Source organism: Oricola cellulosilytica, assembly GCF_019966575.1.
In the GTDB taxonomy this organism is placed as follows: domain Bacteria; phylum Pseudomonadota; class Alphaproteobacteria; order Rhizobiales; family Rhizobiaceae; genus Oricola; species Oricola cellulosilytica.
Map to the genome: position 1 here is coordinate 398,415 of NZ_JAINFK010000001.1, position 115,343 is coordinate 513,757.

Sequence of the window (115,343 nt, forward strand, 5' to 3'; positions counted from 1 at the left end):
CGGCGTCGGCGTGGATATCGGCCCTTCCCTCAATGCCGCTGACATGCCGTCGCCGATGAATGCCTTCGAATTCGCAGCACGCATGTGGCGGGGCGCGCCTGCCATGACGGCGATGCAGGAAGCTGAATTCGGGAACGTGATCGACCTGTCCGGCCAGGAACTGGCCGATCTCATCGCATTCGCCCACGACGCCGAGGAGCAGAAAAAACTGACGGCCGAACAGGTGCCGGAGCGGTTCCGCGACCGACTGGAAGAGTAGCGCGAAAGGTCTACCCGGCCAGCGCTGCCATGATGCGTGCCCAGGACCGCTGACCCTTGTGGAAGCTCTTCAGCGCGTATTTCTCGTTCGGCGAATGAATCCGGTCGTCCGAGAGACCGAAACCGACGAGCACGGAATCCATACCGAGCAGCGACTGGAAATCGCCCACGATCGGGATCGAACCGCCCATGCCGATCAGCGCGGCCGGTTTCGGCCATTCATCGGAAAGCGCGTCCTTCGCCTTCTGGATGACCGGTGAATCGTAGGGCAGCCGGATGCCGGGCGAGCCGCCATGCTCTTCGAACGAAACGGAACAGTCGGCCGGAATGCGCGCCCGGACGAAATCGCGGAACGCAGCCCGTATCGTTTCGGGATCCTGGTCTCCGACCAGCCGGAACGACACCTTGGCCGAGGCCTCGGCGGCAATCACCGTCTTGAAGCCCTCTCCGGTGTAACCGCCGGTGATGCCGTTGACCTCTGCCGTCGGGCGGGCCCATGTCAGTTCGAGCACGCTGCGCCCCTGCTCGCCCGCGGGCAGCGACAGGCCGATGGCGCCGAGAAAATCCTCGTTCGAGGCGCCGAGGCTCTCCCATTGCCGCAAAATCTCGTCCGGCGTTTCCTCCACCCCCTCATAGAAGCCGGGGATGGTAACGCGGCCGGTCTCGTCGTGGAGATCGGCCAGGACCTTCGCGAGAATATGGATGGGGTTCGCCGCAGCGCCGCCGAAGTAGCCCGAATGCAGGTCTCGATCGGCTGCCCGAACGGTGATTTCCTCGCCAACGAGCCCCCGCAATCCGGTGGAAATGGCGGGCGTCTCGGCGTCCCACATCGAGGTGTCGCAGACCAGCGCGAAATCCGCCTTCAGCTCGCCGGCGTTGGCCTGGAGGAACGGCTTGAGCGACGGCGAACCGGATTCTTCCTCGCCCTCGAAAAGGATGGTGACGCGGCAGGGCAGCGAGCCGTGGACCGATTTCCATGCGCGGCACGCCTCGACGAAGGTCAGGAGCTGGCCCTTGTCGTCGGCGGTTCCGCGACCGGTGATGATCTTCGAGCCGTCGGCGGCATTCCTGATGGTTGGCTCGAACGGGTCGGTGTCCCACAATTCGAGCGGATCGACCGGCTGCACGTCGTAGTGGCCGTAGAACAGCACATGCGGCGCATCGGCGCTCCCGCCCTCATGGTGGGCGACGACCATGGGATGGCCGGCGGTGTCGCGAACGGAAGCGTCGAAGCCGATCGAGGCAAGTTCGGCGGAAAGCCATTCGGCCGCCTGCCGGCACTGGGCGGAATAGGCCGGGTCGGTCGAGATCGACGGAATGCGCACCAGCTCGAACATGCGCTTGAGGCTTGCCGCAAGATCGTCGTCGATCCGCGAAAGAACGGGTTCCAGTTGCGCGGCCGCGCCAGCATGGTTCATGTCGGGTGAAATCTCCGTGGGATCACGTACGCGATCCATGCGCAAAGGGCGAGGAGATGTAAACCCGAAACTTCAAGGTATCCAGGGATCCTGAAACGCCAAAGCCACCGCCTGTTCTCACAGGCGGTGGCTCAGCGAAAAGGTCCAAAGAGTGGCAGCCCGGAGAGGGGGATTAGGCTGCCACCTGTCCGGATCGGCGGGGGACGGGCCTTAGCCGGACATCGGCGCAATATGCCGATTAACCATCGGTTACATATGAAAATGGCATAAACAGGGCAGATAATCGCGGGAACACGCACTTGTTAACCATCCGTGATCGCGAAAATACAGTGAACTCAATTTCCCGACGCACGTTCATGACTTTGAACCTACTCGCGGTTAAAAGATGCAAGAACAATTGAGCGTCCATGCGCCGATTCCGCTTGTAGAGTGAGGGTTTGCACCGTTTTAAGGGTGCGAGGGATCACCTCAGGACCGGGCGTCAAATCTCATGGAGCGCCGGATCCTGACCATTCGGGGGACTGACATGTGTGGAATCGCTGGTTTCGTGACCGGGCCATTCGGGCAATCCAGGGCGGATTGCGCATGGCTGACGAAACTGTCGCACGACACGGGAGCTCTGCCCGAGGGTCTTGCTGCCGCCGACGACCTGCAACGGGCAGTCGAAACACTGCATGAGCGCTTCCCGGCGCTGATGTCGTTCGGTACGGCGGCGCAAATCGTATTCAACGAGACGTTCCGCGGCGAGGTGACCGCGCTCGCTGACGCGTTCGCGGCACAGACCTCGGCGCTGACGGAGCTGTCGAAGGCCGGACGCACCGATCTCGACCCGCTGATCGAAAGCCTGCGGGACCACGAATGGCAGTTGCGCGAGGAACTGGTCCGCCAGTCGCTGGAGGCCGCATCGCTGACGCGGCCGGACAGCCTGTCGCCGGACAACAACGCGATCAAGGTGGCGCTGGCCACCGAGGCCGTGCTGCGTTCCATCGACCGGCTGGAAGTCCGCGGGCGCGACTCGGCCGGAATCGCCATCCAGGTCCAGCTCGACGAGGCAACCATCAGCGCGCTCGACGGCGACCATGCGGACGCGCTCGCGACCCGCGCGGCGCAGATCCATGCCGAACACGGCGCGGTCTATCAGCACGACAATGGCGGCGGGCGGCGGACCCTGACATTCGTCTACAAGACCGCCAATCTCGTGGGCCGTCTGGGTGACAACGGAACGGCGCTACGAGAGGCGATCCGCGCCGACGACCTGCTGTGGGCGCTCGCCGCCAATGCGCTGCGGGCCAGCGTACTGTCGCACACAAGATGGGCCTCGCACGGCATCATCTCGGTCGCCAACTGCCACCCGCACAACGCCTCGCTGGTGCAGGACGAACAGGGCGGCGCAGGCATATCGCTCGGGGCGATGTACGCCCTGAACGGCGATGTCGACAACCATGTCGAACTGCTCGGCGAACTGGTGACCAACCGGCAGATGGCGGTCGATCCGGCGATCACGACGGATGCGAAGATCATCCCGATCGCGCACCGTGCGGCCGGAACCGACGGCAAGGACCTGCTCGACCGTTTCCGCAACGCCATCCGGCGCCTCGACGGCTCGATCGCGATCGGATGCATCGACCCCAGCCAGCCGGGCGACGCCTTTCTCGCGCAGAAAGGTTCCGGCCAGGGGCTGCATGCGGCGCGGCTCGCCGACGGCTGGATATTCGCTTCCGAAGTCTATGGGCTGTGCAACCTGGCGCGGTCCTCGTTCAATCTGGCGCGCTCGGTCGCGGGCGGCTCGGTGATCGAACTGAACGGCGATTCCGACACCCCCGTGATGCGCAGCGCGAGCGAGGGTACCAAGGTGGCCCTCAAGGCCGAACCGATCCAGATCTATGCGCGGGACATCTATCGCGGCGATTTCGACTTCTATCTGGAGAAGGAAATCCACGATGGACCGGAGAGCGTCGCCAAGACGCTGCGCGGTCGCTACCGACGCCAGGCCGGACTGATCGCGTTCGACGACCTGCCGGCCGATATCTGGGCGCCGATGCGCGAGGCCGTCCGCAAGGGCGTGACACGGATCCATGTCATCGGACAGGGAACGGCCGGCGTCGCCGCCGTCGGTATCGCGCATCTGATCGAGCGGGCGCTCGCCCGCGATTTGCGCAAGGCGGTGCCGGTCCGGGCGCTGCGGTCGTCGGAAATGTCGGCGGAGATCGACAGTCTCGATTTCGCCCACGCGCTGGTGATCGCGATCTCGCAATCGGGCACCACGACCGATACCAACCGCGCCGTCGACCTGGCGCGCGAACGCGGCGCGTTCATCCACGCCATCGTCAACCGGCGCAATTCCGACCTCGTGCGGAAGTCGGATTCCGTGCTGTTCACCTCGGACGGGCGCGATGTGGAAATGTCGGTCGCCTCGACCAAGGCGTTCTATTCACAGTTGACGGCGGGCAAGCTGACGGCGCTGTTTCTCGCCGCCGCGATGAACACGATGACCGAAGTCGAGATCGCGCACGAGACCAGCGAACTGGAACGGCTTCCGGCGCTTATCGGCGAGGTTCTGGCGACCGAGGAGCACATCGCCGAATGCGCTCGGACGCTGGCGCCGCGAGCGCGCTACTGGGCGGTCACCGGCTCGGGCATGAACCATATCGCCGCGCTGGAGATCCGCATCAAGCTGTCGGAGCTGTGCTACAAGTCGATCCCGGTCGACTACACCGAGGACAAGAAGCATATCGACCTTTCGACCGAGCCGCTGACGCTGGTGATCGCCAACGACCTGCCGGGCGATCTCGCCGGCGACGTGGTCAAGGAAGTGGCCATCTTCAAGGCGCATAACGGACGGCCGATCGTGTTTGCGACCGAGGGCGCCGACGCCCAGGCGTTTGCCGAAAACGCCGAACGGGTGATTCCCCTGCCGAAGATCGGCGGCGACCTGGCCTTCATTCTAGCAACGGTGGCCGGACACCTGTTCGGCTTCCACGCGGCCCGGGCCATCGACCGCGCCGCGCAGACGTTGAAGGCGATCGCCTCCGACCTCGGCCTGCTCGCCATGGGCGATGCCGAGGCAGACCCGGACGCGCTTCTCGGCGCGCTCGACGACTTTATCGATCAGGGCGCCGCGGGCGACTTCAATTCCGGGCTCGGGGCCAACCATCTCGCGGCGCTCGCCGGTCTTGCCCGCGACCTGCGCAAGGCGGAAGGCGACACAGCCGCGCAGCGCGCCATCGCCGAAGCCGCGGAGGAAACCGTGCGCAAGGCGTTCGAGGAGACGTCGCGCCCCGTCGACACGATCCGCCACCAGGCCAAGACAGTCACCGTCGGCACCAGCCGCCCGGAGGACGCCCTGTCATCGGCGGTGCGCGACAGCCTCGCGGCCCTCGGCGTCGCCGACAGCCGGATGAGCTTTGCTAACCGCAAGGTCCTGGCCTCGGTGTCGCGGCTGATCGACGAGATCGAATGGGCCGAATTGCTGCATGTAACGGACGAAGGCGACGGGCCGGCAGTCCGTGCGTCGGGTGCCGCGAAGGCCAAGGCGCTCGCCGCCTACCGCACCGCAGCCAAGCCGCTCGGGGTTCTCGGCAGCGCGCTCGACGACAATGCGCTGCATTGCGGCTTCCTCGGCGATCATGCGGTGATCGCCGTGCCGGTCAACGATGCCGGATACGGGGAGACCGACGGGCTGATCTGCCTGGCGGTCAAGCTGCAGGCACACGCCTCGCGCGAACAGAAGACGGCGGCGATGACCGCGCTCGGCACCTACCGGCCGGTGCTGCGCGAATGGGAGCAGACCTTCGGCGAAGAGGCTTCGGCCGCCCTCGCCCGGCAGATCGCGCGCGAGAAGCCGATCGACGTGCTGTTCCGTCCGAAAGTGCTCGACCCGGCGCTGGCCCGGGACGAACGCCAGAGCGCTTGAGTCACTGCCCGGCGTATTCGCCCAGCGCGCACATCACGTGGTAGAAGCTCGATGACGGCATGTCGGGGGCGGTGACGTAGCCGTCGGTGTCGATGGCGTCGTACCAGCCGCCCGGCACCGGACCGTTGAGGTAATAAGCAAACAGCACGTCGAAGATGCGCCGGCGCAACGCGGCGGCCGAGCCCAGCCCGCGCTTCTCGAACACCAGCGCCGCCTTGAGGGCCTCCGTCTGCGGCCACAGGCGCGCATGTTTCTCAACCGCCGATCCATCCGGCTGCAAGCCGTTCGCCGCGGCGCCTGTCGAGGCGTGATGGCCGAATGTCGCCGCGGCCGCGAAGAGCTGGCGCGCCTTGGCGCCGACCCTTGGCGTGTCGCGGTGATCGAGATAGCGCATCAGCAGCCACGCCCATTCGTAATGGTGTCCCGGCTCGATGCGTGTCTCCTCGGCGGTCTCGCGGCTGATGGACCAGTCGGCCTTGAAGAACTCGCTCAGCGTGCCGGTCGACTTGTCGAAGAAGTGCCGGTCGAACAGCCGGACCATGGCCTGGGCGCGGTCGAGAAACTGTTCCTCGCCCGTCGCCTCGTACCAGGCGATCATCGCCTCGAGGAAATGCATATGGGGGTTGGCGCGGCGCGGCAGCTTGCGGTCGATGCTCTCGTAGTAACCGCCATTGCCGTGATCGGCGAGGCAGGCGTCCATGAAGGCGACGGTGCGGTCGGCCCACAGGCGCGCCTCCGGCCAGCCGGTGGCCCGGTGCAGCCAGGCGAGGCCAAGCAACACGAAGCAATGGTCGTAGGTGTCGCGCGTGGTGTCCTGAACCGTGCCATCGGGATTGAAGAGATGGATCCAGCCGCCCTCTTCGTGCCAGCCGGTGTTGACGAGGGTATCGAAGCAATGACGCAGGACGCCCTCGGCGTCGCCCTCCCAGCCCATCAGTTTCGCGTAGGAGAACGCGTAGATCTGGCGGGCGAGAACGCGCAGGCGCTTCGACAGGTGGGGTGCCGGCGTGCCGTCAAAATTGAGCGCCTCGTGTACGCCGCCGAATTCGCGGTCGATGCCGCGCTCGGCCCAGTAGGGCAGAGCCGTCTCGAACAGCCAGGATTTCACCGTGGACGGCAGGGTGTCGTCGCCGCGGGTCTTGAACACCTGGGTGACGTTCTTGACCAGATGGGTGGTGTCCCTGCGGGTTACGAGAATCTTGTTGTCCTCGGCAACAACGACAAGATCGTCTACACCGGCGATGGCGATCGTGGCGCCGCGCGCGCGCACCAGATTGTCTCCGGCGTCGACCGTGATGACGTCACCCGACAGGGCGTTGCCGCGGGAATCCTTTTCGGCTCCCGCATAGAGTTGCGCCCACGAGCCGAGATCGTCCCAGTCGAACCGGGCCTCGACCACGCCGATATTTCCGGCGCTTTCCATGATTGCATAGTCGATCGAAAGCTTCGGCGACGCGGCAAACGCCGCCGGATCGAGAAACAGCCTGGCGCCCTCCCGCCGCCCGTTACGCACCGCACGCGACGCGCATGCCCAGATCTCGGGCTGGAGCCGGCGGTACTCGTCGGCAAGCCGGCCGGCGCGGAACAGAAAGATTCCGGCGTTCCAGAGAAAGTCGCCGCTGGCAAGATAATGCTCGGCGGTCTGGTGATCGGGTTTCTCGCGAAAGCGGGTGACGCGGAAGCCCTCGCCCAGCGCCTCGCCCTTCTCGATATAGCCGTATTGCGTTTCGGCGCGGACCGGCGGAATGCCGATCGTCATGATGGCGTCGGTCTCGCGGGAAAGGCGGGCGGCAGCCGCGACAGTGTCCTGAAATCCGTGGACATCGTCGATGCGGGCATCGGAGGGCAGCACGATAATGAATTCGTCGGGGTCTTCAGCGCCGATCGTGGCGGTGGCGGCGGCAATCGCGGCGGCGGTATCGCGGATGCTGGGTTCGAGCACGATCAATTCCGGCGATACGGACGCGCGGGCGACGTCGCGCTCGAGCGTTTCCACGAGCGCCGCCGAGCCGATTACATGGGCGGGACGGAACTGCAGACCGCGGATGGCTGGCACCATGCGCTCGAGCGTGTTCACCAGCAGCGAGCGGTCGTTGACAAGGGCGTGGAACTGCTTGGGCTTGTCGTCGCGCGACATCGGCCACAGGCGGGAACCCGCGCCGCCGCACAAGATCACCGGCGTTATCGTCACCAATTTCCCCTCGGCCATCATTCCCAAACCGGCCTTGCCCGCACTCGGGGGCATTAGTTCACAGCCGCCGCCCATCGTCCACCAGCGGCTCGATATCAATGCAGAGCGGCCCGCCTCCGTCTGGAGACAGGCCGCCTCGTATGTGTGAAGCGCCGCGCGACCGCAGCCTGTTGCCGAGCCATCTAGCCGATGGTCGTGGCAATTGCGCCGAGCTTGGCGTTAATAGTTGTGCCGAGCACAGTGGCGCCGCTGATGACCGCCACCGAAACAAGGGCTGCAATCAAGCCGTACTCAATCGCGGTGGCCCCCGACTCGTCCTTCATGAAACGTGCAAACATGGTCGTGGTCCTGTTTCTATTTTTTGCAACACCCGCGTCAACACTTCTGGTGGCGCTGATCGAGTGGACCCAACTTAGCGTCACCGTGTTGCTCCCGACTTAACGAACGAGGTTTCCGAAATATTAATGCCCCGAGAACGCGGAAGTGGTGAACCAAACGTTTCACTTACCCCGGCAGAGCACTGCCTGCAGGGAGGCGCGCTCCGGGGAGCTTATGGTTAAATCTTCGTTCATGTTTGAAAGGGATACTGCAGCCCGTTCGCGTCTCCAGGAGTGCATCATGTTCACGGGCAACCGCTTCATCTCGTCAGCAGCCGTCGCGGCAAGCCTCTGCCTTCCGGCAAACGGAGTGCGAGCGGCCGATCTAGACACCCCGGCGGCGTCCCCGTCGATAGGCATGCCGCCCCCGAGCGGTTACATGCCGGCGGCAGCCATGCCAGGGAACGAGGCCATTCCGGCGGGCATCCACGTCGTCATGAACCATGCCAAGATCGTGAAGCTGTCGTCCGCTGCGGCAACGGTCATCATCGGCAATCCCGAAATTGCCGACGCCACGGTACGCGACGCGCAGACTCTCGTGCTCACCGGGCGGGGTTTCGGCCAGACCAATCTCGTCATCCTCGATGCCGGCGGAAATCCGATTCTCGACGAACGCATCGCCGTCTCCCGCGAGAACGGTGCCGCCCTCAGAATCTACCGCCAGGCCGAGATCGAAACGCTGTCGTGCGAGCCGTTCTGCGAGAAAGCCTATTTGACGGAGGCCGAGCTTCAGTCGATACGCGCCATCGCCGAGGCGAATGACACCGGAAACTGAACGGGACGCATCTTGATAAAACCGCGCCACTTCAACAGGGGCCAGCGCGGCGCAGAAGCTTAACAGCGGCTTAACCCGCTCCCCACCATCACCCGGCCACGCAAACCAATCCTCAATCATTTCGACATACAATCGAAAGCTATCCAAGGTTCGGGGAACCGATGGCAGATCGTACTTACCAGCTAAGAACACGCATACGCCGCCTGGTCGAAAGACTGGAGAAGGACCGCCGTGGCGCCACCGCCATCGAGTTCTCGATGCTGGCCATCCCGTTCGCAATGCTGGCCTTCGCAATTCTTGAATCCACGGTTTCGTTTACGGCCGAGGAGGTGATCAACCGTGCCGCGTCCAAGCTCGGCCGACAGTTTCAGACAGGTCAGCTGACGGCGGCGAACACCGACGAAACGACATTCAGAAACCTTCTGTGCAATGAAATATCGATCATGGTGGGCGGCGGCTGCCCCGAATTGGTCTATGACCTGCAAAACTACACCAGCTTCGCCGCCGTTCCCACGTCGCTCCCGATAGATCTGACCGGCGACATCGATGTCACCGGTTTCGGCTACAATGTCGGCGGGGCAGGCACCATTAATTCATTGCGCGTCTTCTACCGCTGGCCCGTGATGACCGACATGCTGAAAGCCCATATGTCGAACCTTCCGGACAACAAGACCCTCCTGTACGCCACGGTGACGTGGAAAAACGAAGGCTTCTGATCGTGCGCATTACGAAAACAACCGATCGGGTTCGCGAGCACCTTTCAAAGGCGCTGGGTCGTCTGGCGCGCCAACCCGTGCTGCAGGACAAGCGGGGCGTGGCGGCGGTCGAATTCGCACTGATCGTGCCGCTGATGCTCGCGATGTATCTGGGGACCATGGAAATGTCCGCCGGTGTCGTGGTCAACAAGAAGGTCTCGCGTGTGGCGTCGACGGTGGCCGACCTGGTCACGCAGCAGCAGGAGGTGAGCAAGGCCGATCTCGAACAGATCATGGGAATCGGCGAGGCGGTTCTCTTTCCCTATGTCAGCCGCAGGCCGGATATCGTCGTCATCGGCATCGATGTGGACACAAGCTACCCGAAGGGCGGCAAGGTTGTCTGGTCACGTCGATACGACCAGGGCACGTTCAAGCCGGGGTGGGCCAAAGGTTCGGATGTCGACGTCCCGGCAAAGCTGCAGATCAACGACACGTTTCTCGTTCGGGTCGACACGAGAATCGACTACGCCCCCGTGGTCAGCTGGCTCATCGGCGATACCGTCGGCAGCATCAAGAACGGCGTCGGGGTGATCGAGATGGCAGAATCCTACATTCTCCGCCCGCGCTACGGGGCCGACATCACCTGCATAGACTGCTGAGGCAGTTCCTGGCCGGATGAAGCCGTTCTTCCGTCGGGCACTCCAACGCGCTTCAGTCTCCCCCTCCTTCGACGACCGCCGGCACGAGGCCGAGTACGGTGCGGTAGTCATCATGGGCCGCGGCCTCGAAACCGCCGCCCAACAGGGGCGAGATGGCGTCATGAGCGAGCGGGCGGTCTTCATCAAGCGATAGCAGCATCCGGCGAAGCGCCGTCTTCACCTCCGAGGGAAGATCTCGCCGGATGGCGTGTGGGCCGAAACGCACCGGGCGCGACCGCCAGAGAACGCCGTACTGCGCATCCGACATTTCCGCGAGCCTCGCCTTCGGCCCGCCGCCGAACGAGGTCGCGGCGCCGGGGCGGACATATTCCCAGAGGAACGCGGCGGCGACCCGGCCGTCCACCAGCATCTCCAACGTCTCCGTGATACCGGGCGTCATAACGATATCCAGCCCCGATTCCGCCAATGCCTTTCCCCGCCAGAAGAAACCGGCCGTCGGCAGCAGATCGCCGCCGAGCGCGCCGGCCGGGCCGGCCGCAATCGTGACCTTTCCGAGATCGACAGTCCGGGCGGCACGTGCCTTGTCGGCGAGGAGGATCGACCGGATTCCGCTTGCTCCGCTGGTGCTGACCGGGGCGGCGATCGGCTCGATGCATTGGCACAGTTCATAGGCGGTCGCGTAGCCCATCGCGGAAAGCACGGAATATTCGATGCGCGACGACGCCTGTGCGTCGATCAGCGCCAGCGCGTCGCGGGCCTGGAATATCTCCACCGGCATGGCAAGTGTTTCGGACACCGCCTTGCGGAACTCCTCGAAACGGCCAGGCGGATAGCTCTCACCATTCCGCATCGCGATGCCGATGCGGAAGGTGCCCAGATCCTCACGCCAGTCCGCCGATGCGGGTGCGGACAAAAGACAACACAGAACGACGGACGCCAGCGCCATCATCTTGTTTCGACCGTGTCGGGGTGCCATGTTCGATCTCCACTGCCGATGCCGGGCGTCGCGGGCCGCAGCCCGGCCTCCTCCCCGTAGCGGCAACAAGTAGAACGCGAGTTTCGATGACGCCAGGCATTAATGGCAGCCGCGCAAGACGCGCCTTTCTTTTCGTGCTCGATTCGGTCGGAATCGGCGGCGCCAGCGACGCCGCCAGGTTCGGCGACGCCGGGTCCAATACGGTCGGCCATATCCTCGCGCACGCGAAGAGCGGAAAGGCCGACAGGGCGGACCTGCGTGCCGGTCCCCTCGACGTGCCCAACCTGGCCTCTCTCGGCCTTCTTCACGCGGTGAGAGCCGCCTCGCCGGAAGGATTGCCGGATGGCATCGAGCCTGGCCCCCTCGCCGGCGTCTGGGGCGCCTCGGACGAAGTCTCCAACGGCAAGGACACACCGTCGGGCCACTGGGAGATCGCCGGCGTTCCCGTGCGGTTCGACTGGGGGTACTTTCCGCAGGAGATTCCCGCATTTCCCGCCGAATTGCTCGCGGCGATATACGCCGACGGCAATCTCGACGGGTCGCTCGCCAACAAACATGCATCGGGAACCGAGGTCATAGCCGCCTTCGGGGAGGAGCACATGCGCAGCGGCAAGCCGATCTTCTATACGTCCGGCGACTCGGTCTTCCAGATCGCCGCGCACGAGGAGAGTTTCGGCCTCGAGCGGCTCTACGCGCTGTGCGAAACCGTCCGCAGGCATGTGGACGCGCTGAATATCGGCCGCGTGATCGCCCGCCCCTTCGTCGGCAGCGCCGCGGAGAATTTCGAGCGGACGGGCAACCGCCGCGACTATTCCGTGCCCCCGCCCGAGCCGACGCTGCTCGACCGCCTGACAGAAGCCGGCGGCCGGGTTCTCGCGGTGGGCAAGATTGCCGACATCTTCGCGCATCAGGGGATTACCAAGCTGCGCAAGGCCTCCGGCAACATGGCGCTCGCCGAGGCCACCCTCGAGGCGATGGACGAAGCCGGCGACCGCGATCTCGTATTCACCAATTTCGTCGACTTCGACATGCTCTACGGGCACCGCCGCGACGTGGCAGGCTACGCCGCCGCACTCGAAGCCTTCGACAAGCGGCTGCCGGAAATGACCGCAAAGATGCGCGAAGGCGACCTGATGATCATCACCGCCGATCATGGCTGCGATCCGACGTGGAGCGGAACCGATCACACAAGGGAACGCGTGCCTATCCTTTGCGCCGGTCCCGGGCTGAAGCCCGGTTCGGTCGGGCTGCGCACAACCTTTGCCGATATCGGCGAGACGATCGCCGCGCATCTGGGCCTCCCGGCGGGCCGGCACGGAACCTCGTTTCTGGGCGAACTGAGCCGCGATGCCTGAACTGCCGGAAGTCGAGACCGTCCGGCGCGGGCTGCAGCCGGCGATGGAGCGGGGACGGATTACGGCCGTCGAGATGAATCGGCCGGACCTGCGGTTTCCGCTGCCCGCCGATCTGGCGTCCATCCTGACGGGCAAACGGATCACCGCGCTCGGCCGCCGCGCAAAATATCTCACGATCGAACTGGAGGATGGCGCCGTCCTGGTCTGTCATCTGGGCATGTCCGGCTCATTTCGCATCGAGCAGGATGACGTCAAGGTGATGCCCGGCGTTTTCCATCACGAGCGCTCGAAGCTGGCGGCGCACGACCATGTCGTTCTGCACGTGACGAGCGAGAGCGGCGCGGGGCACCGCATCGTCTACAACGACCCGAGGCGCTTCGGCTTCATGTTCCTCACCAGCCGCGCCGACATGCACGCCCACCCGCACCTTCGCTCGCTCGGTATCGAGCCAACCGGCAACGCGCTCGACGGCGAGACGCTGGCGGCGTTGCTCGCCGGACGCCAGGCGCCGCTGAAGGCGGCCCTGCTGGACCAGAAGAACATCGCGGGCCTGGGCAATATCTATGTGTGCGAGGCGCTCTGGAGAGCGCAGCTTTCGCCCAAGCGCCTGGCGCGAACGCTCGTGCGCAAGGACGGCAGGCCGACAGAACGGTGCCGGCGCCTCGCCACGGCGGTCCGCGAGGTGATCGCCGATGCGATCGCTGCCGGCGGGTCGTCGCTGCGAGACTACATGCATGCAGACGGATCGCTCGGCTATTTCCAGCACCGGTTCTCGGTCTACGACCGCGAGGGCGCGGATTGCCCCCGCGAAGGCTGCGGCGGAACGATCCGCCGGACCGTGCAGAACGGGCGCTCGACTTTCCATTGTCCGTCATGCCAGAAGTGACGGCGATGCATCCATCCCCCAACGGAGACTCCTGATGGCCTACGAGACTATTCTTGCCGAAAAGCGCGGCGAGGTCGGTCTGATCACGCTTAACCGACCGAAAGCAATGAACGCCCTCAACGCCGAGCTTGCGCAGGAACTGCTCGACGCCGTGCAGAAATTCGACGGCGACAACAACATCGGGGCAATCGTGATCACCGGGTCCGAAAAGGCCTTCGCCGCCGGTGTCGACATCAAGGAGATGCAGTCGCTCGAGTATGTCGACGTGCTGATGAACGACTTCATATCCGTGTGGGATCGGTTCGCCGCGTCCCGCAAGCCCGTGATCGCTGCCGTTGCCGGCTACGCACTCGGCGGCGGCTGCGAACTGGCGATGATGTGCGACTTCATCATCGCCGGAGAAAGCGCCAAGTTCGGCCAGCCGGAAATCACCTTGGGGGTCATGCCCGGCATCGGGGGAACCCAGCGCCTCGCGCGGGCCATCGGCAAGGCCAAGACGATGGAGATGTGCCTCACGGGGCGACACATGACCGCGGCCGAGGCCGAGAGTTCGGGACTGGTTGCCCGGGTGGTTCCCGACCACGACGTGGTGGAGGAGGCGATGAGCGTCGCGGAAAGGATCGCGACGTTCTCAAGGCCGTCCGTGATCATGACGAAGGACGCCGTCAACCGCGCCTTCGAGACCACGCTTGCGGAAGGCCTGCGCTACGAACGCAGCGTCTTTTATTCGATGTTCGCGCTCGAAGACCAGAAGGAGGGGATGGCCGCGTTCGCGGAAAAGCGGTCCCCGAACTTCAAGAACCGCTGAGACGTTACGGGGACGTTGACGCATCCCGGATTTGAGCGTATAGACCGCGCACCTTGGCGGCCGGTGGGTCGCCATTATGATTTTGTCTGCCTTGCAGGCGCCAGCAGAGGCGGCAAGGCCCCGAACAACAGAAAGAGGAACGCATGGCCAATACGCCTTCGGCCAAGAAGTCGGTGCGCAGGATCGCCCGCCGCACCGCCGTCAACACCAATCGCCGCTCGCGCATCCGCTCCTTCATGCGCAAGGTCGAGGAAGCGATTGCCGCGGGCGACGCGAAAGCCGCCAGCGACGCGCTGAAGAACGCCCAGCCGGAGATCATGCGCGCCGCCTCGAAGGGCGTGCTGCACAAGAATACCGCGTCGCGCAAAATCTCTCGCCTGGCCTCCCGGGTGAAGGCTATCGCGAACTGAATTCCATTACCCGCCTAATGAATGCAAGCCCGGTTTCAGCCGGGCTTTTTTTTGCTTTCCGGCCGCTGCCTTCAGCCATTGTGGATGGTTCCGGATTCACGTGTCAGCGCAAAGCCTTAGGCGATGACGCCAGGCAGATGGTGCGACGTCATACTGTTGCAAGATTCACGCAACCGGATCCTCCGTCCGAAAAAACCAAATCAGTTCAGAGAGTTATCGCCTTGCCGAACCTAAGGTAAATCTGTTCCGTTGCGGAATTGCAACAATTTGCGGGTACCGTGGCGGCTTAAAAAAATAAATGGTTTTGGGCCATTTTAAGCGCCCGGGAGAGAATCTGTGGAATCCCAAACATTTACCATTCCGGCGGGCGACTCATGCGCAGTTCGAGCCCATTTTCAAGCCAAATGATTCCCTAAAAATCAATTTACACACCTTGATCGGTGATGACTGAATTAGGTATCTTGCCTCCATCAGACAAACGGCCTGAGCGAAACACGGGGCGTGCTTAAATCGGGGGTTCCCGGACAACCGCAAAGCGCGTGCAATCGGGATTTTGTCCTGCGGCGGGTGAGGGCCCGTCACGTCAAAAACTGCAAGCAAGACGCCACGGGAAACGCAGGTTTCGCGACCGGAGACGTGTGTCTCCAGAATATCGAGGGGGGAAGATTGGAAGAGTAATACGGAAAGCAAACACGAACTCCGGACAAACCGGAGCGCGACACTTTTATTTTTGAGAATTCTGACGAACAGGGCGACTGAGAGAGGATTGATGAGGTACGATAATGAGGGTTCGCGCGGACACTTCGAGGGACACGCCGCAGCGCCAGGGATACTCGCAACACGGGAAGTCGTCAGAACCGTCGCAAGCATTGCAAGGGGGGACGACTTGAAAAAGGCCGCGAAGAGCGAGCCGTGTGGCTCGCAGGATATCGTTGACGTAAAGACCGTGGAACACGACAAATCCTTCGACCGGGTGCAGCAGAAACTCCGCGCAAAGATCGGCGCAGACGTCTTCAACAGCTGGTTCGGACGCCTGAAACTCGATTCCGCCACGCGCAACATGGTGCGCATGTCGGTGCCTACGGCCTTCCTGCGCTCCTGGATCAACAGCCACTACATCGATGACCTCACCACCTTCTGGAAGGCGGAACTGCCGGAAGTCATGCAGGTCGAGATCGTGGTGCGCAGCGCCTCCAAGCCGTCGGCCAGGCCGGCAAGCCAGGCGGCCCAGGGCGCTCCGGCCCCGGTCAAGGGCGGCCAGGCGATCGCCCGATCCGTGTTTTCTCCGGATCGGGCAAAGCCCTCCCGTACCGGGGCGCTCGCCGAACTCAACACCAGCGGCAAGCTGATCGGATCGCCCATCGACCCGCATTACACCTTCGACAATTTCGTCGAAGGCAAGTCGAACCGCGTGGCCATGGCTGCAGCGAAAGCCGGTGCCGATCAAGGCGCGAATGCCGCCCGTTTCAACCCGCTTTTCCTCTATGCCTCAGTGGGTCTGGGAAAGACCCATCTGCTGCAGGCGATCGCCAACGGCGTATTAGAGGCCGAGCCGAAGAAGCGGGTCGTCTATCTGACGGCGGAATATTTCATGTGGCGCTTCGCCAGCGCGATCCGCGACAACAGCGCGCTGCTGCTGAAGGAAACCCTGCACGATATCGATCTCCTCATCATCGACGACATGCAGTTCCTGCAGGGCAAGAAGATCCAGTCGGAATTCTGCCATCTGATCAACACGCTGCTCGACAGCGCGCGGCAGGTCGTCGTTGCGGCGGACCGCCCGCCCCACGAACTGGAATCGCTCGATCCGCGGGTGCGTTCGCGGCTTCAGGGGGGCGTAGCACTGGAGATCGGCGCACCCGATTTCGAGATGCGCCTGGCGATGTTGAAACAGCGTCTGGAGAATGCCCAACGCGAGGATCATTCGCTCGAGATCAAGGAAGACGTGCTTGCCCATGTCGCGCAGAACGTGACGTCGAGCTTTCGGGAACTGGAAGGGGCGTTCAACCAGCTCGTGTTCCGCCATTCGTTCGAACCCGATCTCTCGATCGACCGGGTCGACGACATTCTCGGACACCTTGTGCGCTCGGAAGAGCCGCGCAAGATCCGGATAGAAGACATCCAGCGGCAGGTTTCGAGCCATTACAACGTGTCACGAACGGACATGCTGTCAAACCGGCGCACGCGCGTGATCGTCAAGCCGCGTCAGATCGCGATGTATCTGGCGAAGATGATGACGCCCCGTTCGCTTCCCGAAATCGGCAGGCGCTTCGGCGGGCGGGACCACACCACCGTGCTGCACGCGGTGCGCAAGGTCGAGGGCATGATCGCCGACGACGCGCAGCTCGCGAAGGAACTCGAACTGCTAAAACGGCTGATCCAGGAGTGATCGACCAACCCCGTCCGCGCCACGCGGGCGGGGTTTTCATTTTTCCCCAAACTTTGCCTTCGCCGGGCCGCCGGACGACCTGTCGGCGCTTGCTTTTCGCACCGCGAGCCGCCACATTCGCGATCCAAACCGGCGGGGACGAAGCGCCGGTGAATTCGGATGAATTCGCCGTCGGACGCCCATTGATCTCCCGGCTGGCCTGCCATGAATGATCATACCCAAGCGGACTGCGAAAAATGCGTGTCACCCTCGAGCGAGCCAATCTGCTGAAATCCCTGAACCACGTGCACAGGGTGGTAGAGCGGCGCAACACCATTCCGATCCTGTCCAACGTGCTCCTCAAGGCGGAAGGTGCGAGCCTGGAGATGAAGGCGACCGACCTCGACCTCGAAATCAACGAGGCGACGCCGGCCGTGGTCGAACAGTCGGGCGCGACAACGGTCGCAGCCCACTTGCTCTACGACATCGTGCGCAAGCTGCCGGACGGAACGGAGGTCATGCTGTCGACCGACGCCGACGGCAACACGATGACGGTCGTCTCCGGGCGTTCGAACTTCAAGCTGCAATGCCTGCCGCAATCGGACTTCCCGGAACTGACCGCCGGCGAATTCACGCACACTTTCCGGCTCGACAGCACCGTTCTGAAGGAATTGATCGACCGGACGCAGTTTGCGATCTCGACCGAGGAGACGCGCTACTATCTGAACGGCATCTACCTGCACACCGCCGAACACGACGACGACATCGTGCTGCGGGCCGTGGCCACCGACGGGCACCGCCTCGCCCGCTGCGAAACCGCTGCGCCGAACGGCGCGGAATCGATGCCGGGCATCATCGTTCCCCGCAAGACGGTGGGCGAAATCCAGAAGCTGATGGACGATCCGGACGTGGCGGTGACGATCGAGCTCTCCGACAGCAAGATCCGCTTCACGATCGGCGCGATCGTGCTGACCTCGAAACTGATCGACGGCACATTCCCCGACTATCAGCGCGTCATTCCAACCGGAAACGACAAGGACATGATGGTTGACCGCCAGACGTTTGCCGCCGCCGTCGACCGCGTGTCGACGGTGTCGAGCGAACGCGGACGCGCAGTCAAGCTGGCGCTGAGCGACGGCCAGATGACGCTGACCGTCAACAATCCGGATTCCGGCTCGGCCACGGAAGAACTGGCCGTCGGCTACGAATCCGACCCGATGGAGATCGGCTTCAACGCCCGTTACCTGCTCGACGTCACCAACCAGCTCTCTGGAAGCGACGTCAAGTTCACGCTTGCCGATGCGGGATCGCCGACGCTGATTTTCGACACTGCGGACGAAAAGTCGCTCTATGTCCTGATGCCGATGCGGGTGTGACCGGGGATATTCCTATCCGGCATCGAAACGCCTCCGGCTGACATGGCCCTCGACAGCCATCTTTCGTCCCTCAAGCTGAGCGCGTTCCGCAATTATGCGAGCCTTTCCGTTGCCTTCGCAGCCAAACACGTCGTACTGACGGGGCCGAACGGCGCGGGCAAGACCAATCTCCTGGAGGCGGTCTCATTCCTCTCTCCTGGACGCGGCCTTCGGCGTGCGCAACTCGCGGACGTGGCCATGGCCGGCTCAAATGCGGGGTTCGCCGTCAATGTGACGCTGGAGCGGGACGGAGATGCAACGATCATAGGCACCGGCACCGCGCCCGGCGACGCGCTGCAGCGCAAGGTGCGCATCAACAGCACCACCGCGAAAAGCGCCGACGAACTGCTGGAGCTTTGCCGGGTCATCTGGCTGACGCCCTCGATGGACGGCCTGTTCACCGGCCCCGCCGCCGACCGCCGGCGGTTTCTCGACCGGATGGTGCTGGCGATCGACCCGGCGCACGGGCGGCGCGCGGCGGACTACGAGAAGGCGATGCGCCAGCGCAACCGGCTGCTTGAGGATTTCCGCGACAGCCAGTCCGACGGGTGGATCGATGCGGCGGAAGCGCAACTGGCGGCGCTCGGCTCGGCAATGATCGCCGCCCGGCAGGAACTGGCCGGATTGCTGACCGGAATAATCGCGCAGGGCAATGGGGAGGACCGTCCCTTCCCTACGGCATCGCTGGCGATCGAGGGCGCACTGGAGCGCGACGCCCGGGAGGGCATGCCGGCGGGAGACATCGAGGACGCGCTCCTGCGGATATTCCGCGACCAGCGCATGCGCGACCGGACGGCGGGCAGGACGCTCGCAGGCCCGCACCGCGCGGAGTTCGCGATCCGCCACAGACAAAAGGACATGCCAGCCGCGCTCTGCTCGACCGGCGAACAAAAAGCCTTGCTGATCGGCCTGGTGCTCGCCCACGCCCGGCTTACCCGCACGGTTTCAGGCCTGGCGCCGATCATGCTGCTCGACGAGATCGCCGCGCATCTCGATCCGCTCAGGCGCGCAGCATTGTTCGAGCAGGTTGACGCGGCCGGCGGGCAGGCGTTCATGACCGGTACGGACCGAAGCCTGTTCGATGCGCTTGAAGACCGGGCGCAACGCTTCCGGGTCGAGACCGGCGGCCTGCGAGATGACAGCGAGATCAGCGATGCGTGACGAGAAGCCCCTGCAACCCGAGGAAATCGAGCGCTACGCCCGCCACATTATCCTTCCCGAAGTGGGAGGCCCGGGACAGCAGAAGCTGAAATCCGCTCGGGTGCTCATGGTGGGCGCCGGAGGCTTGGGCAGCCCTGTTCTGCTCTATCTCGCGGCCGCAGGGGTCGGCACGCTGGGTATCGTCGACGATGACGCGGTCAGCCTTTCCAACCTGCAGCGCCAGATCCTGCACGGCACAAGCGACATCGGCGCGCCGAAGACGGAAAGCGCCGCCAGCCGTGTTTCGGACGTGAATCCGCATGTGACGGTGGAAACGCACGCCATGCGGCTGACCGGTGACAATGCGCAAGACGTGATGGCGGGGTACGACATCATCGTCGACGGTTCGGACAATTTCGAGACGCGCTATCTGGTCGCCGATACGGCGGAGAAGCTCCAACGGCCGCTGGTCGCCGGTGCCCTCGGGCGCTTCGACGGGAGCCTGACGGTTCTGATGCCCCATACGAAGGGGGCGGACGGGACCCCGAACCCGCGCTACCGCGACCTCTTTCCCGAGGCGCCTCCTCCCGGCAGCATCCCGAGCTGTGCCGAAGCCGGGATCCTCGGGGCCATCGCCGGTGTGCTCGGGACCCTGCAGGCCGTAGAGGTGCTGAAGCTGATCACCGGCGCGGGCGAGCCGCTGGTCGGCAAGATCCTGCTATACGATGCGCTTGCGGTGCGTTTCCAGACGATGGGTTACAAGCGGCGGAGCTGATCAAACCATGCTGGGAAGCACGCGGTCGGCCGGGCGGTCGCCGTCGGCCATCATGCGGATGTTGATGATAACCTTCTCACCCATCTCGATGCGGCTTTCGATGGTCGCCGAACTCATATGGGGCGAAAGCACGACCTTTCCTGCGCGGGCGAGCGCGCGCAGACGCGGATTGACCGTCGGCTCGTGCTCGAAGACATCGAGTCCGGCGCCGGCGATCCTGCCATCCTCGATCAGCCGGATCAGCGCCTCCTCGTCGACGACATCGCCGCGGGCGGTATTGACGATGTAGGCCGTCGGCTGCATCAGCTCGAGCCGCCTTGCCGAGAGCAGATGGAATGTTGCCGGCGTGGACGGACAGTTGACGGAAATGATGTCCATATGGGCGAGCATCTGATCGAGGCTTTCCCACCAGATCGCTCCGAGCTCGCGCTCGATGGCCTCCGACATGCGGTGCCGGTTGTGGTAGTTGATCGACAGGCCGAAGGCCGCGGCGCGCTTGGCAACCGCCATTCCGACCCGGCCGAGACCGATGATGCCCAGCCGTTTCCCGGAGATGCGGCGGCCAAGCATCCATGTCGGCGACCAACCCTGCCAGTCGCCCTCGCCGGTCAGAACGGAGGCGCCCTCCGTCAGGCGCCGCGGCACGGCGAGAATCAGCGCCATCGCCATGTCGGCGGTGTCCTGACTCAAGACGTCGGGGGTGTTGGTCACCGTGATGCCCCGCGCATGCGCCGCCGCGACGTCGATATTGTCGACGCCATTGCCGAAATTGGCGATCAGCCTCAGTTGCGCACCCGCCCCGGACAGAAGGTCCTCATCGATGCGGTCGGTGACCGTGGGGACAAGCACCTCGGCGGATGCCAGCGCGGCCGCAAGCTGCTCGCGCGAGAAGGGGCGATCGTCCTCGTTCAGGCTGACCTCGAACAGTTCACGCATCCGCGCCTCAACCTGATCCGGCAGCTTCCGGGTGATCACAACCTTCGGATTTCTGCTGAGAGGCATCCTGTTTCCCTGTTCGGCAGGTGGAAATTGCGTTGCCGGAAGACGGCGTTGAGCGGTCGTTAACCAAGAAAGGCCAGAATGCGGACTGACCGGTTCGCCGCTTCTCTAGCAAGGAGGCCGGTTCATGACAAAGAATTTCGAGCGTCTCCGCCGGCTGCCACAATGACCGGGCCACGACGCCGATACATGCTCCAGGGGACGACGCCAGCATGCCGTTGCATAACTCCGTATCAATATCCGTCCGCGCCGCCGCGGCAGCCATGCTGCTGGCGCTACCGATGGCCTTCGCGCCCGAAATGGCGGGCGCGCAAACCACCAGCGCCATCGGCAAGGGGCCGAGCGGACTGCCGCTGCCGCGTTTCGTCAGCCTGAAGGCGACGCGCGTCAATCTGCGCGTCGGGCCAGGCCCGGACTACGCGGTGGCCTACCGCTATCTCAAGAACGGGATCCCGATGGAGATCATCCAGGAGTACGACAACTGGCGCCGGGTGCGCGACGCTGACGGCACCACCGGCTGGATCCATGGCTCGCTGCTGTCGGGAAAGCGCACCGCCATCGCATCGCCGTGGCGTCAGGCTTCCGACATGGCAGACACGGTCACGCTCTACAGCGCACCGGCCGGACAGGCCAGGGCGGTCGCCTTCCTGGAGCCCGGCGTCGTCGGGAGCATCGAAAGCTGCGACGGGGCATGGTGCGAATTCGAGGTGACGTTCGACGGCCGTTCGCTGAACGGTTTCGTCAACCAGGCGGAACTGTGGGGAGCCTATCCGGACGAAGTCATCCGGTGATGGCGGGGACCGTCAGGCCTTGCGGCGCAGGCGGATCACGATGTCGATGTTGGCGATTTCCAACCCTTCGGGAGGTTCGGGAATGTTATCGACCTTCAGATTCGAGAGCGGAACGTCGATCACCGCGTTCTCATCCTCGATGAAGAAATGGTGGTGGTCGGACGTGTTGGTGTCGAAATAGGTGCGCGACCCCTCGATCGACAGGATGCGCAACATTCCCGCTTCGGTGAACTGGTGCAGCGTGTTGTAGACCGTCGCCAGCGATACCGGCACCCCGGAGACGACCGCTTCGGAATGCAGATCTTCGGCCGCCAGATGACGGTTGCCCTTGGCGAACAGCAATTCCGCAAGCGCCACGCGCTGACGCGTCGGCCGGAGGCCGGCCTGCTGCAGTCTCTGTCGGATCTCCGTTCCTGACTGATTCAATTGTCTACCCAGTCGTTGGATCGTTGGCGCCAAGTGGGTGCAAAGACAAGATTTATTTCTGTCTATTGCCCTATCGATCATATATTCGCTATGCCAAAAGCAATCAATAGGCGGGGTCCGGACGGCTCCGCAAGACATGGTGCGCGCGCAAGCGGACCGCGGGCGAGAAGGACTTTCCAGGGGATGGCCGAACGGAAATCAAGCTACACGTATGAAGATCTGCTTGCGTGCGCGCGCGGAGAACTGTTCGGGCCGGGCAATGCCCAGTTGCCGGCCCCGCCGATGCTGATGTTCGACCGGATCACCGATGTCAGCGAAACCGGCGGCGCTTACGACAAGGGCTACATCCGGGCCGAACTGGACGTGAAGCCGGATCTCTGGTTCTTCCCCTGTCACTTCATCGGCAATGAGATCATGCCCGGCTGTCTGGGTCTTGATGCGATGTGGCAGCTTACCGGATTCTTTCTGGGCTGGCTCGGCGAGCCGGGCTACGGAATGGCGCTGTCGACCGGTGAGGTGAAGTTCAAGGGCATGGTGACGCCGAAGACCAAGCTGGTGGAGTATGGGGTCGACTTCAAGCGCGTCATGCGCGGCCGCCTCGTGCTCGGAATTGCGGACGGCTGGTTGAAAGCCGACGGCGAGACCATCTATCAGGCCACGGACCTGAAAGTCGGTCTTTCCAAGGAAAAAGCGGCCTGACAGGATGAAATGCGCCGCGCCTCCGGCGGCGCGGCAGGCCTAGCCAGGGAGCCTTCTCATGAAACGTGTGGTCGTAACAGGAATGGGCATCGTCTCGTCCATCGGCGACAATGTCGACGAAGTGACCGACGCGCTCAGAAATGCGCGGTCGGGTATCAGCTTTGCCCCCGAATACAAGGAACTCGGCTTCCGGTCGCATGTTCACGGCAAGCCGAACCTCGACCCGACGACGCTGCTCGACCGCCGCGCCATGCGGTTTCACGGCGGCGGGACGGCGTGGAACCACGTCGCGATGGATCAGGCAATCGCTGATGCGGGTCTGGAAGAATCCGACATCTCCAACGAGCGGACCGGGATCATCATGGGGTCCGGCGGGGCCTCGACGCAATCGATCGTCCAGGCCGCTGACGTGACCCGAGAGAAGGGTCCGAAGAAGGTAGGCCCCACGGTGGTGCCGAAAGCGATGTCGTCGACCGCGTCGGCGACGCTGGCGACCTGGTTCAAGATCAAGGGCGTGAACTACTCGATCTCGTCGGCCTGTTCGACTTCGAGCCACTGCATCGGCAACGCCTATGAAACCATCCAGCTGGGCAAGCAGGACACGATGTTCGCCGGCGGATGCGAGGACCTGCACTGGACGCTGTCCGTCCTTTTCGACGCGATGGGCGCCCTTTCCTCCGATTTCAACGAGACACCGGAGGTTGCGTCGCGGGCCTATGACAATGCGCGCGACGGATTCGTGATCGCCGGCGGAGCGGGCGTACTCGTGCTCGAGGAGCTGGAGCGCGCGAAAGCCCGCGGAGCGAATATCGTCGCCGAAATCGTCGGTTACGGCGCGACCTCGGACGGCGCGGACATGGTGGCGCCTTCGGGCGAAGGCGCGGTGCGCTGCATGCGCCAGGCCGTCTCCCATCTCGACGGAATCGACTACATCAACCCGCACGCCACATCGACGCCGGTCGGCGACCGGATGGAGGTTCAGGCCATCCGCGAAGTGTTCGGGGACAACATCCCGCCGATCTCGGCGACCAAGTCGCTGACCGGCCATTCGCAGGGCGCGACCGGAGTGCACGAGGCAATCTATTCGCTTCTGATGATGAAGAACCGCTTCGTCGCCAAGAGCGCCCATATAGACGAAATCGATCCGGAATTCGCCGACCTGCCGATTGCCCGCGAGCGGCAGGACGACGTCACGATCGACCGCGTGCTTTCGAATTCGTTCGGGTTCGGCGGCACCAATGCCTGCCTTGCCTTCCAGCGCTATAACGGCTGACCGGCCGCTACCGAGAGGGAAATACGGAATGAAGGGCTTGATGGCTGGAAAACGCGGCCTGATCATGGGCGTCGCGAACGATCACTCCATTGCCTGGGGGATCGCCAAGGCGGTGGCGGCACAGGGGGCCGAGATCGCGTTTACATATCAGGGCGAGGCCTTCGGCAGGCGGGTCAAACCGCTCGCCGACAGTATCGGCAGCAAGCTGCTGTTGCCCTGCGATGTGGAGGACACGGACAGCACCGCCGCGGTTTTCGAGAGCCTGAAGTCGGAATGGGGAAGTCTCGACTTCCTCGTCCACGCCATCGGGTTTTCCGACAGGACGCAGCTGAAGGGCCGCTACGTCGATGTTACAACGCGCGACAATTTCGTGCGCACGATGGTCATTTCGGCCTATTCCTTCACGGAGGTCGCCCAACTGGCCGCCCCCTTGCTGAACACCGGGGGATCGCTGCTGACGCTGACCTATGGCGGATCGGTCCGGGTGATGCCGAACTACAACGTGATGGGCGTGGCGAAGGCGGCGCTGGAAGCCAGCATGCGCTACCTGGCGGCCGATTTCGGCCCCGACGGCGTGCGCGTGAACGCGATCTCGGCCGGTCCCGTGCGCACGCTCGCCGGAGCCGGGATCGGCGACGCCCGCCAGATGTTCAGCTATCAGCAACGCAATTCGCCGCTGCGCCGGACGGTGGACATCGACGAGATCGGGCAATCTGCGTTGTATCTGCTTTCCGACATGGGGTCCGGCGTGACCGGCGAGGTCCACTATGTCGATTCCGGCTACAGCATCATGTCGATGCCTACGATGGAAGACCTCCGGCGCCTCGACTGACCGGCGGCGCAGCTTCGTCACCCGCCTTCCCAAGTGCAATTGTCGAACGACGCATAGGAAACCAGCCGCTCCGGTTCTCCCGTCCGTGCGAGGCGGGAGCATCCCTCAACTGCATCCCCGCTTTCGAAGACGCTGATCGTTCCGCCATCGGCTCCGCTCTCCACGCACAGGACACCCTCCGGTGCGAGCATCCAGACCTCGCGCCGGCCATTGTCCGCCTCTGCGGCGAAAAGCAAATCCCGGCCGCTCCCGTTGACGACGCAAACCTTGCCCGCGGCATCGCCCGGATCGAGGGCAACGGCCGGTGCGATCGCTGTCATCGAGATGATGGCGGCGGCTGCCGCAAAGCGGCCTGGCGGCGCACCCATGACCTTCTCCAGCAGAAATACTTGCTCCAGCAGAAATACTTGCCCGGGAGCAAGGATCGGACCCATCAGGCCCATGTGTCCAATCACTCCGTTGTGAGCAATCTCTGAAACCGGATTTTAGGAAGTTTGCGGTAACTACGATGACTGCACGGGGTTTTTGCATGACTATCGGTTCCAAAACCGACCGATCGGCGGTGTTTCGCCTGGTCACCATTTTCAGCAGCGGTTTTGGCGCCGCGACGCTCAGTCTTTGGGCACTGACGCTAACACAGGCCGGCACCCTGAACGTGCTGGACGTCAATGCCACGACCGCCATCATCGCCGGTCTGGCCGCACTGGCCGGAGCCGGCTGTGCCCACGCCTTCTTCATCGGTTCGGACGAAGCCACCAAGGCGTATGAGGAAGCTCTGGAAACCGACCCGCTAACGGGCCTTCTTTCCAGAATCGGTTTGGAGCGCCGCATCGCGGAACTCTCGTCTAAGGAGGGCAACGGCCCGCGCAAATTCGATCGGCTCGTGCTGGTGTCTGTCGAAATCGACGCCCTTCGCGACATTAACGACGCGCATGGCCAAGAATTCGGGGACAGGGTTTTACAGACCATCGGGGAACGCTTGCGCCGAATGGTCGGTACACTCGGCCCCGTGGCACGAATCGGCGGGAGCGAGTTCACCCTTGCAGTGCGGGTCAATCGCGACAATCGCGAACTCCCCCAGATGATGGCCGCAATTACCGATGAGATTGCAAGGCCGATTGCCAGCACCAGCGGAAATGTTCCGATTTTCTCCGTTTCGGGGCTTGCCGAAGTGAACCCCGGCGAACCCGAGATCAAGAAGCTTCTTCAGCGGACAAGACTGGCGCGTGCTACCGCCAGGGCGAGCGGTCTTGGGAGCTGGGCGATCTATCACCCGGAGATGGCCGAAACGGACCGCTATCGCAAATGGATCGAAACGGAGCTGGGGCAGGCGATCGGCAAGAATGAGTTCGAGCTTGTGTACCAGCCGCAGGTGGACACGACCAACGGCGAAACCGTTGGGTATGAAGCGCTCCTGCGATGGGAGCATCGCGAAAAAGGGGCCATTCCGCCGGCCGAATTCATCACCGTTGCCGAAAAGTGCGGCCTCATCAACCAGATCGGAAGCTGGGTGCTTCGGCAGGCCTGCGTTGACGCAAGATATTTCACCTCGGGCGAGAAAATCGCGGTCAACGTGTCCCCGAAGCAGATGGAACAGGACGATTTTGTCGACACTCTTGCTGCCATCCTGCGGGCCCAGGCGGTCGATCCCGCCCGGATCGAGATTGAAATCACGGAGAATGTGCTCATCCACGACCAAAGAAAGATCCGCGAGCAGTTCGAGCAAATCCGCGCGCTGGGATGCTCGATCGCAATCGACGATTTCGGCACGGGTTATTCGAACCTGAACTATCTTTCGGATCTTCCGTTCAGCAAACTGAAGCTGGATCAGTCGTTTGTCTCCCGGATCGAGGACCGGAAGAACGGTGGCGCACTTGTCTCCACCATTGTCAATCTGGCGCGTGCGCTGGATGTGGACGTGCTTGCGGAAGGCGTGGAAACCGAAAACCAGATGGTGATGCTGAATGCCGCCGGGTGCACGCTGATGCAGGGTTACTATTTCGGCAAGCCGGTCGCGCTGCAACGACAGCAGACACTTGCCGCCTGACTATCGCACCGCCTCAACCACCTTGAATCCGTCCGCTTCGACAATCGGAACGACCCGGCGGAATCCCTGCGCCAGCGCCTGCTCGTAGGGCAGTTTGCGGTTCGCCACCATCAACAGCCGGCCGTTTGGCTTGAGCGCCCTCGACGCGGCCGCGATGAATGCCTTGCCGAGGTCGGGTTCAGAGGCGCGGCCCGAATGGAAGGGCGGGTTCATTACGATCCAGTCGAACTGGCGCGCCACCGGCTCGGAGGAAAGATCAAACCAGTTGGCCTCGATCGCGACGTCCCTTGAAAATGCCTCGAGATTGCGTTCGGCCGCGCGAAGCGACGGCCAATGCGCCTCGTACAGCGCCAGCCGTTCCGGCTTGGCCGCTTCGAGCAGGCGCGCCGACAGGAAGCCCCAGCCACAGCCGAAATCGGCAACCTGCCCCGAGATACGCTTGTCGAAGTGGGAGGCGAGAAGAGCCGAGCCCGGATCGACCTTGCCGGACGAGAACATGCCCGGCGCAGTTTGGAAACGGTCATCGACCGTCTCCGTTGCCTCAGCGATATCCGAAAATGGAGCACCCGATCCAACCGTGAACCAGAAGACGGTCGCGTGATGCTTTGCCAGCGAGCCGGCGATTTCCACCCGGCTTGCGGCCCATTTGCGCAGCGAAGCGATGCCGAGGTTCTTGTCGCCGGCGACGGCGACGAAACCGCCGGGACGGACCATGCGGCCGGCCCGCGCGATCATCATTTGGTTCTCGGCGCGATGCTTTCCGGCAAGCACCAGGCAGCCCGCACAGACGTCCAGGTCGGGGAGTTCCGGCTTCACCGCAAAACCGGCCCGCTGCAAATGCAGAAAACCGGCCCTATGCCCCTGCTCGCAATCGAGGGACCGGCGCATATCATCCGCGACATCGGGAAGCTGCGCGTTGAGGAAGGCGACACGCTCAGTCCCCGATGGCCACCCACGTGCACCGCTCTCAAACGGGAGGAAGAGTGTCTTGACCGAAGAGCTCATGCTTCCAAATCCGGCTTGAAATGAAAAAGCGCGGGACACCTTGCCCCGCGCTCTCGAGTTCTCCCGGGATCAGACCGATCAGTCGGCCTTTTCCTCGCGCGGAATTTCCTTGCCGGTCTCCTGATCGACGACCTTCATCGACAGGCGGACCTTGCCGCGCTCGTCAAAGCCCATCAGTTTGACGAAGACCTTGTCGCCTTCCTTGACGACGTCGGTCGTCTTGCCAACACGCTCCTGCGCGAGCTGCGAGATGTGGACCAGTCCGTCGCGGGGGCCGAAGAAATTGACGAAAGCGCCGAAGTCGGCGGTCTTGACGACCGTCCCCTCGTAGATGTGACCCACTTCCGGCTCATCCACGATGGAGTGGATCCACCGCTTGGCGGCCTCGATCTCCTTGCCGGAAGCGGACGCAATCTTGACCGTTCCGTCGTCCTCGATGTTGATCTTGGCACCCGTCTGCTCGACGATCTCGCGGATGATCTTGCCGCCGGCTCCGATCACGTCGCGGATCTTGTCGACCGGGATCTTCATCTGCTCGATGCGCGGCGCGAACTCGCCGAGTTCCTCGCGGCTTTCCGACAGGGCCTTCGACATTTCGCCGAGAATGTGGAGACGGCCGTCGCGGGCCTGCCCGAGTGCGACCTGCATGATCTCCTCGGTGATGCCGTGGATCTTGATGTCCATCTGCAGCGAGGTCACGCCGTTTGCCGAACCGGCCACCTTGAAGTCCATGTCGCCGAGGTGATCCTCGTCGCCGAGAATGTCGGAAAGAACGGCGAAGTCCTCGCCTTCCTTGATCAGGCCCATGGCGATGCCGGCGACCGGCGCCTTCAGCGGCACACCGGCGTCCATCAGCGAAAGCGAGGTTCCGCAGACCGTCGCCATCGAGGACGAACCGTTGGATTCGGTGATCTCGGAGACGACGCGCAGGGTGTAGGGGAAATCCTCGGCAGACGGCAGCATCGGATGGACGGCGCGCCAGGCCAGCTTGCCGTGACCGATCTCGCGGCGGCCCGGCGATCCCATGCGGCCAGCTTCACCGACCGAATAGGGCGGGAAGTTGTAATGCAGCATGAAGGCTTCCTTGTAGGTGCCGGTCAGCGAGTCGACGAACTGTTCGTCTTCGCCGGTGCCGAGCGTCGCCACGACGAGGGCCTGGGTTTCACCGCGGGTGAAGATCGCGGAGCCGTGGGTGCGCGGCAGGACGCCGACTTCCGAGACGATCGGGCGGACGGTCGAGAGATCGCGCCCGTCGATGCGGGTCTTGGTCTTGAGGATGTTGCCGCGGACGACCTTCGCCTGAAGCGACTTGAAGACGGACCCGATTTGCTCGGCGGTCCACTTCGCCTCTTCGCCTTCGGCCGGTGCAAAATGTCCCTTGACCCGTTCCTTGACCACATCGACGGCGTTGTAGCGGTCCATCTTGTCGGTAATCTTGTAGGCTTCGGCGAGGTCGGCCGAGACCAGGCCGCTCATCTCGTCTTCGAGCGCGGAGAGATCTTCCGGCTCGAATTCGCGCGGCTCGTTGGCGGCGACTTCGGCGAGCTTGATGATCGCGTTGATGACCGGCTGGAATCCCTTATGGCCGAACATGACCGCGCCGAGCATGACATCCTCGGGCAGTTCGCGGGCTTCCGACTCGACCATCAGCACGGCGTCATTGGTGCCGGCGACGACGAGATCGAGATCGCTCTCCGCCATCTCGTCGATATGCGGGTTGAGCACGTATTCACCGTTGATGTAGCCGACGCGCGCGCCGCCGATCGGCCCCATGAAGGGGACGCCGGAAAGCGTCAGCGCGGCCGATGCGCCAACCATGGCAAGAACGTCCGGATCGTTTTCCAGATCGTGCTGCAGAACGGTGAGAACGACCTGCGTGTCGTTCTTGTAGCCGTCGGGAAAGAGCGGACGGATGGGACGGTCGATCAGGCGCGAGGTCAGCGTTTCCTTCTCGGACGGACGCCCCTCGCGCTTGAAGAAGCCCCCGGGGATCTTGCCCGCCGCAAACGTCTTTTCCTGGTAGTTGACGGTCAGCGGAAAGAAATCCTGGCCCGGCTTCGGAGCCTTGGCCGAAACCACGGTGGCGAGCACGACGGTCTCACCGTAGGTCGCCATGACGGCGCCATGCGCCTGACGGGCAACCTTGCCGGTTTCCAGTATGAGCGGACGGCCGCCCCATTCGATTTCCACTTTGTGATGATTGAACATGTCTTGTCCTTGTTGTGCGGAGCGCATCCACGGTTCCGGGAATATTCCCTCAGCCGCGAATGCCCCCTACTTCGTTTTTGAACGAGCCACGGGCAAGACGACCGGATGCTTGAAATCATCGCTCAAGCAGCCGGCAATCCTGCCCCGAAGCTCCCTCGGGTTGGGCGGCGGACATTCCTTCTGGTCTCGCCGGCCGGTCTCCGGTTTCGTGCCCCCGGAAAAGGCAAAAAGGCGAACCGGCATGGCCGGTTCGCCATAAATTAGCGGCGAATGCCTAGTTCCGCGATCAGCGACTGATAACGGTCCTGGTCCTTGCGCTTGAGATAGTCGAGCAGGCTGCGGCGCTGTGAAACCATCTTCAGGAGGCCTCGGCGGGAATGGTTGTCCTTCTTGTGGCCCTTGAAGTGTTCGGTCAGATTGGTGATGCGTTCCGTCAGGATCGCCACCTGGACCGCCGGAGAACCGGTGTCGCCTTCCTTGGCGGCATATTTCTTCACAAGCTCAGCCTTGCGCTCAGGCGTAATCGACATCGTATGTCCTTTCGTTATGCGGAGCGGTTGCTCCATCTTGTTCGGGTAAGACGCCCTTTGCCGGGATGTCGTCCAGCACGGGCCGGTTTTCGCATTTCTCGAAATGCTGGCGCGCATATAGGCGAAGTTCTCGTGTTTGTCGAGCATTTACCGCCGGTCGGCCGCTTGCATGTCCCGTGTGCCTCGGTAGTGTCTCGCGGCACACAAAATTCGCCGGGGTTCAACCGGCGCCCCTTGGAGGAAATCATGACCGAACCAGCCATCCGCCTGTCACGGCGCGCATTCCACGCACTCGTTATCGGAGCAACAGTCAGTCTGACGGCGATCGCCGTCCCGGCAAGCGCCGCAGAGGCCGTGAAAATCGGCGTCCTCAGCCTGACGTCGCACTCCGCCGCCTTCATCGCCAAGGAGAAGGGCTATTTCGAGGAACAGGATCTCGATGCCGAACTGGTCACGTTCCAGGCTGCCGGGCCGATGGCCGTGGCGATCGCCTCGGGCGATATCGATTTCGGCGTTACCGCGATCTCCGGGGCGCTGATCAACCTGGCCGAGAAGGGCGCGGTCAAGGTGATCGGCGGAGCGCTGACCGAGGAGAAGGGCGTCGACGGCCAGAAGATCCTGGTCTCCAACGCCGCCTACGAGGACGGCGTCACCACGCCGGCCGATCTCAAGGGCCGCAGTTTCGGGATCACCGGAACCGGTTCCTCGTTCCACTACATGATCTCGCAGATCGCCGAAAAGGAAGGCTATTCGGTCGCCGATGTCGATCTGAAGGCGCTGCAGAAGGTGCCCGCCATCATCGGTGCGCTCAAGTCCGGGCAGATCGACGCGTGGTCGATCGTACCGCATATCGCCAAGGGACTCGACGGATCGGGAGGCGCCAAGATCATCGGCGACGTGGCCGACTACATCGACGGCTATCAGGTGACGACGATCTTCACATCGACCAGGAACGTCGAGGAAAACCGTGAACTGGTCGAACGGTTTCTCGCCGCCTATTCGAAGGGAATCGCCGAGTTCAACGCGACGATGGTCGACAAGACCGAGGGCGAGGAGGCGCAGGAGGCGACGACGCAGCTGATCCACAAATACGTCTATACGGACCGGCCCTACGAGAAAGCAGCCGGACCGATCAAGGCCGGCGCCATGCGGCTGCAGCCGAATGGCCGCCTGAACATCGCCTCGGTCGAGCACCAGTTGAACTGGTTCAAGTCCGAAGGGCTGGTCGACGAGGCGATCGAACTCGACACGCTGGTGGACACCAGCTTCGTCGAGACGCAGTAGCGCGCAGCCGCCGCGCCGATCCCAGACCGTGCAGCTCAAACTCTCCGGCGTCGGCAAGTCGTATGGCGGCTTGCCGGTGCTCTCCGACATCTCGCTCGACATCGCGAGCGGCGAGATCCTCTGCCTCGTCGGCCCGTCCGGCTGCGGAAAATCGACGCTTCTGCGGATGATCGGCGGGCTGGAACTGCCCGACGAGGGCGAAATCCTGCAGGTCGGCGCGCCACCCGAAGGGTCGCTCAACCCGCTGACCTTCATCTTTCAGGACTTCGCGCTGCTGCCGTGGCGGTCCGTCGCCGGGAACGTCTCGCTGGCGCTGGAAAGCCACCGTGCGATCTCGCGCGCCGAACGAGCCGCAATCATCGCCGACGTCCTGTCTCGCACAAAGCTTGGCGATTTCGCCAATGCCTGGCCGAAGCAACTCTCGGGCGGCATGAAGCAGCGGGTCGCGATCGCGCGAGCGCTCGCCGTGCGCCCGGCCGTCTTTCTGATGGACGAGCCGCTGTCGGCGCTCGACGCGCAGACCCGCGACATCCTGATGGACGATCTGATCGAACTGTGGAGCCGCGAGCGGTTCACGGCGGTCTATGTCACCCACAATCTGCAGGAAGCGGTGCGTCTCGGCCACCGGATCGCGATCCTGTCGCGGCGGCCTGGCAAGATCCGCAGGATCATCGGGATCGATACCCCGATCGGCGCGCGCACGCATCAGGATCCCGAATTGCTGGCGATACAGGAAGAGTTGTGGGGCCTGATGCGCGAGGAGGCGGAAGCCGCCGACAAGGAACTCACCCATGGCTGACGACGACGCGCAGACCCGGCCCGTTCCCTATCGCGGAGGCGGGTTCTCGGCCAGGCCGATGCGCTCCGTCGGGGTGCTGACCTTCGCCGCGCTGGTGGCGGTGTGGGAACTCGGCAGCCGCTACGGCTACATCTCCAACCTCGTGCTGCCGGCACCGAGCGAGGTGATCGAGGCGTTCCGCGACCTATGGGTTTCAGGAACGCTGTGGGAGCATCTCGGGGCCAGCCTATACCGGCTCGTGACCGGCTGGTCGCTCGGCACCATCGCAGGGATCGCGGTGGGGTTCGCGATCGGGCTGTTCCGGCCGGTGCGGGCCAGCGCCGGGCCGCTGGTCGCCGCGATCTTCCCGATCCCGAAGATCGCGTTGCTGCCGCTGTTCATCATCTGGTTCGGGATCGGCGAAGCCTCGAAGGTCGGGCTGATCCTGTTCGGGACGTTCTTTCCGACGGTGATCGCGACCTATGGCGGCGTCGACAATGTCGACCGCACCCTCGTGCGGATGGGCCAATCCTTCGGCCTTTCGCGATGGGAAATCGCGCGGAAAATCCTGTTCCCCGGCGCCCTTCCCGCCATCCTGTCGGGCATGCGGATCACGGCGGCCATAGCCATCATCCTGATCGTCGCCGCGGAGCTGATCGCGGCGCAGCGCGGCATCGGCGCCTATATCCAGATGGCGGGCTCGCTGTTTGCGACCGACCAGCTGATCGCCGGCGTGCTGGTGCTGTCGGCGCTCGGACTGACCGTCAGCGCGCTGATCGGCGCGCTGGAACTATGGCTCCTGCGCTGGCGGGCCTGACCGGCGTCAGCGGGCGCTGATGATCTTGGTTTCGAGGAAATCCTCGATGCCCCATTTGCCGCCCTCGCGCCCGTTGCCGGACTGCTTGTAGCCGCCGAAGGGATGACCGGCGGAAAAACCCGCGCCGTTGACCCGCACCATTCCGGCGCGAAGCCGCCGCGCCACCCGCTGGCCCTTCTCCGCATCGCCCGTGGAGAGATAGGCGGCAAGACCATAGGGCGTGTCGTTGGCGATCCCGACCGCCTCGTCCTCGCCCTCGAACGGGATCATCACCAGAACCGGGCCAAACACTTCCTCGCGGGCGATGGTCATCTGATTGTTGACGTCGGCAAAGACCGTCGGGCGAACATAGTAACCCCGGTTCATGCCATCGGGACGGCCTATGCCGCCGGTGACGAGCCGCGCGCCCTCGGCAATTCCGGTCTCGATCAGCCCCTGCACCTTGTCGAACTGCGTCTGCGAAACGAGCGGGCCGATGTGGCCGCCATGCTCACGCGGATTGCCCACCTTGACTGCTTCAGCCGCCGACTTCGCCATGCCGACCGCATCCTCGTAGATGCTGTGCTCGACGAGCATGCGCGTCGGCGCGTTGCAGGACTGGCCGGTGTTTTCCATGCAATGATTGACGCCGCCGCTGATTGCACGCTCGAGATTGGCGTCGGCAAAGATGATGTTGGGCGACTTGCCGCCCAGTTCCAGCGTCACCCGCTTGACCGTATCGGCGGCGCCCTTGGTGACGAGCGCGCCGGCCCGTGTGGACCCGGTGAACGACATCATGTCGATGTCGGGATGATGCGACATCGCCTCGCCGACACCCGGCCCGTCCCCGTTGACGAGATTGAACACGCCGGCGGGAATGCCTGCTTCATCGACGAATTCGGCAAAGAGAATGGCCGACAGCGGCGCGATCTCGGAGGGCTTCAGGACACAGGTGCAGCCGGCGAGAAGCGCCGGAAACACCTTCAGCGCGATCTGGTTGACCGGCCAGTTCCATGGCGTGATAAGGCCGCACACCCCGATCGGCTCGCGCACGATGGTCTGGCCCTTGGCAAAGGGTTCTTCCCAGGAGAAGTTCCTGGCAGCTTCGAGAAATCCGCCGAGATGCCACGGCCCGGCGGATGCCTGGTCATTGATTGCAAGATCGATCGGCGCACCCATTTCGAGCGACACCGCCTCGGCCAGTTCGCCGATGCGCCGGTCCATCACCGCGCCCAGCTTCTCGAGGAGCGCGATACGGACATCGAGAGAGGTGCGGCTCCATTCGGGAAACGCCCTGCGCGCGGCCGCAACCGCCTTGTCGACATCCGCCTTCGCGCCGAGCGAAATGACGGCGCATGGCTCCTCCGTCGCCGGATCGATGACATCGAGGTCGTTGGCTGCGGCCGGGGCCACCCATTTTCGGTCGATGTAGAATTCCCGCTTCTCGATCATGTTCGGCACTCCCTTCGATTTGCAGCGGGCCGTCCGGCCGCGCGATCGTCCGGATATATGCATCGCCGCTTTGAGGCGGCAGTGCAAGCGGCGTCGCGGGTCGGATTTGCCGCCGTTGGGCTCCTATGTCTTGAAGACGCGCCTCGGGCGGAACTCGCCCTCGGCGATCTGGCCGATCGCCAGAAGCTTGCCGCGCTCGAACGCACAGGCATCGTCGGCGGGCAACGGAGCATCGCGGCCGCGCAGAATGACCGGATTGCCGAGGCGTATGCGCTGCGCCTGATCGCCGCCGACCGCCACCTGCGGATAGTGATGCATCGCCTCGCCGGTATCGAGGAGCATGGGATCGAGCGCGGCAAAGCGTGCAGCGAGGCGCTCGTCCTCGGCCGTCTCCGCGTCATCGGCAATGCCGGCCTCCGCTTCCGCCACCGCCTTCTCGATTTCTTCGAGCGTGACCGCGTCTTCCTCGTCGAACGGATCGACCACCGTGCGGCGCAATTCGACGACATGGCCATAACAGCCGAGCTGGCGCCCCATGTCGCGGGCGAGCGAGCGGACATAGGTGCCCTTGCCGCATTCGACCTCGAAGGCGGTGCGGCCCTCGTCATGCGACACGATCGACAGGCTGTCGATCTCCACCTCGCGCGCGGGGATGTCCACCGGCGCGCCTTCGCGGGCGAGATCATAGGCGCGCTCGCCGCCGACCTTGATCGCCGAATAGGCCGGAGGTTTCTGCTGAATCGTACCCGTGTAATCCGGAAGAATGGCCTCCACGGCGTCAAGCGACGGACGTTCGCCGGACCTGTTGAGGACATCGCCTTCGGCGTCGTCGGTGGCGGTCTCGGCGCCCCATTCGACCGTGAACCGATAGACCTTCGCGCCATCCATGACATAGGGCACGGTCTTGGTCGCCTCGCCGAGCGCGATGGGCAGGATGCCGGACGCCAGCGGATCGAGGGTGCCGGCGTGGCCGGCCTTTTCCGCCTTGAACAGCCACTTGATCTTAGAGACGGCGTCGGTCGAGCCCATGCCGAGCGGCTTGTCGAACACCAGCCAGCCCGAGACCGGGCGGCCCTTCTTCCTGCGCTGCCGGGGCATCAGTCTTCGCCGTCCTCGTGATCGAGATCGCGGGCAACCTCGGGCGATCGCAACAACTCGTCAATCTTCGAGAAATTGTAGAAACTGGTGTCGGCACGGAACCGGAATTGCGGCATGTATTTCATCTGGCGCAGGGACGGGCCGACGCGGCCGCGAATGAATTTCGCGTTCGCCGCCAGCGCCTTGACCACAGGCTCCATGTCCTGACGTCCGAGGGCAGTGATGTAGGCGGTCGCGATCTTCAGGTCGGGCGACATGCGCACCTCGTTGACCGAAATCACCTCGCCCTCAATGACGGGATCGCGCACCTCGCCGCGCTGCAGAACAGTCGTCAGCGCATGGCGCACCTGCTCGCCGACGCGAAGCTGGCGCTGGGAGGGCATGGATTTGTCGTGGCTCATGCCGCCTCACATAGTCCAACCGGGCGGACGCGGCAAATACCGGAAATAGAAAAGTGTGGCATGTCGGACACAGTATCCGGCTCAGCTTCTGCTAACAAAATCTGCATTGTATTTGGGGCACCTTCCATAATGAGCAAAATATCAGCTCTTTCGGGACTTGCGTTGGTTTTAGCCTGGCTGACGGTCGGCAGTTCGCATGCAGGGGACCACACAAATTCCAACTGGCCGTGGATCGGCAAGAACGCCGACGTGCTGGAAATCAGGTTCGGTGGCGCGCTCTACGAAACGGGGCGTGCTGACGAGGCGTGAGGACAACGGTTTCGTCGTGAACGGCGAAGTGCTGTTCCCATCGCCCGGATTTCTCTCCTTCATCGGTTCGCCTCGGCCCTATATCGGCACGGACGTCGCCTTCGTCGATGACGGCGCCACGACAGTCAATGTCGCATACGCAGGTCTCAACTGGCAGGTGCACTGGACCGAGCGGTTCTACACATCGGCCAGTCTCGGCGGTTCGGTGAATAATGCCGATCTCTCCAACGGTTCACCGAACCACTGGGGCGTCGGATGCAACACGCTGTTCCATGTCGGCGCCAGCGCGGGCGTCGACGTCACGGAGCGTGTGTCGGTCGAGGCCTATACCAATCACTTCTCGAACGCCAACCAGTGTTTCAGCAATGGCGGCCTGGAATCGTCGGGCTTGCGCGCCGGCCTGAAGTTCTAGGCGCTTTTCCGTCCGCAAGGCGACCAAAGAAAAGGCCCGGCCGATGCCGGGCCTTTCTTTTTGTAGATAATCGACACGGTTACAGCGACCGGGCGATTTCCTCGACGCGGAAGCACTCGATCACGTCGCCGGCACGGATGTCGTCGTAGTTTTCGAACGCCATGCCGCATTCCTGACCGACCGGAACCTCGGAAACCTCGTCCTTGAAGCGCTTGAGCGTCTTGAGCTTGCCTTCGTGGATGACGACGTTGTCGCGTACGAGACGCACCCCGGCGCCGCGCTCGACCTTGCCCTCGGTAACCTGACAACCGGCGACCTTGCCGACCTTGGTGATGTTGAAGACCTCCTTGATCTCGGCATTGCCGAGGAAGGTCTCGCGGCGTTCCGGGGAAAGAAGCCCCGACATCGCCGCCTTCACGTCGTCCAGCAGGTTGTAGATGATGTTGTAGTAGCGGATCTCGACGCCGGATTGGTCGGCGAGGTCCCGGGCCTGCTTGTTGGCGCGCACGTTGAACGCCATGATCGCCGCGCCGGTGGATTCCGCCAGCGACACGTCGGTCTCGGTGATGCCGCCGGCGCCCGAGTGGACGATGCGGGCCTGCACCTCGTCGGTACCGAGCTTGTCGAGCGCCCCGATGATGGCTTCGACGGACCCCTGCACGTCAGCCTTGATGACCAGCGGGAACTCGGCAAGCTCGCTGTCGCGCGCCTGTGCCATCATCTGTTCGAGCGAGCCGCGCGAACCGGCCTGACGAGCAACCGCCTTCTCGCGCGAGACGCGCTGGCGGTACTCGGCGATCTCGCGGGCCCGCGCCTCTTCCTCGACGACCGCGACGCGGTCACCCGCCTGCGGCGTGCCGTTGAGGCCGAGAATCTCGACCGGCAATGACGGCTCGGCTTCCTTAAGCTGCTCGCCGCGATCGTTGAGGATCGCGCGCACGCGGCCCCATTCGTCGCCCGCAACGACGATGTCGCCGATCTTCAGCGTGCCCGCCTGCACCAGAACGGTGGCCACCGAACCCCGGCCCTTATCGAGCTTCGCCTCGATGACAACGCCTTCGGCGGTCCGGTCGGGGTTGGCCTTGAGCTCCAGAAGTTCGGATTGCAGAAGAATGGCCTCCAGCAGCCCGTCCAGATTGGTGCCCTTGAGCGCAGAGACCTCGACCTCCTGAATCTCGCCGCCCATCGATTCGACGAACACCTCGTGCTGCAGAAGTTCGGTGCGAACCTTCTGGGCATCCGCGTCCGGCTTGTCGATCTTGTTGATCGCAACGATCATCGGCACGCCGGCCGCCTTGATGTGATTGATGGACTCGATCGTCTGCGGCATGACGCTGTCATCGGCGGCAACGACCAGGATCGCGATATCGGTCGCCTGGGCACCGCGGGCGCGCATCGCCGTGAAGGCGGCGTGGCCCGGCGTGTCGAGGAAGGTGATCTTCTGACCATCCTTCTCGACCTGGTAGGCGCCGATATGCTGGGTGATGCCGCCGGCTTCGCCGGAAACCACCTTCGCGTTGCGGATCGCATCGAGCAGCGACGTCTTGCCGTGGTCGACGTGACCCATGATGGTCACAACCGGCGGACGCGGCTTCATGTCCTCGGGATTGTCCTCGACGTCGAAGATACCCTCCTCGACATCCGCCTCGGTCACGCGTCTGACCGTGTGTCCGAATTCCTGCGCGATGAGTTCCGCCATGTCGGCGTCGATCAGATCGCCGGGCTTCATCATCTGGCCTTCCTTCATCAGGTACTTGACCAGATCGACTGAGCGCTCGGCCATGCGCTGGGCGAGTTCCTGGATGGTGATGGTTTCCGGCAACTGCACCTCGCGCGAAATCTTCTCGCGCGGCTCGCTGCTTGCCGACGAACGCTTGAACTTCTCCTGGCGGCGGCGCATCGCTGAAAGCGAACGCGACCGGCCTTCGCGGTCGGCTCCGACATTCGACAGGGTCAGCTTGCCACGGCGGCGGTCATCGTCGCGGCGCGGCGACGGCCGTGGCGGCGTGTCCGCCCGGCCGGGAGCGCGGCGCGGACCGCCGCGGCTGTCCTCACCGCCTTCCGAACGCTTGGCGCCCCCGCGGCCGGCCGCGGCGACATCCTCTTCGGGTTCGGGCGTACGGCGTGCGGCCTCGGCCTCGGCGCGCTCGCGCGCCTCCTTCTCGGCGGCAAGCCGCTCCTCTTCCTCGCGCTGGCGGCGTTCGGATTCGGCGCGCTCGCGAGCCCGGCGCTCGTCTTCCTCGGCGCGGCGCTTGGCTTCCTCGGCCGCGCGCTTGCGGTCTTCATCCTCGCGTGCCTGGGCGCCTTCGAGAGCAAGCCGCCTCGCCTCCATCTCGCTCTTGGAAAGCTGATTTAGGACAACGCCACCGCCGCGCTGATCGTCCGCTGCGGCAGGAGCCGCGGGCGCGGTCTTGGCCTCGACCGGCTTGGCAGGCGCTGCGGGCTTGGGACGCGCGCTCTGCGTCGCGCCGGCAGCCGGCTTTTCGTCGGGACGCGTGAATTTGCGCTTGCGCGTTTCGACGACAACCGATTTCGTCCGGCCATGGCTGAAGTTCTGCCGGACGGTACCCTTGTCACCGCCGGATCGCTTCAGCGTCAGCGTACGCTTTCCGTCCGCGCCGGTTTTCTTGTCGTCAGAAGTTGTGTCACTCATTCCGTAATCTTACCCTTCGCGGTCTTTCTCGTCGCGCCGCCGGACATTGCGATGTCGGGGCCCGGCCGCCGGTACCGATCCAGCATTTCAAGCTGCCGCAATGCAGCTTTACCGGGGCCTCCGTCAAGTACGGCAGCATGTATCACATTTCCCGCACCCAATGCCAAATCCAATTCGCCCTCGCGAAAGGAATTGAATGCGGGGATATCGGGCCCGTCCATCTGACGCACAAACGTGCGGGCCTGGTCAATTTTTCTCACCCCGTCCGGGGCGGCGGCAGGATCGCGCAGCACCGCCAGCGCAGCGCCGCTTCGCACGGCCTTGTCGACCTGCACGGCGCCTGTCACCACAGCGCCGGCCTTGCGGGCAAGACCTAACTGTCCGAGCGCCCTCTTGGCAAGCAGTTCGTCGACAAGCGCTCCAAGATCCGGCGCGACGTCGACCTCCTGCTTCAGACCGCGGCGAAACAGCTTCCGGCCGGCGGCGGCATCGACATGGGCGCGGCTGGCGGTGACCCAACAGCCTCGGCCGGGCAGATTGCGCTTCAGGTCAGGAACGACCGCCCCGTCGGGACCTGCAACGAAGCGTATCATGTCCTCGGCCGGCCCGGTGGAGCCCGTCACGATGCAGGTTCGGTCGTTCATGTCGTCCTTTTTGCCTGCATACATTCCGGTCATCCGCCCCTGCTGCCCGCTCACCCATCACGGAACTCAAGCGTCGGCGGAAAAGACAGTGGGCTCGGAAGCCGGGGCGGCTTCGGCGGCTTCGCCTTCCTCGGCTTCGCCCGTCTCATCGTCGGCGGCCAGGTCCTCCTCGGTGATCCAGCCGACCGCGAGGCGGGCGGCGACGATCATTTCCTCGGCCTCGGCGCGGCTCACGTCGAAGGGCGTGAGAATGCCGTCATAGATCCGGGTCTCGCCATCCTTGCGTTCCCGCCAGCCGACGAGATCGTCCGCGGCGCAACCGGCGAAGTCTTCCATGGACTTGATGCCCTCCTCGCCGAGAGCAACCATCATCGCTGTCGTGACGCCGGGAAGATCGCGAAGTTCGTCCGCCACGCCGAGTTCCTTGCGCTTGGCATCGTTTTCGGCCTCGATGCGCTCGATATGCTCGCGCGCCCGGGTCTGGATCTCGGCTGCCGTATCCTCGTCGAAACCTTCGATCGAAGACACTTCCTCGGCCTCCACATAGGCGACTTCCTCGATCGAGGTGAAGCCTTCCGACGCAAGCACCTGGCCGACCATCTCGTCGACGTCGAGGGCTTCCATGAACAGGGTGGAGCGCTCGACGAACTCTTTCTGGCGGCGTGCGGATTCTTCTTCCTCAGTCAGGATGTCGATATCCCAGCCTGTCAACTGCGACGCCAGGCGGACGTTCTGGCCGCGGCGGCCGATCGCGAGCGACAACTGCTCATCCGGCACGACCACCTCGATGCGTTCGGCCTCCTCGTCGAGAACGACCTTGGCGACTTCGGCCGGCTGCAGTGCATTGACGATGAAGGACGCGGCATCGGGTTGCCAGGGAATGATGTCGATCTTCTCGCCCTGTAATTCGCCGACGACCGCCTGGACACGGCTGCCGCGCATGCCGACGCAGGCGCCGACAGGGTCGATCGAGGAATCGCGGCTGACCACCGCGATCTTGGCGCGCGAGCCCGGATCGCGGGCCACCGACTTGATCTCGATGATGCCGTCGTAGATCTCCGGCACTTCCATCTGGAACAGCTTGGCCATGAACTGCGGGTGGGTGCGCGACAGGAAAATCTGCGGGCCGCGCTGTTCGCGGCGCACGTCGTAGACATAGGCGCGGATGCGGTCGCCATAGCGGTAGTTCTCGCGCGGGATCAGCTCGTCGCGGCGCACGATCGCCTCGGCGCGGCCGAGATCGACGATGACGTTGCCGTATTCGACGCGCTTGACGGTGCCGTTGACGATTTCGCCGACCCTGTCCTTGAACTCGTCGTACTGGTTGTCGCGCTCGGCCTCGCGCACCTTCTGGACGATGACCTGCTTGGCCGACTGTGCCGCGATGCGTCCGAAATCGAGCGGCGGCAACTGTTCGGCGATGAAATCGCCCGGCTGCGCATCGGGGTTCTTGTCGCGCGCCTGCTCGATCGAGATCTGGGTGGCCGAATCCTCGACAACCTCGGACACTTCGAGAAGCCGCTGCAGCTTGATCTCGCCGGTCTTGGTGTTGATGTCGGCGCGGATGTTGGTTTCCTGTCCGTAGCGCGATTTCGCGGCCTTCTGGATGGCGTCGGCCATCGCGCCGATGACGATATCCTTGTCGATCAGCTTCTCGCGCGCGACCGCGTCCGCGATCTGAAGAAGCTCAAGCCGGTTAGCACTGACTGCCATTTTCGTCTCCTGTGGGGTCCGCATCCCTTGCCGGATGCGGGATCTTAATCTTCATCTTCATCTTCTGTTTCGAGGCCGCGCGCGAGACGCGCCGCCTTGTCGGCCTTCAGCGCGTCGCGGATCAAATCGTCCGTCAGGATCAGCCGCGCGTCGGCAATCGCGTCAAGCGGAATGGTCGCGACCAGCGATTCTCCGAATGTGGCCTTGTCGCCCTCGATGGTCACGGCATCGCCGCTCAGATCGACAACCTTGCCGCGGAAGCGCTTGCGTCCCTCCACCATCGTCGAGGTTTCGATCTTCGCAAGATGTCCGCGCCATTTGGCAAAATCGCTCAATCTCACCAGGGGCCTGTCGATGCCCGGCGACGAAACCTCCAGGTGGTACGCACGGTCGATCGGATCCTCGACATCCAGCAAGGGTGACAGCATGCGGCTGACCGTCTCGCAATCCTCCACCGTCATCGTTCCGTCGGCGCGCTCGGCCATGATCTGCAGGGTCAGGCCGTTCATTCCCGACAGGCGGACGCGCACCAGCTTGTAGCCGGCACTGTTGAGCACGGGCTCGACGATCGCCGCGACGCGGGCATCAACGCCCGTCTCGCGCACAATGCGCGCTTCATCGTTCTCAATCGGCGCCGGCTGGCTGTCTGCGTTCAAGTGCACGTGCCCTGATTTCGGTAACAAAAAAGAGCGGGTCCTTGCGGGCCCACTCTTGTTCAATTGACCAAGAATTTGATCTCCATATACGCCCGTGAGCGAAGGGATGCAAGAGCGAGGGTGGACGGCACGGCCCGGCTCAACGCCGCACGAACGTCAGATACGCCGGGGTCCGGCCTTCGCGCAGTGCCTTCGCCTCGTAGCGGGTTCCGGGCCATCCGTCATATGGCTCGCGCCAGTCGGCCGCGTTGCGTGCGGTCCATTCAAAGGCGGGGTGAATTTCGATGTGCCGGAGCGTCCAGTTGACATAGGTGTCGATGTCGGATGCGAAGCGAAAGACGGCGCCGGGCTTCATCACTCTCGCGAACCGGTCGAGATTGGCCGCGTTGACGAAGCGGCGTTTCCAGTGCCGCATCTTCGGCCAGGGATCGGGATAGAGGAGATCGACGCCGTCAAGCGACGCGTCCGGCAGCCAATCGAGCAATTGCGTCGCATCGTCATCATGGAGCCGAACATTGGTCAGCCCCTCGTCAGCAGCCGCGGCGACAAATTTCGCCATCGAATTGACGAATGGCTCGACGCCGATGAACCCCCCGTGCGGATCGGACAACGCGCGATGAAGCAAATGCTCGCCGCCGCCGAACCCGATTTCGAGGACGATGCGCGTCGGCGCGTGGTCGAACACATTCCGCAGCGCCGCCGGCGGCGGCGATGCGAGGTCGATCCTCCACTCGGGAAGATAGCGGTCGAGGAGCTCAGCCTGCCGCGGCTTCAGCGCCTTGCCGCGGCGGCGGCCGAAAAACGCCTCCGTCGAGCGGGAGCGCCGCCGATCGTCCGGCATGGGGTTCCGATCCGCTCAGATTTCGGCAATCGCGGCCTTCAGCGGCTTCGCCAGGTTCGTCTTTTCCCACGAAAACGACCCGTCGCGACCGGATTTGCGTCCGAAATGGCCGTAAGCGGCGGTCTTGGCATAGATCGGCCTGTTCAGGTCGAGATGGCGGCGAATGCCCGTCGGAGACAGGTCCATCACCTTGCGAAGGGCCTTCTCGATCACCGCATCATCCACCGTGCCGGTGCCGTGCGTGTCAACATAGACAGACAATGGCTGGGCGACGCCGATCGCATAGGCCAGCTGGATGGTGCAGCGATCCGCGATGCCGGCCGCAACGACGTTCTTGGCGAGATAGCGCGCGGCATAAGCGGCTGACCGGTCAACCTTTGTCGTATCCTTGCCGGAAAACGCCCCGCCGCCATGCGGGGCCGCCCCGCCATAGGTGTCGACGATGATCTTGCGGCCCGTCAGACCGGCGTCTCCGTCAGGGCCGCCGATGACGAACTTGCCTGTCGGATTGATGTACCAGTTGCAATCCTCGGCGATGGGAAGATCGCCGAGCGCCTCACGGATGTAGGGCTCGACGACCCGGCGAACCTTTCTGGAATCCCAGCTATCGTCCATATGCTGTGTCGACAGGACGATCTGCGTCACCTCGGCAGGCTTGCCGCCTTCGTAGCGTACCGTGACCTGCGACTTGGCGTCCGGCCCCAACCGTGCGGCGTCACCCTCGCCTGCCTTACGCGCGGAAGCAAGCACTTCGAGGATCTTGTGCGAGTAGTAAATCGGGGCCGGCATAAGCTCCGGCGTCTCGCGGCAGGCGTAACCGAACATGATGCCCTGATCGCCCGCACCTTCTTCTCCCTGGCGGTCGGCTGCGTTGTCGACCCCTTGGGCAATGTGCGACGACTGGCCGTGCAGCAGCACGTCTATCTTGCAGGTTTTCCAGTGAAAACCGTTCTGTTCGTAACCGATATCGCGGATCGCGCGGCGCGCGGCGGAGCGGAACCGACCGGGCGCGATCGCGGGCGTGTTGTCGCCGTTCATGACCACGTTGCCCGTCTTGTCCTTTTTGAAGAAGGTCTCGGGCACCCGCACCTCGCCGGCAATCACGACCCGGTTCGTCGTCGTCAGGGTTTCGCAGGCGACACGGACGCTCATCGGATCCATGCCCGTCTTGCGCGCTTCCCGATAGATCATGTCCACGATCTCGTCGGAGATACGGTCGCAGACCTTGTCGGGGTGCCCTTCGGAAACCGACTCGCTGGTGAAGATGTAGTCCTGTCGCGCCATGAAACTGTCCCGATGTCTGAGGTTCGGACGCCGCACCTCCGCGGCTTGTGGGCCTCTCGTTAGGAGACGGCACCGGCGCGGTCAAGATAAATCAGAAATTCGCTTAAAGATATAAGGATAAGTGCATGTCTCCCTCAAGACCGGGAGAGACGGGGCGATTACCCCCCGTCCTCGGCATCGTCGGCGAGCGCCTTGACGAGATCGATGATACGCCGCCGCACCTTCTGATTGGAAATCTTTACGAAGGCCCGGTTGAGTTGCAGTCCTTCGGAACTGGACAGGAAGTTGACGACGTAGGCCGAACCACTTTCCTGCATGCCGGACGGCCCGTCGGCTCCGTCGCCAGGCGCATCCTCGAAGAAAAATGCGACGGGCACGCCGAGGATCGCCGCAATATTCTGCAACCGGCTGGCGCCCACGCGATTGGCGCCCTTTTCGTATTTCTGCACCTGTTGAAACGTGATCCCCAACGCCTCGCCAAGCTTCTCCTGGCTCATACCCAGCATCGTTCTGCGCAGCCGGATGCGGCTGCCCACATGGATGTCGATCGGATTGGGTTTCTTCTTATCGACCATTGCGTTTCCTCGCGGCATCAGCGCGCTCAGGCAGGGGCACTTTTCCGCCGCAGCGAACATTGCGCCGGACATTAAAGTGGTAGGCGGATAAACAAAAGGCGCAATTATCCGGCGCCACGCCGCGAACGCGCGGTTCTGCCAAAACGCCCGGCAAGCGCGAGGGCGAAAAGACCGGCGAGAAGCCCCATGAAGGGAAGCTCGCGGTGGCGGCGGTACACGGTCTCGGCGACCGGCGCCGGCAATGCGGCATCGAACGCGCCTTTCGCGCCATAGCCGAGCGCATCGCGCTGGCGGCCGAGAGGATCGTATAGCGCGGAGACGCCGTTGTTCGCGGCACGGACGAGGGGCAGGCCGTTCTCCACGGCGCGGATGCGGGCCTGGTGCGCATGCTGGTAGGGACCCGGGGTGTCGCCGTACCAGGCATCGTTGGTGACGTTGACGATCATGCTCGGCGCATCGCCGTCGGCGGAAAGTTCGTGCGGAAAGATCGCCTCGTAGCAGATCAGCGGCAAGGCCACGGCACCGTTCGGCAGCGTCAGAGTGCGGCGTCGGGGAGTTGCGGAATAGCCGCGATCCGCAGCTGCGACCGCCTTTATCCCGAACCCGGACAACCATTCGCCGAAGGGAAGATATTCGCCGAAGGGGACCAGGTGTTTCTTGTCCCCGGCGTCGAAAATCACGCCATCGGCACTCACCGCGAGGAGGGAGTTGAAGTAGGCCGGACGCCCACCGCGCGTTTCCGTCTCGCTCAACCTCACAGCACCGGCAAGAAGAATCTGGCCGTCCTGAAGGGTTTGCGCCAGCGCAGCCACCGCGTCCGGCCGCTGCGTGAGGATGAAGGGTACCGAGGTCTCGGGCCAGACCACGATGTCGGGCGGGGCGTCGCTTTCGCCCGTCTCGGAGGTCAAGGCGAGCAGCCCCTCGAAAATTTCGTTGCTCTTCTCCGGATCCCATTTGCCGCTCTGGTCAACCGCGGGCTGAACCACACGGACACGAAGGGTCGTATCGGAAGATTCGCTCTCCTGCGCGATGCGCCAAAAACCGAATCCGAACTGGGCGGAGATCAGCACCGTCAGGAGTACGGCGGAGAGCACCATTTTGCGTCCCCGGGCCGCAAACATCGCCGGAAGCGCGAAAACGTAAACGGCGAGCGCATTCATCCCGAAGACACCGATCACGGCGGCAGGCTGCATCAACACGGGAACGGGCATGGCCGCATAGCCAATCGCGTTCCAGGGGAAGCCGGTCAGAATGAAACTTCTCGACCATTCGGCCAGGCCGAACGCAAAAGCCAGCGCCGCGATACGCCCCAGCCCGTCGGACCAAAGCGCGCGCGCCAGCGCGGCGGCCGCGCCGTAAAAGACCGCCAGCACGGCGGGCAGGCCCAGTACCGCCATCGGCCACATCCAGAGGAATTCCTCAGCCTCGACGAAAAGCGCATTGCCGATCCACCACAGGCCGGCGGTGAAATAACCGAAGCCGAAGAGCCATCCGGTAAAAAAGGCGGGGCGGACCATCGCGATGCGGGAGGGAGAAGGCCGGGCGACCGCGCCGTCGATCAGCCAGACAAGTACCGGAAAGGAGATGAAACACGCTATGAACAGATGAAAGGGGGCCTGCCCGAGGACGGCCACGGCGCCGGCCGCGAACGAGAGACCCGCTCTTGGCCATCCTGCCGTCAGCATTATTCGGTTGGCCAAGCGTTCCATCAGGTCTTTTGCCGAATCATCCCCGTCGACCCGGGTTTAGACCAGTTCGCCGCCGGTTTGAATCATGCCTGTTGAAATAGGCCGCAGATCGGACCGTCAGTTTTCGGCCGGCGCCGAAGCGCGTGCCTTTGCCTGCTCCGATTTTTCAGGAGGCTGAGCCGCCATCTCGCGCTCGGCGGCTTCGCGCCGCGGGGCCCGGCGCTTCGGTCGCGATATCTTGACCCGCTTGATCCGCCGTGGATCGGCCTCGAGAACCTCGATCTCATAGCCAGCGAACGAGGCGATGATCTCGCCGCGAACGGGGATACGCCCGAGCAGCGAGAAGATCAGACCGCCAACCGTGTCGACGTCGTCGTCTTCGCTGCGCGCCGCCTCCAGAAAACCGTTGCCGAGAGCGGCAGCAAGGTCTTCGAGTTCCACCCTGGCGTCGGCAATGATCGCACCGTCCTCATTTTCCGTGAACAGGGCTTCATCGTCGTCGTGCTCATCCTCGATGTCGCCGACCACCATCTCGACAATGTCCTCAAGCGACACAAGTCCATCGGTTCCGCCATACTCGTCGATGACGAGCGCCATCTGAATACGCTGCGTCTGCATGCGCCCCATGAGATCAGCCGCCAACATGGATGGCGGCACGAACAGCACGTCGCGGGCGAGCTTGAGTTCTCCAATCGAGCGGTCGAGGTCCACCTTACCCAGATCGAATTGCGCCCCGCTGTTGTGTCCGGCTGCTGCGGGGGCGTTCTTGCGGCGGGCCCGCTTCTTTTCCGACGCAATCCGGGTAATCGCCGCCACCACGTCGCGGATATGGACCATGCCGCGCGGATCATCGAGCGTCTCATTGTAGACGGGCATCCGGCTGTGGCCGGAACTCTCGAACAATTTCAGCAATTCGCCCAGAGTCGTGGTCTGGTCCACCGCATCGACATCGGCCCGCGGGACCATGACATCCTCCACACGGACCTCGCGCAACCGCAGGATATTGTGCAGCATCGCCCGTTCGCCGGGCGTTATGGTCTGATCGCCGGCATCGGCCGCAAGCGCGTCCTGAAGGTTCTCACGGATGGTGGCCGACGATTGGGGGCGAAATAGGTAGGCCAGACGCTGGAAGAAGCCCGGCTGCACCCGGCTCCGGGCCACCTCTCCGTTCAGACTTCGTGGATCGGTGTCTTCGCCACCCTGTTCTTTCGTCGTGGCGGGAGCGTTGTCTTCTCGTGTCATGGGTGTTCGAATGTCTCAGTCGCCATCAGAATAGGGGTCGGAAACGCCCATGTCAGCAAGAATTGCGGTTTCCGCGGCTTCCATCTCCTCGGCGTCGGTGTCATTTTCGTGATCATAGCCCAAAAGATGAAGAAATCCGTGCACAATCAGATGCCGCAGGTGGTCCTCGACCGACCTGCCTTCAAGGGCCGCTTCGGAAAACACGGTTTCAGCGGCCAGCACGATATCGCCCAATAACGGTCCCGGATCGTCTCCCGGAGCGATCCCGACGACCGGAAAAGAAAGCACGTTTGTCGATCTGTCCTTGCCGCGCCACGCCCCGTTCAGGGTCGTCATCGCTGCGTCATCGGTGAAAAGAATGCTCAACTCGCTGTCGATAGCGGCAGGGCCAAGCCTCGCGATTGCGGCGTCGACCGCGCTGCGCGCAAGCGCCCGCAGCGTGTCTTCCGAAGGCCAGTCCCCTGCTTCCATCGCGACGTCGATGGCAATCGGCATCGCTCACGTCCGCTGATCGTAGGCCGAAACGATCTTCGCGACGAGCGGATGGCGAACGACATCCCCTTCGTTGAAGCGGACCGTGACGATGCCGTCGACATCCTTCAGGACACCGAGCGCCTCCACCAGGCCCGACTTCGCTCCCAGCGGAAGGTCGATCTGCGACGGATCGCCCGTGACCATCATGCGTGAGTTCTCGCCCAAACGGGTAAGAAACATCTTCATTTGCATGGTCGTGGTGTTCTGCGCCTCGTCGAGGATCACCGCCGCATTCGACAAGGTACGGCCACGCATAAAAGCAAGCGGCGCGATCTCGATCACGCCGGCGGCCAGACCCCGTTCGACCTTGTCGGCGGGAATCATGTCGTAAAGCGAATCGTAAAGAGGACGCAGATAGGGATCGACCTTCTCCTTCATGTCGCCGGGCAGGAAGCCAAGCCGCTCGCCCGCCTCCACCGCCGGGCGCGATAATATGATGCGTTCGACCAGTCCCCGCTCCAGCATCATCGCCGCGTGGGCGACGGCGAGATAGGTCTTGCCGGTTCCGGCCGGGCCGATGCCGAACACCAGTTCGGCGCGATCCAGTGCACGGATGTAGGCGTCCTGATTGGGCGTCCGGGCAAAAACCGACTTCTTGCGTGTCGATATCTGCGCCGCCGCAAGCTTGGCTGGCGCGCTCAGCGTCGGCAGAGAAAGCTGATCGTCGGCCGCCATCGCCATCCGCAAGGCGCCGTCGACATCACTGGCTTCGAGGTCGATCCCGCCAGCGGTCAGGCGATCATAGAGATAATCGAGAGCGCGGCGCGCCTGTTCGGTCGCCACCGGCTCGCCGCGAATGGAGACCTGGTTTCCCTTCGAGCGCACGTCGACGCCGAGACGCTGTTCGATCAGCGCCAGATTCTGGTCGAACTGTCCGTAAAGGGCACGGGCGTGTTCGTTGTTGTCAAAGCTGAGAACGATATGCGCCAGGTCGGAGGCGCCGGAGGTGACCGGAGTCACGTTGGCCTTTGCGTTCAAGCCCGTCTTTCCACTTCCCTGTTAACGGCATCCGCAAGAAGGCTGTTGGCGGACGCCTTGCTGATTCGCACCGAAACAATGTCGCCGATTTTTCCGACAGTTTCATCACAAACTACGGGCTGAAGCCATGGCGAACGGCCAATCAGCTGACCCAACTCGCGCCCGGGCTTCTCCAGAAGCACCGGAACGATGCGATTTTCCAGACCCTTCATGAACGCCGTCTGCTGCGTCGCCAGCAGCGCCTGAAGCCGCTGCAGCCGCTCGCTCTTCACATCGTCGGCAACGTGATCGGCAAGATCGGCCCCGGGAGTGCCCGGACGGGGCGAATATTTGAACGAAAAGGCCTGTGCGTAACCGACGTCGCCGACGAGATCCATCGTGTCCTCGAAGTCGGCATCAGTCTCGCCCGGGAAGCCGACGATGAAATCGCCCGAAAGGGCGATGTCCGGCCGGGCCTCGCGGATGCGATCGATCAGGCGACGGTATTCGTCAGCGGTATGTTTCCGGTTCATCGCCTTAAGGATGCGATCCGACCCCGCCTGGACGGGCAAGTGGAGATACGGCATCAGGCATTCGATATCCCGATGCGCCTCGATCAAGGCGTCATCCATGTCGCGTGGATGGCTGGTGACGTATCGGAGCCGAGCGAGGCCGTCGATCCCGGCAAGCGCATGAAGAAGGCGACCAAGGCCCCACTCGGCCCCGTCCGGGCCCTCACCGTGCCAGGCATTGACGTTCTGACCAAGCAGCGTGATCTCCCGGACGCCGGCGCCAACAAGGTTTCTCGCCTCGCTCATGATCTGGGAGACCGGGCGGGAGACTTCCGCGCCGCGGGTGTAAGGCACCACACAAAAGGTGCAGAACTTGTCGCAGCCTTCCTGCACGGTAAGAAAGGCCGTCACGCCGCGGTCGCGCACCTGCCTCCTGTCAGGTGCGGGGAGATGCTCGAACTTGTCCTCGACGGAATAGTCGGTCTCGACCACCTTGGCGCCGGAGCGCGCTTGCGAGACGACCTGCGGAAGCCGGTGATAGGTCTGCGGGCCGATCACGAAGTCGACGGCGGGCTCGCGGCGGATGATTTCCTCGCCTTCGGCCTGTGCCACGCATCCGGCGACTCCGATCAGCAGATCCCGGCCGGTTTCCCTGCGGACCGCCCGCAGCTTGCGGAGACGTCCCAGCTCCGAATAAATTTTCTCCGCCGCCTTCTCGCGGATATGGCAGGTGTTGAGGAGCACCATGTCAGCGTCGTCGGGCGACTTCGTTTCGACATACCCGCCCGATCCGAGCGCATCGGCCATGCGCTGGCTGTCATAGACGTTCATCTGGCAGCCATAAGTCTTGACAAAGACCTTGCGCGTGTTGCCGTTCACCCCGGATTCGGGCATCAACATTTCGGTATTTTCACTCATGCGGGGGCTCTTAACGCTTTTCGCTGCCGCTGAGAAGCGCCGTTCGCCCGCGCAACGCCAGGGAAACCAGTTCGCGCACCGCCTGCTCACAATGCGCGGCCAGTGCCTTTCGGCCGGCAAAGGTCGACGCCGGGAAGGGCTCGCCGAAGATGATCGTCGCGTCGATGGCGCCTTTCTCGATAACGCCCTTCAGATGCGGACCTAGTTCGATATCGCCCGGCCAGGCGGCAACCGGCCTGTCGAATCGGCCCATCGGCATTCCGTGGAGGTGGGTGTAGGCGATCGCTACGGGCTGAACGAGGACCGGAAAATCGGTTTCGCCGGCCTGCATGCCAGCCGCCCCGAAAAGCGCCGACTTGAAGGGCAGGAGAAAGTTGCCGTCCGACGTCGTGCCTTCGGGAAACAGGACCACCGCATCACCCTTCGCGAGGCGTTCACGGATCCGCGTCGCCTGTGTCCCGGCTGTTCGCCGCCGCTCCCGGTCCACGAAAACCGTTTCCTGAAGACGCGCCAGGAGCGATATGCCTGGCCACCCGGAAACTTCCTCCTTGGCGACGAACGACACCGGCGCGGCCGCGCCGAGCGCCACGATGTCCAGCCATGAAACGTGGTTGCAGACGATCAGCACACCATCGTCGCCGGTGCCGGCCGGTTCGCCATGGATGCGCAAATGCAGGCCCATGAGCCGCGCAACGATGCGGTGCCATGTCTGCGGGAGCCGCCTGCGCAACCGCCCGGATTTGCGGATTGCCATGAGTTGAAGGGGAAGCAGGATGCCCGTCAGCGGCACGACAAGTCCCAGGATCAGCGCCAGCCGGGCGCGCCCGTTCACGCCTGCTTGTCCTTCTCGTCCAGCGGGACGGCATAGAGTTCGAGGCGATGATCGACGATGCGGTAGCCTAGTTCGCGGGCGATCTCCTCCTGCAAGGCCTCAATCCGCGCGTTGCGGAACTCGATGACCTGACCGGATTTCACGTCAATCAGATGGTCGTGATGCTCGTCGGAAATCGGCTCGTAGCGCGCACGACCGTCGCGGAATTCGTGCTTCTCGATAATTGCGAGATCCTCGAACAGTTTCACCGTGCGATAGACCGTCGAGATCGAGATATTGGGGTCGACGGAGGAGGCGCGGCGGTACAGCTCCTCCACGTCGGGATGATCCTGGGCCTCCTGCAGCACGTTCGCGATCACGCGGCGCTGCTCGGTCATCCGCATGCCGCGCTCGACGCACAGCTCCTCCAAAGTCTTTTCAGAGTCCGCGCTCACGTCCCGATTCCGTCATCGCTTGAAGAAAGTGCATCGGACCTAGCCAAGATCGCGGCGCATGACAAGCGCGGCAGAGGCGCGCCCCAGCCTGTCGCGATAATAGTCAGGCCGGCCGCCAACCTGAAAGAATCCGAGTTTACGATAGAGCGACAGAGCCGGTTGGTTGGTCTCGTCCACCTCCAGAAAGATAGCCTCGATGCGCTCACCATGCGCCTTCGCCAGAACAGAATCCATAAGCTTTCGGCCAAGCCCCCGGCCCTGCCATTCGGGAGCGACCGTGATCGTCAGGATTTCGGCTTCGCCGGCAGCCTCGCGGACGAGGACGAACCCCAGGACCTGGGCCTTTCCCCGCCGCAACTCGCGCGCAACGAAGCCGAATACCGTCTTCTGGGCGAGAAGATCGGAAAACTCGCCATCCGTCCAGGGACGGGAGAATGTCAGCCGGTGCAGTTCCGACATGCGGTGGGCATGGTCGGGCGTCATCGGATCGATCACGACGTCGAGCGGCCAAATCCGATCGAGGAGCCGCATCACCGGCCCGCTCCGACCGGCCCGCCTTCGGCGCGGGGCAGGGCGAAGGCGTCCTGCGGCTTTGCGTCCGCGCCACGGAGATAAAGAGGCACCGGAGCACGTCCGGAATTCCCGCAGAGCCTGGCGAAGGCCTCAATCGCACCGGTGGCGCCGCCAATCGGCGAGATCTCGACGGGCCTTGCAAGCCGCTTTCCCAAGTCGGCTGCCGCGTTGCCTGCGAGGAGGCCTATCTGTTGCGGCACCGCCTTGCCGGCTTCGGTCTCATCGAATGCTTCCGGCTCGGTCAGCGCAACGCCGTCCTTGCCGAAGGACTGCATGAAGACCTGCCCCCGGCCCCCCCCAATCGCCACCGTCACCGCCTTGTTCCCGGAGGCTGACAGCGCACCATCGGCTATCGCCTCGAGCGTGGTGACACCGACGGCGGGAATGCCGAGAGCCAGCGCGAAGCCGCGCGCGGCGGCGACGCCCACGCGGATGCCCGTGAAGGAGCCCGGACCGACCGATACCGCGACTTGCCCGAGATCGGCGAATTCCCTGCCGGATTCCCGCATGGCCGTGCTCACGACATCCATCAATTGTTCCGCATGTCCGCGCCCGATGTCGCGTTCCTCGCTGGAAAGAACGCTGCGCGTCGCCGTGTCGTACAGACAAGCCGAGCAGAAATTCGCCGCAGTGTCGATCGCAAGAGTGAGCATGGACACTGGTTATTCAATCGCGCGGGACGCGGCAAGCGCAGCCGTCAGTTCACGAGCCCGAGCAGGCGCGGAATGGTGAGGGATACTGCAGGCACGTAGGTGATGAGGAAGATGACCACGATTTCCACGGCCAGGAACGGCAAGATGGAGCGCGCGATGGTCTCTACGCGGTCCCCGGAGACGCTGGAGGCGACGAACAGCACCAGCCCCATCGGCGGCGTGATAAGCCCGACCGTCAGGTTGACGCTCATGATCATGGCGAAATGGACCGGGTCGACGCCGAGGCTGACGAAGATCGGGCCGAGAATCGGGCCGAGGATGATGATCGCCGGCCCGGCATCCAGAAACATGCCGACCACGAACAGCAGCAGATTGATCATGAACAGGAGGATCAGCGGATTGCTGGTCAGCGTGACGATCCATTCCGCCATGTTCTCGGCGACGTGGCTGAGGCTGACCACCGTCTTGAACGCCATCGCCGCGCCGACAAGCAGCAGGACGACCGCAGAGGTGAGCGAGGCCTTGGTGAAGACACCGGGCAAGTCCCGCCATTTCAGCGTGCCGAGGACGAAGAGACCGATCACCAGGGCGTAGAACGCGGCGACGGCCGATGCCTCGGTCGGCGTGAAGACGCCGCCGAGAATGCCGCCGAGGATGATGATCGGTGTCAGCAGGGGCAGAAAGGCGCGGACGGACGCCTGACCGGTCTGCTTCCATGTGGCGCGCTCGGAGGCCGGTGGAAAGCCTTCCTTACGCGCCTGAAAATTGACGATGCCCATCAGCGAAAGGCCGACGAGGATTCCGGGAACGATGCCGGCCGCAAACAGGGCGGCCACTGAGACCTCCATCACGTAGGCATAGATGATCATGATGCCGGAGGGCGGGATGATCGGGCCGATGACCGACGAGGCCGCGGTGACGGCGGCTGCATAACGGCGCTTGTAACCGTTTTTCTCCATGGCGGGAATGAGCATCGACCCGAGCGCCGAGGTATCTGCGACGGCCGAGCCCGACAGCCCCGCGAACAGCATCGAGGAAAGGATGTTCACCTGCGCGAGACCGCCGCGCACATGGCCGATCAATGTCTGGCTGAATTCGACGAGACGCAGGGTAATTCCGCCCCGGTTCATCAGTTCGCCCGCCAGCATGAAGAACGGGATGGCCAGCAGCGGGAAGGAGAAGATGCCCGAATAGATGTTGCGGTACATCAGCGCGAGATCGCGGCTCATGTCATTGGAGAACAGGATCAGACCGGGCGCCGCCAGCATGGCGAAGAACACCGGCATGCCGATCAACAGGAAAACGAGAAAAATCGGCAGAAAGAGCGCGAGCATCCGATCTTACTCGGCGCCGAAGAATTCAGGTATCTGGGGGGCGGGAAAGTCGTCCGGGCTGCCGAGCGTCTGGCCAAGGTTGCGCAGCAGGACTTCAATGTTGACGCTGAGCATCATGGCGAAGCAGGTGACCATGCCGAAATAGATGTAGGCCGCGCGGAACTCGAGCCGCGTTCCCAGAAGCGCGTTGATGCCGCTGTCCTGCAGCATCCGGTTGAGACCGGACGAGTTGAACAGGATCGGGCTGGAGAAGTGAATCCATGCCTGTTGAAGCAGGAACACGATGACGACGGTGGCGGTAATGACGAGAAAGAGCGTCAGTACGAAGCGGGGCCATTTCGGCAGTTGTTCCGACAGCATGTCTATGGAGACAAATCCGCCCCACCGGTAGGCGGACGGGGCGATCAGCCCCATCATCCAGATCATCAGGGCGAGCGCGGCTTCTTCCGGCCAGGGCAGCGCGCTGTTGAGCACGTAGCGGTAAAAAACCTGAAGCAGGATGATGAAGACCATCAGCGCCATCAGGACCCAGGCGATATTCCGGCCAAGAGCGAGGACAACTTCATTGATGCGCCCCAACAACGCATGCGCCGCACGCAAGCTTGCGATCATCGCAATTCTCCTCCGCTCGAAAACGACGATAGCGATGAGCAATCGATATGCAAGACATCCGGGAGTCCGTACCCAGCTTTGCTCAAGGGGAGTGAATTACCGCCGCCGGAAGGCCAGAACAGCGCGCGGGGCGAGCACAGTTTCACCGAACAGGATTTCACCCTCCCCGGCGATACCGGAGACATCGACGCTGTCGGGTCCGTAATTGAAGACGTATCGAACACCGCCATTGTCGCGAACGCGTATGTCGCGGTGCAAATCGAGCGCCTCGACCCCGGCCTGCCGGAGCAGTTCGCCGACGACCGCCTTTGCCGTCTCCTCATCAGGCCTTCCGGCAAGGTAGTGAATCCTCCCGTTCGTCAGATGCGCCGCGTAGCCGTCCTTAGACATCCGCACGGCCTTGACACCCTCCCCGGGCATGACGAATTCGCGCCAGCCGTTGAACCGGCCACCCTCCGCCAGCGGCACATCGACAAAAGGCGGCAGGCTCTCGACCCGTCGAATCTTCATATCGATCAACTTCCGGAACGGGCCTGGCGGCAGGCCCTCGGCGATCCGGAAGTCGTCGTTCTTCGAGCCGGTTCGGGGGCCGAGCAGAATCGCTGCGTCACTGTCGGCGAGCGCCTCAAGCACCTCGCCGGGCGCCGAAAAAAGCCCCGGCACGATCACCAGCTTGCGCCCCGTCACCGCCTCGCCTGACGGCGGCACGACATCAACCGAGACGCCGTGCTGGCGCAGGGCGCGATAGAAACGCAATACGAGATCGAAATAGTCGAAATCGCGGCCCTGTGGCTGGATCGCCCATGCCCATGCGCTTTCGTAATCGAACACCAGAGCCACGTCCGAGCGAGCGGGATCGGCGACCGCGCCAATCGCGTCAAGCTCCCCGGCGACCTGCTTGCAAACGGAATACGCTTCGTTGGGCTCTCCGTCAGGCAGCAGCAGTGCCTCGTGCATCTGCTCCTGCGCGAAAGAGGGCTGGCGCCATCTGAAATAACTGACGACTTCGGCCCCGGCAGCAAAAGCCTCCCAAGCCCAAAGGCGTACGGCGCCTGGAGACGGCGCGGGGTTCCACGGCGCCCAGTTGACCGGTCCCGGCTGCTGTTCCATCACCCACCAACGGCCATCCGCCTCGCCGTTGCGGACCTGGCCGCACGCCCGGTAGAGATCGTGGTGAAGCGCCTGGTTGTCGGGATCACCGACGCCGAGATAGCGTTGCTTGTTGTCCTCGTCCTTCGTGTCGCGATCGAGAAATCCGATGGGATAAGCGTCCCATGACGCGATATCGAGATCGGCGCTGACATCATAGTGGTCGAACGCCACGAAACGGCCCATGAAATTGTGCGCGATCGGGATTTCGGGCGAGTGTTCCCGGATGATCTCGGTCTGGATGCGGTTGAAGGCGATGACCTGATCCGACGAATAGCGCTGGAAGTCCATCGCATGAGCCGGATTGACTTCGGTCACCGCGAGATTCGGCAGTTCGACCTCTTCGAACGAGCGGTATTCCATCGACCAGAAAACGTTGCCCCAGGCCCGGTTGAGGGCGTCTGGCGACTGGTATTTCTGGCCGAGCCAGTCACGAAAGCCGGACAGAGCGGCGGCGGAATAGCTTTCGACCGTGTCGTGGCAGCCATACTCGTTGTCGGTCTGCCATGCGGCGAGCGCGGGATGGCGGCCATACCGCTTCGCCAGCAGGGTCACGATGCGGGCGCATTCGCGGCGATATCCCTGATGGCTGAAGCAATAATGGCGGCGTGAGCCGAAGCCGCGGGTCTTCCCGTCGCGGCCGACAGCCAGCATGTCGGGCATCGAATCGACCAGCCATTTGGGCGGGGTGGCCGTCGGCGTGCCGAGCACGACGTTCAGGCCGTTCGCGTGCAAGGTTTCGAAAGCCCGGTCCAGCCACTCGAAGTCGGTCCGGCCGGGATCGGGTTCCAGCCTGCTCCAGGCGAATTCACCGATGCGAACATGCGTTATGCCGGCCTCCGCCATCATCCGGGCGTCGTCGGTCCAGCGCTCCTGCGGCCAGTGTTCGGGATAATAGCAAACGCCCAGTGTCTGCTTGCGCGTGGTCTTCATCACCATTCCGATCTAAGATCAGGATTCGTTAATCCCTAAAGTGCGACAGCGGATTCGTATTTCGGCCGGACCGGCGTGCTCACGAGGAATGTGCTTCCCGCATGGGTGTCGGCCTCGCGCTCCGTGTGATTCATGCCCTCCCACGCCGAGGTGACAGCCAGCAGACCGTCGCCCACAAACGCCGGACAGGATGGCTGGCGCGCGGGAACGGCTATGGTCAGGAGGCGGTCGCCGGAGGGCGAGTAACAGTCGAGCGCCGAGGCCCCCCATCGCGCGTTCCAGAGATTGCCGTCGGCATCGATAACGGCGCCGTCAAGTCCGCCCTTGCCGCCCGAATGGTCGATGAAAACCTCCGGATCGGATACGGGCGCGCCGGTCGCCGGATCGACGGCGACGCTCATCAGTTTCGCAGCCGCCGTGTCGGCGAAATACGCCTTGGCGCCGTCGGGAGAAAAGCAGATCGCGTTCGGGATCGTGACATTGCCGTAGAGCTTGTCGACGGTGCCGCGAAAATAGCGATAAATCGCGCCCGCTTCCTTTTCCGCCCGCTTTCCCATGGTTCCGAACCAGAACGCGCCCGAGGGGTGGACCCGGGCATCGTTCGAGCGTGTCGCGGCATTGTCGGCTTCCACGGAAACGTGCTGCACGATCCCGCCCGATTTCGTGTCGAGAACCGACAGGCCCGTTTCTGTCAGCAACAGGTCGCGATCGCCATCGATCACTGCCATGGCGCTCGTCATCTCCGGCAGATCAATAGAGGTCTCCATCCGGTCAGCCATGTTCATCGCATGACGTTTCCGCCCGACGATATCGAACCAGAACAGCGTGTCGCGCGCCGGGTCGTAAAGCGGGCCCTCGCCCAGTTCACAGCGCGTTCCGGAAAGGATGGAGACTTCTGCCATGGATCACACCTCGACCGTTCCGGAAAAGACAGCATCCCATGCCTGCACGGTGCGGTGTGCCCGCGCGGCGATCTCCTTCAGTTCCATCCCCGGCCGGAAGATCGATGATCCGAGACCGAAGACGCGAATGCCCTGCTCTCCGTAGGTTTCGAAATCCAGCTCCGAGACGCCACCGACCGCGCCGACGATCGTTCCCGCGGGCAGGACAGCGGATATCGCCTTGATGCCCGTTGCGCCCAGCACACTTGCCGGAAAGAACTTGAGGCCGGAGGCGCCTGCCGCGAGCGCGGCGAGAGCCTCTGTTGGCGAAAACACGCCGGGCATCGTCACCATGGCGTGTGCGCCAGCGCGCGCCAGCACGCCCGGATCGACATTCGGCGACACCAGCAGCCGTCCGCCGGCGTCATGCAGGCGATCGACGTCTGCAGTGCCCAGCACCGTTCCGGCTCCGACGAGCGCGTCTTTTCCGTGCGCCCTTGCTACCGCCTCGATGGAATTGAAGGGATCGGGCGAGTTCAGTGGAATCTCGATCGCCTCGAACCCGGCATCGACAAGTGCCGACGCTACATCGAGCGCCTCCGCCGGGGGCAAGCCGCGCAGGATCGCGATCAGTTCGCGCTTCATTTTCGGCCACCGGGCCGATCTCTGCGTTTCTTTCGCCATCTCGTTCAGCTCCCGGTCAAACGGGCTCCTGTTTCCAGAGCACCGATGCGGCTTCGCGCAGGCCGGCGATCGCCAGCGCGTCGCCATCATGAATGCGGCACCCGACGCCGGCAACAGCAAGAGCCTCGCGGTAGAGACCGCCCAGCACGCCGCCGCCAACCAGATCGATCTCGCCCGACAACGAGAACCGCGTCAACGCCCCGGCTATCTCCTGACCGATCAGATAGCCGGACAGGCGCGCCCGCGCCTCGGCGGGCGAAAGATCCAGCAGCAGACCCGCCGACCGGATCGAAAACAGCCGGGCCGATATGTCCGTCGGCGAGCGGAGGCTGGCGGCCACCGCGTCGCGAAACACCGGAGAAGCCGGGTCGATCGGTTCGCTACCGGTCATGTGCCGCAGGACCGAGTGTTGGGCCGCCACGGAGAACAGGTCGCCGGTCATGAAGGTCACGAAGGTCGCGACCTTGTCGCCGTTCATCTGAACCCACTTGGAATGTGTGCCCGGCATGCAGATCACGCGGGAGACACCGTTATCCAGCGTCGACAGCCGCGACAGTCCGAGCAACTGCGTCTCCTCACCACGCATGACATCCGGAGACCGTGTATCCGTCTTGCTGAACCCGGGAAGAATGCGCACGTCGCGCCTGATCCCCGGAATACGCACGGCATTCTCCGCAATCGCCTGCAGCGGGGCCGGGACCGGTATATATCCCGCTTCTGCCCAACCCTGGCGCGATCCGACCATGCCGCACATGACCACCGGCACGGCGGCGGGTACGGAAAGTGCCTCCAGATGCCGTTCCAGTATGTCCGCGAAGCGGTCCCGGGGCGTCGACGCCATACCCTCGCCTGACTTTCGCTCGCCCTGCACGTCGCCGCTTGAAGACAGTGCCCAGACGCGCAGATGCGACGTGCCCCAATCGACCGCGACGAAAGCCGGTTTGCCGCTCTCCGTCAAAGCATCCCCCCGTCGGCAATCAGGGTCTGGGCGGTGATCATCGCCGAGGCGCCGGACGCCAGGAACAGGCACGGGCCGACCATGTGTTCGGGCTGGATCGGCGCCTTGATGCACTGGCGGGCGAGCATCGCGTTCAACCCCTCTTCCGTGACCCAGAGCTCCTTCTGCCGCCCGGTCATGACCCAGCCGGGGGCGATTGCGTTCACACGGATGTTGTCGGTGCCAAGCTTTCCTGCAAGCGCCTTGGTGAGGCCCACAATTCCGGCCTTGGCGGCCGTGTATGCCGGCATGTCGCCAATATTCAGCATGTAGGACGTCGAGGTGAAGTTGACGATAGTGCCTCCGCCCGCCGCCTTCATGCCCGGCGCAACAGCCTGCGCCATGAAGAATTGCGGCCGAAGATTGATTGCCAGATTGTTCTCCCAATAGGCCTCGTCAACGGCGCCGATCTCGTGCCGGTCGTCCCATGCCGCGTTATTGACCAGTACGGTGACCGGGCCGTGTGCCCGGGCTGCTTTCGATGCGGCCTCCTTCAGGGCGGCGATATCGCGAAGATCGGTCTTCAGGAACAGCGGCCGGTGCACGGCAGATGGTGCGAGGCGCTCCACGAGCGCTGTACTGTCGTCTTCGAGGATGTCGACGAACGCCACCTTGGCGCCCTGGGCGACGAAGCCCTCGGTAAGCGCCGCGCCGATCCCCGTTCCACCGCCCGTAATCAGAACGGAAGCATCCCTGAGATCATTGAAAATCGTCATCTCAAACGACCCTGTTCCTGACACCCTCGACGACCAGCATCGTCGCCGGAAACGCGTTCGGCAATGGCAGCCCGGATGTCATCAAGACCTGACCAGACAGGCGCATTGCCACTCCTTCCATGAGTCCGGTCGCCGCCTTCCTGTTGAGAACCGGAGCGACGTCTTCCGGATTGACGAGTCGAACATCGTAGATCGCCTCCGGATCGAGGCCTGCCAGGGCGAAAGGCCGAGCCGCGATGGGCCGGGACGAGCCCGCCTGGCCCTTGAACAGAATGAACCGTTCTCTGTCCTGCGCCACGAATATTTCCGCGAATACCTCCGAATCGTGGCTCTCGAGGAGATGTAGCCGCGACGAGAACAGGAAATCGCGGTGATCCTTCCACCAGCGCGTGATCCGCTTGAGCGTGTCCGCCTCGTCGTCGGTCAGTTCGCGCGGATCCATCTCGAACCCCATATGCCGCTGCGCGGCCACCCATGCGCGGAAGGCGATCGGCAGGACGCGGCCCGAGGTATGGCACTTGCGCGGGCCGACGTGACTTCCGACGAACTCCGGCGGCAGCCAGCGCGCCGCCTCGTGCTGCATGCGCAAGCGTTCGAGCGCGTCGTTTGAATCCGACAGCCAGACGCGCGGCGCATGGGCCAGAATGCCGTAGTCGATCCGACCGCCGCCGGACGCGCAGCTTTCGAAGTCCACACCGGGATGGGCTTCCCGCAGACGGGCGAGCAACGCGTACAGTTCCGTCGTCTGCCGCGCGTCACCGCCGGTCAGAATGCGGTTGTGATCCCACTTAACGTAGTCGGCGCCGGTCTCTGCGAGGATCGCGTCGATCCGCTCGAACAGATAATCGGCCACGCCCGGAGAGGTCAGGTCCAGCACGAACTGGTTTCTGCCCGATGGCTGCGTGTCCGGCCCCAGGAGCCAGTCGGGATGCGCGCGATAAAGATCGCTGTCCTTGTTGACCATCTCCGGCTCGAACCAGATGCCGAAGCGCATGCCGAGAGCGGAGACATGATCGCCCAGCGGCTTCAACCCTTCCGGAAATTTTTGCTGATCGACGGTCCAGTCGCCGAGGCTCGTAGTGTCGTCGTTGCGGCCCTTGAACCAGCCATCGTCGAGGACGAAGCGCTCCGCGCCGAGTTCGGCCGCCCTGGCCGCGATTTCCTTCAGTTCGGCGACGTCGTGACGGAAATAGACCGCCTCCCAGCAATTGTAGTGCACGGGCCGGAAGACAGGGCGTTCGTGGAGGCTTCGAACGTGGGCGTGGAAAGCGTGCATCAGGCCGTTGAGCCCTGCGTCCGACCAGCCGAGGATCATTTCGGGAGAGCGATCTCCCGGTTCCCCGACACCGTCGCCCGCAATTGCGAACTGCACCTGACGGCGGCCGTCCGGGAGTTCCTCGGCGATCATCCTGTGACCGCCGGACCATGCCAGCGCCGCTCCAAGCGCGGACCCCGCATTCTCTCCGGTTGAATCCCCGAGAAACGTCACGCCCGGGAAATTCGCATGGCCGGTTCTTCCCTCGCGGCTTTCGCGCACATGCTGCCCGATGCGGAACCGTGTCTCCTGGTGCTGGAACTCCCCGCACCACCGTCCGCCATGGTCGAGAATGCGCGGCATCGACGCCGGCACCGGAACCGCGCCGACCGAAACCCACCGCGCCTCGACGCCGTTGCCCGCTGCGGCGTGCGTTGCGACGGAGAGAAGGCCGGTTGCCGCGTTCAGCGCGACATCAATCTGCAGCGAAACCCCTTGCGACGAACTCACATCGGCGACGGTGAAGGAGAGCGCGTGGTCCGACGAAGCGACGGCATCGCGCAGGCGCAGATCCGGAAGGAGCACATGACCGTCGCTGCCGAGCAGGGTGAGGCCCGGATGACCCTGCCAGCCCGTCGTCGCCACGGGACACAAGGTCAGCGGCACGAAAGGATCGAGCTGTCCGGAAGAGACATTGGGAATCGTTCCCAGCGCGAGCGCCTCGATATCCTCCGCTTCGGGCAGCGGAGGGCCGTACCAGACCAGGGCAGGAACACCCCCGGCAAAGCTTGCAAGCACGGCGGTGCGCCCGCCGCCATCCAGACGCCAGCACTCGACCGGTTTCAATTCCACACCCGATGTCTGCATCGTCAGCCCTTGGTCGCCCCAAGGGTCAGACCAGCGATGAAATGCCTTTGCATGAGGAAGAACATTAGCACCGGCGGCAGGGCCGCAACGATCGAGCCCGCGCTCATCAGGTGATAGGCGGCACGGTATTGAGCGTTGAAGGAGGTGATGCCCGCGGTCACGGGCTGGCTTTCCGCGCCCTGCGTCAGCACGACGGCCCAGAAATAGTCGTTCCAGATGAACGTGAATATGAGCACGGAAAGGGCCGCAAGCGCCGGCTTCATCAGCGGCAGGATGATGAACCAGAAGATGCGCCACTCGGCAACGCCCTCGACCCGCGCCGCCTCAACCAATTCGAAGGGGAGCGCGCGGATGAAATTGCGCATGAAGAGGGTGCAAAACCCGGTCTGAAAGGCGATATGAAACAGCACGAGGCCGGTCTTGGTGTTATAGAGGCCGAGATCGAGCGTGAGATCGCGCACGGGCACCATCAGGATCTGGAACGGCACGAAGTTTCCGGCCACGAACATGAAGAATATCCAGAGGTTCGCGCGGAACCGATACACACCCAGCGCGAAGCCGGTCATCGATGAGAGCGCCACCGCACCGATCACCGTGGGCACGGTGATCAGGACCGAATTGAGCAGATAGCGCGGCATGTCGCTTTCGAAGAAGACGCGGCGATAGTTGTTGATGCCCTCGAAGGTGGACGGCCATCCCCAGTAATTGCCCGTCGTGAAATCCGAATCCGGCTTGATCGAGAAGATCGCGACGGCGATGAGCGGCAGCAGCCAGGCGATCAGGGCAACCGGCAGCAGGCCCTGATAGGTGAGTTGCCAGGCGCGGGGCGCCCTTTCGATCGGTTTCGGAAACATCTCAGCAGGCCTCCCCTTCCGAGAGACGAGTTGTCCTCATACGCACGGCACTCATGCCCGTTTCTCGTCGCGGTACATCGACCAAAGGAAGTAGGCGATGAAGCAAAGCATGATGAGGAAGAGCACCACTGCGATCGCCGCTCCGTAGCCCATCCGGAAGCCGTACTCCGACAGCGCCACCTCGAACATGTAGAAGGCGAGCACGCGCGAGGAGCCGAACGGCCCTCCCTGGGTCATGATGGAAATGAGGTCGAATGACCGCAGCGCGCCGATGATCGTCACCACGAAGGCGATGAACGTCGCCGGCTTCAACTGGGGAATGATGATGAACCACAGCATTCGCAAGCCCTTCGCACCATCGAGACGCCCCGCCTCGATCTGTTCCGGGTCCACCGCGTTCAGCCCGGTGAGGTACAGGATCATGCAATAGGCCGTCTGTGGCCACAGGCCGGCGGCGATGATGCCGTATGTCACATACCGCTCGTTGCCCAGGACATTGATGGGGCCGAGACCGAACCAGTCGAGAATGGTGTTCAGGATCCCGAAGGTCGGATCGTAGAACCACGTAAAGACGAGGCCGACCACGACCTGGCTGATGACAAAGGGAAAAAAGAAAAGCGATTTGTAGATGCGTATCCCGGTGACGGTCTGGTTCAGGAAAAGCGCGATAAACAGACCGGCAGGAATGGCAAGGAGGTACAGTACCAGCCAGATGATATTGTTCTTCAGCGACACGTAAAACGCGTCGCGATCGACGAATTCCCAGTAGAGGTCACGGTAGTTGCTCAGCCCGACATATTCGGCCGGCGACAAACCGTCCCACTCGTAAAGCGAGATGTTGAACGACTGGAAAATCGGGAAGATGACATAGAACAGAAAGAACAGCGCGCCGGGGGCCAGAAAGAGCCAGGGCGCCAGACTCTGCTGATTCCGGTGAAACCAGCCCCGTGGTGCGGCACCGGCAGGATAATGCGGGACGGCAGGGCTGACATCAGTCATCTTCGGCGCTCCCTTCGGAACCGGGGAAATGCTCTTTTCAGGAAAGCCATTCGGAACCGTCGAAGGGCTTCAGACGGGACGTCCCGATGCCGGGACGCCCCGTATGCGCTTACTTGTAGATGCGCTGGCGCGCACGCTCGAGCTTGGCGAGGATGCGGTCCAGATTGTCCGGCTTGACCATGAACTCCTGGAAGCCTTCCATCGAGACTTTCGCCATCTCCGCAGATGCATCACGGTCCCAGAACTGGGCAACACCGCCCGGGCTGTTCGAGGAAAGCATCTCGAAGCCCTCGTTCAGGAACTTGTCGTCATCGACCGACGATTTCGCGTTCACCGGCAGCTGGCCCAGATTCTTGCCATTGTTAATCTCGGTCTGCTCATCCGCCGACACCACGAACTTCAGGAAAGCGCGCGCGGCGTCCTTGTTGGCGGCGTTCGCGGGGATGTGGAACGTATCCGTCGGCGCGTCTTCGGCCATCTCAACATCCGGATTGATCTCCGGAAACTGATAGAAGTCGAGCTGATCGTCGGTAAGGCCGGCATCACGCAGCGGCGCAACGGCGAAGTTCCCCATCAGGTATGCCGCGGCATCTCCGTTGACCATGAAGGGCAATGCTTCCTGCCAGCTATATGTCTGATGGTTGTCGATGTAAGCGCCCATGTCGATGAGTTCTTTCCAGTTCTCGAAGGTCTTGCGGACGCGTTCGTCTTCCCAGGAAACCTCACCGGCTGCGAGATCCATGTGGAAATCAAAGCCGTTGGTGCGCATGTTCAGATAGTCGAACCAACCGCCCGCCGTCCAAAGAAACTTGGTGCCGATGGTGAAGCACTTGCGGCCCGAGTCGAGAATCGCCTGGCAGTTGGCCTTGAACTCCTCCCAGTTCTCGGGCTCTTCGAGTCCAAGTTCCTCGTAGATGTCCTTCCGGTAGTAGACGCCCCACTGATAGTAGGTGTAGGGCACGCCCCACTGCTTGCCGTCGATTGTCATGGCGCCCTTGGTGGACGCCAGGTTCTCCGCTATTTCGGCATCCTGCCAAAGATCGGAGACATCCTCGAAGAGACCCGCATCGACATAGGGCCGCATCCGGTTGGCGGCATACCAGGTTGCCACATCCGGCGGATTTGCGGTCAGGAAGTTGCGTATCTGGGTCTTGTATTCCTCGCGGTCGATGACCGTGGTCTCGATGTTGAGATCCGGATGCTTTTCCTGGAAACGACCGATCATCGCCTCCATCGTCGCCCGCGGGGCCGGATTGGACGTATCGAGGAAGATCTTCAGGTCACCACTCAGCTTGGCATCACTTCCCGCGAAAGCGCTCGACGCCATGAGGGCTGCCGCGGCGGCGCCGAGAACAGCAGTTCTTAGAGACATTTTCATCACTGGTATTCCTCCCAATTTTCGCAGCGGAACCCGCCGACGATATAAGTTCAGCGCCAGCAAGGACGGAAGGCAACCTTTCGGCTCTCACAATCCCGGCACGGACGCATTTCCGTCTCCAAGTTCCATTATTCGGAACATTGTTTGACTATTCAGAACTTTTCCATTACGTTGCGTGAAAGTCAAGAGGCCGGGTTCGCCCCGCTGCCGGAGAGAGCCATGGAACAAGGACAGCCCGAAAGCGGAACCGGCACGCTCGGCAAGGCCATTGCCGTGCTCGACGCCGTGGCAACGGCGAACCGTCCGATGCGCTTCAAGGATTTGCTGGCGGCGCTCGATCAGCCGCGCGGCACTTTGCACCGTCAAATCAGCAACCTGATCGACGAGGGACTGCTTCAGGTTAACTCCGATCACTCCTACGAGCTTGGAATTCGCCTCCTGAAATTTGCCGCGAACGCGTGGTCGGGGAGCCGGTTTCGCGAGATCGCCGAGCCGCATCTTCGCGCCCTGCATGCCAAGGTTGGCGAAACCATACACCTCAGCGTTCTTCAAGGGGTCGAGGTGGTCTATCTGGACAAGGTCGAGTCGCGCCAGTCGGTGCGCATGCACAGCCAAATTGGAAATACGTCACCCTGCTTCTGCACCGGTGTCGGCAAGGCGGCCTTTTCGGTCATTCCGGCCGACGAGGCGGAGAACCGTATCCGGAAGATCGTATTCAAGCGTTACACGGAACACACGATCACCGACGAACATGCATTCCGCCGCGAGATCGAGGATATTCGCGCGAAGGGCTACGCACTTGACCGCGAAGAGCACGAAGCCGGCATACATTGTGTTGCCGCGCCAGTCGCAGCGCCGGATCGCGGCTTTTATGCCGGAATTTCCGTCACCGCACCGGTTTACCGCGTCCCGATGGAACAGCTTGAAGCATGGGCCGGTGACGTTCGCGCCGCAGCCGACGCAATCATGGAAGATATGAACGCGAAACTTGGCCCGCGCGGCTGAACCGAGAACACTGCACTGGAGGCAAGCAAATGTCGGACGTCGAACTGCGAAAGCTGAAGAAGTCCTTTGGCAAGGTGGATGTGATCCATGGGGTCGACCTTTCGATCAAGTCCGGTGAGTTCGCCGTCTTCGTCGGACCTTCCGGGTGCGGAAAATCCACACTGCTCAGGCTTGTCGCGGGATTGGAAGAAGCCTCTGGCGGGGAGATCTTGATTGGCGACCGCGACGTCACCAATGTCGAGGCGGCCGAGCGCGGCATCGCCATGGTGTTCCAGTCATACGCGCTTTATCCGCACATGTCGGTCGGCGAGAACATGGGCTTCGGTCTGCGCATGACCGGAACCGACAAGGCCGTCATCCAGGAACGCGTCGAGAAGGCGGCCCAGATTCTTCACCTCGATCAACTGCTGGAAAGAAAACCGAAACAGCTTTCCGGCGGCCAGCGCCAACGTGTCGCCATCGGGCGCGCCATCGTACGCGAACCGCAGGTGTTTCTCTTCGATGAGCCGCTCTCCAACCTCGACGCCGAGCTTCGCGTGCGGATGCGGCTGGAGATCGCCAAACTGCACAACGATCTCGGTGCGACCATGATCTACGTGACGCACGACCAGGTCGAGGCGATGACGCTCGCCGACAAGATCGTGGTGCTGCGTTCTGGAAAGATCGAACAGGTCGGCGCGCCTCTCGAACTCTACAACAATCCGGACAACAGTTTCGTCGGCGGCTTCATCGGTTCTCCCAAGATGAACATGTTGAAGGGCAAGGTTCATTCAGCCGACAACGGCACGGCGATGGTCGAACTGACCGAGCTGAAGGGCCCGGTTTTCCCGGTCTCCGGAGTTTCGACGACTCGCGCAGGATCAGTCGTGACGGTCGGCCTCCGTCCGGAACATTTCGAGCCGGCAGGCGCCGCTCATATCGAGGCGAAGATCGACGTCATCGAACATCTTGGCGGGGTGTCTTACGGCTATTGCGGCGCCGGCGAGGACGATCCACTGACGATCGGCCTCACGGAGGCGGACAACGCAAGGCCGGGCGAAACATACGCCGCGCATTTCGATCCGGCGCGCGCGTTCCTGTTCGATCCGGAGACCGGACTGCGAATCCGCTGAGCGATCGGCAGCCTGCCGGTCAGGCCGCGTTTGAGGCCTGTTCTTCGGTAAGGAAGGAATAAAGCGCGTCCGCATCCGCGGTCGCGCGAAGCTTGGAGGTTCGCATTGGATCGCGTAGCACGCGTGCAATTCGCGAAAGCGCCTTCAGATGGTCGGCTCCGGCGCTTTCGGGCGCGAGAAGCAGAAACACGATATCGACCGGCTGATCGTCCAGGGCCTCGAAGTCGATCGGCGCATGCAGCCGGGCAAATACCCCCGTAATCCGATCGAACTCCGGAAACTTTCCGTGCGGAATCGCAATTCCCTTACCTACGCCCGTCGAACCGAGGCGCTCTCGCTGAAGGATCGTGTCGAAAACAGCGCGCGCGGAAAGGCCCGTCAGCGTCGACGCCTTCTCGGCAAGCGTTTGCAGCAATTGTTTCTTGGAGCTGACGCGGAGGTCGGGGATGATTGCGTCGTGCGTTACAAAATCACCGAGATTCATTCATATATCCCTGCGGACAACCCATGGCTCGGCGAGCGCGCAAAGCGCAGCTCCGACAATCCCGCTTATGATTGCTTGATTGAGCCCGGATCGATCCAGCCAATGTTTCCGTCGGCACGGCGATAAACAAGATTGACGTCGCCGCTGCCTGCATTGCGGAACACATATACCGGGTTATCCTGAAGGTCCAGTTGCAATACTGCCGAAGACACAGACATTGTGGAGAGCGCCATGGACGTCTCGGCAACGACCACGGGCGAGAAATCATCAGGCACGTCGTCGTCCGAATCCTCGGGCAGAGCCTCCAGTACGCGATATGCATATTCCTCCGTCCGCGTGGCGGCGGCCTCGCTGTTGTGGGACTTCAGTCGCCGCTTGTATCGGCGAAGGCGTTTCTCGATTCGCTCCGCGGCGGCATCGAAGCTCGCATGCGGATCCTGCGCCTCCCCAGTCGCCTGAAGCACGATCCCGCTGTCGAGATGAAGCATGCAATCGGTTGTGAACCGGGACCCCGCCTTCTCGACGGTCACGTGCCCGTTGGCCCCACGGTCGAAATACTTGCTGAGTGCGTCGTCGATACGATCCTCGATGCGAACCCGGAAGGCATCGCCGATGTCCATGTGTTTTCCCGATACACGCAAGCCCATGGATTGTTCCCTTCTTTGTCTTCAACGAGGCGGCGAAAGCCTCGCCGGTCTTGAACGTAACAGATTGGGCGAAAGAATGGATGCTGTGAAGGGACCTTGGACGAAAAACAGCGACCTCGCCCCGCCGACCCGCTTACGCTCCGGCAAGCGCAAGCGCACGCTTCTCGCGGCGGCGCTGAACCGAAGACGCGATATTCATGCCTTCGCGATACTTCGCGACCGTGCGCCGCGCGATCTCTATCCCCTCCTTGCCGAGCAACGCAACAAGCGCATCGTCAGAAAGAACCGCGTCCGCGGCCTCCTCGTCGATCAACCGGCGTATGCGCTCGCGCACCGCCTCGGAGGAGTGGCCGTCGGCGGAGGGGTCATTGGCGCTGATGGCGACGGTGAAAAAGTAGCGAAAGTCGAAGATCCCGCGCGGCGTGAGCATGTATTTGCTGGCACTGACTCGGCTGACGGTTGATTCATGCATCTTGATGGCGTCGGCGACCATCCGCATTGTCATCGGTTTCAAGGCACTGACGCCGTGCACGAGAAAGGCGTCCTGCTGGGCGACGATTTCGGCTGCAACCTTGAGGATCGTGTTTGCCCGCTGATCAAGGCTGCGTTCCAGCCATGTGGCGTTCTGCAGGCATTCGGTCATGAAGGTCTTTTCGTCCGGTGCCAGTCCCGAACGGGAGACGCGGGCGTGATAGTCGCGATTGACGATCACGCGGGGCAGCGCGTCCGGATTCAGTTCGATGCGCCAGGTCCCGTCCTCCGCCTCGCGGACTTCCACGTCGTGGACGATCGGTTCCGCGCCCTCATGCTGGAAGGCCGTTCCTGGTTTCGGGTCGAGCGCGCGGATTTCGCCGAGCATGTCAATCAGGTCGCCTTCGCCGACGCCGCAGATGCGCGACAACACCTTGAAATCACGGCGCGCGAGGAGCGGCAGATTCTCAAGCAACGCCTCCATGGCCGGATCGAACCTGTTCTTGCGGCGAAGCTGAAGCGCCAGGCATTCGGAAAGATCGCGGGCGAACAGCCCCGGCGGATCGAACTCCTGGATTTCGGCGAGCGTGGCGGCGACATCCTCCGCGCCGCAGGACAGGCGTTCGGCGATCTCACTGAAATCCGCCTCGACATAGCCATTCGGGTCGAGCGCGTCGGCCAGCTCATAGGCGATGATGCGACGCGCCGGATCGCGCACCGTCAGACTGATCTGCTCGATCACCTGATCGCGGAGCGTGCGGCCCGCCGCCGCGACCGCTTCCAGATCGATTTCCGGTCCGGCAGCGAAATCGCCGCCCAGGCGGGCGTTCGGCGCGGCCGATTGCGCCGGACCACTCGCCCCGGCGCGCTCGCTTTCACCGGCATCGTCCGGAAACACGTTCTCAAGCGACGCGTCGAACGTGTCGGCGATCGCCGGCGCGCTGACTTCCACGGCTTCCACCGACCAGCCATCCTCAGGCTGGGCGTTCGCCGTCGCCACCCCGGACGGCGCGCCCGCATCGCCTCCTGCATCGCCTGCCGCGCCGTCGCCCTCGCCTGCATCAAGCAGCGGGTTGGTTTCGATCTGGTCGCGCACGAAACGCTCGAGTTCGAGATGGCTGAACTGCAACAGCCGGATCGACTGAAGCAGTTGAGGCGTCATCACCATCGACTGGCTCTGACGCAGATTGAGTTTGGCTGCTAAGGCCATTCCCGCCCCGTTGGCATTCCGATTTCGACAAACTGGCGTGAAAATTGCTTATCGGACAGCGGCTGTCAAACGGTCAGCGGGTACATATCCGTTTCATACGGGGACCGGGCGGCCCCTAGAGGGAGAATTGCTCGCCGAGATAGAACCGCCGGACATCGGGATGGGCGATGATCTCGTCGGGCTTGCCCTGCGTGAGAACCTTGCCCGCATGAATGATATATGCGCGGTCGATGAGGCCCAGGGTCTCGCGCACATTGTGGTCGGTGATCAGCACGCCGATCCCCCGGGCGGTCAGATGCCGCACCAGTTCCTGAATGTCCGAGACCGCAATCGGGTCCACGCCGGCGAAGGGCTCGTCGAGCAGCATGAATGCCGGGTCGGACGCCAGCGCGCGCGCGATCTCGCAACGCCTTCGCTCGCCGCCCGACAGGGCGATGGACGGAGCCTTGCGCAGATGGGAAATCGAGAATTCCTCGAGAAGCGCATCGAGCTTGCGCCGGCGCTCGGACGGGCTCCGTTCGACCACTTCGAGCACCGCCATGATGTTCTTTTCGACGGAAAGCCCGCGAAAGATCGACGCTTCCTGAGGCAGGTAGCCAATGCCGAGACGCGCGCGCTGATACATCGGCATCCCCGTCACATCGTTGCCGTCGATCAGGATCTGGCCTTCATCCACCGGCACCAGCCCGGTCACCATGTAGAAGCATGTGGTCTTGCCCGCGCCGTTCGGCCCCAGCAAGCCGACCGCCTCGCCGGCCCGCACCCCCATCGTCGCGCCGTCGACGACCTTTCGTCCGCGATAGCTCTTGGTCAATCCGCGCGCAATCAGCGTTCCCTGCAGGTCGCGGCCACCGGCGATCGCCGCCTTGCCGCCGGCATCGCCGTCGGCATGCTTGCGCCGCCGTCGTCCCGGCAACCTCAGTTCGGCCAACGGATCGGCCTCAGTTTCCGGTTTTCGAACGCGGCTGCAACAAAATGGTCGGCCGGGCGCCGCCCGACCCGCACCCCTCGAGCTTGGCGCGTCCGGTTTTCATCGCAACCGTCAGTTTGCAGCCGGTGGCGACGTTGCCGTCCTCCGAAAGCGTCACCCGCTTGCCCGTCAGTTCGAGCACCTCAGTCCCCATGTCGTAGACGCCCCTGTCGCCCGTGGCGACCTGCTTCTCAGACTGGATGTTCACTCCGCCTGTCGCTTCGAGCCGCTCGATCTGCGACGCGCCGGACGTAATGGAAGACGACGATCCGGCCGAGCCGTCGGTCGCGTAATGAATGACGAGCTTGCCGGTCCGCAGGATCGTTGGTCCCTGCACCACCCTGACATTGCCGGTGAATACCGCCCTTCCCTGATCTTCGAGAACCTCGAGTTCGTCGCCCTCGATCTGAACCGGCTGGTCCCCGGTCAGTTGCAGCCCCGTATCCCGACCGCCGGACTGCGCCCCTGCCGGAACAACCGTCGTCATGAGGCCGAGAGCGATGACGAGCGCAACATTTGCGGCTCCACGGACGGTTGACGCTTTCCGCATGGATAATCCTTCACTGTTCGCCGGGGCTTTCGGGCGGAGTCGTTTCAGAGGCCGCACGTTGTATGGAGCCCGGCTGTACCACAAGTCGGACGCGATTTTCAAAGACCAAACGCTTGCCATTATCCTCGACTTTCATCCGCTCGGCTTCGATCGTCGCACCGGGCAAGGTGATTTGCACCGGCTTGTCCGTCTTCAGCGTTCCGGCCTTCAGATCGATCGCCGCGGAATCCAGTTCCGCGCGCATTCCGCCAGTGGTCTCCACGGTAAACTCGCCGCGAACATCGAGCGTGTTGTTGTCCGAATCATACGTTCCCGCAGGTGCCAGAATACGCGCGAAAGTGTCCTCGTCCATCGGCACGTTCGCCTGGATGCGTTCGAGATCGATGGCGCCGCTGCCGGTGAGATCCTGGATTGCGCGTGCTGCACGTACCGAATATGGACGATCCGCGGAGGTGAATCCGTCGAGTTTCGGGTTGGCCATGATGAGCTTGCCGTCCTTGATGGCGCTGCCGGAAAGATCGACCGATGCATCGGGCACAACCCGCGACATCCACATGTAACCGCCGAGACCGACAAGCGCCAATCCCGCAACAAGCGGCAGCGCGAACTTGGCGAAGCGCACACGGCTCGAGTGCGACCGGGCGCTGTCGAACGCATCTTGCCTGTCTTGTCCCTGTGCAGCCTTCAAACCACTATATCCTGTTGCCGGTGACGTGGATCGCGACGCTTCGTATGCTGGCAATATGGTCATTCTGCGCTGCAATGTGGGGTAGCGGCGCGCCTGCACAAGTGCCATAGGTTCCACTGGACCGCCCGATCAAGATCTCATCCTGGAAAACCATGTCAGATCATCACCTCGAAGACATCATCGACCGCCGGCGCCTTCGCCGCAAGCTGACCTTCTGGCGCGTCGTCAGCGTGCTGGCGGCGCTGATCCTGATCTTTTCGCTCGCCTATGTATCGACCCCCGACGAAACATTCGGTTTCAAAGCCAGACCGCACGTTGCCCGGGTGCGCGTCGAAGGCACGGTCGTCGAAGACGAGGCGCTGCTCGATATCCTTGAGGACATCGCCAACAGCAAGGCGGTGAAGGGGCTGATCGTCACGGTGGACTCGCCTGGCGGCACGACGACCGGTGGCGAGGCCATTCACGATGCGGTGCGCAAGGTTGCGGCCGGAAAACCGGTGGTGGCGCAGGTCGGCACGCTGGCCGCGTCGGCCGGATACATGATCGCAGTGGCGGCGGACCACATCGTCGCGCGCCAGTCCTCGATCGTTGGATCGATCGGGGTCCTCGTCCAGTACCCGAACGTGGAGGAATTGCTCGACAAGATCGGGGTCGACGTGCGCACGATCAAATCGTCTCCGCTCAAGGCGGAGCCCTCGATTTTCGACACACCTCCCCCGGGAGCGGAGGAGATGATCCGCGACATGGTTCTCGACAGTTACGACTGGTTCAAGAATCTGGTGCAGGAGCGAAGGACACTTTCGGAGCAGGAGGTGGCCAAGCTGGCCGACGGATCGATCTTCACGGGCCGCCAAGCCCTGGAGCGCAAGCTGGTCGACGAACTCGGCGGTGAAGACGCGGCCAAGGCATGGCTGGTCGCCCAGGGCCTCGACCCCGACCTTGAAGTGTTCGAATGGAGAAAACCCGACCTTGCGACAGGATTTCTCTTTTCACGTGCCGTCGCCAGGGCGCTTGGCCTCGATCCGCTCTTGCGCGCCCCTGCGGAAGCGCTCGCCGACCGCCTGCTTCTTGACGGTCTGATTTCGCTTTGGCACGTTGACCGGTAACTTGCCCCCATCGCGGCCGGGAATGGAGAATGCCCCGTGATCAAGTCCGAGCTTGTACAGATTATCGCGAACCGGAACCCGCATCTCTTCCAGCGCGATGTCGAGAACATCGTCAATGCGGTCCTCGACGAGATCTCCGACAGCCTTGCGGAGGGGAACCGGGTCGAACTTCGCGGTTTCGGCGCTTTTTCAGTCAAGAACCGGCCGGCACGGGAAGGCCGTAACCCGCGAACCGGCGACAAGGTCGCGGTGGAGGAGAAATGGGTTCCGTTCTTCAAGACCGGCAAGGAACTGCGCGAGCGATTGAACCGCTGACCGCTTCCGCGCGTTTGAGTGCAAGACCACAATCCAAGGAGTTGATGACGGATGATCCGGCGTCTGGTTTCAATAGTCATCTTTCTTCCGCTGGCGATCGTGCTGATCGCGCTCGCGGTCGCCAATCGCGAGACGGCGCCCCTGCGGTTCGACGTCTTCAATCCGGATAATCCGGCCCTGACGGTCAATGCGCCGCTATTCGTCTGGCTTCTCGCCGCGGCGGCCCTCGGCATCATTGCCGGCGGCGTCGGCGCATGGTTCTCGCAAGGCAAGCACCGCAAGATGGAACGCAAGTACAAGCGGGAAGCCAGGAAGCTTCGCTTCGAAGCCGAGGATACCCGGCGCAAGGCCGATGACGGCGAGACCCCGCTCGCGCTGACACGTTCCACGAGCTGACCTCTTGAAAACCCTCTCCGCTGAGGATCTCGACGGCATCTTCACGTTCGAGAACCTTATCGGTGAGTTGCGGACGGCATTCGCGGAGGGCGCGGAAGCCCCGCTGCGCCATCAGCACACGATTTCGCACCCCGGCGGAACCGACGCATCGCTGCTGCTCATGCCCGCCTGGAGCACGGACGCGGCCTCCGGCCATATAGGGGTCAAGATCGTCACGGTCTCGCCGGACAACGGTGCGGTTTCGATGCCGGCGGTGATGGCATCCTACATGCTGATGAACGGCCGAACCGGCGTTCCGGAAGCACTGATCGACGGCGGCCGGCTGACGCTTTGGCGGACCTCGTGCGCTTCGGCGCTCGCAGCGCAATTTCTCGCGCCGCCGCAGCCCGATACGCTGCTTATGGTCGGTGCCGGCGAATTGGCGCCGTTTCTGGCGCGCGCACATGCCCAAGTCCGCAACTACCGGCGCATCCTGGTCTGGAACCGTTCGAAGCCGGGGGCGGAACGCCTTGCCGATGAACTCCGCGCGGAGGGCCACAACGCCGCCGTGGCCCCGGATCTGGACGATGCCGTGGCCAGCGCCGATGTGATCAGCGCCGCGACGTTGTCGCGCGTGCCGCTTGTCCGCGGCGACTGCGTTACGCCCGGAACGCATATCGATCTGGTCGGCGCGTTCCGGCCCCAAATGCGTGAAACCGACGACGCTTGCGTCGCCAAGGCCTCCCTGTTCGTCGACACGTATGAAGGCGCAATCAAGGAGGGCGGCGACATCGCGCAGCCGCTTCGCGACGGTATCATCACCAAGAGCGCAATCCGCGCGGACCTCGCCGATCTTTGCCGGGGTAATCACCCGGGTCGGTCTTCCGAAGAGGAGATTACCCTGTTCAAATCGACCGGCGCGGCGCTGGAAGATCTCGCGGCCGCCATTCTGGCCTATCGCCTGGCGGATTGATGGCGTTTGGCACCGGTTGCCGCCGGTCGCTTGGAATTGTCGCCGGAATGCTCCATAGACTGGCCCCAACTGCACAGATGCGAAGGCCAATTGTGGCACGGTCAGAAACGAAAAAGCGCGGCAAACAGAAAGCGCCACACGCGGCCAGGCCGGGCGGCCCGCAACCGGGCCGCGCTTTCCGGCCGAGGCCAAAGCACGCCCAGCCCCAGACGAAACCCGAACCGAAGGCAAGGACGCCGCGATCGTCCCGCGAAGGCGTAGCGCCCCGAAGCGAGGCGCCGGTCATCCTCGAATCCGGGCCTGATCGCGATTACGCGCTCCTCGACAGCGGCGACGGGCTGAAGCTTGAGCGCTACGGCCCCTATCGGATCGTGCGGCCGGAAGCGCAGGCCATCTGGGGAAAACGTCTGCCTGCGGCCGAGTGGGAGAATGCGGATGCGGTGTTCACCGGCGATACCGACGAGGAAGGTCTTGGGCGCTGGCAATTCCGCAGCGGCGAACCGGTCGAAACCTGGCCGATGGCCTTCGACGGGACAGCCTATTTCGGCCGCTTCACATCATTTCGCCATGTCGGCGTCTTCCCGGAGCAAGCAGCCCATTGGCGCGACATGGCGGCGCGCATCGCCGCCGCCGGGCGACCGCTGCGCGTACTCAACCTCTTCGGCTACACCGGGGTGGCATCGCTCGTCGCGGCGAGGGCGGGCGCGCATGTCACCCATGTCGATGCCTCGAAAAAGGCGATCACCTGGGCCCGCGAGAACCAGCAACTGGCCGAACTCGACGACAAGCCGATCCGATGGATCTGCGAGGACGCGCTGAAATTCGTTCAGCGGGAAGGACGGCGCGGCAACAGCTACGACATCATCCTGCTGGATCCGCCCGCCTACGGGCGGGGACCGAATGGCGAGGTGTGGCAGTTGTTCGACAATCTGCCGGAAATGCTGGACGGATGCCGCGAGATCCTCTCGAACAGTCCAGTCATGCTCACACTGACGGCCTACGCGATCCGTGCGTCGTTTTACGCCATGCACGAGATCATGCGCGAGGTGTTCACCGGCTATCGGGTGGACGGCCTTATCCAGTCCGGCGAACTGATCATCCGCGAAGAGAAGAGCGACCGCGCCTTATCGACATCGCTCTACAGCCGCTGGATCGCCGGAGACAGGGCATGAGTTCGAGTATCGCGGCACCGGGCCGGGTGAAGGAAGTCACTAGCCTCGCAAATCCGATCATCAAGGATATCCGGCTTCTGGAAAAGAAACGTCACCGCGACGAGACCGGGACCTTCCTGGCCGAGGGCATGAAGCTGGTGATCGACGCCATCGAGAACGGCTGGGATATCCGGACGCTGATCTACGCCAAGGCCGGCAAGGGCAACGAGCAGATCGAGGCGCTGGCAGCGCGCTGCCTGGCCAAGGGGGCCGATATTCTGATTGTCTCCGAGAAGGTTCTCGGCGCGATCGCCCGGCGCGACAATCCGCAGATGGTGATGGGTGTGTTCGAACAGCGCTGGACCGATCCGGCGTCGATCAGCCCGGACGAAAAGGATGTGTGGGTGGCGCTCGACCGGGTGCGCGATCCGGGCAATCTCGGAACCATCATCCGTACCGCCGACGCAGCCGGTGCAAAGGGCATCATTCTGGTCGGCCAGACGACCGACGCCTTCGCCACCGAGACCGTGCGCGCGACGATGGGCTCGGTGTTCGCGGTGCCGCTTGCGCGGATGGACGAGGCCGAATTTTCCACGTTCGCGAAGAATTGGCCGGGCATGGTAGCGGGCACCCATCTGAAGGGCGCAATCGACTACCGGAAACCCGATTACGATGCCGGACCGGTGCTGCTGCTGATGGGCAACGAACAGGCGGGGCTGCCGGATATCTTGTCGGAGGCGTGCTCGATCCTGATCAAGATACCGCAGGCAGGCCGCGCGGATTCGCTCAATCTGGCGATTGCGACCGGGATCTGTCTATACGAAATCCGGCGCAGTGCGCTGACATTCGACGGAGCGAGTGAATGAGACGATCCTTGGTTGCAGCCGGTCTTGCGGCGGCGGTCGTCGCGATAGATCAGGCCATCAAGCGGATTGTCGAGACACAGATGGGCTATCACCAATCCATCGAATTGCTTCCGTTCTTCGCGCTGTTTCGCACCCACAATGAAGGCATCGCCTTCTCCATGCTCGAGGGTCTCGGTCCGCTGCCGCTGATCGTCATCAGCCTCGTGGTCGTTGCCTTCGTGCTGTGGCTGTGGCGCGGCAGCGACGCCCGGCGCAATCTGTCCCACGCCGGCTTTATCCTGATTATCGGGGGAGCAGTGGGCAATCTCATCGACCGGATCGCGCTCGGCTACGTGGTCGACTATTTCCTCTTTCATACCCCCCGCTGGTCCTTCGCTGTGTTCAACTTCGCCGATGCGGCAATCACCGTCGGTGCAGGACTGGTCATGTTAGACGAATTCCTGAACTGGCGGAGGCAGGGCGCAGTTGAAAAATCCGACTAGCTAAGGTCTGCTGCGAGCGAAACGGGAGAAGCGCATGTCGGATAGTTTCAAGGCCATCATGGTCTCGCGGGACGACGAAAAGAATCAGTCGGTGTCGGTGGAGACGCTCACCGTCGACGATCTGATGGAAGGCGACGTGGTGGTCTCGGTCGAGGCGACGACCGTCAATTACAAGGACGGTCTGGCGATCACCGGCAAGTCCCCGGTCGTGCGCCGCTGGCCGATGATTCCCGGTATCGATCTGGCCGGCACCGTGGAGAGTTCGAGCCACCCGCGCTGGAAGGCCGGTGACAAGGTGATTCTCAACGGCTGGGGGACCGGCGAAACGCATTACGGCGCCTATGCCGCCAAATCGCGGGTCAATGGCGATTGGCTGATCGGACTTCCGGAGGGCATGTCGGCGCATGACGCGATGGCGGTCGGAACGGCCGGCTACACCGCGATGCTTTCAATCCTTGCACTCGAGCGCCACGGCATCAATCCTGACCGCGGCCCGGTCGTCGTCACGGGCGCTTCGGGCGGCGTCGGGTCGGTCGCCGTGTCGATTCTCGGCAATCTCGGCTATTTCGTCATCGCTTCGACGGGGCGCACACACGACCAAAATTTTTTGAAGGGGTTGGGCGCCGCGGAGATTATCGACCGGGCGGAACTTTCGGAGCCAGGCAAGCCCCTCGGCAAGGAACGCTGGGCGGCAGGTATCGATTCGGTCGGCTCCCACACACTCGCCAACGTTCTCGCCCAGACCCATTATGGAGGAGCGGTCGCTGCTTGCGGACTGGCGCAGGGTTTTGACCTGCCGGCAACCGTGATGCCGTTCATCCTGCGCGGCGTCTCGTTGCTGGGGATCGACTCCGTGATGGCGCCGGTCGCGTTGCGCGAGGAAGCCTGGGCGCGGATCGCCAGCGATCTCGATTCCTCGAAGCTCGGTAGCCTAGCAACGTCGATTGGGTTTGACGATCTCATCGAAACCGCACACGGAATCCTCGAAGGCAAGGTACGCGGCCGCGTCGTCGTCGACATGATGGCCTGATACGGGGCAGTTCGGGCAAATTTTAACGGTTGGTAGAACCGCCCGCTAACTTAGTTCTGCTAGGGAATACCAATGTCGTCCGGTCTTCCATCCAGGCATTTAACCCGCGTAGGCGCTGCCTTGCGCAAGTTGCTGACGACCGGCCCCAGGCGAGCGGGAAGCGCAGCGGAGATGGCGGCCCTCAAGCATGCCAGTGATGATGCCCAGCGCGCCAACAGGGCCCAGGCGCGCCTGCTGGCAATGACGAGCCATGAGCTGCGAACGCCGCTGAACGGCATCATCGGCGTGGGGAAGCTGCTTGCCGACACGCCCCTTACCCCCGAGCAGCGCAATTACGTCGATGCCATCACCGTCTCTGGAGAGTCACTGCTTTCGCTTGTCGAGGACCTGATGGAATTTGCCCGGTTCGAAGCAGGAGAACCGGAACTGCGCCCCCAACGCGCGGCAGTTCGGCCACTGATCGGCGCAGTGGTCGAACTGCAGTGCGGCCGCGCCTACGCCAAGGACGTCGATCTTGGCTACTATGTTTCCCCCGCCGTTCCCGAATCCGCCCTCTTTGACGCAGAGCGGTTGCGGCAGATTCTCGTCAACATCGTTGGCAACGCCATCAAATTCACCGATACGGGCGGCGTCTCGATCGAGGTCGATCATCACCAGGGTGTCCTGCATATCCTCGTGTCCGACACCGGACCGGGGATCGATGCCGACGAGCAGAGCCGGATATTCGGAGAGTTTGAACAGGCGCGGACGGGCATGAACCGGCCGCACGAAGGCATCGGACTCGGCCTCGCAATCTCGAGGCGTATCGCAGAGGCAGCCGGCGGCACCATTGCCGTCGAGAGCAAGCCTGGCCACGGCGCGCAGTTCTCGGTGACGTTTCCGGTCTGCGATCCGGTTGCGGAAGAATTGCCTCAACACCGGCTGACCGGCATTCACGCTGTTATCGCCAGTCCGGCCTCGACAGAAGCGGAGTTGATCGGGCGGATGCTGCAGGACGCCGGGGCGACCACCGAGGTCGCCGCCGATACCGAAAATCTGGCGAATGCGCACCGGGGTGGTGACACGATCCTTCTGGTGGACGACCGGATCGAAGGTGGAGCGGAAGCGTTTCTCGCCGGAGGGCACGCGTTCGAAAAGGTCGTCGCGCTCATTCGCGCCGAGCAGCGAAATACACTCGGTGCAGCCTTCAAGCAGCACGAGCAATCCTTCATGACACGTCCCGTCCGCGCGGAGACGCTGCTTCGTGTGATCGGCGACCGCTTTGCCAGGGGCCAAATTAAAGCGATGCCAGAACATGGTATTGTAGGAAAACCCCGGCCCCTCCACGGCTTGAACGTGCTTCTCGCCGAGGACAATCCGGTGAACGCCCTTCTGACGCTCAGAATGCTCGAACGCCTTGGACATCGCGTCCGACATGTCGACAATGGCCGTGACGCGGTCGAGGCCGTGACACCGGGAAAGAACGGCGGCACATCCCAATTCGACGTGATCCTGATGGATCTTCACATGCCGGGCATGGATGGCATTGACGCGATCCAGGTCATTCGCCGGGAGGAAGATGGTAATCGGTCCCGCCACACGCCGATCATCGCAATAACCGCCGACATACTGCCGGAAACCGCCCGAAATGTCCTGGACGCCGGAGCCGACGGTATCTTGACCAAGCCGCTGGAAGCGGGCGCATTGGCCGACAAACTGGTAATGCTGAAGCAGCAGGTAGCTTAGGCGGTCGGCGAAGGTCATTCCTTTGTCGCAATAGGCTAATATCGGGACTCCGAACGCCGGATGAAGATTCGGCGGGACGAGCGGAGATGAGGCGTTTCATGGAAATCACGGCTTCAGGTTTGGCAGGAGGGAATACCCGCCCGGCTTCGCTTGGCCCCAGTACCGGATTGCTGGGTCAGATCGGCGGGTTGCAGGTCCGCCTCGCGGTCACGGATGACGAGCGCACCGCCGCGCAGCGTCTGCGCTATCAAATCTTCATCGCGGAGAGGGGCGCACGCGCGCCTGACTGCGACGGCGGGCGCGACGAAGACCGTTTCGACGCAGTCTGCGATCATTTGATCGTGATCGACACGCACCGGCCGGGACGCGACGCCGACAACATCATAGGCACATACCGTCTGCTGCGCGACGACGCCGCTGTTCGCTCAGGGGGATTCTATTCAGCCAGCGAATATCGCATCGAATCCTTGATCGCACGCCATCCCTGCAAACGTTTCCTGGAACTCGGACGGTCATGTGTTCTGCCCGCTTACAGGTCGAAGCGCACGATCGAATTGCTGTGGCAAGGTATCTGGGCCTACTGCCTGCAACATGACGTGGACGTGATGGTGGGTTGCGCCTCATTTCCCGGAGTGGTGCCAGCTGCGCATGCGTTGCCCCTCTCCTTCCTGCATCAACATGCGAGCGCGCCGACAGAATGGAACGTCGCTCCCGCAGCACCCGATTTCACCGAACTGGACATGATGCCTGTCGAGGCGATCGACGCGCGCGCGGCGCTCGCGGCGATGCCGCCCCTAATCAAAGGTTACCTGCGGCTCGGCGCGAAATTCTCCGACTTCGCGGTCGTTGACCCTGCCTTCGGCACAACCGATGTCATGGTGATACTGCCGGTCGAGACGATCAGCGACCGCTACGTGCGGCACTATGGCTCCGACGCCGGGCGTTTCGCGCCAGCGGGGTAGGAATTTTCCCTCTTGGGCAAATGTCCAGGCAGGCGGCAATCGCTGCCCCCTTCGAGAGATATCCTTGTCCTTTCCGGCGAAGGAAGATTGGGGACTTTCGGCAAGGCTATTTTCCCCACCTGTAAACGCGACTAAGAACTGGGAATGCCTGCCGCTGCCAAAAGCACCCTGCCGGAAGAACCACCGCCATCATCGCCGGCGCCAGCCGCTGCCACGCCGATGATGGCACAGTATCTCGACATCAAGGCAGCCCATTCCGACGCTCTGCTATTTTATAGGATGGGGGATTTCTACGAACTGTTCTTCGCCGACGCGGAAATCGCGTCGCGGGCGCTCGGCATCACCCTGACGAAACGCGGTAGGCACCTGAATGAGGACATCGCCATGTGTGGCGTGCCCGTTCATGCCGCAGACGACTATCTCCAAAAGTTGATCGCGAAAGGCTTTCGCGTCGCCGTTTGCGAGCAATTAGAGGATCCGGCGGAAGCGAAGAAACGCGGATCGAAATCCGTTGTGCGGCGCGACGTCACCCGGCTGGTCACGCCGGGCACGATCACCGAGGAGAGATTGCTCGATCCATCCGAGACAAGCTATTTTCTTTCTATCGGACGCACGAAAGGTACTGCAGCCACGCCCGAAATGGCACTTGCGTGGATCGACATTTCGACCGGCCAGTTCCGGCTGAGCGAAACGGCGCCCGACCGTCTCCTGTCAGACATCCTTCGCATCGCGCCGCGCGAGATAACCGTGTCGGAAAGCGTTTTTCACGATCCTGCCCTGCGACCCGTATTCGACACGCTCGGCCTTGCGGTGACTCCTCTGCCTCCAAGCCTGTTCGACAGCGCTTCGGCGCAGGATCGGCTGACCCGCTTCTACGGGGTCAATACGCTGGACGGTTTCGGGCGTTTCAACCGCGCGGAACTGTCGGCCGCATCGGGCGCCCTCGCCTATGTCGAGCGAACGCAAATATCGGAACGGCCGGTACTGCAACGGCCGCAGCGAGACGATGCTGCCGGGACGCTATTCATCGATGCGGCAACGCGGGCCAATCTCGAGATCGAGAGGACGCTGTCCGGCTCGCGGGAGGGCAGCCTGCTGAAAGCCGTCGACCGGACGGTGACGGGGGGAGGGGCCCGCCTGCTTGCCGAACGCCTGCGCTCGCCGCTGACCGATTATTGCACCATCAACGAACGTCTTGATTCTGTTTCATTTTTTCTCATTGCCGACGATGCGCTTCCCGGCCAAATGCGCGAATGTCTCAAACGCTGTCCTGACATGCTGCGCGCATTGTCGCGGCTGTCGCTCAACCGTGGCGGTCCGCGGGATCTTGCCGCCATTCGCGACGGTCTCCAAATCGCCAATGCCGTTCGAGAGCTTCTCCATCGCGAAGAGTTGCCGAAGGAACTGCTCGAGGCACACGAGTTCCTGAGCAGCGCTCCCGGGGTGGTGATGCGGGATCTCGACGCCGCATTGGCCGACGAGGTGCCCTTTCTGAAACGTGATGGCGGTTTCGTGCGCGCAGGCTACCATGAGGAACTCGACGAATTGCGGGCGCTGCGCGACGAATCGCGCAAGGTGATCGCCGCGCTACAATCGAGCTATGCGGAAGAAACAGGCGTCCGGTCGCTGAAGATCAAGTACAATAATGTGTTGGGTTACTTCATCGAGGTGACGGCCCTCAATGCTGATGCCCTGACCGCAACGGACGAGGCGAAAGGCCGATTCATTCACCGGCAAACGCTGGCGAGCGCCATGCGGTTCACGACAACGGAGCTCGCCGATCTGGAAAGCAGGATCGCTAATGCCGCCGACCGGGCGCTCTCCATCGAGATGGAGATATTCGACGGGCTGCAGGCACGGGTCATCGAGGCCGCCGAATCACTTCGCGGTGCGGCCAATGCGATCGCCGTTATCGACGTGTCGATGGGTCTCGCCAGGCTTGCGGAAAGCGAAGGATATTGTCGGCCGAAGGTCGATGACAGCCGAAACTTCGCCGTTACGGCCGGTCGCCATCCGGTGGTCGAACAGGCGCTGCGCAAGCAGGCCGCCAATCCGTTCGTTGCCAATGATTGTGACCTTTCCCCCGAGGGAAACAGCGAACAGGGTGCCATCTGGCTCCTTACCGGCCCGAACATGGGCGGCAAGTCCACCTTCCTTCGGCAGAATGCGTTGATCGCGATCCTTGCGCAGATGGGCGCCTTCGTACCCGCGGGCAGCGCTCATTTGGGCGTCGTCGACCGGCTCTTCAGCCGCGTCGGCGCCTCGGACGATCTGGCGCGCGGCCGCTCCACATTCATGGTCGAGATGGTCGAGACGGCCGCGATCCTCAATCAGGCCGGCGACCGATCGCTGGTCATTCTGGATGAAATTGGACGCGGCACGTCTACCTTCGACGGCCTCTCAATCGCGTGGGCGACGGTGGAACACCTGCATGGCGAGAACCGCTGCCGAACGCTGTTCGCGACGCACTTCCACGAACTGACTGCGCTATCGGAGACGCTCAGCAGCCTGCATAACGTCACGATGCGAGTGAAGGAATGGGAAGGCGACGTGATTTTCCTGCACGAGGTGGGAAGGGGCGCGGCGGACCGCTCCTACGGCGTTCAGGTCGCCAAGCTCGCCGGACTGCCGGAAAGCGTCGTCCTGCGCGCTCGCGCTGTACTGGACCAACTGGAGGCCCAAGGCCGCGACACGAAGGCCAGCAAGCTCATCGACGATCTTCCGCTGTTTTCAGCTGTGGCGAGACACGATGCGCCGCAACCCAAATCGAACGCTCTCGAACAGGCCGTGGAGAATCTCGCGCCGGACGATCTTTCGCCGCGCGAAGCCCTGGAAGCGCTTTACAGGCTCAAGGATATTCATCGCGGCAAACCGCGGTGAACGTGTGACATTTGAGTGAAGCTTCTGTAGTAGAGCCGCTGATGTCAACCGCAGCGAAACCGCCCCTGCCGGGCGTCGATCACGAATCAATACGCACCGAACTCTCCGCCATCGCGGCGCGACACGGCGATGGGGGATCGCCGGCCGCGCGGACCGATGTGCTGGCACATCTGAAATGGGTTCTGGCAACGGGACGGCAGGTGGCCGAAAGACGGTTATTCGAAAGTGGCAAAGGCACGGACTGCGCCAAGCAAATTTCCGACCTGCTCGACGCGATTGTCCGCGCAGTCTACGATTTCGCGCTGAACGACGTATTTCGCGTCAATAATCTGTCCAGTGGCGAGCGGCTCGCGCTGGTTGCCGTGGGCGGCTACGGGCGGGCGACGCTCGCGCCCGGCTCCGACATCGACCTGCTGTTCGTGCTGCCGTACAAGCAGACGCCGCTGGGCGAACAACTGGCCGAGTATATTCTCTACATGCTCTGGGACCTGAGCCTTAAGGTTGGGCACGCCACGCGCTCCGTCGACGAGTGTGTCCGCCTCTCAAAGACCGACGCGACGATCTCCACCTCGATCCTGGACGCCCGCTACATCTACGGCGAGAAGTCCCTTTTCAAGGAATTGCAGGTGCGGTTCGACGAGGAAGTCGTCAGCGGCTCGGCATCATCCTTCATTCAGGCCAAGCTCGCCGAACGCGACGCGCGCCACAAGCGCATGGGCGAAACCCGCTACGTCGTGGAACCAAATATCAAGGACGGCAAGGGAGGATTGCGCGATCTGCAGACTCTCTTCTGGATCGCCAAATATTTCTACCGGGTTTCCAACCGTGCGGAACTGGTCAAGAAGGGGGTCTTCAGCCGCGCCGAGTACAATCTCTTCGTCAAATGCGAGGACTTTCTGTGGGCGGTACGCTGTCATCTCCATTTCCTGACCGGCAAGGCCGAGGAGCGAATCGGCTTCGAGGTGCAGCGGGATCTCGCCGACCGGCTCGACTACAAGGGCCATGCGGGCCTGAAGGGCGTCGAGCGCTTCATGAAGCATTACTTCCTCATTGCCAAGGATGTCGGCGATCTGACGCGCATATTTTGTGCCCAACTAGAGGAAGAGGATGTCAAGCAGGTCCCCTCCTTCAACAGGCTCTTGCAAACCCTGCCGTTCAATCGCCGGACCCAGAAGATCCGCGGCACTAGCGATTTCATCATCGACAACAAGCGGATCAATATCGCCGACAAGAAAACGTTCAGCCGCGACCCGGTCAACATCATCCGCATGTTCTGGTTTGCAGACCGCGACGGCCTGGATTATCACCCGGATGCGTTGCAATTGGTCCGTCGGTCTCTCAAGCTCATCAAGAAATCGCTGCGCAACGATCCCGAAGCCAACCGGCTGTTTGTCGAGATTCTGACCTCGCACAAAAATCCTGGACTCAATCTCCGGCGCATGAACGAGGCCGGCGTGCTCGGGCGTTTCATTCCCGATTTCGGCAAGGTCGTCGCGATGATGCAGTTCAACATGTATCATCACTTTACGGTCGACGAGCACCTCATCCGCTCGGTCGATGTGCTTTCAAGCATCGAGCAAGGCAACCTTGAAGAAGAACACCCTCTCGCTTCTGCGCTGCTGCCTGAACTCGAGGAGCACCGGCGGATTCTCTATGTCGCGCTCTTTCTCCACGACATCGCCAAGGGCCGGCCGGAAGATCACTCGATCGCCGGGGCCGCGGTTGCAGAGAAACTCTGCCCCCGGCTCGGATTGACGACCGAGGAGACCGAGACCGTTGCCTGGCTTATACGCGAACATCTCAGCATGAGCACGGTCGCGCAATCACGCGATCTATCGGACCGCAAGACAATCGAGGATTTTGCGTCGACCGTGCAAACGTTATTTCGGTTGAAGCTTCTCGTCATTCTTACGGTTTGCGACATCCGGGCCGTGGGTCCCGGCGTCTGGAATGGATGGAAAGGCCAATTGCTGCGGACCCTCTTTACCGAGGTGGAAATCGCACTGACGGGCGACTTCGCCGAAATCAATCGCAAGGACCGGGCTGCTCTCGCCCGCAAGGAGCTGGCGGAGCGGCTTTCCCACTGGCCGAGAGCGGCGCGGACGCGGCACGTCTCGCAGCACTATGACAACTACCTCCTGACAGTGGACATTGATGACCAGGTTCGACACGCCGAGTTCATGCGGGAGGCACTTGCCGCCGACCAGAAACTTGCCACAGAAGTGCGAACCAGTTCGTTCCAGGCGATCACGGAAATCACCGTGCTAGCCCCGGATCACCCGCGTCTGTTGTCAGTGATCGCTGCGGCGTGTTCCAGCGCAGGCGCGAAGATCGACGGCGCGCACATTTTCACGACACGGGACGGGTGGGCCCTCGACACGATCTTCATCAATCGCGAATTCACCGACGATGGCGACGAACTGCGGCGCGCCAAGCGTATCGGGCGCGCGATCGAGGATGTTCTCTCCGGCAAGACATACCTCCCGGACATCCTGGCGCACAAGATGAAGCCAAAGCGCACCCTGAAGGCATTTTCCATTCAACCGGCAGTGGCTATCAAGAATACGCTCTCCAACCGATTCTCGGTGATCGAGATTGAGGGTCTCGACCGTCCCGGCATCCTGTCGGAGATCACCGGCGCGTTGTCGGATCTAACGCTCGATATTCGCTCAGCCCACATCACAACCTTTGGCGAAAAGGTGGTCGATACGTTCTATGTTACCGACCTGACCGGCCAGAAGATCACCGATCCCTCACGCCAGAAGCGTATTCGGAAAGTCTTGGTCGACGTTCTCAAGGGACGCGCCGATGAGAACCCGGTCGTCCAAGTCAGTGCCGGCCTCGCCAAATCCACGCCCGGAGCCTCCGGAAGCGTATGAGCTTATTCGTAAAATTCATCGGCGTCGGAGGAGCCACCTCGGCTAGTCGCGTTCTCGGTTTTGTTCGCGAGGCAACGATCGCAGCCGTGCTGGGCGCGGGACCGGTCGCAGATGCCTTCTATGCCGCACTGCGGTTTCCGAACCTTTTTCGCCGCCTGTTCGCGGAGGGCGCATTCAATGCGGCCTTCGTTCCGATCTTCGCGAAGGAAGTCGAGATCAACGGCAACCAGAGCGCGGCAAAGTTTGCCGGCGAGGTGTTTTCGATCCTCGTCCTCGTTCTCGGCATTCTGTCTGTTTTCGCATTGATCTTTATGCCGTTTCTGGCCGGAACGGTGATCGCGCCCGCCTTTCAGGACACGCCGGAAAAGTTCGATCTGACGGTGCTCCTCGCTCGCATCATGTTTCCGTATCTTGCTGCCATGTCGCTGGTGGCGATGCTGACCGGCGTGCTCAATTCGTTTCGGAAATATTTCCTGGCCGCGCTTGCACCCGTTCTCCTAAACATCGTTCTCATCAGCGTGCTGTTCGCGGCGATCCGTTTCGACCTGCCGGACAAGGATGTAGGGATCGCGCTCGCAGTCGGTGTCGTTTTCTCGGGACTGCTGCAACTGGGCCTTCTTGTTTTTGGTCTGGTGCGCGCCGGTTTCCGATTCGTGCCCCGCCCTCCCCGCCTGACACCGCAAATCAGCCGCCTTCTGAAGCTGGCTGCACCAGCCGCACTGACAGGCGGCATCGTCCAGATCAACCTGGTCGTGGGACAGATAATCGCATCGCAGCAGGACGGTGCGATCGCGCTGCTGAACTATGCCGACCGCATCTATCAACTTCCACTCGGTGTCATCGGGATCGCAATCGGAGTGGTGTTGTTGCCGGAACTTGCGCGCGCGCTCGGCGCGAACGAGCAGAAGACCGCGCTTTCACTGCAAAACAGGAGCCTGGAATTCGGACTTGGGCTGACCCTTCCCGCCGCTGTCGCCCTTGCACTCGCGCCGGTCCCGTTCGTTGCCGTGATCTACGAACGCGGAGCGTTCAGCCATGAAACGACGCTGGCCACAGCACACGCGCTTGCAGCCTTTGCAATAGGCCTACCCTCCTTCGTGATGATAAAGGTGCTGCAACCGGGATTTTTCGCCCGCGAGGACATGCGTACTCCGATGTGGTTCTCGCTCGTCTCGCTCGTGGTCAATGCGGCGGGCAGCCTGCTGATGTTTCCAGTGATAGGTCATGTCGGCATCGCCGCGGCAACAAGCCTGGCGGGCTGGGCGAACGCCTTGCTGCTCGGCGTCACCCTATGGCACCGCGACCATTTCCGGCCTGCGCCCGAAACGTTACGCCGGGCCGGACTTACGGTTGTCTGCAGCATCGTGATGGGCGCATTCCTCTATGGAGCGTGGATTGCGATCGAAGACGCGTTCATCGCGTCAGGCATTTTGATGCGGGTGCTGTTCGCCGCTGGTCTCGTCGCAGCCTGCGTGGCGATCTATTTCGGCCTGGCTATCGCCACCGGCGCGGTCGACCGATCAATGCTCATCCGGTCGCTGAAACGGGGAGGGAAGGCGAGCCCCGCCAAGGAAACCTGACTGGCCTTGAACCCGGCGCGCCCTGCTGTCATAAGCCGCGCGCAACCTATCCTCGCGTCGGGAGCCTCGCTCTGCGGCGGAGCCCTCCACCAGCTTCGGGAATGTCAGATGAGCAGCTTCGAACCCCTTGTGTTCTCGGGAGTGCAGCCGAGCGGAAATCTAACGCTCGGAAACTACCTCGGCGCGATCCGCAATTTCGTCGCTCTGCAAGGCAGCTATAAGTGCATCTACTGCGTTGTCGATCTGCACGCGATTACGGTCTATCAGGAGCCAAAATCACTGATCGAGGCGACACGATCGGTGGCGGCTGCCTACCTGGCGGCGGGCATCGACCCCTCTAAAAACATCGTGTTTAACCAAAGCCGGGTTCATCAACACTCTGAATTGGCATGGATCTTTAACTGTGTAGCTCGAATGGGGTGGCTCAGCCGCATGACGCAGTTCAAGGAAAAGGCCGGCAAGGACCGCGAGAACGCCTCCGCCGGTCTGTTCGCCTATCCCGCCCTGATGGCGGCCGACATTCTGCTCTACCGCGCAACACACGTGCCGGTCGGCGATGACCAGAAGCAGCATCTGGAGTTCTCGCGGGACGTCGCCCAGAAGTTCAACAACGATTATTCGGAGCGTATCGGCGAACTCGGTCTCGGCGTGCCAATCGCCATGGGCAACGAAACCGTCAATGGCTATTTTCCATTGACCGAGCCGTTGATCGAAGGACCGGCCACCCGCGTGATGAGCCTTCGCGACGGAACAAAGAAGATGTCCAAGTCGGACCCGTCGGATTTGTCGCGCATCAATCTGACTGATACCTCCGACGATATCGCCAAGAAGATTCGCAAGGCGAAGACCGACCCCGAGGCATTGCCTTCGGAAGCCGAGGGTCTGGAAGACCGTCCGGAAGCGGCAAATCTCGTAGGGATCTATGCGGCGCTCGCGGGTCGAACGAGGGACGACGTTCTACGCGAGTTCGGCGGGCAGCAGTTTTCGACGTTCAAGCCGGCGCTCGCTGACCTGGCGATCGAGCAACTCGCACCGATTGCCGACGAAATGCGCCGGCTGATGGCCGACACAAGTCATATTGACAGCATTCTTGCTAACGGCGCGGAACGGGCTTCGGTCATGGCAGAAAAGACGATGATCGACGTCAAGCGCATTATTGGCCTGTCGTTCTAGCCGATGTCACCCTCCACCTGGCCGCTTGATGCGGCTTGAGCCGCGTGCCATTTAACGGCCATGGTAACAAAACGTCTAATCAAGGAAGCCGGGCACCGGCGCAAATTCCTCGCGGTGATTGACGACACGCCGGAATGCGAGCGCGCGGTGTTTTATGCCGCCCGGCGCGTTGTGGGCACACAGGGCAGCCTCGTCCTGCTCTATGTCATTGAACCCGGAGATTTCCAGCACTGGCTCGGTGTGGAGCAGATGATGCGCGCGGAGGCGATGGAGACAGCGGAAGCTGCCCTCGCCAGATATGCATCTCTTGCCCGTGACAAGGCAGGGGTCGAGGCTGAAGTCGTTATCCGGGAGGGAGTCCCGGTCGAGGAAATCCATTCGCTGATCGAGGAGGATCAGGATATCGCCATTCTGGTTCTGGCGGCGGGTGCAGCGAAAGAGGGACCGGGACCGCTTGTCTCGTCGATCGCTGGGGGCAACGCAGCCTTCCCAATTCCGGTCACCGTTGTCCCCTATAATCTCAGCGACGAGGACATCGAAAGCCTCTCGTGATACGGTGACCGCGCTTGAAGTGGCGCATCAATCGGCTTATTTTAGAATTATTCCAATTTGCGCGCGGAGTGATTTCATGTTCATCCAGACCGAAGCCACGCCAAATCCGGCGACACTGAAATTCCTCCCCGGAAAGGTCGTCATGGACGCGGGCACCGCCGATTTCCGCGATCCGGAAGCCGCGTCCGCGCAATCGCCGCTGGCGGCCCGTCTGTTCGCCGTTGACGGTGTTACAGGCGTTTTCTTCGGCTACGACTTCGTCACCATCACCAAGGACGACGAGACAGAGTGGCAGCATCTGAAGCCCGCAATCCTGGCGGGCATCATGGAGCACTTCATGTCTGACGCCCCGGTTATGGCATCACAGGGCGAAGAGGCGAGCGCCGCCGCCGGGGAAGAGTTCTTCGACGCCGAAGACGAGACCATCGTCGCCACGATCAAGGAACTGCTGGATACGCGCGTTCGCCCGGCCGTCGCGCAGGATGGGGGCGATATCACTTTCCGCGGTTACCGCGAGGGAACGGTGTTCTTGCACATGAAAGGCGCTTGCGCCGGGTGCCCGTCATCCACCGCCACCTTGAAGCATGGCATCCAGAATCTTCTGCGCCACTTCATTCCCGAGGTCGAGGGCGTAGAAGCCGTCTAATTCTTTCCGGCCGGAACGAAAAAGCCGGACGCGATGTCCGGCTTTTCTGCTTTAGGGTCTCTCAAAAGTCAGGAGACTATGACCTTCGCGCCGGGTTGAACCCGTTCGTACAGGTCTATGATGTCCTGATTCATCAGACGGATGCAGCCCGAGGAAACGGCTCCGCCGATCGACCACCACTCAGGCGTTCCATGCAGGCGGTAGCCGGTGTCGCGCCCATTGCGCATCAGGTAGAGCGCGCGCGCGCCAAGAGGGTTTGTAAGACCGGGCTTCATGCCTCCCCGGTATTTCGCAAGTTCCGGCTGCCGCTTAATCATCGCTGCAGGCGGCGTCCATGTCGGCCATTCGCGCTTCCAGCCAACCTTGGCGACCCCGGACCACTCGAACCCCTCACGCCCGACGCCAATGCCGTACCGCATGGCCTTTCCGCCTTCGAGCACCAGATGAAGAAACTTGGCATCGGTATCGACGATAATCGTGCCCGGCTTTTCCTTGGTTGCGTAATCCACGATCTGGCGCCGATATTGGCGTTCGACCTTGGCGAGTGGAATTGAGGGCAAGGCATATCCGCCGTCCGAGCGGCCTTTGTATGCGCTGGCAAACTGAGTGGAGTTTGTCGTGCACCCTGACACGATTGCCATTGCTGCCACCGCCGCGGCGATAAAGAAAACTCTGCCTCGCATAACTTGCTCCCCCGTTCAGTGGCTGGCAATTCGATGCGGAACTGCACCGGTCTCCCCGGCTCTAGGTCCGGCTCAGATCACCGGTTCTAGCTACCAATGATTGATTAACCATGAACACGCTTCTGTGCCAAAGCGCACGTGGCATGCAAGTGTCACGAGCCTTCCTGATGCATATGGACAGCGAATCGTGGCAAAGTAGCCACATGCCGTTGATCGATCTGCACGCACGAAATCCACTTGAGGACCGCCGCCAGTCGGCGCGCGCGCTGCGTATCAGACGCGGGGTGCAACTTCTGCTAAGCGGCATGGGCGCTACGCACATCCCCGAACTGACTCTTGCCAGCGGCAGACGGGCAGACATCCTCGCACTGTTCAGGGACGGCTCGATCTGGATCGTCGAGATCAAGTCATCGATGGAGGATTTGCGCGCCGACACCAAATGGCCGGAATATCGGGATTACTGCGACCGCTTGTTCTTTGCTACACTCGGCGACGTGCCGGAAGAAATTTTCCCGCGGGATTGCGGTTTCATCTGCGCTGACGAGCACGGCGCGGAAACATTGAGGGGCGCGCCGGAGCACAGGCTGCCAGCCGCACGGCGCAAGGCCGTCACCCTGCGTCTGGCGCAGGCCGCTGCCCAACGTCTCTATCTGGCTGAGTTGGCGGGCGCCATCCCTCCACTTGCCCCTGATATCAGCTAGCGGGGCGCGCGCTTGGCGAGGATGCGCTGCAATGTGCGACGATGCATGTTGAGACGGCGAGCCGTCTCGGACACGTTGCGATCGCACATCTCGAAAACGCGTTGAATATGCTCCCACCGCACGCGATCCGCCGACATGGGGTTCTCCGGGGGAGCGACCCTCTCACCAGAGGGCGTTGTAAGCGCGGTGTAGATGTCGTCAGCGTCCGCCGGCTTTGCAAGATAGTCGACCGCACCCAGCTTCACCGCGTTGACGGCTGTCGCGATGTTGCCGTAGCCGGTCAGGACTATAGCTCGTGAATCGGGACGCCGCGCACGTATCGCCGCGATCACGTCAAGCCCATTGCCGTCGCCGAGCCGCATGTCGACAACTGCATAGGCTGGTGGGCTTGCCTGCACGCTGGTCAGGCCCTCGGCGACCGTTTCGGCCATGCTGACAACGAAGCCGCGGCTTTCCATGGCCCGGGCCAAGCGCTGCAGGAAAAGCCGATCGTCGTCGACGATCAAGAGGGTGCGTTCAGGTTCCAATTCCACTGGCTCATCCATGGCGGCTGCGCTCATCCTTATCTCCTTCGTCCATTACGCGGCAAGCGAATGCATGGATGACCTTGGCCAAGTGACCAAAACGCTGGCCCCCCCACTTGCCGAAAACGCATTGCTGAAGTGAAGCGTCGCTCCCGATCTTTCCAGCAGCGTCTTTGCTATAAAGATACCGAGACCGAGACCACCTCCTCCCCTGCGCGGCCGGTCCCTAACGCGCGACACTGGCAAATCGGGTTCACCCAGATGCTCGAGGACCTCGAGCGAAAAACCTGGCCCGTCATCCGTGATCCGGATCGACACGGTATCGAATGACCATTCCATGTTTACCTCAACCGCCTCCCTGGCGAAGTCGACCGCGTTTTCAACCAAATTTCCAAGTCCGTAAATGATTCCGGGATTGCGACCTGCCACCGGTTCAGGCCCACTCTGATCAGACACTTCAGCCACGATCCCAATTCCGAATTCCCGATGCGGTGCGATCACTTCCTCGACTAGCGCACGGAGAGGAACACGGGAAATGTGATCACCATCGGAGGTACCGAGCGTGCTCAGGCGGCGAAGGATCTCGCGGCACCGGTCGGCCTGCGTGCGCAGCAGTGCGATGTCCTCCTTCAGGCCTTCCGTATCCGCGGAGGCGCGTTCCATTTCCTTCGCGACAAGGGATATCGTCGCAAGCGGGGTCCCCAGTTCATGCGCAGCGGCGGCTGCAAGGCCATCCAGTGCGGACATATGTTGCTCGCGCTGCAGCACAAGTTCGGTCGCCGCCAAGGCGTCGGAAAGACGGCGCGCCTCCTCGGCCACCCGGTAGACGTAAAAGGCTGTGAATACGAGACAGGAGACGACCGCCACCCAGAGACCGAACACATATACCAAAGGGATATCCAGGCGTGTGTCGGGGTACCACGGCAGGGGCAGGCGAAAAAACATCAGGAGGGTCGCGACCCCGATCACCACCAGAGCGAGAAGGGCGGTGAACCGCGGCGGTAGCGTTGCCGCCGATATAATGACCGGAACGACCAGCAGAAATGAAAAGGGGTTTGTCAATCCGCCGGTAAGGGCCAGCAATCCCGCCAGTTGTGCGACATCGAAAACGAGAATGGCGAACACGCCCATCGGACGAAGACGCTGGTTGGCGGGGTAGAACCAGGTCAACGCCATGTTCAGGCAAACCGCAACCGCGATGAGTATTACACATGGAATGACAGGTAGTTCGAATTTGAGGACGAGTCCGACGAACAGGACCGCCAAGAGCTGACCGAGAGCAGCCATCCAGCGTGTGTTGGTGAGTGTCGAAAGGCGCAGACGGCGGTTGCCGAATCCCGCCTCCGGTCCGATCGCGAAATCCATGGGAGCGATATAGGCGTCCATGCCCTTTATGGGAATGGCACCAATGACCGACACATCAACGACGCGTTTTCGCTGTACGGGTCGCAGCGGCGCTGGCGGGATCCTCTGGCCAGGGATGCTTCGGATATCGCCCGCGCAGATCCGCCCTGACCGAGGCCCACGATCCGGACCAAAAGCCCGGAAGGTCCCGGGTGCGCTGGATCGGACGTCTCGCAGGCGAAAGGAGTTCGATCGTCAGCGGGATTCCGTCGCCAATCGACGGATGCGAGGTGAGGCCGAAGAGTTCCTGCACCCGAATGGCGATGGCTGGAGACGTACCATCCGCTGGGTAATCCAGTTCAACACGTGTACCGGTCGGCGCAATGTAGTGTTGCGGCGCCAGTTCATTCAGTTTCCGGCTCAAATCATACGGCAGACGTGCGATCAGAGCATCTTGGAGAACGCCGCCCCTGAGTTGATTCAGCGCAACGGCGCCCTCCAGATAAGGAGACAGCCAGTCTTCGAGGGTGTCCAGCAAACTCCCTTCGTCCATCTCGCGCCACGGCGCGCCAAGGGAGGCGCGAAGCCAGCGCAGCCGCTCCAAAAGACGTTTAGACGTTTCAGACCAGGGCAGAATCTCGAGTCCGTGCCGCCGTATGCCTGCGAGCAACGCTTCGACCGCAGCCTCGCCCGGTTCGACGGGGACATTGGATGACGACAGCGTCACCGAGCCGAACCTTTCGATGCGCTTAGCGAAGAGCCCGCCGCGGACCTTGTCGAAGCCGATCTGATCAATCACTTCTATACGGTCAGCGAGGGTCTCGCGAATTTCGCCAAGGGTTATTGGCGCGGCTGCCGAAACACGACCTTCGTGCGCCTTGCCCGTTACCTCGGCGACCACGAGGAAGTCTTCTGACGCAAGCCGGTCGGCTTCATCCACGTAGACGCCGCGCCCGTTCGCCATCACGAAACGTCCGGGTCGCCCGCCACTGCGCGCCCTTGCGATACGGTCCGGGAAGGCCGAGATCAGCATTGCTCCCGCACTCGCTGGGCCTCCGGTACTCTCCACCCCAAACATCACGCTAGCGACGGACCGCTTTGCCGTGGCGCGCAGCCGTGCTGCCCGCCCGCCCTTCTGAGTCAGCATGCGCTCCAGCCGGTAAGCAAGATCGAGACCTCCCCCACCGACTCCGCGCTCGCTGATCAGAAGACCCAGCGCCATGCGGCGGAATGCGTCTCCAGCGCTGGTCGCGTCTGCAACCATTGCCGCGAGCCGTGCCCCCAGTCCGATTTCGCGCATGATGCGGCCTTTCCCCGTAAGGCTGCCGTCCGGACCGGTGGCGCCAAGTGTAAAAAGGAGTTCGCGCGCCTCGGAAAGCGCGGGCGCCGGCGGGGGATCGAGGAAGCGGAGCGATGCGGGATCCGCAACGCCCCATTCAAGGCAGTCGAGAAGAAGGGAGGAAAGATCGGCATTAAGAATTTCCGGCGGGTCGAATGCAGCGAGGGCGCGGGTCTGTTCCTCGCGCCACAGGCGAATTGCCACGCCCGGCGCGGTGCGGCCGGCGCGGCCAGCCCGCTGCGTGGCGGCAGCCTGCGACACACGTCCGGTTTCAAGGCGTGTCAAGCCACTTGCCGGATCGAACACTGGACGCCGAGCAAGGCCGCCGTCGATCACCACACGAACGCCGTCTATCGTGACAGAGGTCTCGGCGAGCGCCGTCGCCAGCACAACCTTGCGCGTACCCGCAGGCGGCGGCTTGATCGCCCGGTCTTGGTCGGCGATCTCCATCATGCCGTAAAGCGGTGCCACAAACACATCCTCGGGGAGGCCCGTCTCGAGTGCCTTGGCCGCGCGGTAAATTTCCGCCTGCCCCGGCAGAAACACGAGAAGGCTGCCGTCTTCGGTCGCAAGCGTGCGGCGGATAGCCCGGGCGACGGCCGATTCGACGGGCTCGTTGCCGGTTCGCTCTTCATAACGCATCTCTACGGGGAAGGCACGTCCCCTGCTCTCGATCACAGGAGGGCCGCCTAGAAGGCAGGATACCCGCGCACCATCGAGGGTCGCCGACATCACGACGATGCGGAGATCGTCGCGCAGCCCGGCTTGAACATCCAGTGTCAGCGCGAGCGCGAAATCAGCATCCAGGCTGCGCTCGTGGAATTCATCAAACAGAACGGCCCCGATCCCTGCCAGTTCGGGATCGCCGGTGACAATGCGCTGGAAGACACCTTCCGTGACCACCTCAATGCGGGTCGAAGGGCCGACGCGCGTGTCCAGCCGCATGCGGTAGCCGACCGTTTCGCCGACCTCTTCGCCCAGCAGTTCCGCCATGCGCCGGGCGGCCGCCCCGGCGGCCAGCCGCCTCGGCTCCAGAAGAATGATTTTCTTGCCATTCAGCCATGCCGCATCGAGTAACGCCAAGGGGACGAGGGTCGTCTTGCCAGCTCCCGGGGGTGCGACGAGAACGGCGTTTCGGCCGCCCGACAGCGCGGCCCGCATCTCCGGAAGAACCGCCGTAACGGGCAGACCCGGTAACCGGAATTCCGTCATGACCTATGCACCGACCTCGATCACGTCGCCGCGCGCAGCGCGTGCATCCGACTCATCGTGGGTGACGAGAATAACCGGCAACCGAGTGCGGCTCGCCTGTTCGAAGACCAATGTGCGGATCTGATCGCGCAACTGCATGTCCAGCTTAGAGAATGGTTCGTCGAGCAGGAGGAAGTTCGGCTCGGAGATCAGCACCCGTGCCAGTGCTACGCGGGCCTTCTGGCCTCCCGAAAGTGTCTCTGGATCCCGATCGAAAAGTCCGCCCAGCCCCACATCTTCCAGCGCCGCCTCGGCGCGCGTGCGCCGCTCGCGCACCGTCGTGACCGACGCCGGTAGAGCGAAGACTAGGTTTCCGCCGACCGACATATGCGGAAACAGCAGGGGGTCCTGAAAGAGAATTCCGGCATGCCGCTCCTGCGCGGGCAGAATGGTAATATCGCGTCCGCCACAGATCACCCGACCCTCCCCGACGAAGTCTTGGTCGAGAAAGCCGCCTATGTAGGCGAGTAGGGTGGACTTGCCGGAGCCTGATGGACCCATGATCGTCAGCGTATCGGCGGGTCCGACATGGTGATCGACCGAGAGCAGCGTTCGGCTATTCAGGCCGATGCGCACCTTCTCGAGACGGAGACCTGGCGACGAATTTTCTGGCAACGACAGCTCCGGGGACGAGATCAGGCCACCTTCATGGCGCGCCGGTTTCTGAAAAGCAACGCCGGGACAAGCGCCGCCAGGACAAAGCCGAGAAACGGCAAAACCATCTGAAAAAACGCGTAAATTCCGATAACGCGCCGATTCCCGCCTGCGCCGAGCGCGACAGCCTCCGTTGTGATTGTCACCAGCCGGCCGGCGCCGATCAACAGCGTCGGAAGATACTGTGCAACGGAAACGGCGAAACCGACGGCCAGTGCCGTCAGGATCGCGCGTGACAACATCGGCATGCGCACGGCCAGGAAAGTCGTCCACGCCGTCTTTCCCAATCCCGCGGAGATCGCCTCGTAGCGCCGGTCGAATGCGCGCCATGGCGCCGAAAGCGACAGAAACACATAGGGCAGCACGAAGACGAGATGCACGAGAACCAGCGCCGACCATGTCGCTCCGCCCTCGGCGTAGAGCAACAACAGCTTGAGCCCGAATACGAATCCGGCCTGCGGGACAAGTAGGGGGAGATAGATGAAGAAGAGGGCCTGATTGCCCGCCGATCGGCCGGTCTGCTGTTCGCGGGCAAGGCACGCGATGGCGAGAATTCCGGAAAGAAGTGTGGCCGCGACACCGACCGTCACCGTCGTCCAGAGGGGATTGCCGATACGCGGTATGGTCTGCCGCCAGCCCCGCAGCGAGAGCGAACCCGGCAGAACGTCCGGAAACTGCCAGAGTCCGGAAACGGACCAGAGGGAAAGGACGCCAAGACCGCCAAAGACAATGACGGCTATCAGAGCCATGGCAGTGAAGGCGGCGCGCCGGGCGAGCGCATCCGTCCGAAACCGTCGGCCCCTCAAGGTGCAGAGTCTCAGCATTTGCCCGGCTATGCGCTCGATCGCCAGCCAGAACAGAAGCGCGCTCAGCGTAACGCCAAGCTGCAAAACAGCGCCCGCCGATGCCATGAACCGTGCTGAGAGATCCGGATCATTCATCCACTCGACCAGACGCACGGGCAGGGACGCCGGTGTTGTCGGCCCGAGAATGATCGCCATGTCGACCACCGAAGTGGCGAACGCGATTACGGCGAAAACCGCCAGCCGAATTTGCCGGTAGACCGAAGGCCAGACGGTATACAGAAAGCCGGACACCCGCCCGTAACCTAGGGTCATGGCAAGGCGGCGTGAAGCTGTGACAGGCACCTGCGGAAGAGCGGCCAGCGTCATCAGGAGCAGGAAGGGCACTTCCTTCACGATCAACCCCGCCATCAGCGACAGTCCCAGTTGATCGTTGACGATCAGCCAGTCGGGCGGGCGCGTCCACCCTGTCGCCCAGGGCGACAGCAGCCGTGCGAGAAACCCCGATGGAGCGATCATGAAGGCGAGACCAAACGCGGCGGCGGCGTGCGGCACCGCCAGAAGCGGCGATACGCTGACCTCAACGAAGCGGAACGCACGTGTTTGCCCCCAGCCGGCGACAAACAGCGCGACAAGCCCCACCGAGATGGCCGCAGTGAGGACCCCGCTAGCGAAAGCTATGATGCACGAACGGACCAGTCCGGGTTGAGAGAACAGGTCGGCAAACGGCGCGAGCGAAAACGTGTTGCCGCCAAGTGCCGGCAGGTAGCCAAAAGCCGGCACCACAGTTCCCGCCAGACCAGCGAGGATTGGTAGCGAGAGTACCGCCACCGCCAGCGCCGGAAAGAACCTCAGCATCGGGCCGTCATGCTAACACGAACCGCGCGAGGGTCAGTTTGCAACGCCGTAACGCTTGGCCCACTCCTGCTCGATCATGGCCACCCATGACGGGTGCGGCTCCGCGAGAACCGGGCCCAACTGGTCGGGGGCGAGCGTGGCGATGCCTAGATCGAGATCGGCGAAGCGTGTGCGGTCTTCGTCTGAGAGAAGGTCCATCGAGAGTACGGTTGGATCGCCCCATACCGTCGGATCCTGCTTGCGGATCTGGGCTTCGGGCGAGATCAGGAAATTCGCGAGTACAAGTGCGCCCGCCTTGGAAGCCGCATTGTAGGGAATCGCCACGAAATGCGTGTTAGACAACGTGCCACCGGTAAAGGTGAAGGACCGCACCGTGTGGGGCAGGAGATCGTTGGCGATCGCGCTCGACGCTTCGCCCGGATTGAAGGCGAAGGTAATGTCCAGTTCGCCGTCTGCCAGCAGCTGGCTCATCGACGGATAGTCCTTGGGGAAGGTCTTGGCACCGCGCCAGACATACGGGTGCATTTCGTCCAGATAATCGAACAGCGGACCCGCGACGGCATCGAAATCAGCCTCTTCAGCGGGTTTCAGGAGCGCGGCCGGATCGGGCGTCGTTTCCAGGAGGACCTGCTTCAGGAAGCTCGATCCGATGAAATCCGGCGGCTGGGGATAGGAAAAACGTCCGGGATTGGCCTTCACCCAGTCCAGCAGTTCATCGGCCGAATCCGGCAAGCTCCCTTGTTCCGTGCGGGCGCTGTCATAGAAGAAAACCATCTTCGCCATGCCCCAAGGCGATTCCAGGCCCTCGGTCGGAATGGTGAAATCAGTGGTGATGGTCGGCTTATTTTCCGCATCGACATAACGCCAGTTGGGCAGGTGCGTCGCCCAGCCCGGCTCGAACAGCAGGCCCTGCCGTTTCATCGAGGCGAAATTCTCGCCGTTAATCCAGATGAGGTCAATCGAGCCATCGGTGTCCCGTCCGGCGGTCCTCTCGCTGACCACAGCACTAACCGCATTGCCCGTATCATCGACCTTGACGTGAACGAGCTTGACGCCATGACGTTCGTAAAGCGCCTTGCCGACCCAGCCGATATAAGCATTGATCTGCTCGGAACCGGCCCAAGCGTTCCAGTACACAATCTGGCCACGCGCCTCCTCAAGAACGGTTGCCCAATCCGTGACGTCGGGATCCGCAGCGAAGGCGGGCACGCCAGAGGCGGCGAGCGCGGCAACAAAAGCGAGAAGTCTTTTCATGGCAGTGCCCCGGTTTCCATTAAGACGCCGGGGGTTTGTGACCATAGGGGGGGAACGAGGTCAATCACGTCGAACGCGCGGAACGTCACATTCCGGTGATGTCGGCTAGCTGTTCTCCGTGATCGCGATCTTGCGGGTCATCTTCTCGCTCTTTGGCCGGTCGAGATCGACGGCCAGAAGGCCATTCTTCAACTCGGCACCAAGCACCCGCATGCCATCTGCTAGAACGAACGCCTTCTGGAACTGGCGGGAGGCAATGCCGCGGTGCAGGAATTCGCGGGGCGAATCGTCCGCCTGCCGGCCACGAATAAGCAATTGCCCATCCTCGGTCGAAATCTCGAGATCGTCGATTGAAAACCCTGCAACGGCAAGCGTTATACGCAACACTTCCACGTCGCCGCGCTGCAGCTTCTCGACGTTGTAAGGAGGATAACCGTCGGCAGTCTTGGCGATGCGTTCCAGCGATTTTTCGATCGTCTCGAACCCCACGAGAAGCGGACTCGAAAAAGGCGGCACCCGCGTCATCCACACGTCCTTTCAGGCAAAGCGACATCATGGGCAAACCCAACTGGCATTTGCCTATTCCAATGATATGGTCGAGCGCCGTCCCGAATGCAAGAATCACCCCAGTTCCGGAAATACCATGACCGACCGACGCGCGATCATCATCGACACCGATCCGGGGCAGGACGACGCCCTCGCGATCCTTCTGGCGCTGGCAAGTGACGAACTGGACGTGCTCGGCATCACTGCCGTCGCCGGCAACGTGCCGCTGGCGCTGACCGAAAAGAACGCGCGAAAGATATGCGAACTGGCGGGCAGGTCCGTTACCGCAGTCTATGCGGGCGCGTCACGGCCATTGGTGCGGCCGCTTGTGACTGCAGAATACGTACACGGGAAAACCGGCCTCGACGGCCCCGATCTGCCCGAACCCGTGATCGCCCTCCAGGAAAAGGGTGCAGTGGACTTCATTATCGACACCCTGCGCGAGCGCGCATCGGGCGAGGTAACGCTGTGCGCGCTCGGACCGCTGACCAACATCGCGTTGGCGCTGATCCAGGCGCCCGACATCGCGTCGAAGATTCGCGAGATCGTGCTTATGGGCGGCGGTTTCTTCGAGGGAGGCAATACGACCCCGGTCGCGGAGTTTAACATCTTCGTCGACCCCCACGCGGCGGCCGCCGTTTACCGCTCCGGCGTGCCAATCATCATGTTCCCCCTCGACGTTACCCACAAGGCGCTCACCACACGGGCCCGCGTCACGGCCCTGCGCGCCCACGACACGCCCGTCACCCGGGCCGCTGCCGACCTGATCGATTTTTTCGAGCGGTTCGACGAGGACAAATATGGTACCGATGGCGGGCCACTACACGACCCGTGCGTCATCGCCTGGCTGCTGAAGCCGGAACTGTTTTCCGGTCGCGACTGTAACGTCGAAATCGAGATCGGTTCGGAACTGACCATGGGCATGACAGTGGTCGACTGGTGGGGTGTGACGGGCCGCCCCCGGAACGCGCTGGTGATGCGCGACCTCGATGCGGACGGCTATTTCAAGTTGCTGACCGAACGTATCGCCAGCCTCTGAGACGGCGCGTGTTTTTCGGCCTTCGCCTCCGCCGTCCCCGTTGACTTGCCACGCGCAGCCGCTTAAACGGAGCCGCCTACCCACCCGTGCCCAGATGGCGGAATTGGTAGACGCGCACGGTTCAGGTCCGTGTGCCGCAAGGCGTGGAGGTTCGAGTCCTCTTCTGGGCACCATTTCCGCTCTTATCGTGCCCCCCAACAGCTACACGCTCGCAGGCTCTTGGCTACGGCGCCTTCAGCGGTGCAAACCCGTATCCCGGCGGTTTCATGCGCACGCGCACCCCGTTAAGAAGGATCTCAAACCAATTCGAGGAACAAGATGAGCTTTTCCGGAATCTTCGGCCGGATTGTCGCCATGATCGGCGCAGCGATGATCCTGATGCGGCGCTTCGGCAAGAACAACGAGCCGCAGGCAATAGGCGGCGCGCCGGTTATTCCCGAGGCAAGGCCGCAGGGCATTCCTACTCTCAAAATGCCGACTGCCAAGGGCTGGAAGGACGGGCACACGCCTATCGCCGCCCCCGACCTCAGGGTCAACACGTTCGCTGCGGGCCTCAAACATCCCCGCTGGATTTATGTGCTGCCCAATGGCGACGTGCTCACCTCCGAGGCGCTCGGCGTCAGCACGCCGATCAGGAGCGCCTTCGACTACGCGATCTTTGCGACGATGAAGCGCGCCGCCGCAGTCGGTGTCAGCCCGAACCGGATCACGCTGCTGCGCGATACCGATGGCGACGGAGTTGCTGAAGCCCGCCACACCTTCCTCGACAAGCAAAACCATCCGTTCGGCATGGCGATGCTCGATGGAACCTTCTATGTCGGCAACACCGACGCTTTGGTCGCCTTTCCTTACGAGGATGGCGCAACCAGCATCGACGCGGCGGGCAGGAAGCTTGCCGATTTCAAGCCAGCCGGCCACTGGACACGCAGTCTTCTGCCAAGCCCCGACGGGAGCAAGCTCTATGTCGGCGTCGGTTCCGAGACCAACATCGCCGACAAAGGAATGGAAGCGGAAGAAGGGCGCGCCGCTATCCACGAAATCAATCTCGATACTGGCGAAAGCCGGATATTCGCCTCGGGTCTGCGCAACGCCGTCGGCATGGCGTGGGAACCGACCACAGGTGCGCTTTGGACCGTCGTCAATGAGCGCGACGGCCTCGGCGACGAGGTGCCGCCGGACTACCTCACTTCGGTCGTCGACGGCGGATTTTACGGCTGGCCCTACTGCTACTGGGGTCAAACCGTCGACGACCGCGTGCCGCAGGATTCCGCTATGGTGGCGAGAGCCATCCGGCCGGACTATGCGCTTGGCGGTCACACCGCCTCACTCGGTCTTTGCTGGCTCCCGGCCGGCACACTGCCCGGATTTCCGGATGGTATGGCGATTGGCCAGCACGGTTCTTGGAACCGCTCCACACTGGCTGGTTACAAGGTCATCTTCGTCCCGTTTGAAAACGGAAAGCCATCCGGCCCGCCGCGCGACATTCTATCCGGCTTTCTGTCGCCCGACGAAAAACATGCCTATGGACGGCCGGTCGGTGTCACCCTCGGCCCGGACGGATCGCTGCTGGTCGCCGACGATGTCGGGGATGTGATCTGGAGGGTGGCGGGCGCGTAACAGGCGGCCCCCCGGCAACCGCCAGATGGGCACAGGCAATGCTTGACCGATCCGGCTCGAGATGAACCTCATTTTATAAGTGGGCGTTCTGATCACAGGCAGGACATGGACCGTAGCGGGGGGATGAATTACATTCGCTCTTTGCCGGTCCGAAAGCTATCGGCTGAAGGCGGCTCGTGCGGGGGGGGAGATAAGATGAAACACGCGACCGGATGGGCAATGGCGATAGGCATTCTCACCTTCGCCACGACAGACGTGGCCTCGGAAGGCGATCCCACCCGCCGCGCTACACGCTTGGAAGCACTCGGCCTTGACGCCTCCAGTGGATTCTCCATCACCTCCTACACAGTTGAGAGCGGCGTCTACTACCGCTGGAGGATCGAGAGCGACGGACTGGAGGAGTACAAGCTGTTGGCGCCGGGACTGTTTCGCGAGAGCTGGATCGACCAGGTCGTCATTGACGACCGCGAGGTGAAGCCCTTCGGATTGCACGCAGTAGAATTCGATGACGAAGGCGCTATCGACATCTGGTTCATGCCGATACGCCCCGGCATATATGAGTACTACGTCGAGGGCCTGGAGACCCAGGGCTTCAGCGGCGCGTTCACGGTCCAATGACGGCCAGGCCGGCGATCTGGTTTGCGGTTCTAGCGATTTTGCTGCCTGGTCGCGTGTCCGCCCAACCCGCATCGCTGGTCTGTGCTTCGCTGGCACAGCAACTCCAGCAACATCCCGGCTCCGTCGACGGGCGCGTCCTCAACGAGGCTCTTTTCGAGGCTGCCGATCTCGATTGCGCCGACATCGCGCAGGACCTGCTCGAAAAAGGCGCCTCGGTCAGGTCGCGGAATCGTGCAGGGGCCACTGCCCTGTCGATCGCCGCAAGCAAGGGCGCCGAAAACGTGTCCGTTCTTCTTTTGAAGGCCGGAGCAGATGTGCACCACCGCGACCTCTCAGGCGCCACTCCGCTGTTGCGCGCAGCCAGGGACGGGCGTCGGCGCGAGGCGCGACTACTGCTGGAGGCGGGTGCCGACCCCAACGCGGCCGACGACCAGGCGATTACGCCGCTTATTGCGGCGACATTCGGCGGGCACCGCCTGCTCGTCGAAATCCTGGTGGAGGCGGGCTCGACGATCGACGCCGTCGACAAGACCGGCAAGGTTGCGCTCAGCTACGCAGCTGGCCGCGCATTTGCCGATATCGCGCAAATTCTGATTGCAGCTGGTGCCCATGCCGACGGTGTCTGGGGGCATGCGCTGACACCTTTAATGTGGGCCGCCGGTCACGCCAACGATGCCCCCCAAGCCGACGGGATCAGGACCGCCCGGCTGCTGCTGGAGGCCGGCGCGGATCCGTTGCGGCGCGATGACCGGGGCAGGGACGCGCTTATGATCGCAGCCGAGCGCGGCCATGCGGAGATGATCGACCTGTTGATCGAGAACGGAGCGGACCCGTCACGGCGGGACCTTCGAGGCATGACTGCGATCGATCTTGCCGGAAAAGCCGAAATCCGCGCCCACCTCCGCCGACATGCGGGCAAGGCTCAAAGCGACGCGAGATAGCGCGACAGCGCCTCTATGGTTTCGTCGGAAAGCTGCTTCATGGTGCTAATCTTGTCGGGCGCGTTCATCCGCACTTCATTCTTGAAATCCAGCATTGTTTTTCGGAGATATCCGGGTTGTTGGCCGGCAAGACGCGGAATACGGCTGTCACCCTCCCATTTGCCGTGACAGGCACTGCATTGCCCCCCGGTAATGCCGCGCTCGGCGAGTTTCTCATCGCCGTCCTCGGCACGCGCCTCGATCCCGGGCCATGCCCTGTCTGCAAAATGCTGCGCGATATCCTTCATCTGGTCCCTCGAATATTCCGAGGCGATCGGCGTCATGATTTCGCTCTCGCGCCGTCCGGCAGCATAATCCTTCAACTGGGTATAGATGTAGAAGAACTCCTGACCCCAGATGATGGGAAACTCGGCATCCGCGGGAATGCCGTCTTCGCCATGGCACCCGCTGCAGACAGCGACTGCGTCCTCAAGTGCGAACTCCTCCGCGCTGACCGGCGCGGCCAAAACTAGCGCTGTGATGACCAGCGAGGCTCGTTTCATGAAGCGGACTCCGTTCGTTGGACGGGGCGAAGCCTGGCAGCTCCGCCCCGCGCACATGCAAATCTAGCGAGCCTCAATCAGTCGGCAAGCGTGAACGCGATGATGTTGTTGCCGCGCTTGTAGTTGAGCTGTGCGTTACCACCCGCGGCGACCACGATGAATTGCCGCCCGTCCACGGTGTAGCTGGATGGCGGCGCATTCACGCCTGCGCCGGCCTGGAAGCGCCACAACTCGCCACCGGTTTCGGAATCGTACGCCTTGAACAGGCCATTGCCCTCACCGGTGAAAACCAGTCCGCCGGCCGTGGCGAGGATTCCTCCGATCATCGGCTGTTCCGTCCGTACCTTCCAGCGGATCTTGCCCGTGTTGTAATCGACGGCTGTGACGTTGCCCCACTGTTCCTCTTCGGGGATAACGTCGAAGGAACCGCCGAGCCAGAGCTTGCCCTCCGGGTACGGGGTAGATGCGACCGTGTAAGTCATCGGCTGGTGAAGGTTGATTGCATAGGTCAGACCCAAGTTCGGGTCGATCGCCATGGGCGACCATTCCACGCCCCCGTTTGCACCCGGAAGCATCCGGGCGCCATCGGCCGTCGGAAGGGTCCACATGCCTTCCTGCGGCACCATTGCTTCCGAAAAACGGATCATCGAACAGTCATCCGCGCGGTTTACATAAACATGACCTGTCTTCCCGCCGTGCAGAATGCCTTTCACATCGTTGCCCGCATCGTCTTTGACCGTGGTGATGATCGGCGGCGAAACCGCGTCGAGATCCCAGACGTCGTGTGCAACATACTGGAAGTGGCAGATATACTCGCCAGTGTTCAAATCGACGGAGACAAGGCTATCGGTGTATAGATTGTCGCCGGGACGCAGCGAACCGTCGAGGTCTGGCGACGGGTTGCCGACCACGAAATATATCCGGTCGGTCTCCAGATCGACTGCCGGGTTTTGCCAGACACCGCCACCGAGCGTTTCATACGGATCGCCCATCTCCTCCAGCGCGGCCTTCTCGGCCTCAATGTCACGATGCATGTTGCGTCCCGTTGCGTCCTCCGTCGCCCAGACTCCGACAGAGTCCTCCGGGATAGTGTGGAACGTCCACTTCAATTCGCCGGTCTCGGTATCGAACGCCTTGACAAAGCCCCGGATGCCGTACTCGCCACCGTTCGTTCCGATCAGCACCATGCCGTTGACGACGCTTGGTGCCATGGTTTCCGAGTATCCGAGTTCGGGATCGGCAATCTGCGTCTCCCAGACCTGTTTTCCTGTCTTGGCATCGAGCGCGACGAGCTTCGCGTCGAGCGTGCCCATGAAAACCTTGCCGCCCGAAACCGCGACGCCGCGGTTGTTTGGGCCACAGCAATAGGTCGTGATCGGTCCCATGTCATGCTTGTGATGCCATATCTGTTCGCCAGTGCGGGCGTTCAGCGCATAGACATGATTGAACGCGGTGGTGACATACATCACACCGTTCACCACGATCGGCGAGGTTTCCATCGTGTCGACGATCTCGGTCTGGAATATCCATGCCGGGCGGAGGTTTTTCACATTATCGGTGTTGATCTGGCGCGACGGATAGTAGCGCGTCTGCTCGTAGTTGCCGTTGGTGTGAAGAAAATTGTTCCCATCGCCGGCGGCGCGGCTAAGCATGTCCTGGTCGACAAATGAAAGGTCGCCGTAGAGCGTACTGGCGGAAGTCTCCTCCTGCGCCACTGCTGCTCCCGGCGTCAACAATAGCGGGAGCACATATAAGATCTGTAATACCTTGAAATTCATCGCTTTTCTCCTCCCTCGACCTGTAGACCCTCCAGTCGGTCAAGGCTTGCCAGCATATGCGAAAAACTCTGGACTTGCCAGCGCGTAAGGTTAGGCTTGTGTTGAGGGGGTAGGCGGATGAAGGCGGTTTTGGTTGCAATGGCACTAACGCTGCTTGCCGCACCGGCTGTATCTGCGGCAGGCTCCGGGCTGGCATTCGTGGCGAACGAGCGCGACGACACGCTGACGATACTTGGGCCAGATCACAGGGTTGCCGGCACTATCGATTCCTGCGCCCGGCCCCGCGGTATGCATTTCAGCGCCGACCGAAAGGAATTCTTCGTCGCCTGCGCTGACGACGACCAGATTGCCATTTACGACACAGCGACGCGTGAACTGTTGCGCCGGATCCGCGGGGTGCCGGCTCCAGAGACCTTCGATCTCCACCCGGACGGACGGCGGTTGATCGTTTCTAACGAGGAGGATGCGACCGCCACCGTCTACGATGTGGAGACCGGCGAACTGCTGGCGGAATACGAAACGGGAGAGGAGCCAGAAGGCGTCCAGGTGACCTCCGGTGGGCGACTGGTCTTCGTGGCATCGGAAGCGGCCAATCTGGTCCACGTCATCGACCTTGACGCCGACGAAGTGATCGCCGACATCCTCGTCGATACCCGGCCGAGACGCTTCGCCCTGACACCCGACGAGAAGGAACTCTGGGTCTCAGCCGAACTTGCAGGCATGATCAACATTATCGATGTGGAAACTCTGAAACTGGTCGGAGACATCGCATTCCTGCCGACCGGCTTTCGTCCCGAGCAGGTGACCCCGGTGGACGTGATCATGAATTCCGAAGGCAGTCGCGCCTATGTCGCGCTTGGCCGCGCAAATCATGTGGCCGTGGTCGATGTGCGCAAGCGCGAGGTCATCGACTATATTCTCGTCGGCAAGCGTGCCTGGGGGCTCGAGTTGTCCGCTGACGAAAAAACGCTTTATGTCGCCAACGGTCTCTCCGACGACGTATCGATTATTGATACGGGAACCCGCCAGGCGACCACGACGATACCTGTCGGCCGCGTCCCATATGACGTCCTCATCGATGATCGCTAAACTTGTCGCGGCGCTGATATTGGCCGCGGTTGCGGGGCCCGCGTTTTCGGCGGAGACGGCGCGTGTCGTCTATCTGGGACTTCAGGACGACCCGTACTACGAACCGCAGCGTGTCTATACCGGGCTCTCGCTCAAGGACCGGAACCGTCCGCTCGACGGAGTACGCCTCGCGTTCCGCGGAACCAGAATCCTGACTCGCGCGATCGGAATAGAGTTCGAGCTGCAGGAAAGACTGCTCGGAGCGGAAGAACTCGCTGGTGCGGTACGGGCGGCGGGTGACGATGGCGCAATTGCCGTGTTGCTTGATCTGCCGGCGGATCGGATGGAGTCGTTGCTGGCGACCGGGAGCGGGAATGAACTGCTCTTCAATATTCGCGACGGCGCCGACCGATGGCGCGGCGCTGATTGCAACGCGAACCTGCTGCACACGATGCCGTCGCGCTCGATGCTCACCGACGCGATGGCGCAATATCTGCGGTTTCGCCGATGGACCCGCATCCTGCTTCTGAGCGGAGACGCGCTCGCGGACGGGGAGGAGGCTGACGCCATCCGTCGCTCGACCGCCAAGTTCGGACTGAAGATCGTCGCCGACCGCGACTTTGTTCTCACCAACGACCCTCGGCGGCGCGACCTGAGCAACATTGCCCTGCTCACCGGTCCTCCCGCCCATGATGTTATCTGGTTGGCCGACGCGGAGGGTGAGTTCGGCCGCTACGTACCCTACGCGACCTATTCGCCGCGCCCCGTCGTCGGTGCAGAGGGACTATCGGCCGTCGCTTGGCACTGGACCTGGGAGCGGCATGGCGCTCCGCAGCTCAATCAGCGTTTTCGCCGAATAGCGGATCGCGACATGCAAATGTCCGACTGGGCGGGCTGGGCGGCCGGTCAGACGGTCATCGAGGCGGTGACGAAGTCCGGCTCGACCAATCCGGGCACCATCGTGGAAACCATCCGAAGCGAGGAGTTTGCCATCGACCTCTACAAGGGCGTTCGAGGCAGTTTCCGGCGGTGGAATGGCCAACTCCGTCAACCGATCCTGCTGGCGACGCACAATGCCGTGATCGCCAGTGCTCCTCTGGAAGGTTTCGAGCATCAGGTCGACACGCTCGACACCCTCGGCTTCGACGAAGCCGAAAGCCCGTGTTTACGCCGATAGCATCGCCACGAACACTGCCCTAGGGAGTCCGATTTTCTGCCATGGCGCGGGACCGGCTGGTGATAGGAGGCCCTCCCGCTTTATCCGGAAAGCCGGGCGGCAACACGCTTGGCGACGTTGGCGAAGTGAATCTGTCCGACGGGCGATTTGAAGGCGCCCGAATAGACGTGGCGCACCATCTCCGAACGCCCGCTGAGAGTGTTGGCGATCTCGATGGCGAAATCCCGTTCGGAGCGCCTGACAACCCGCCCCTCGAAACGCTGCGACCTGAACTCAACGCTCACCGGCGTGCCGGGCGCCGCCGCTATACCGCCGACGAGGCGCATGCCACCGACCGATATGTCGGCCGTCCGGTAATTCCGCCTCTGGGTTCCAACCGTCAGAGCGACGCTTTCTTCACCTCGAAGCCGCTCGTTTCTGCGCATGCGCGGTTTTTCCACGCACACCGCGATCGCCGCGATCAGGATCAGCATGTTGTACCAGCTCCAGTAAAGTGCGATGGCGCTTGAGTCCTGCAGCGACTTGTTGCCACCAAAGGCGAAAGCGATGCCCAAGACCGTCAGCAGGAGGAGAAACGCGAATATTCCCATCATCCGCCACTGCACAATGGTCCGGCTGCGGTCGCCGCCCTTCGCAGTCACCTTGAACTTTTGGCCCTTGGGGCGAATGAGGCCGATCGTGATCGCGGTGAGGATTTCGCGTGCCGCGAGAAGTTGCGAGACGTCGGTCATCACCGGCAGCACCCGTTGCCCGGACAGCCACGCCATGACCGTGACTTGGGCGAGGTAATAGGGCAGGAAATTCGCGATGCCGTCGACCGTATCGACATTCACGGCATGAATGCCGAACAGGAGGTAAAGGATCGGCACGATCAGCCCGGCAACGCGGAACGAATAGGAGCCAGCCCAATACAGCATGCTCTCCACCAAGCTGATCCGGTCGATCGGCCTCAAGCGGTTCGACCGCGCGAACGGGCCGTCGCCGCTGCGTATGATCTGGAAGAAGCCAAGACACCAGCGGCTTCTCTGTGTGATGTATTCCTGCAGTCCCTCCGGGGCCAGGCCGATTGACAGGCGCTCGTTGAGATAGGCCGTGCCGTAGCCGTGGCGCTGCAGACGGAGTGTGAGCAGATAGTCTTCGGTCACTGAATCGGTCGGGAAGCCCCCGCTTTTTGCGAGCGCCGCCATTCGGATTACCGACGAGGTACCGCAGCAGAAGGCCGTCCCCCACGCGTCCTTGGAAGGCATAAGCACATCGAAGAAGTAGCGCTGTTCGTCCGGCCAGGCGTCAGATGCCTTCAGGTTGGCCTGGATCGGATCAGGATTGATAAAATGCTGTGGTGTCTGAACGATGCCCACGCACTCGTCGCGGAAGAGGGTGAGCGCCCGGCTCAGGAAGATCGGCACCGGAACGAAGTCCGCGTCGAGAACGGAGATGAAATCGGGCGGCTCGTTGAGGCCACGTACGTGCCTGATCGCGTGATTCAGATTGCCGGCCTTGGCATGCTTATTGTCCGGCCGCGTCAAGTAATTGCACTTCAGTTCGGCAGCAAGTTCGGCCAGCCATGGCCTCCTGCCGTCGTCGAGAACCCAAAGCCGGTAGTTGGGATAATCCATGGCCATGGCGCCGATTATCGTGCGTTCGAGGATCTCGCGTTCCTCGTTGTAGGTGCAGATGAAGACGTCGACCAGCGGCAGCCTTTCCTGATCGAACAGCCATCCGCTATTGGCATCCGCTTCGGCGGTACGGTTCCGAGTCCGTGTCAGGCTGATATAAGAAATGACGCTACCGGCCACCGCGGCGCACTCCACCGCGAAGAAAAGCAGACCGGCCCCGAAATCGACAAGGTTGTCGGAGGGCGGTATCGTCGCGGTGACGCGCCAGTACAGATAGCGGGCGGTGAACGCCAAGACGATTGCGATCGGCAGGATACGCCAGGGGCTGTCCCGTTTGACCCATGGCATCACGGCTAACAGCGCGGCCGCGGCGAGAAAGCCGGGCGTGGCACCGTCGAGCAAGGTTGAAAGCGTCGGGTTCATGCTGTCGCGAGCCTGCCGCGACTAGCCGGCTGACGTGTTGAAGACAACCCGGCCGGTCCTGCCGACAGGGCAATCGCCTTGCTTCGCGCCGCCGTCGACTGATACGGCAACCCGGTAGGATTCCTTCGTCAAAGCCGAAGGCATAATGGCGAAGTTGGACGACGCCTCGGAAACGCCACTCAACTGGACGATCCGTCCGGAGGACGACTCCCCGCCTTCGCGGAAGGAAAATTTGGCCGGCATGCCGACGAACAGGCTGTTATAGACCGCCTCGCTCACAACCGCCGTCACCAGCGTCCGGGAACAGTCGAGAAGGCTGATGAGAGGCTGTCCGGCGACTACCTGTTCCCCGGGGGCGGTGCGGATTTCCCACACCCTTCCCTCGACGGGCGAGGCGAGCGGTGCGTTCTCCGCCACCGCCAATGCTTCGCGCTCTCGTGAAACCACTCCTTGAAAGCGGACGATGCGAGCCTGGTGGCGCACAATGTCCGCAGTGATCAGTTCGATTGCTTCCCCGATCTCGTCCAGCCGCTGGGCGGAGCGTGGTTGATCGTTGTAGCTGTCGCCGAGATAGCCACCATCGCGAAGCGCTTCGAATTCGACCACCAGGGCATTGCGTTCCGCCCGCGCCCCGTCCCCGGCCGCCTCGGCAACCATTGCGTCGCGGTGCGCAGCGTTCATCGCGGCCGTCGACGATATGCCGCTCTGGGCGAGTTCGCGTTGTCGCTCGCGCGCATCTTTCGCGTTCGCGCTGATCGCCGCCGCCGCGGCGATGCGCGCGTTCGCCTCGTCAATCCGGGCACTCACCTGAAGCATCCGGTTTTGGCGAAATTCCTCGAGTTGCACGGCGAGTTTGGCGCGGAGCTTCTTGAGCTCCTTCAGCTTCGCAGCCAAAGCGGCACGTTCCTCGCGCGCGTCGCTCAATCTGGCGGTCGCGTCTTCAAACCTGTGCCGGTCGGCCCGCGGATTGGCAATTTCCACGACCGGACTTCCCGCCGAAACCGGGCTTCCCGGCTGAAGTCTCGACAAGTTCCATCCGACAACCCCGTTGATGGGCGCGCGCATCGTAACCAGGCGCGCGTTTACCACGGCTTCCACGCTGGATACCTGGGCGAGACGCTTGGCGGGCATCCAGCCGACGACGGCCAACAGTGCAAGTCCGACGATGCTTTTCGTCAACCTTGGCATCCAGCGCGTCCTGGCTGAAGCACCCGGAGCCTGCTCCGGGTCAGACATGGTCCCCGAGGCGGGGGTCTCGGTCCGGGCTTCCAGGTGGTCGCGGAGCATCGATTGCAGAGCCGAGGCATCGCTCGCCCCCGCACTGTCGCGTGAAAAAGATTCGCCGCCTTGGACAGTGCGGCATATCCTGACCGCACCCAATTGCGCGTTCTGTTCATCATGCTCTGCGCTGGTCGAACGCGCCATGTCCCCTCCCCGATCTGCTGCGTGTGCGGCAATGCCCTTTCGCGGCCGTCGGCGCCCGCTCAGGTAATGGGGCATATTTTGGGAGGTAAATGTTTGCGCTTTGTTAAGCTTGAAGCTTCGACTTTTCGGATGGCAAATTTTTGGTTAACGCATAGCGCAAATCTCCGCCCGTCGCTGAGCGAC

General features: G+C 62.7%; 105 protein-coding genes, 1 tRNA gene and 2 pseudogenes (1 of these 108 only partly in view). 49 read left to right on the plus strand and 59 right to left on the minus strand.

Annotation, left to right across the window (positions count from 1 at the left end; translation table 11 throughout):
• A protein-coding gene (locus LC298_RS01855) for a c-type cytochrome (protein WP_223385495.1) crosses the window boundary here: on the plus strand, positions 1–259 show its 3' end. It extends 329 nt beyond the left edge of the window; only the last 259 of its 588 coding nucleotides appear in the window; the start codon falls outside the window, past its left edge; the stop codon is at positions 257–259.
• A 10-nt stretch (positions 260–269) separates the two neighbouring features.
• Here LC298_RS01855 and LC298_RS01860 read toward each other — a convergent pair whose 3' ends face one another.
• On the minus strand, positions 270–1,676 hold the full coding sequence (locus LC298_RS01860; RefSeq protein ID WP_131565182.1) for a dipeptidase: 1,407 nt from the start codon (positions 1,674–1,676) through the stop codon (positions 270–272).
• 526 nt (positions 1,677–2,202) lie between these two features.
• Between LC298_RS01860 and LC298_RS01865 the strand changes: the two genes are divergently transcribed.
• Positions 2,203–5,589, plus strand: a complete 3,387-nt coding sequence (locus LC298_RS01865) for an SIS domain-containing protein (protein WP_158284675.1) — start codon at positions 2,203–2,205, stop codon at positions 5,587–5,589.
• A gap of 1 nt (position 5,590) precedes the next feature.
• Here LC298_RS01865 and LC298_RS01870 read toward each other — a convergent pair whose 3' ends face one another.
• Positions 5,591–7,834: an AGE family epimerase/isomerase gene (locus LC298_RS01870; RefSeq protein WP_199223176.1), complete on the minus strand. Its 2,244-nt coding sequence runs from the start codon at positions 7,832–7,834 to the stop codon at positions 5,591–5,593.
• Between the two features lie 128 nt (positions 7,835–7,962).
• Positions 7,963–8,118: a Flp family type IVb pilin gene (locus tag LC298_RS01875; protein WP_131565178.1), complete on the minus strand. Its 156-nt coding sequence runs from the start codon at positions 8,116–8,118 to the stop codon at positions 7,963–7,965.
• A gap of 280 nt (positions 8,119–8,398) precedes the next feature.
• Here LC298_RS01875 and LC298_RS01880 point away from each other — a divergent pair, with 280 nt between their 5' ends.
• The 3 genes from LC298_RS01880 to LC298_RS01890 all read left to right on the plus strand — a co-directional run bounded on the left by LC298_RS01880 (position 8,399) and on the right by LC298_RS01890 (position 10,286).
• On the plus strand, positions 8,399–8,932 hold the full coding sequence (locus LC298_RS01880) for a pilus assembly protein N-terminal domain-containing protein (RefSeq protein WP_317851168.1): 534 nt from the start codon (positions 8,399–8,401) through the stop codon (positions 8,930–8,932).
• 161 nt (positions 8,933–9,093) lie between these two features.
• Entirely contained in the window at positions 9,094–9,648 is a 555-nt protein-coding gene (locus LC298_RS01885) for a TadE/TadG family type IV pilus assembly protein (RefSeq protein ID WP_131565176.1), read from the plus strand.
• 2 nt (positions 9,649–9,650) lie between these two features.
• Entirely contained in the window at positions 9,651–10,286 is a 636-nt protein-coding gene (locus LC298_RS01890; protein WP_131565174.1) for a TadE/TadG family type IV pilus assembly protein, read from the plus strand.
• A 52-nt stretch (positions 10,287–10,338) separates the two neighbouring features.
• On the opposite strand, the gene LC298_RS01895 is transcribed toward LC298_RS01890, so the two are convergent.
• Positions 10,339–11,262: a phosphate/phosphite/phosphonate ABC transporter substrate-binding protein gene (locus tag LC298_RS01895; protein ID WP_131565172.1), complete on the minus strand. Its 924-nt coding sequence runs from the start codon at positions 11,260–11,262 to the stop codon at positions 10,339–10,341.
• A gap of 86 nt (positions 11,263–11,348) precedes the next feature.
• Between LC298_RS01895 and LC298_RS01900 the strand changes: the two genes are divergently transcribed.
• The 8 genes from LC298_RS01900 to LC298_RS01935 all read left to right on the plus strand — a co-directional run bounded on the left by LC298_RS01900 (position 11,349) and on the right by LC298_RS01935 (position 20,419).
• Entirely contained in the window at positions 11,349–12,617 is a 1,269-nt protein-coding gene (locus LC298_RS01900) for a phosphopentomutase (protein ID WP_131565170.1), read from the plus strand.
• On the plus strand, positions 12,610–13,503 hold the full coding sequence (gene mutM / locus LC298_RS01905; RefSeq protein WP_131565168.1) for a bifunctional DNA-formamidopyrimidine glycosylase/DNA-(apurinic or apyrimidinic site) lyase: 894 nt from the start codon (positions 12,610–12,612) through the stop codon (positions 13,501–13,503). Before LC298_RS01900 ends, mutM begins: the two co-directional genes overlap by 8 nt.
• 34 nt (positions 13,504–13,537) lie before the next feature.
• Positions 13,538–14,311 carry an enoyl-CoA hydratase gene (locus LC298_RS01910; protein WP_131565166.1) on the plus strand — a complete coding sequence of 258 codons (774 nt, stop codon included), beginning with the start codon at positions 13,538–13,540 and terminating at the stop codon, positions 14,309–14,311.
• A gap of 143 nt (positions 14,312–14,454) precedes the next feature.
• Complete coding sequence (rpsT, locus tag LC298_RS01915) at positions 14,455–14,721, plus strand: 30S ribosomal protein S20 (protein WP_131565164.1); 267 nt, start codon at positions 14,455–14,457, stop codon at positions 14,719–14,721.
• 769 nt (positions 14,722–15,490) lie between these two features.
• Positions 15,491–17,110 (plus strand): chromosomal replication initiator protein DnaA, encoded by a 1,620-nt coding sequence (gene dnaA / locus LC298_RS01920; protein WP_131565162.1) that lies wholly within the window; start codon positions 15,491–15,493, stop codon positions 17,108–17,110.
• Between the two features lie 236 nt (positions 17,111–17,346).
• Positions 17,347–18,465, plus strand: a complete 1,119-nt coding sequence (gene dnaN, locus LC298_RS01925) for a DNA polymerase III subunit beta (RefSeq protein ID WP_131565160.1) — start codon at positions 17,347–17,349, stop codon at positions 18,463–18,465.
• A 42-nt stretch (positions 18,466–18,507) separates the two neighbouring features.
• Positions 18,508–19,665, plus strand: a complete 1,158-nt coding sequence (gene recF / locus LC298_RS01930; protein WP_131565158.1) for a DNA replication/repair protein RecF — start codon at positions 18,508–18,510, stop codon at positions 19,663–19,665.
• Complete coding sequence (locus tag LC298_RS01935) at positions 19,658–20,419, plus strand: HesA/MoeB/ThiF family protein (RefSeq protein ID WP_131565871.1); 762 nt, start codon at positions 19,658–19,660, stop codon at positions 20,417–20,419. Before recF ends, LC298_RS01935 begins: the two co-directional genes overlap by 8 nt.
• Here LC298_RS01935 and LC298_RS01940 read toward each other — a convergent pair whose 3' ends face one another.
• On the minus strand, positions 20,420–21,421 hold the full coding sequence (locus LC298_RS01940) for a 2-hydroxyacid dehydrogenase (RefSeq protein WP_131565156.1): 1,002 nt from the start codon (positions 21,419–21,421) through the stop codon (positions 20,420–20,422).
• Positions 21,422–21,630: 209 nt separating this feature from the next.
• On the opposite strand from LC298_RS01940, the gene LC298_RS01945 reads away from it, so the two are divergent.
• Complete coding sequence (locus LC298_RS01945; protein WP_131565154.1) at positions 21,631–22,209, plus strand: SH3 domain-containing protein; 579 nt, start codon at positions 21,631–21,633, stop codon at positions 22,207–22,209.
• Positions 22,210–22,221: 12 nt separating this feature from the next.
• Here the strand turns inward: LC298_RS01945 and irrA are convergent, their stop codons facing one another.
• Positions 22,222–22,635, minus strand: coding sequence for an iron response transcriptional regulator IrrA (gene irrA / locus LC298_RS01950; RefSeq protein ID WP_223385496.1), 414 nt, complete (start codon positions 22,633–22,635; stop codon positions 22,222–22,224).
• Positions 22,636–22,818: 183 nt separating this feature from the next.
• Between irrA and fabA the strand changes: the two genes are divergently transcribed.
• From fabA to fabI, 3 genes are read left to right on the plus strand one after another with little or no spacing between them, the layout of a single operon-like run.
• On the plus strand, positions 22,819–23,334 hold the full coding sequence (gene fabA, locus LC298_RS01955; protein WP_131565150.1) for a 3-hydroxyacyl-[acyl-carrier-protein] dehydratase FabA: 516 nt from the start codon (positions 22,819–22,821) through the stop codon (positions 23,332–23,334).
• A 58-nt stretch (positions 23,335–23,392) separates the two neighbouring features.
• Positions 23,393–24,607 carry a beta-ketoacyl-ACP synthase I gene (fabB, locus tag LC298_RS01960; protein ID WP_131565149.1) on the plus strand — a complete coding sequence of 405 codons (1,215 nt, stop codon included), beginning with the start codon at positions 23,393–23,395 and terminating at the stop codon, positions 24,605–24,607.
• A gap of 28 nt (positions 24,608–24,635) precedes the next feature.
• A complete protein-coding gene (gene fabI / locus LC298_RS01965; protein ID WP_131565147.1) occupies positions 24,636–25,439 on the plus strand; it encodes an enoyl-ACP reductase FabI in 804 nt (267 codons plus the stop codon).
• 17 nt (positions 25,440–25,456) lie between these two features.
• Here fabI and LC298_RS01970 read toward each other — a convergent pair whose 3' ends face one another.
• Entirely contained in the window at positions 25,457–25,882 is a 426-nt protein-coding gene (locus LC298_RS01970) for a hypothetical protein (RefSeq protein ID WP_131565145.1), read from the minus strand.
• A gap of 86 nt (positions 25,883–25,968) precedes the next feature.
• Here LC298_RS01970 and LC298_RS01975 point away from each other — a divergent pair, with 86 nt between their 5' ends.
• Complete coding sequence (locus tag LC298_RS01975; RefSeq protein WP_158284674.1) at positions 25,969–27,486, plus strand: putative bifunctional diguanylate cyclase/phosphodiesterase; 1,518 nt, start codon at positions 25,969–25,971, stop codon at positions 27,484–27,486.
• On the opposite strand, the gene LC298_RS01980 is transcribed toward LC298_RS01975, so the two are convergent.
• The 3 genes from LC298_RS01980 to rpsO form a co-directional block, all read right to left on the minus strand.
• A complete protein-coding gene (locus LC298_RS01980) occupies positions 27,487–28,491 on the minus strand; it encodes a class I SAM-dependent methyltransferase (RefSeq protein WP_131565140.1) in 1,005 nt (334 codons plus the stop codon). It abuts the gene before it with no gap.
• 78 nt (positions 28,492–28,569) lie between these two features.
• Positions 28,570–30,699 carry a polyribonucleotide nucleotidyltransferase gene (pnp, locus tag LC298_RS01985; RefSeq protein WP_131565138.1) on the minus strand — a complete coding sequence of 710 codons (2,130 nt, stop codon included), beginning with the start codon at positions 30,697–30,699 and terminating at the stop codon, positions 28,570–28,572.
• 260 nt (positions 30,700–30,959) lie between these two features.
• The gene (gene rpsO / locus LC298_RS01990) at positions 30,960–31,346 is read right to left on the minus strand and encodes a 30S ribosomal protein S15 (RefSeq protein ID WP_428977528.1); all 387 of its coding nucleotides are present in this window, start codon (positions 31,344–31,346) and stop codon (positions 30,960–30,962) included.
• A gap of 129 nt (positions 31,347–31,475) precedes the next feature.
• Between rpsO and LC298_RS01995 the strand changes: the two genes are divergently transcribed.
• The 3 genes from LC298_RS01995 to LC298_RS02005 are packed head-to-tail and all read left to right on the plus strand — an operon-like array spanning position 31,476 to position 34,108.
• Complete coding sequence (locus tag LC298_RS01995; protein WP_131565134.1) at positions 31,476–32,513, plus strand: ABC transporter substrate-binding protein; 1,038 nt, start codon at positions 31,476–31,478, stop codon at positions 32,511–32,513.
• Between the two features lie 28 nt (positions 32,514–32,541).
• Positions 32,542–33,312, plus strand: a complete 771-nt coding sequence (locus LC298_RS02000; RefSeq protein WP_131565132.1) for an ABC transporter ATP-binding protein — start codon at positions 32,542–32,544, stop codon at positions 33,310–33,312.
• Complete coding sequence (locus LC298_RS02005) at positions 33,305–34,108, plus strand: ABC transporter permease (protein WP_131565130.1); 804 nt, start codon at positions 33,305–33,307, stop codon at positions 34,106–34,108. The genes LC298_RS02000 and LC298_RS02005 overlap by 8 nt, the downstream gene beginning before the upstream one ends.
• Before the next feature lie 6 nt (positions 34,109–34,114).
• On the opposite strand, the gene LC298_RS02010 is transcribed toward LC298_RS02005, so the two are convergent.
• The 3 genes from LC298_RS02010 to rbfA all read right to left on the minus strand — a co-directional run bounded on the left by LC298_RS02010 (position 34,115) and on the right by rbfA (position 37,038).
• Positions 34,115–35,539 carry an aldehyde dehydrogenase family protein gene (locus LC298_RS02010; protein WP_131565129.1) on the minus strand — a complete coding sequence of 475 codons (1,425 nt, stop codon included), beginning with the start codon at positions 35,537–35,539 and terminating at the stop codon, positions 34,115–34,117.
• Positions 35,540–35,662: 123 nt separating this feature from the next.
• On the minus strand, positions 35,663–36,637 hold the full coding sequence (truB, locus tag LC298_RS02015; protein WP_131565127.1) for a tRNA pseudouridine(55) synthase TruB: 975 nt from the start codon (positions 36,635–36,637) through the stop codon (positions 35,663–35,665).
• Positions 36,637–37,038: a 30S ribosome-binding factor RbfA gene (gene rbfA / locus LC298_RS02020; protein ID WP_131565126.1), complete on the minus strand. Its 402-nt coding sequence runs from the start codon at positions 37,036–37,038 to the stop codon at positions 36,637–36,639. Before rbfA ends, truB begins: the two co-directional genes overlap by 1 nt.
• A gap of 129 nt (positions 37,039–37,167) precedes the next feature.
• Between rbfA and LC298_RS02025 the strand changes: the two genes are divergently transcribed.
• Positions 37,168–37,347: a hypothetical protein gene (locus LC298_RS02025; RefSeq protein ID WP_158284673.1), complete on the plus strand. Its 180-nt coding sequence runs from the start codon at positions 37,168–37,170 to the stop codon at positions 37,345–37,347.
• Entirely contained in the window at positions 37,331–37,759 is a 429-nt protein-coding gene (locus LC298_RS02030; protein WP_158284672.1) for an acyloxyacyl hydrolase, read from the plus strand. Before LC298_RS02025 ends, LC298_RS02030 begins: the two co-directional genes overlap by 17 nt.
• 79 nt (positions 37,760–37,838) lie before the next feature.
• Here LC298_RS02030 and infB read toward each other — a convergent pair.
• The 28 genes and pseudogenes from infB to LC298_RS02165 all read right to left on the minus strand — a co-directional run.
• Positions 37,839–39,986 (minus strand): annotated as a pseudogene (gene infB / locus LC298_RS02035) (translation initiation factor IF-2); the annotation flags it as partial.
• 321 nt (positions 39,987–40,307) lie between these two features.
• Positions 40,308–40,412 (minus strand): annotated as a pseudogene (locus tag LC298_RS18170) (hypothetical protein); the annotation flags it as partial.
• Positions 40,409–41,080 carry an RNA-binding protein gene (locus tag LC298_RS02040; RefSeq protein ID WP_223385497.1) on the minus strand — a complete coding sequence of 224 codons (672 nt, stop codon included), beginning with the start codon at positions 41,078–41,080 and terminating at the stop codon, positions 40,409–40,411. The pseudogene LC298_RS18170 and the gene LC298_RS02040, both read right to left, overlap by 4 nt.
• Before the next feature lie 42 nt (positions 41,081–41,122).
• Complete coding sequence (gene nusA, locus LC298_RS02045; RefSeq protein WP_131565121.1) at positions 41,123–42,769, minus strand: transcription termination factor NusA; 1,647 nt, start codon at positions 42,767–42,769, stop codon at positions 41,123–41,125.
• A 44-nt stretch (positions 42,770–42,813) separates the two neighbouring features.
• Complete coding sequence (gene rimP / locus LC298_RS02050; RefSeq protein ID WP_263288984.1) at positions 42,814–43,425, minus strand: ribosome maturation factor RimP; 612 nt, start codon at positions 43,423–43,425, stop codon at positions 42,814–42,816.
• A gap of 139 nt (positions 43,426–43,564) precedes the next feature.
• Entirely contained in the window at positions 43,565–44,266 is a 702-nt protein-coding gene (trmB, locus tag LC298_RS02055; RefSeq protein ID WP_131565117.1) for a tRNA (guanine(46)-N(7))-methyltransferase TrmB, read from the minus strand.
• Positions 44,267–44,281: 15 nt separating this feature from the next.
• Entirely contained in the window at positions 44,282–45,550 is a 1,269-nt protein-coding gene (gene metK, locus LC298_RS02060) for a methionine adenosyltransferase (RefSeq protein WP_131565115.1), read from the minus strand.
• A 158-nt stretch (positions 45,551–45,708) separates the two neighbouring features.
• Positions 45,709–46,125 (minus strand): helix-turn-helix domain-containing protein, encoded by a 417-nt coding sequence (locus LC298_RS02065; protein WP_131565113.1) that lies wholly within the window; start codon positions 46,123–46,125, stop codon positions 45,709–45,711.
• Between the two features lie 104 nt (positions 46,126–46,229).
• Positions 46,230–47,834: an apolipoprotein N-acyltransferase gene (lnt, locus tag LC298_RS02070; protein ID WP_131565111.1), complete on the minus strand. Its 1,605-nt coding sequence runs from the start codon at positions 47,832–47,834 to the stop codon at positions 46,230–46,232.
• Positions 47,835–47,930: 96 nt separating this feature from the next.
• Positions 47,931–49,055, minus strand: coding sequence for a hemolysin family protein (locus tag LC298_RS02075; protein WP_131565109.1), 1,125 nt, complete (start codon positions 49,053–49,055; stop codon positions 47,931–47,933).
• Between the two features lie 15 nt (positions 49,056–49,070).
• Positions 49,071–49,550, minus strand: coding sequence for an rRNA maturation RNase YbeY (ybeY, locus tag LC298_RS02080; RefSeq protein WP_131565107.1), 480 nt, complete (start codon positions 49,548–49,550; stop codon positions 49,071–49,073).
• Between the two features lie 3 nt (positions 49,551–49,553).
• A complete protein-coding gene (locus LC298_RS02085) occupies positions 49,554–50,567 on the minus strand; it encodes a PhoH family protein (RefSeq protein ID WP_223385499.1) in 1,014 nt (337 codons plus the stop codon).
• A complete protein-coding gene (miaB, locus tag LC298_RS02090) occupies positions 50,564–51,976 on the minus strand; it encodes a tRNA (N6-isopentenyl adenosine(37)-C2)-methylthiotransferase MiaB (protein WP_131565104.1) in 1,413 nt (470 codons plus the stop codon). The genes LC298_RS02085 and miaB overlap by 4 nt, the downstream gene beginning before the upstream one ends.
• Positions 51,977–51,986: 10 nt before the next feature.
• The gene (gene olsA / locus LC298_RS02095) at positions 51,987–52,808 is read right to left on the minus strand and encodes a lyso-ornithine lipid O-acyltransferase (protein ID WP_131565102.1); all 822 of its coding nucleotides are present in this window, start codon (positions 52,806–52,808) and stop codon (positions 51,987–51,989) included.
• On the minus strand, positions 52,805–53,191 hold the full coding sequence (locus LC298_RS02100; RefSeq protein WP_131565865.1) for a Fur family transcriptional regulator: 387 nt from the start codon (positions 53,189–53,191) through the stop codon (positions 52,805–52,807). The genes olsA and LC298_RS02100 overlap by 4 nt, the downstream gene beginning before the upstream one ends.
• 90 nt (positions 53,192–53,281) lie before the next feature.
• Positions 53,282–53,773, minus strand: coding sequence for a ribosomal protein S18-alanine N-acetyltransferase (rimI, locus tag LC298_RS02105; protein WP_131565100.1), 492 nt, complete (start codon positions 53,771–53,773; stop codon positions 53,282–53,284).
• Entirely contained in the window at positions 53,773–54,468 is a 696-nt protein-coding gene (gene tsaB, locus LC298_RS02110) for a tRNA (adenosine(37)-N6)-threonylcarbamoyltransferase complex dimerization subunit type 1 TsaB (protein ID WP_223385541.1), read from the minus strand. The genes rimI and tsaB overlap by 1 nt, the downstream gene beginning before the upstream one ends.
• A gap of 44 nt (positions 54,469–54,512) precedes the next feature.
• A complete protein-coding gene (locus LC298_RS02115; RefSeq protein WP_131565097.1) occupies positions 54,513–55,802 on the minus strand; it encodes a TRAP transporter large permease in 1,290 nt (429 codons plus the stop codon).
• A 6-nt stretch (positions 55,803–55,808) separates the two neighbouring features.
• Positions 55,809–56,414 (minus strand): TRAP transporter small permease, encoded by a 606-nt coding sequence (locus tag LC298_RS02120; protein ID WP_131565095.1) that lies wholly within the window; start codon positions 56,412–56,414, stop codon positions 55,809–55,811.
• Between the two features lie 96 nt (positions 56,415–56,510).
• Complete coding sequence (locus LC298_RS02125; RefSeq protein ID WP_131565094.1) at positions 56,511–58,496, minus strand: beta-galactosidase; 1,986 nt, start codon at positions 58,494–58,496, stop codon at positions 56,511–56,513.
• Between the two features lie 35 nt (positions 58,497–58,531).
• Positions 58,532–59,398, minus strand: coding sequence for an SMP-30/gluconolactonase/LRE family protein (locus tag LC298_RS02130; RefSeq protein ID WP_131565092.1), 867 nt, complete (start codon positions 59,396–59,398; stop codon positions 58,532–58,534).
• A gap of 3 nt (positions 59,399–59,401) precedes the next feature.
• The gene (locus tag LC298_RS02135; RefSeq protein WP_131565090.1) at positions 59,402–60,061 is read right to left on the minus strand and encodes a 2-dehydro-3-deoxy-6-phosphogalactonate aldolase; all 660 of its coding nucleotides are present in this window, start codon (positions 60,059–60,061) and stop codon (positions 59,402–59,404) included.
• A gap of 16 nt (positions 60,062–60,077) precedes the next feature.
• On the minus strand, positions 60,078–61,019 hold the full coding sequence (locus tag LC298_RS02140; RefSeq protein WP_158284671.1) for a 2-dehydro-3-deoxygalactonokinase: 942 nt from the start codon (positions 61,017–61,019) through the stop codon (positions 60,078–60,080).
• Positions 61,016–61,774, minus strand: coding sequence for an SDR family NAD(P)-dependent oxidoreductase (locus LC298_RS02145; RefSeq protein WP_131565087.1), 759 nt, complete (start codon positions 61,772–61,774; stop codon positions 61,016–61,018). The genes LC298_RS02140 and LC298_RS02145 overlap by 4 nt, the downstream gene beginning before the upstream one ends.
• A gap of 1 nt (position 61,775) precedes the next feature.
• Entirely contained in the window at positions 61,776–63,896 is a 2,121-nt protein-coding gene (locus LC298_RS02150; RefSeq protein ID WP_131565085.1) for an alpha-galactosidase, read from the minus strand.
• Positions 63,897–63,898: 2 nt separating this feature from the next.
• Positions 63,899–64,750, minus strand: coding sequence for a carbohydrate ABC transporter permease (locus LC298_RS02155; RefSeq protein ID WP_131565083.1), 852 nt, complete (start codon positions 64,748–64,750; stop codon positions 63,899–63,901).
• Positions 64,751–64,801: 51 nt separating this feature from the next.
• A complete protein-coding gene (locus LC298_RS02160) occupies positions 64,802–65,749 on the minus strand; it encodes a carbohydrate ABC transporter permease (protein WP_131565081.1) in 948 nt (315 codons plus the stop codon).
• A 109-nt stretch (positions 65,750–65,858) separates the two neighbouring features.
• Positions 65,859–67,127, minus strand: coding sequence for an ABC transporter substrate-binding protein (locus tag LC298_RS02165; RefSeq protein ID WP_131565080.1), 1,269 nt, complete (start codon positions 67,125–67,127; stop codon positions 65,859–65,861).
• A gap of 219 nt (positions 67,128–67,346) precedes the next feature.
• On the opposite strand from LC298_RS02165, the gene LC298_RS02170 reads away from it, so the two are divergent.
• Together LC298_RS02170 and LC298_RS02175 are read left to right on the plus strand one after the other, a co-directional pair.
• Positions 67,347–68,132, plus strand: coding sequence for an IclR family transcriptional regulator (locus LC298_RS02170; protein WP_131565078.1), 786 nt, complete (start codon positions 67,347–67,349; stop codon positions 68,130–68,132).
• Between the two features lie 29 nt (positions 68,133–68,161).
• Positions 68,162–69,244: an ABC transporter ATP-binding protein gene (locus LC298_RS02175; RefSeq protein WP_131565077.1), complete on the plus strand. Its 1,083-nt coding sequence runs from the start codon at positions 68,162–68,164 to the stop codon at positions 69,242–69,244.
• 19 nt (positions 69,245–69,263) lie between these two features.
• On the opposite strand, the gene ptsN is transcribed toward LC298_RS02175, so the two are convergent.
• From ptsN to lptC, 6 genes are all read right to left on the minus strand, one after another.
• On the minus strand, positions 69,264–69,728 hold the full coding sequence (ptsN, locus tag LC298_RS02180) for a PTS IIA-like nitrogen regulatory protein PtsN (protein WP_131565075.1): 465 nt from the start codon (positions 69,726–69,728) through the stop codon (positions 69,264–69,266).
• Between the two features lie 65 nt (positions 69,729–69,793).
• On the minus strand, positions 69,794–70,375 hold the full coding sequence (gene hpf, locus LC298_RS02185) for a ribosome hibernation-promoting factor, HPF/YfiA family (RefSeq protein WP_131565074.1): 582 nt from the start codon (positions 70,373–70,375) through the stop codon (positions 69,794–69,796).
• Positions 70,376–70,508: 133 nt separating this feature from the next.
• Entirely contained in the window at positions 70,509–72,056 is a 1,548-nt protein-coding gene (rpoN, locus tag LC298_RS02190; protein WP_131565072.1) for an RNA polymerase factor sigma-54, read from the minus strand.
• 115 nt (positions 72,057–72,171) lie between these two features.
• Entirely contained in the window at positions 72,172–72,915 is a 744-nt protein-coding gene (gene lptB / locus LC298_RS02195; protein ID WP_223385542.1) for an LPS export ABC transporter ATP-binding protein, read from the minus strand.
• 82 nt (positions 72,916–72,997) lie between these two features.
• Positions 72,998–73,576 (minus strand): LptA/OstA family protein, encoded by a 579-nt coding sequence (locus LC298_RS02200; RefSeq protein WP_131565070.1) that lies wholly within the window; start codon positions 73,574–73,576, stop codon positions 72,998–73,000.
• A 10-nt stretch (positions 73,577–73,586) separates the two neighbouring features.
• Positions 73,587–74,264 (minus strand): LPS export ABC transporter periplasmic protein LptC, encoded by a 678-nt coding sequence (lptC, locus tag LC298_RS02205; protein ID WP_158284670.1) that lies wholly within the window; start codon positions 74,262–74,264, stop codon positions 73,587–73,589.
• A gap of 152 nt (positions 74,265–74,416) precedes the next feature.
• Between lptC and sppA the strand changes: the two genes are divergently transcribed.
• The 16 genes from sppA to LC298_RS02285 all read left to right on the plus strand — a co-directional run bounded on the left by sppA (position 74,417) and on the right by LC298_RS02285 (position 92,959).
• On the plus strand, positions 74,417–75,370 hold the full coding sequence (sppA, locus tag LC298_RS02210) for a signal peptide peptidase SppA (RefSeq protein WP_131565066.1): 954 nt from the start codon (positions 74,417–74,419) through the stop codon (positions 75,368–75,370).
• A 36-nt stretch (positions 75,371–75,406) separates the two neighbouring features.
• On the plus strand, positions 75,407–75,685 hold the full coding sequence (locus LC298_RS02215; protein ID WP_131565064.1) for an integration host factor subunit beta: 279 nt from the start codon (positions 75,407–75,409) through the stop codon (positions 75,683–75,685).
• Positions 75,686–75,736: 51 nt separating this feature from the next.
• A complete protein-coding gene (locus LC298_RS02220; protein WP_131565062.1) occupies positions 75,737–76,081 on the plus strand; it encodes a lipopolysaccharide assembly protein LapA domain-containing protein in 345 nt (114 codons plus the stop codon).
• A 4-nt stretch (positions 76,082–76,085) separates the two neighbouring features.
• Positions 76,086–77,033, plus strand: coding sequence for a bifunctional Delta(1)-pyrroline-2-carboxylate/Delta(1)-piperideine-2-carboxylate reductase (lhpI, locus tag LC298_RS02225; RefSeq protein ID WP_131565060.1), 948 nt, complete (start codon positions 76,086–76,088; stop codon positions 77,031–77,033).
• A 47-nt stretch (positions 77,034–77,080) separates the two neighbouring features.
• On the plus strand, positions 77,081–78,205 hold the full coding sequence (locus LC298_RS02230) for a class I SAM-dependent methyltransferase (RefSeq protein ID WP_199223174.1): 1,125 nt from the start codon (positions 77,081–77,083) through the stop codon (positions 78,203–78,205).
• Complete coding sequence (locus LC298_RS02235) at positions 78,202–79,050, plus strand: TrmH family RNA methyltransferase (protein WP_131565056.1); 849 nt, start codon at positions 78,202–78,204, stop codon at positions 79,048–79,050. The genes LC298_RS02230 and LC298_RS02235 overlap by 4 nt, the downstream gene beginning before the upstream one ends.
• The gene (gene lspA, locus LC298_RS02240; protein WP_131565053.1) at positions 79,047–79,532 is read left to right on the plus strand and encodes a signal peptidase II; all 486 of its coding nucleotides are present in this window, start codon (positions 79,047–79,049) and stop codon (positions 79,530–79,532) included. Before LC298_RS02235 ends, lspA begins: the two co-directional genes overlap by 4 nt.
• A 34-nt stretch (positions 79,533–79,566) precedes the next feature.
• Positions 79,567–80,562 carry an acrylyl-CoA reductase (NADPH) gene (gene acuI, locus LC298_RS02245; RefSeq protein WP_131565051.1) on the plus strand — a complete coding sequence of 332 codons (996 nt, stop codon included), beginning with the start codon at positions 79,567–79,569 and terminating at the stop codon, positions 80,560–80,562.
• Between the two features lie 171 nt (positions 80,563–80,733).
• Positions 80,734–82,287, plus strand: coding sequence for an ATP-binding protein (locus LC298_RS02250; protein ID WP_158284669.1), 1,554 nt, complete (start codon positions 80,734–80,736; stop codon positions 82,285–82,287).
• A 104-nt stretch (positions 82,288–82,391) separates the two neighbouring features.
• A complete protein-coding gene (gene olsB / locus LC298_RS02255) occupies positions 82,392–83,249 on the plus strand; it encodes a l-ornithine N(alpha)-acyltransferase (protein ID WP_428977527.1) in 858 nt (285 codons plus the stop codon).
• A gap of 144 nt (positions 83,250–83,393) precedes the next feature.
• Entirely contained in the window at positions 83,394–86,129 is a 2,736-nt protein-coding gene (gene mutS, locus LC298_RS02260; protein ID WP_131565045.1) for a DNA mismatch repair protein MutS, read from the plus strand.
• Between the two features lie 41 nt (positions 86,130–86,170).
• Positions 86,171–89,008 carry a [protein-PII] uridylyltransferase gene (locus LC298_RS02265; RefSeq protein WP_131565043.1) on the plus strand — a complete coding sequence of 946 codons (2,838 nt, stop codon included), beginning with the start codon at positions 86,171–86,173 and terminating at the stop codon, positions 89,006–89,008.
• Complete coding sequence (murJ, locus tag LC298_RS02270; RefSeq protein WP_131565041.1) at positions 89,005–90,588, plus strand: murein biosynthesis integral membrane protein MurJ; 1,584 nt, start codon at positions 89,005–89,007, stop codon at positions 90,586–90,588. Before LC298_RS02265 ends, murJ begins: the two co-directional genes overlap by 4 nt.
• Before the next feature lie 108 nt (positions 90,589–90,696).
• Positions 90,697–91,761 carry a tryptophan--tRNA ligase gene (gene trpS / locus LC298_RS02275; protein WP_131565039.1) on the plus strand — a complete coding sequence of 355 codons (1,065 nt, stop codon included), beginning with the start codon at positions 90,697–90,699 and terminating at the stop codon, positions 91,759–91,761.
• Positions 91,762–91,821: 60 nt separating this feature from the next.
• On the plus strand, positions 91,822–92,313 hold the full coding sequence (locus LC298_RS02280; RefSeq protein ID WP_131565037.1) for a universal stress protein: 492 nt from the start codon (positions 91,822–91,824) through the stop codon (positions 92,311–92,313).
• Between the two features lie 76 nt (positions 92,314–92,389).
• Positions 92,390–92,959 carry a NifU family protein gene (locus tag LC298_RS02285; protein ID WP_131565035.1) on the plus strand — a complete coding sequence of 190 codons (570 nt, stop codon included), beginning with the start codon at positions 92,390–92,392 and terminating at the stop codon, positions 92,957–92,959.
• A 68-nt stretch (positions 92,960–93,027) separates the two neighbouring features.
• On the opposite strand, the gene LC298_RS02290 is transcribed toward LC298_RS02285, so the two are convergent.
• On the minus strand, positions 93,028–93,642 hold the full coding sequence (locus tag LC298_RS02290; protein ID WP_131565033.1) for a L,D-transpeptidase: 615 nt from the start codon (positions 93,640–93,642) through the stop codon (positions 93,028–93,030).
• A 203-nt stretch (positions 93,643–93,845) separates the two neighbouring features.
• Here LC298_RS02290 and LC298_RS02295 point away from each other — a divergent pair, with 203 nt between their 5' ends.
• On the plus strand, positions 93,846–94,343 hold the full coding sequence (locus LC298_RS02295; protein ID WP_131565862.1) for an MmcB family DNA repair protein: 498 nt from the start codon (positions 93,846–93,848) through the stop codon (positions 94,341–94,343).
• Here LC298_RS02295 and LC298_RS02300 read toward each other — a convergent pair.
• From LC298_RS02300 to LC298_RS02330, 7 genes are all read right to left on the minus strand, one after another.
• The gene (locus tag LC298_RS02300) at positions 94,340–94,903 is read right to left on the minus strand and encodes an ActR/PrrA/RegA family redox response regulator transcription factor (protein WP_131565031.1); all 564 of its coding nucleotides are present in this window, start codon (positions 94,901–94,903) and stop codon (positions 94,340–94,342) included. The genes LC298_RS02295 and LC298_RS02300 overlap by 4 nt on opposite strands.
• An 18-nt stretch (positions 94,904–94,921) precedes the next feature.
• Positions 94,922–96,232, minus strand: coding sequence for an ActS/PrrB/RegB family redox-sensitive histidine kinase (locus LC298_RS02305; protein ID WP_131565860.1), 1,311 nt, complete (start codon positions 96,230–96,232; stop codon positions 94,922–94,924).
• Between the two features lie 55 nt (positions 96,233–96,287).
• A complete protein-coding gene (gene hrpB / locus LC298_RS02310) occupies positions 96,288–98,762 on the minus strand; it encodes an ATP-dependent helicase HrpB (RefSeq protein WP_131565029.1) in 2,475 nt (824 codons plus the stop codon).
• A gap of 3 nt (positions 98,763–98,765) precedes the next feature.
• Entirely contained in the window at positions 98,766–99,416 is a 651-nt protein-coding gene (locus tag LC298_RS02315) for an ATP-binding cassette domain-containing protein (RefSeq protein ID WP_131565028.1), read from the minus strand.
• A 20-nt stretch (positions 99,417–99,436) separates the two neighbouring features.
• Entirely contained in the window at positions 99,437–101,116 is a 1,680-nt protein-coding gene (locus LC298_RS02320) for an ABC transporter permease (RefSeq protein WP_131565026.1), read from the minus strand.
• A gap of 33 nt (positions 101,117–101,149) precedes the next feature.
• Positions 101,150–102,370 carry an ABC transporter substrate-binding protein gene (locus LC298_RS02325; RefSeq protein ID WP_131565024.1) on the minus strand — a complete coding sequence of 407 codons (1,221 nt, stop codon included), beginning with the start codon at positions 102,368–102,370 and terminating at the stop codon, positions 101,150–101,152.
• Between the two features lie 105 nt (positions 102,371–102,475).
• The gene (locus LC298_RS02330; RefSeq protein WP_131565022.1) at positions 102,476–102,895 is read right to left on the minus strand and encodes an Hsp20 family protein; all 420 of its coding nucleotides are present in this window, start codon (positions 102,893–102,895) and stop codon (positions 102,476–102,478) included.
• Between the two features lie 118 nt (positions 102,896–103,013).
• On the opposite strand from LC298_RS02330, the gene LC298_RS02335 reads away from it, so the two are divergent.
• The 5 genes from LC298_RS02335 (at position 103,014) to LC298_RS02355 (ending at position 107,131) form a co-directional block, all read left to right on the plus strand.
• Entirely contained in the window at positions 103,014–103,955 is a 942-nt protein-coding gene (locus tag LC298_RS02335; RefSeq protein ID WP_131565020.1) for a nucleoside hydrolase, read from the plus strand.
• Between the two features lie 88 nt (positions 103,956–104,043).
• Positions 104,044–104,128, plus strand: a tRNA-Leu gene (locus LC298_RS02340).
• A 145-nt stretch (positions 104,129–104,273) separates the two neighbouring features.
• Positions 104,274–105,572 (plus strand): PQQ-dependent sugar dehydrogenase, encoded by a 1,299-nt coding sequence (locus LC298_RS02345; RefSeq protein ID WP_131565018.1) that lies wholly within the window; start codon positions 104,274–104,276, stop codon positions 105,570–105,572.
• 195 nt (positions 105,573–105,767) lie between these two features.
• Positions 105,768–106,190 carry a hypothetical protein gene (locus LC298_RS02350; protein WP_131565017.1) on the plus strand — a complete coding sequence of 141 codons (423 nt, stop codon included), beginning with the start codon at positions 105,768–105,770 and terminating at the stop codon, positions 106,188–106,190.
• Positions 106,187–107,131, plus strand: coding sequence for an ankyrin repeat domain-containing protein (locus LC298_RS02355; RefSeq protein ID WP_131565015.1), 945 nt, complete (start codon positions 106,187–106,189; stop codon positions 107,129–107,131). The genes LC298_RS02350 and LC298_RS02355 overlap by 4 nt, the downstream gene beginning before the upstream one ends.
• On the opposite strand, the gene LC298_RS02360 is transcribed toward LC298_RS02355, so the two are convergent.
• Both LC298_RS02360 and LC298_RS02365 read right to left on the minus strand, forming a co-directional pair.
• The gene (locus LC298_RS02360; protein WP_158284668.1) at positions 107,113–107,673 is read right to left on the minus strand and encodes a c-type cytochrome; all 561 of its coding nucleotides are present in this window, start codon (positions 107,671–107,673) and stop codon (positions 107,113–107,115) included. The two genes, LC298_RS02355 and LC298_RS02360, sit on opposite strands and share 19 nt — an antisense overlap.
• A 77-nt stretch (positions 107,674–107,750) precedes the next feature.
• On the minus strand, positions 107,751–109,451 hold the full coding sequence (locus tag LC298_RS02365; RefSeq protein WP_131565011.1) for a pyrroloquinoline quinone-dependent dehydrogenase: 1,701 nt from the start codon (positions 109,449–109,451) through the stop codon (positions 107,751–107,753).
• A 117-nt stretch (positions 109,452–109,568) separates the two neighbouring features.
• Between LC298_RS02365 and LC298_RS02370 the strand changes: the two genes are divergently transcribed.
• Positions 109,569–110,540 (plus strand): PQQ-dependent catabolism-associated beta-propeller protein, encoded by a 972-nt coding sequence (locus tag LC298_RS02370; protein WP_131565010.1) that lies wholly within the window; start codon positions 109,569–109,571, stop codon positions 110,538–110,540.
• The gene (locus LC298_RS02375; RefSeq protein ID WP_131565008.1) at positions 110,530–111,696 is read left to right on the plus strand and encodes a type 1 periplasmic-binding domain-containing protein; all 1,167 of its coding nucleotides are present in this window, start codon (positions 110,530–110,532) and stop codon (positions 111,694–111,696) included. The genes LC298_RS02370 and LC298_RS02375 overlap by 11 nt, the downstream gene beginning before the upstream one ends.
• An 80-nt stretch (positions 111,697–111,776) precedes the next feature.
• Here LC298_RS02375 and LC298_RS02380 read toward each other — a convergent pair whose 3' ends face one another.
• Positions 111,777–113,735 (minus strand): glycosyltransferase, encoded by a 1,959-nt coding sequence (locus LC298_RS02380; RefSeq protein ID WP_131565007.1) that lies wholly within the window; start codon positions 113,733–113,735, stop codon positions 111,777–111,779.
• A 21-nt stretch (positions 113,736–113,756) separates the two neighbouring features.
• Entirely contained in the window at positions 113,757–114,923 is a 1,167-nt protein-coding gene (locus tag LC298_RS02385) for an HlyD family secretion protein (RefSeq protein ID WP_158284667.1), read from the minus strand.
• Positions 114,924–115,343: the final 420 nt, after the last annotated feature.

Coding starts and splice junctions, on each gene's coding strand:
- LC298_RS01910 (WP_131565166.1), top strand. CDS start 13,538: ATGGCCTACGAGACTATTCTTGCCGAAAAGCGCGGCGAGGTCGGTCTG.
- nusA (WP_131565121.1), bottom strand. CDS start 42,769: ATGGCAGTCAGTGCTAACCGGCTTGAGCTTCTTCAGATCGCGGACGCG.
- LC298_RS02365 (WP_131565011.1), bottom strand. CDS start 109,451: ATGAATTTCAAGGTATTACAGATCTTATATGTGCTCCCGCTATTGTTG.
- dnaN (WP_131565160.1), top strand. CDS start 17,347: ATGCGTGTCACCCTCGAGCGAGCCAATCTGCTGAAATCCCTGAACCAC.
- acuI (WP_131565051.1), top strand. CDS start 79,567: ATGTCGGATAGTTTCAAGGCCATCATGGTCTCGCGGGACGACGAAAAG.
- LC298_RS01900 (WP_131565170.1), top strand. CDS start 11,349: ATGACGCCAGGCATTAATGGCAGCCGCGCAAGACGCGCCTTTCTTTTC.
- recF (WP_131565158.1), top strand. CDS start 18,508: ATGGCCCTCGACAGCCATCTTTCGTCCCTCAAGCTGAGCGCGTTCCGC.
- LC298_RS02155 (WP_131565083.1), bottom strand. CDS start 64,750: ATGTTTCCGAAACCGATCGAAAGGGCGCCCCGCGCCTGGCAACTCACC.
- rpoN (WP_131565072.1), bottom strand. CDS start 72,056: ATGGCCTTAGCAGCCAAACTCAATCTGCGTCAGAGCCAGTCGATGGTG.
- LC298_RS02285 (WP_131565035.1), top strand. CDS start 92,390: ATGTTCATCCAGACCGAAGCCACGCCAAATCCGGCGACACTGAAATTC.
- LC298_RS02200 (WP_131565070.1), bottom strand. CDS start 73,576: ATGCGGAAAGCGTCAACCGTCCGTGGAGCCGCAAATGTTGCGCTCGTC.
- LC298_RS02005 (WP_131565130.1), top strand. CDS start 33,305: ATGGCTGACGACGACGCGCAGACCCGGCCCGTTCCCTATCGCGGAGGC.
- LC298_RS02025 (WP_158284673.1), top strand. CDS start 37,168: ATGAGCAAAATATCAGCTCTTTCGGGACTTGCGTTGGTTTTAGCCTGG.
- lspA (WP_131565053.1), top strand. CDS start 79,047: ATGAGACGATCCTTGGTTGCAGCCGGTCTTGCGGCGGCGGTCGTCGCG.
- LC298_RS02130 (WP_131565092.1), bottom strand. CDS start 59,398: ATGGCAGAAGTCTCCATCCTTTCCGGAACGCGCTGTGAACTGGGCGAG.
- LC298_RS02220 (WP_131565062.1), top strand. CDS start 75,737: ATGATCCGGCGTCTGGTTTCAATAGTCATCTTTCTTCCGCTGGCGATC.
- LC298_RS01860 (WP_131565182.1), bottom strand. CDS start 1,676: ATGAACCATGCTGGCGCGGCCGCGCAACTGGAACCCGTTCTTTCGCGG.
- LC298_RS01945 (WP_131565154.1), top strand. CDS start 21,631: ATGCCGTTGCATAACTCCGTATCAATATCCGTCCGCGCCGCCGCGGCA.
- LC298_RS02065 (WP_131565113.1), bottom strand. CDS start 46,125: ATGGTCGATAAGAAGAAACCCAATCCGATCGACATCCATGTGGGCAGC.
- LC298_RS02380 (WP_131565007.1), bottom strand. CDS start 113,735: ATGAACCCGACGCTTTCAACCTTGCTCGACGGTGCCACGCCCGGCTTT.
- LC298_RS02125 (WP_131565094.1), bottom strand. CDS start 58,496: ATGAAGACCACGCGCAAGCAGACACTGGGCGTTTGCTATTATCCCGAA.
- LC298_RS01995 (WP_131565134.1), top strand. CDS start 31,476: ATGACCGAACCAGCCATCCGCCTGTCACGGCGCGCATTCCACGCACTC.
- LC298_RS01870 (WP_199223176.1), bottom strand. CDS start 7,834: ATGCCCCCGAGTGCGGGCAAGGCCGGTTTGGGAATGATGGCCGAGGGG.
- LC298_RS02325 (WP_131565024.1), bottom strand. CDS start 102,370: ATGAAAAGACTTCTCGCTTTTGTTGCCGCGCTCGCCGCCTCTGGCGTG.
- hrpB (WP_131565029.1), bottom strand. CDS start 98,762: ATGACGGAATTCCGGTTACCGGGTCTGCCCGTTACGGCGGTTCTTCCG.
- LC298_RS02300 (WP_131565031.1), bottom strand. CDS start 94,903: ATGAGCGCAGCCGCCATGGATGAGCCAGTGGAATTGGAACCTGAACGC.
- LC298_RS02320 (WP_131565026.1), bottom strand. CDS start 101,116: ATGCTGAGGTTCTTTCCGGCGCTGGCGGTGGCGGTACTCTCGCTACCA.
- tsaB (WP_223385541.1), bottom strand. CDS start 54,468: ATGCTCACTCTTGCGATCGACACTGCGGCGAATTTCTGCTCGGCTTGT.
- LC298_RS01885 (WP_131565176.1), top strand. CDS start 9,094: ATGGCAGATCGTACTTACCAGCTAAGAACACGCATACGCCGCCTGGTC.
- LC298_RS02160 (WP_131565081.1), bottom strand. CDS start 65,749: ATGACTGATGTCAGCCCTGCCGTCCCGCATTATCCTGCCGGTGCCGCA.
- LC298_RS02230 (WP_199223174.1), top strand. CDS start 77,081: ATGCTCCATAGACTGGCCCCAACTGCACAGATGCGAAGGCCAATTGTG.
- LC298_RS02075 (WP_131565109.1), bottom strand. CDS start 49,055: ATGACACGAGAAGACAACGCTCCCGCCACGACGAAAGAACAGGGTGGC.
- LC298_RS01875 (WP_131565178.1), bottom strand. CDS start 8,118: ATGTTTGCACGTTTCATGAAGGACGAGTCGGGGGCCACCGCGATTGAG.
- LC298_RS02175 (WP_131565077.1), top strand. CDS start 68,162: ATGTCGGACGTCGAACTGCGAAAGCTGAAGAAGTCCTTTGGCAAGGTG.
- pnp (WP_131565138.1), bottom strand. CDS start 30,699: ATGTTCAATCATCACAAAGTGGAAATCGAATGGGGCGGCCGTCCGCTC.
- LC298_RS02335 (WP_131565020.1), top strand. CDS start 103,014: ATGACCGACCGACGCGCGATCATCATCGACACCGATCCGGGGCAGGAC.
- ybeY (WP_131565107.1), bottom strand. CDS start 49,550: ATGCCGATTGCCATCGACGTCGCGATGGAAGCAGGGGACTGGCCTTCG.
- LC298_RS02145 (WP_131565087.1), bottom strand. CDS start 61,774: ATGACGATTTTCAATGATCTCAGGGATGCTTCCGTTCTGATTACGGGC.
- LC298_RS01970 (WP_131565145.1), bottom strand. CDS start 25,882: ATGGGCCTGATGGGTCCGATCCTTGCTCCCGGGCAAGTATTTCTGCTG.
- LC298_RS01895 (WP_131565172.1), bottom strand. CDS start 11,262: ATGGCACCCCGACACGGTCGAAACAAGATGATGGCGCTGGCGTCCGTC.
- trpS (WP_131565039.1), top strand. CDS start 90,697: ATGAGCAGCTTCGAACCCCTTGTGTTCTCGGGAGTGCAGCCGAGCGGA.
- LC298_RS02345 (WP_131565018.1), top strand. CDS start 104,274: ATGAGCTTTTCCGGAATCTTCGGCCGGATTGTCGCCATGATCGGCGCA.
- LC298_RS02385 (WP_158284667.1), bottom strand. CDS start 114,923: ATGCCAAGGTTGACGAAAAGCATCGTCGGACTTGCACTGTTGGCCGTC.
- LC298_RS02330 (WP_131565022.1), bottom strand. CDS start 102,895: ATGACGCGGGTGCCGCCTTTTTCGAGTCCGCTTCTCGTGGGGTTCGAG.
- fabI (WP_131565147.1), top strand. CDS start 24,636: ATGAAGGGCTTGATGGCTGGAAAACGCGGCCTGATCATGGGCGTCGCG.
- LC298_RS02250 (WP_158284669.1), top strand. CDS start 80,734: ATGGCGGCCCTCAAGCATGCCAGTGATGATGCCCAGCGCGCCAACAGG.
- LC298_RS01880 (WP_317851168.1), top strand. CDS start 8,399: ATGTTCACGGGCAACCGCTTCATCTCGTCAGCAGCCGTCGCGGCAAGC.
- fabA (WP_131565150.1), top strand. CDS start 22,819: ATGGCCGAACGGAAATCAAGCTACACGTATGAAGATCTGCTTGCGTGC.
- LC298_RS01940 (WP_131565156.1), bottom strand. CDS start 21,421: ATGCCTCTCAGCAGAAATCCGAAGGTTGTGATCACCCGGAAGCTGCCG.
- LC298_RS01975 (WP_158284674.1), top strand. CDS start 25,969: ATGACTATCGGTTCCAAAACCGACCGATCGGCGGTGTTTCGCCTGGTC.
- LC298_RS02290 (WP_131565033.1), bottom strand. CDS start 93,642: ATGCGAGGCAGAGTTTTCTTTATCGCCGCGGCGGTGGCAGCAATGGCA.
- LC298_RS02120 (WP_131565095.1), bottom strand. CDS start 56,414: ATGATCGCAAGCTTGCGTGCGGCGCATGCGTTGTTGGGGCGCATCAAT.
- LC298_RS01980 (WP_131565140.1), bottom strand. CDS start 28,491: ATGAGCTCTTCGGTCAAGACACTCTTCCTCCCGTTTGAGAGCGGTGCA.
- LC298_RS01865 (WP_158284675.1), top strand. CDS start 2,203: ATGTGTGGAATCGCTGGTTTCGTGACCGGGCCATTCGGGCAATCCAGG.
- hpf (WP_131565074.1), bottom strand. CDS start 70,375: ATGGGCTTGCGTGTATCGGGAAAACACATGGACATCGGCGATGCCTTC.
- LC298_RS02305 (WP_131565860.1), bottom strand. CDS start 96,232: ATGGATTTCGCGATCGGACCGGAGGCGGGATTCGGCAACCGCCGTCTG.
- ptsN (WP_131565075.1), bottom strand. CDS start 69,728: ATGAATCTCGGTGATTTTGTAACGCACGACGCAATCATCCCCGACCTC.
- trmB (WP_131565117.1), bottom strand. CDS start 44,266: ATGCCGGACGATCGGCGGCGCTCCCGCTCGACGGAGGCGTTTTTCGGC.
- rimI (WP_131565100.1), bottom strand. CDS start 53,773: ATGCGGCTCCTCGATCGGATTTGGCCGCTCGACGTCGTGATCGATCCG.
- rpsO (WP_428977528.1), bottom strand. CDS start 31,346: ATGCGCGCCAGCATTTCGAGAAATGCGAAAACCGGCCCGTGCTGGACG.
- mutS (WP_131565045.1), top strand. CDS start 83,394: ATGCCTGCCGCTGCCAAAAGCACCCTGCCGGAAGAACCACCGCCATCA.
- rbfA (WP_131565126.1), bottom strand. CDS start 37,038: ATGAGCCACGACAAATCCATGCCCTCCCAGCGCCAGCTTCGCGTCGGC.
- LC298_RS02280 (WP_131565037.1), top strand. CDS start 91,822: ATGGTAACAAAACGTCTAATCAAGGAAGCCGGGCACCGGCGCAAATTC.
- LC298_RS02170 (WP_131565078.1), top strand. CDS start 67,347: ATGGAACAAGGACAGCCCGAAAGCGGAACCGGCACGCTCGGCAAGGCC.
- LC298_RS02375 (WP_131565008.1), top strand. CDS start 110,530: ATGATCGCTAAACTTGTCGCGGCGCTGATATTGGCCGCGGTTGCGGGG.
- LC298_RS02235 (WP_131565056.1), top strand. CDS start 78,202: ATGAGTTCGAGTATCGCGGCACCGGGCCGGGTGAAGGAAGTCACTAGC.
- mutM (WP_131565168.1), top strand. CDS start 12,610: ATGCCTGAACTGCCGGAAGTCGAGACCGTCCGGCGCGGGCTGCAGCCG.
- LC298_RS02150 (WP_131565085.1), bottom strand. CDS start 63,896: ATGCAGACATCGGGTGTGGAATTGAAACCGGTCGAGTGCTGGCGTCTG.
- truB (WP_131565127.1), bottom strand. CDS start 36,637: ATGCCCCGGCAGCGCAGGAAGAAGGGCCGCCCGGTCTCGGGCTGGCTG.
- LC298_RS02370 (WP_131565010.1), top strand. CDS start 109,569: ATGAAGGCGGTTTTGGTTGCAATGGCACTAACGCTGCTTGCCGCACCG.
- LC298_RS02265 (WP_131565043.1), top strand. CDS start 86,171: ATGTCAACCGCAGCGAAACCGCCCCTGCCGGGCGTCGATCACGAATCA.
- LC298_RS02295 (WP_131565862.1), top strand. CDS start 93,846: ATGCCGTTGATCGATCTGCACGCACGAAATCCACTTGAGGACCGCCGC.
- sppA (WP_131565066.1), top strand. CDS start 74,417: ATGTCAGATCATCACCTCGAAGACATCATCGACCGCCGGCGCCTTCGC.
- dnaA (WP_131565162.1), top strand. CDS start 15,491: ATGAGGTACGATAATGAGGGTTCGCGCGGACACTTCGAGGGACACGCC.
- rpsT (WP_131565164.1), top strand. CDS start 14,455: ATGGCCAATACGCCTTCGGCCAAGAAGTCGGTGCGCAGGATCGCCCGC.
- LC298_RS02115 (WP_131565097.1), bottom strand. CDS start 55,802: ATGCTCGCGCTCTTTCTGCCGATTTTTCTCGTTTTCCTGTTGATCGGC.
- fabB (WP_131565149.1), top strand. CDS start 23,393: ATGAAACGTGTGGTCGTAACAGGAATGGGCATCGTCTCGTCCATCGGC.
- LC298_RS02355 (WP_131565015.1), top strand. CDS start 106,187: ATGACGGCCAGGCCGGCGATCTGGTTTGCGGTTCTAGCGATTTTGCTG.
- LC298_RS02135 (WP_131565090.1), bottom strand. CDS start 60,061: ATGGCGAAAGAAACGCAGAGATCGGCCCGGTGGCCGAAAATGAAGCGC.
- LC298_RS02010 (WP_131565129.1), bottom strand. CDS start 35,539: ATGATCGAGAAGCGGGAATTCTACATCGACCGAAAATGGGTGGCCCCG.
- metK (WP_131565115.1), bottom strand. CDS start 45,550: ATGGCGCGACAGGACTACATCTTCACCAGCGAGTCGGTTTCCGAAGGG.
- LC298_RS02350 (WP_131565017.1), top strand. CDS start 105,768: ATGAAACACGCGACCGGATGGGCAATGGCGATAGGCATTCTCACCTTC.
- LC298_RS02360 (WP_158284668.1), bottom strand. CDS start 107,673: ATGAAACGAGCCTCGCTGGTCATCACAGCGCTAGTTTTGGCCGCGCCG.
- lnt (WP_131565111.1), bottom strand. CDS start 47,834: ATGGAACGCTTGGCCAACCGAATAATGCTGACGGCAGGATGGCCAAGA.
- miaB (WP_131565104.1), bottom strand. CDS start 51,976: ATGAGTGAAAATACCGAAATGTTGATGCCCGAATCCGGGGTGAACGGC.
- LC298_RS01935 (WP_131565871.1), top strand. CDS start 19,658: ATGCGTGACGAGAAGCCCCTGCAACCCGAGGAAATCGAGCGCTACGCC.
- LC298_RS02100 (WP_131565865.1), bottom strand. CDS start 53,191: ATGCGGATGACCGAGCAGCGCCGCGTGATCGCGAACGTGCTGCAGGAG.
- LC298_RS02040 (WP_223385497.1), bottom strand. CDS start 41,080: ATGTATGCAGGCAAAAAGGACGACATGAACGACCGAACCTGCATCGTG.
- LC298_RS02165 (WP_131565080.1), bottom strand. CDS start 67,127: ATGAAAATGTCTCTAAGAACTGCTGTTCTCGGCGCCGCCGCGGCAGCC.
- murJ (WP_131565041.1), top strand. CDS start 89,005: ATGAGCTTATTCGTAAAATTCATCGGCGTCGGAGGAGCCACCTCGGCT.